Raw genomic sequence first — 111039 nt, forward strand, 5'->3', positions numbered from 1 at the left:
TCAAGCAGGCAAGTGATTCTACTTTTGGGTTGTCTACTTGACGGGGAAGCTTACGTTGCTGGAGAGTGGATGAAAATTGTATATCGCTACTCTTAATCAAAAGACAGCAAAAAAACATAGATGACTAAGAGCGTAGTTTAATCAAGAAATACAGTTCATATTTAGTGAACAAAAAGTATCAAGAGCCAACAAAAGGGAGAAAGAAATTGGCATTGCCATGGCGCGTTTCTAACAATGCGGCTCAACAGGGACGCGCAAAAATCCGCGCGCACCACGGCTCGGACGTTAGCCATAACAAAAAAGCACGCCGAACGGCGTGCTTTTTTGTTGCGCAGAAACCGATCCCGGATCATACCGTCTCGGGCTTGAACGCCACCACGGGATCGACATCTGCCTCGTAGTCGATGCCTTCGATGCCGAAGCCGAAGAGTTTCAGGAACTCGTCCTTGTAGCCCTGGTAGTCCGTGAGCTCGAACAGGTTCTCGGTGGTGACCTTGGGCCAGGTCTCCTTTACGGTGTTCTGCACCTCGTCGCGCAGTTCCCAGTCGTCCATGCGGATGCGCTGGGCGTCGTCCAGTTCGGGGCCGCCGTCCCGGTACAGCTGGGTGCGGAACATGCGGTCGATCTGTTCCAGGCAGCCTTCATGGGTGCCCAGTTCCTTCATCACCTTGAAGCTCATGGCGATGTAGAGCGGCATGACGGGGATCGCGGCCGAGGCCTGGGTGACCACGCTCTTGAGCACGGCGACGTTGGCGCTGCCGCCCAGGTCGGCGAGCTGCCCGCGGAGTGCGGCGGCGGCGCGGTCCATGTCTTCCTTGGCCTTGCCCAGCGCACCGTGCCAGTAGATCGGCCAGGTGATGTCGGTGCCGATATAGCTGTAGGAGACGGTCTTCACGCCTTCGGCCAGCACGCCGGCCTCCTTCAGGGCGCTGATCCACAGTTCCCAGTCCTCGCCGCCCATCACCTTGACGGTGTTGGCGATCTCTTCTTCCGTGGCCGGCTCGACCTCGGTATCGATGATCTCGTCCTTGCTGGTATCGACGGCGCGGGCGCGGTAGGTCTCGCCGATGGGCTTGAGCACGGAGCGCACCACTTCGCCGGTGTCCGGCAGCTTGCGCACCGGGGAGGCGAGCGAGTAGACCACCAGGTCCACCTCGCCGAGGTCCTGCTTGATCATCTCGATCACCTTGGCGCGGACTTCGTTGGAGAAGGCGTCGCCGTTGACGCTCCTGGCATACAGCCCGGCCTCGTGCGCGGCCTTCTCGAAGGCGGCTGAGTTGTACCAGCCGGCCGAGCCCGGCTTCTTTTCCGTGGCGGGCTTTTCCAGGAACACGCCGAGCGTGGCGGCGCCGGCACCGAAGGCGGCGGTGATACGCGAGGACAGGCCGTAGCCGGTGGAGGCGCCGATCACGAGCACCTTCTTCGGGCCGTTCGCGATGGGGCCGCCGGCCTTCACCTTGTCGATCTGCTCGCGGACGTTGGCCGCGCAGCCGGTCGGGTGGGTGGTGGTGCAGATGAATCCACGGGTCTTGGGCTGGATGATCACGAATCTGGTTCCTTATGGACTTTATGTTGCCGGATCGCCGCCCCGGCGATCTGTTCCGCCCGGGGCGACAGTCACAAAACGGGTGTGTATGTTACCGGTGAACGGGGTTCAGGGGTAAATCGGATCCGTGCATTAAACCAATCTTCCGCACGGGTCACAAACCCGGGGGCATGCCTGGCGGCCAGCCAGGCCGGCTGGTGCCGTGTGGCGCCAGCCGGGGCAGGGCCGCTTCGGGCTGGGCCGCCCATTGGCACCGGTTTGTCTCGCACTGCGGCTCGTGTTAATAACTGGCATGGATTTCACCGAGAGACCCTGTTCATGGACGAAATGATCCTTCTGCGCCGCAAGCCCCCCTTTGGTCTGGTCGTTCTGTTCATCGCGCTGTCCGTTTTTCTGCTCTCCGGCTGTGACTTTTTCACCGATGCCGCGACACGCATTGCCTACGATATCGAGTCGGCGACCAGGGAACTGAGAGACGAGGGTGATCGATATACCCTGTATCATGCGGTGCCTTCCCGGCGCGGCGAATGTGACGGACCGTACAAGGTCCAGTTCGACAAGGCGGGCGCCCTGATCGTCTGGTGCCGGGATGAAACGGGCGAGGTGGTTGCCAGTCCCGGCACCAGTTACCACCGACGCTTCGTCCACACCCCCGAGACGTACATCCTGGACAAGGCGGCCGGCGAGACACTGGTCATCGAGCTGGAAAAGCGGGACGGCAGGGCGGTGATCGTCGATGTGCGCTGATCCTGTCTGTTCGGGTTTCCACACACGGGCTGGTCTGCCTGACCTGATCGATATGCCTCGCTACCTGTAACGATGAATCCCGCCAAGGTCGACCGCAACCGCACCCGTGTACTCACCGACCTGCCGAACATCGGCCCGGTGATGGCGCGTCATCTCGAATCGATCGGCATCCGCTCGCCGGACGACCTGGTCGGTGCCGATGCCTTCGAGCTCTATCAGCACCTGTGTCGCACGACGGGAAGCGGCCAGGACCCCTGCGTGTTGGATGTGCTGATCTCGGTTGTCCGGTTCATGGCAGGTGAGGCACCCAGGCCGTGGTGGGACTATACCGAGGAGCGCAAGCGGCGATATGGACAGGCTGGTGTGCAACAGGGACGAAGCACCTGAAGCCCCTGCCATCCCATGCAAGATTTTCCAGGTAAGCGATTCGTCGCCTGAAACCGGGTGCGGCGTCGAAGGCCGGATGTTTCTGCACCAGCAGCGCCGTCCGTATCTTCTCATGCGGTCGGTCAGTGCGATGTGACCGCTCTTCCGGAATTCCGGTTTTTCCCCCTTGGCCTGACGTCCCGCTCGTGTATCCTCGTGGCAGAGGGTGCAGGCCGTCAGCTTGGTCTGTGTGCAGTCCCATGAGTTTGTTCACCACTCGTTCCCGGCAGGGCATATGCGCCCACCGCGGAGGTCATGTGTCGATAGTCCGTACATTCAGCTTGCTGCTCCTCCTGCTGGCCGTCCCGCTGGCCGGGCCGGTGTGGGCCAGTGGTCCGGCGGCCCTGGAGGCGCAGCGCGCGCTGTTCCAGGCGACGGAGGAGGCGCTGGCGCAGGGGGATCGCGATGCCTTCGAGGAGGGGCTGGCCGGGCTGGCCGATTATCCGCTGTATGGCTACCTGCTGGCGGCGGACCTGGAGTCGCGGCTCGGGCAGGCCAGCGCCCGCGAGGTGCGCGTGTTTCTCGAGCATCACGGGCACACACCGCATGGTGAGCGGCTGCGTGATGCCTGGCTGACCCACCTGGCGGACGAGCGGCGCTGGGCCGACCTGGCGCGGGACTTCACGCCCCGCCGGGCCTCCACCACGCTGATCTGCCGCCACCGGCAGGCCCTGCTGGCGCTGGAGCGTACCGACGAGGCGCTGGCGGACATGGGGCGGATCTGGCTGACGGGTGATTCGCTGCCCGATGCCTGCAACCCGGTGCTGGATGCCTGGCGCGAGGCCGGTGGCCTGACGCCCGAACTGGCCTGGCAGCGCCTGGGGCTGGCCCTGGCGGCGGGTGCACCGAGCCGGGCCCGCTACATCGCGCGTTACCTGCCCGAGGACGAGCAGGCCTGGGCGCAGCGCTGGCTGGCGCTGTATCGCGACCCCGGCGAGGTGGCAACGGCCGGCTTCGACGCGACCGATCATCCCCGGGCGAGCGAGATGCTGACCCAGGCCTGGCTGCGCCTGGCGCGGCAGGACCCGCAGGCGACGCTGCCGCTGTGGCGGCAGCAGGGCATGAGGCAGCAACTGTCCGAGGACCGGGTGCTGGCGGTGGAACAGGCCCTGGCCCTGCGCCTGGTGTTGCGCACCGGGGCCGGGAGCCTGGCACACCTGAAGACCCTGCCGGCGGCGGTGTTCGATGAGACGTTGCGCGAATGGCACGTGCGGGCCGCCCTGGCCGCCGGTGACTGGCAGACGGTGCTCACGGCGATCGAGGCCATGGCCCCGGCGCAGCGCGAGGCGGACGGCTGGCGCTACTGGCAGGCGCGTGCCCTGGCGGCACTGGGGCGCGAGGACGAGGCGCGCGGGCTGTATGTCGCCCTGGCGGGGGAGCGTAATTTCTACGGCTTTCTCGCCGCCGACCGTGCCGGGCTGCCGTACCGGCTGGGCTACCGGCCCCTGATCGCCTCGCCCGAACGGGTGCAGGCGCTGGCGGCGCGCCCGGCCCTGCAGCGGGCCCGCGAGTGGCTGGCCCTGGGCCGGTATATCGAGGCCCGCCGGGAGTGGGAGCGTACCCTGGCCGGGCTGGATACCGAGGACATGAAGGCCGCCTCCGTGCTGGCGCACGACTGGGGCTGGCACGACCGCGCCATCTTCGCCGCCGCCCGCGCCGGCGAGTTCGACGACGTGGAACTGCGCTTCCCGCTGGCCCATGTGCGCCTGATGATGGAACAGGCCGCCCGCCAGGGCATCAACCCCGCCTGGGCCATGGCCGTGGCCCGCCAGGAGAGCGCCTTCATGGCGGATGCCCGTTCCCATGCCGGGGCGCTGGGGCTGATGCAGGTGATGCCCGCCACCGGGCGCAACATGGCCAGGCACGTGAACCTGCGCCTGAGTCACGCCTTCGACCTGCTCGACCCCGCGGTGAACGTGCCCATCGGCGCCTATTACCTGCGCCGCAACCTCGACCGCTTCGGTGGCCATCCCATCCTCTCCACGGCAGCCTACAACGCCGGGGCGCATCGCGTGAGCGAGTGGCTGCCGCAGACGGGCGCGATGGATGCCGACGTCTGGGCCGAGCTGATCCCCTATCACGAGACCCGCAAGTACGTGCGGCGCGTGCTGGCCTACCAGGTGATCTACGAGTCCCGCCTGGGGCTCGACCCCACGCGCCTGAGCAGCCTGCTGCCACCGGTGACCGCGGCCTCCGACCTTGAGGCCTCGCGCGTGGCGCACAACGAGCAATGGGACAGCGAGACCGGCGAGCTGTCCGTCTACACGCAGGTCTGCGAGGCGCCCGGGCGCGAGGAGCAGCCCTGTTCCTGAAGCTTGTGTGGACGGGATAGCCATCCCGTCGTTCGCCACCACCCCTGTCTGATGACAGGCGGGCCACACCCCGCGCCATCCCATGCTGGCAATGCCCTGCGGGCTGGGTTACTTTCACCCTGGTAATCAAAACAACGATTAAATGTTGCCGGAGCCCCGCATCCGACACCGCATGCCCAAACGCAAAGCACTACGCCAGCTCAAGCTCGCCTGGGTCGTCCTGTCCCTGGGGGTGTTGCTCACCCTGTATCTCGCCTACGAGGTCAAGCACGAGTCCGAGGAAGACGCGGTCTCCCATTTCGCCTTCGCCACCGACCAGGTCACGATCAAGATCGAGGAACGGCTGGCCACCTATGCCATGGCCCTGCGCGGGGCAGCGGGCATGTTCAATGCCTCGGACGAGGTCACCCGTGACGAGTGGCGCGTCTATACCGAGAAGCTGCGGGTGTCCGATACGGTGGTGGGCGTGCAGGGGATCGGCTTTTCGGAGCTGATCGCCCCCGAGGCGCTGGAGGCGCATGTCGCCCGGGTGCGGGCCGAGGGCTTTCCGGAGTACCGCGTGTTCCCGCCCGGTCCGCGCGAGGTCTATTCGGCCATCGTCTACCTCGAGCCCTTCGACGCACGCAACCAGGCGGCCTTCGGCTACGACATGTTCTCCGAGCCCGTGCGCCGGGCAGCCATGGAACAGGCGCGCGATACCGGGCGGGCGGCGCTGACCGGCAGGGTATTGCTCAAGCAGGAGATCGACGCCGACGTGCAGGCCGGCACGCTGATGTACGTGCCGGTCTATCGTGACGAGGCCCGGGTCGACACCCTGGCCGAGCGCCGCAAGCACCTGATCGGCTGGGCCTACAGTCCGTACCGCATGGGCGACCTGATGGGCGGCATCCTCGGGGACTGGGAGCTGCTGGAAGGCGAGGCGGTGGGGCTGAGCATCTACGACGGCTGGAATGCATCGCCCGAGGCCCTGCTGTTTCGCAATCACGATGGCGGGATCGACGAGCAGCCGAGCCTGTTCCAGCAGACCCGGGTGATCGACTTCAACGGCCGGGAATGGCTGCTGGTATTCGATCACCTGCGGCCTGCCACGGGTGTGGATTACACCGGGGTCTGGTCCACCCTGGGCAGTGGCCTGGCGCTCAGCAGCCTGCTGTTCGGGCTGATCCTCTCCCTTTCCAATACCCAGGCGCGTGCCGTCGCGATTGCCAATCAGCTCACCGAGACGCTCAAGCAGCGCGAGGCGGAGCTGCGCGCGAGTGAGTTCCGCTGGCGTTTCGCCATCGACGGGTCGGGCGACGGACTGTGGGACTGGGACCTGACGGATAACACCGTATTCTATTCCGCGCGCTGGAAGACGATTCTTGGTTACGCCGAGGACGAGATCGGCGATGGGCTGGATGAATGGAAAAGCCGCGTGCATCCCGACGATCTGGATGCCGCCCAGGCCAACATCCAGGCCTGCCTGGATGACCGGACGCCGTTCTACACCAGCGAACATCGACTCCGGTGCAAGGACGGCAGCTGGAAGTGGATGCTGGATCGTGGTGTGGTGGTGAGTCGCGATGCCGATGGTCGGCCATTGCGCATGCTGGGGATCAATTCGGATATCTCGGAGCGCAAGGCGCTGGAACGCTCGCGGGAGGAACTGCTCACGCGCCTGCAGACCATCGCCAGCCGCGTGCCCGGCATGGTGTACGCATACCGGCTCTATCCGGACGGACGCGCCTGTTTCCCCTATGCCAGCGAGGCCATCCGCAAGATCTATCGCGTCAGTCCGGAATCGGTGCAGGAGGATGCCTCGGCTGTGCTCGATATCCTGCATCCGGAGGACAGGGCGGGGGTGCTGGCCTCGATCGAGGAATCGGCCCGTAGCCTCACAGCGTGGCGGCAAGAATACCGCGTGCGTTTCAAGGATGGCACCGAGCGCTGGCTGTCCGGCGATGCACTGCCGCACCGGGAACCGGATGGCTCGGTCACCTGGTACGGCTTCATCAGTGACGTCACTGAACGCAAACAGGATGAGCTGTTGCTGCGCCGTGCACTCACCGACACACGGCGTTTCCGCGAGGCGATGGATCACCTCTCGTCCTTTGTCTACATGAAGGACGATGCCGGCCGTTACCTCTACGCCAACCGCGCCACCCTGGAGCTCTTCGGCTGCACCAGCGAGACCCTGCCGGGCAGCCACGACAGGGACTTCTTCCCGCCGGCCACGGTGCACCGGCTGCGGCAGATCGATGCACGCGTGTTCACCGGCGAGCGCACCACCGAGGAGATCGAGGTGGTGGATGTCGATGGGCAGCGGCGTGTGTATCTGGAGATCAAGAGTCCCATCTACGACGAAACGGACGACAAGACCATCGTCGGGCTGCTGGGCATCTCCACCGACATCACGCCGATGAAGGAGCACGAGCAGCAGCTGGAGCACATCGCCCACTACGATGCGCTCACCAACCTGCCCAACCGCGTGCTGCTGGCCGACCGCCTGCAGCAGGCCATGGCCCAGGCGCAGCGCCGGGCACAGCATCTCGCAGTGGTCTATCTCGACCTGGATGGATTCAAGGCCATCAACGACCGGCATGGACATGCCACCGGCGACCGGGTGCTGATGGAGGTGGCGCGGCAGATGAAGGGCGTGCTGCGTGAGGGGGATACGCTCTCGCGGCTGGGCGGTGACGAATTCGTCGCCGTGCTGCCCGATCTGGATGACGTGGCCGCGAGCTCACCGATGCTGCAGCGCCTGCTCGATGCCGCCTCCCGGCCGGTGGTGATCGATGGCCTCTCGCTGGGCGTGACGGCAAGTCTGGGTGTGACCAGTTACCCGCAGGTCGAGCCGATCGAGGCCGATCAGCTGCTGCGCCAGGCGGACCAGGCCATGTACCAGGCCAAGCTCGCCGGCAAGGGGCGTTACCACATCTTCGATGCCGATCTCGATCGCAGTGTGCGCACGCATCACGAAAGCCTGGACCGCATTCGCAGCGGCCTGCGGGCCGGCGAGTTCGTGCTTTACTACCAGCCGAAGGTCAACATGCGTACCGGCGAGGTGATCGGTGCCGAGTCGTTGATCCGCTGGCAGCATCCGGAGCGTGGACTCCTGCCGCCGGCGAGTTTCCTCCCCGTCCTGGAGGACGACCCGCTGGCCGTCGAGATGGGCGACTGGGTGATCGACACGGCGCTTTCCCAGATGGCGCGCTGGCAGGCCGATGGCCTGAAGATGCCGCTGAGCGTGAACATCGGCGCCCGTCAGCTGCGCGAGGGCAACTTCGTCGAGCGCCTGAAGACGCAGCTGGCTAGATACCCGCAGATCGATCCCGCCGCGCTGGAGCTGGAGGTGCTGGAGACCAGTGCCCTGGGCGAGCTTGCCCACGTCTCGCGCCTGCTGTCCGAGTGCCGCGCGCTGGGCGTGGCGGTGTCGCTGGATGACTTCGGTATCGGTTATTCCTCGCTCACCTATCTCAAGCAGCTGCCGGCCGGCATCGTGAAGGTCGATCGCAGTTTCGTCAGCGACATCCTCGATGACCCGGACGACCTCGCCATACTCGACGGCGTGATGGGTCTGGCCGGTGCGTTCGGCCGCCAGGTGATCGCCGAGGGGGTGGAGACGGTGGCGCATGGCGACATGCTGTTGCGCATCGGCTGCGAACTGGCGCAGGGCTATGGCATCGCCCGGCCCATGCCGGCCGAGCAGCTGCCGGCCTGGCAGGCCGCCTGGCAGCCTGAGCCGCACTGGCCGGCACTGGAACCCCTCAGTCGCGAGCGCATGCCGCTGCTCTATGCCGGTGTCGAACACCGTGCCTGGGTGCAGCAGCTCGCCAGCGCACTCACCGCCGGGCTCACGGCGCGTCCGCCGCTGGATGAGCATCTCTGCCGCTTCGGTGCCTGGCTGGAACGTTCCGGGCAGCAGGGCGAGCCGTCCTTCCGCAAGCTGATGCAGCTGCATCACCAGGTGCATGTGCTGGCAGCCGAGCTGTGTGCCCTGCACGATGTCGGCAAGACGGGCAGGGCAGTGGAGCGGCTGCAGGAGGTCTATGCCCTACGCGATCAGCTACTGGCCGTTCTGGAGGCGCAGCTCGCCGCGGGCGATGCGGCATGACGCCCGGGGTGGAACAGGCGCGGGCCGCGGGCATCAGCCATCAGATACACAGCTATGCCCACGATCCCGCCAGCGCCGCCTACGGCCTGGAGGCGGCAGAAAAGCTCGGGTTGCCGCCGGCACGGGTATTCAAGACCCTGGTCGTCGAACTCGATACCCGCCGGCTCGTCGTGGCGGTGATCCCCGTCGCCTGTTCGCTCGACATGAAGCGCCTGGCAAGGGCGGCGGGGGCGAAGAAGGCGGCCATGGCGGACAAGGCGGAGGTCATGCGCAGCACCGGCTATGTGCTGGGCGGCGTCAGTCCGCTGGGGCAGAAGAAACGCCTGCCGACCTACGTCGATGCATCGGCCGGCGGTTTCGATACCATCTATGTCAGTGCCGGTCGCCGTGGCCTGGAGATCGAACTGGCGGCCGATGACCTGTGTGCACTGACGGGCGCCGACTATGCCGAAATCTGCGCCGGATAACGCGAGGTAAGGAATGAGCGAAACGGATGCCGAGAGCACGGTCTACCGGACCCTGCTGGAATCCACCCGGGCGATTCCCTGGAAGATCGACTGGGAGACGATGCAGTTTGCCTATATCGGTCCGCAGATCGAGCAACTGCTCGGCTGGCCACCGGACAGCTGGGTGAGCGTGAACGACTGGGCCGAACGCATGCACCCGGACGACCGGGACGAGGTGGTGAACTTCTGCGTCTCGCAATCGAAGAACGGTACCGATCACGAGGCCGACTACCGCGCGCTGACCAAGGACGGCCGCTACGTGTGGATACGCGACGTGGTGCACGTGGTGCGCCGGGACGATGGCGAGGTGGATTGCCTCGTGGGCTTCATGTTCGACATCAGCGAGCGCAAGCAGACCGAGGAGAGACTCGCGGCCCTGCAAAAGGAGCTGGAGGATCTGTCCTTCAAGGACGGCCTCACCGGGGTGGCGAACCGCCGCCGCTTCGACGCACTCATGGAGCTGGAATGGGAGCAGGCACGACGCCATCACCAGCCGCTCTCGCTGATCATCCTCGACATCGATTTCTTCAAGGAATACAACGATCATTATGGGCACATCCAGGGTGACGAATGCCTGCGCCGGGTCGGCCAGGCTCTGCGGGCGGCGGCCACCCGTGCCCGCGACCTGGTGGCACGCTACGGCGGCGAGGAGTTCGTACTGGTGCTGCCCGAGACGGATGCCCAGTCCGCCCGAAAGGTGGCCGAGCGCTGCCGGACCCAGATCTTCAAGTTACAGATTCCCCACGAGAAATCAGAGGCCTGCCCGGTGCTTTCCGTGAGCATGGGCGTGGGGACGATCATCCCGGGTGCCGGTGATGACCCGGTCGCCTTCATCCACTCGGTCGATGAGAGATTGTACCGCGCCAAGCAGGGCGGCCGGGATGCCGTGGTGGCCGGAGAGTGATCCGGGCGGTCATCGCAAGTCGCGATGCCCATGCCGGGCCTGGCTCCCACAATGCCGGTGTTTGGTGCGGAAATGTAGGAGGCCAGCCCTCTGGCCGATGGGGATTTGGCACCGAGGCTGATCGCCGAGAGGGCTCGGCTCCTACAATCGCCGAGGGCGCTCGGCTTCGAGCCCCCCCCCGTCTCTCTCTGTGCCCTCTGTGGCATGAAACCATAGGGCGGGCCACGCCCGCCGTGTCTTGACTTGCGACGTCAGCCAACGCAGCTTCGTAGGAGCGCCGCAAGGCGCGATAGGGGGTTGCACGATGTCAGGCCTGGGCATCGCGCTATAAAGGCATTTCAGCCACAGAGGTCACAGAGATCACAGAGGCGAACCGGTCATGTTCTTCTCTGTGCACTCTGTGACCTCTGTGGCGAGCAGACTTTCACTCCTCACTCCTCACTCCTCACTCCTCACTCCTCACGACACTCCTGGGTGGCTTGCAACGGTCACCTGCAACTTCAGTCAACCATCCAGCCTGCACGCTGCTGCTTCGTAGGAGCGCTGCAAGGCGCGAGAGGGATGACACTGCCCCGGCCCCATGGGCATCGCGGTTTCCGTCGCGCCTACAGTGATTCCAATCAGTCCTGCCTCCGCGGGATGGAGGACACGAGGTCGACGACGTGGGTGGCGCCGTCGCGGATCTCGGCGACCAGGGCCTCGACGGAGGTGACCTGTTCCTGTCCCTTTTCGGCCACGTCGCGGACGTTCGCGATGCGGGTGGCGATCTCGCTGGTGTATTCCAGGTTGCCGTGCAGGACGCGCGCGATCTCGGCGGTGGCGGTGCTGGTGCTGGCCGCGAGCTTGCGTACCTCGTCGGCGACCACGGCGAAGCCGCGGCCCTGTTCGCCGGCGCGGGCGGCCTCGATGGCGGCGTTGAGGGCCAGCAGGTTGGTCTGGTCGGCCACGTTGCTGATGGTGGCGACGATGCTCTCGATATTGCGGGATTCGCTGGTGAGTCTGTCGATCACTTCCTTGGTCTCGGCGATGTGCGCGCGGATCTGTTCCGAGGTCTCCACCGAGGCGCGCAGCGAGCTGGCGCCGCGCCGGGCGTTGTCCGCCGTCTGCTGGGCCATGGAGTAGGCCACGGCAGCCGCATCCTGGGTCTTGTTGGCCGCCTGCACGCGCTCGGTGATGTCGCTGGCGAACTTGATCACCTTCGTGGTGCGTCCTTCCGCGTCGAGGATCGGGTTGTAACTGGCCTCCAGCCAGATCTCGCGGCCATCCGAGTCGAAGCGGCGGAAGGTGCCCGTCATGAACTGCCCCTCGGCCAGCCGTTCCCAGAAGCCCGGGTTCTCGCGATAGAAGGCATCGTCGCAGAACATCCGGTGATGCTGGCCGCGGATCTCGTCCAGGCGGTAGCCCACGGTCTCGAGGAAGTTGCGGTTGGCGTCCAGGATCTCGCCCGCAGGGGTGAAGCTGATCACCGCCATGGAACGGTCCAGCGCGTCGAACACCGCCTGCTGGTCCTGCAGCTGTTCGTGTCTCTCGGTGATGTCCGCGGCGATCTTCACCACCCGGGTCACCCGGCCCTGTGCATCGCGCACCGGGAAGTAGGTCGCCTCCAGCCACAGGCGGCTGCCGTCGGCCCGGCGTCGCGGGAAGGTGCCGGCATGCGATTCGCCGCGCGCCAGCCGCTTCCAGAACTCCCGGTACTCGGCCGAGCCTGCATGGCCTGGATCGCAGAACAGGCGGTGATGTGCCCCCCGCAGCTGTTCGCGTGTATGGCCCACCGCGTCGAGGAAGTGCTGGTTGGCATCGATGATCTCGCCCTGCGGTGTGAACTCGATATAGGCCACCGAGTCCTTGATGGCGTCGAAGACGGCATTGGCGTCGGCCAGGGCCTCCTGGAAGGCGGCCAGTTCGCTGTGCAGGCGCTTGTTGAAGATCATCGTCGGTCCTCGCTGTCGGGTGGCGGCCTGTGGTGAGGGGCAGGCAGATGTACTGTATAATAGTTGTACAGTACTTGTACAGTGGGTTGACGAGATGAGGATTTAATGAAAAAGCCGCCACGGCGTTTGCCGGGCGGCGATTGTTTTCTTATACAGTATGTACAGATATGGGCTGTGTTGACGTGTCAATGCGCCTGGAGACCCGCTTGCCGGGCGGGGCCTTACCAGGTCATGCGGTAGCTTGCGCTGAGGGCGTGACGGTTGTCGGAGCCAGCGATCTCGCCGACATATCCCAGGCGCAGCAGGCGCTGATCATCCAGCGCGGTGTGCAGGCCTAGGCCGAGCTGCATGCGGTTGCGGTCCAGGTCGGGCCCGTCGACGGTGAAGATGGTGGTGGCACCCTCGAAGCCGGCGGTGAGGCTGGCTCCTCGATTCTGGAACTCGTGGGCCCAGGCCGCCTCCAGGTCCCAGTCGAATTCGCGACCAGCAGTGGTGGTGTAGCGGGTCTGTACGCGTACCCCGAGGCGGGAGCGCAGTGAGGCCTCGGTCTCGCCGTCCACCACCAGGTTGGCGCTGCCGGCGCCGTCCTCGCTAAAGCCGTCGCGTTTCAGGTAGGCATAAGCCAGGCCGGCAAAGGGCGTGATGCGGTCGGTCGCACTGGTGTAGGTGGTGTGACCGACTTCGGTGCTCAGGCTGAGGCCGTAGGCATCGTAGTCGGCGCTGGCCAGGCGGTCGAAGCCGCCAACCGTGACGCGCCGGCTGCTCTCGCTGCGGTGATAGCTGCTGCCGATGCTGGCGTCCAGGTATTGGGTGTCGGTGAGCCAGCGGCCGTAAAGGGCCAGGTCCAGGCTGTCGGTACGCAGGTCGCCGTCGTCCGGGTCGGCGTCGGTGCGGGTGTAGCCCAGGGCCGCGCCCACCAGGCGACGGGCATCCAGCCAGCGGTCGGCACCGCCGAATACGCTGTAATGGTGGTAGTCGAATCCGGCGGCATTGGTGGTGTCGTCGATCCTGCCTACACCGGCCTGCGGGGTGATCCACAGGCCGCTGCCGTCGGCCTCCCCCAGGCTCACGACTGCAGGTCCGGCCATGGCCAGCTGCAGCGCGCCCAGGTCACCGCCAAAGGCAAGCTGCACGGGGGCGGCGGTGCCGGCCTGGCTGCGCACGCCCGGCTGCGCGGCCAGCAGGTGGCTGCGGCGGGACAGGTGATTGAGGAACTGCTGGCTGCTGGCCAGCAGTAGGGCGTGGCCCCCGGCGTGCTGGATGCCGGAGAGGCTGTCATAGGCGCGGCGGGCACCGGCCGGGCTCAGGGTGTTGAGGTTGTCTAGTAGCAACTGCTGGCCGGCGTCCGGTCCACTCGCCTGGATCTGCTGTATGCCCTGCGCGACCGCGCGCTGGTTCGGGGTCTGGGCCACACTGTCGTAGCGGATGTCGTTGCGGGTCAGGCGCAGGTAGACGCTGTTCGCAGCGTAACGCAGGCTTGGATCGAGAAAGGCAAGGTTGCTGCTCACCGAGTCGAAGTGACCGGTCAGACTACCGGCGGTGAGGATGGTGTAGTCGGTGCTGGGTGCATAGCTGCCATTTTCTGCCAGCACCTGCACGGTACCGCCGGTGAGCAGGGCGTTACCCAAGACCATGAGCCGGTCGCTGTTGCCCGCTGCATCCACTTCCACCGCGTAGGTGCCGCCAGCACTGAAATCCACGCTGCTGACGGTGAGGACGCCAATGGAATTGCCGGGGGCAAGGGTGCCGCCGTTGAGGATCACGCCATCCACGGTGCCCCTGCCACCAAGGGTGCCGCCGCTGTTGACCGTGGTGGTACTGGCGGTCAGTCTGCCATCGACGTTGAGAATGCCGGCATTGACGGTGGTGTTGCCGGTGTAGCCATTGGTGCCGGTGAGGGTGAGACTGCCGCTACCGGTCTTGGTGAGGCCGCCACTGCCGGTCATCTCCCCGGTGTAGTGGCCGTTGGTGCCCTGATTAAAGACCACGCTGGCATTGTTAAGGATGTCGCCCTGCAGGCTGTGGCTGTCGCCCTGCAGCGTGCCGTTGCTGACGGTGGTGCCGCCGGTGTAGGTGTTGATGCCGGTGAGGATGGTAGTGCCGCTGCCGATGTGCTCGACGGCGAGTTGGCCACCCTCCGCATCATCCATGGGGACAGCGAAGATGTAACTGGTCTCGTTGTGGTTGAAGCTGACGATACCTTGCCCGACGCCGGACGCGTAGATTCTCTCGGTCGTGATGCTGCCGGCGGCGCTACCATCGCCGATGTTGATACGCGAATCCGGATAGAGGTACAGGAAGTAGTCAGGACCAGTTGCAACATGCCCGCCGTTTGCTACTGTGAGTTCACCGGGACTGCTACCACCCACATAGATGGTGCTGGTGCTGGTTAGCGTGGATCCGGTGCCGGTGATGGTGGCGCGGCTGACATCAATCCAGCTGTCATCTTCTATATAAACCACTCCCGCGGTCACCTCGCCGCCGTTTTGCACGATAAAATCGGTGCCGCTACCCATGTATATGGGGGAGAGGGCCAAGCTGTCTGGCAGCAAGGTACCACCATCCACGATGAGGGTGCCTTGGTTGAGCCAGATGACGCGATGGTTGTTGCTGCCCGTAACGATCAGGGTGCCGAGTCCGTTTTTTTCCAGTGTCTCATCCGGATGCCCGCTGATGGTCTGTGTGTCGCCGTCATTGACCGTGTAGGTGGCGGCCCAGCCGGTAGCGCTGCTGGCGATCGCAGCCAGGCTGGCGAGAAGCATTGCCCCGTGGCGTCCTGCCGCCGGATGATGGTTGTTGCGGTTTTCTACCTGGTGCCGGGTGCTGCCCGTCGGACGGCGGGTACGTTGGGTCATGTCGATGTATCCCCTTCAAGCTGTTGTTTTTCTTGTGCGCGGGGCGGGGCCACCACGCTGCGCCTTCGGCACAGCCTACCGGGCGAGATTTGTGAGGTCTATCACAAATCCGCACGGCCTGGTGGTGTTCAGCGCGGGAGGCGGACGAGGGTGGTAGAGGGGCGTTCGCCGAACTGGCGGCGGTAGTCCTGGGCGAACTTGCCCAGGTGTAGGAAGCCGTAGCGCAGGGCGATGGCGGTGACGGTGGCGGTGCCGGGCGGAGTGGCGAGCAGATCGCGGCGTGCGCGGTGCAGGCGCCGGCCGCGCAAATAGGCCACGGGTGTGAGCTGCAGCAGGTCGCGAAAGCTGTATTGCAGGCTGCGTTCGCAGACGCCGAGCTGGGCGCAGATCTCCACGATGCCGGGACTGTGCTGCCGGTCCAGGCAGGCATCGATATAGGCGCGGGCCTCGCGCAGGATGCGTAGCTTGCGGGCGCGCTGCCGGTGGGCACGCAGCGGCCTGCTGCGTACCGTCGCCGCCTGTCCCAGCAGAAGTGTGATCTCCTGTTGCAGGCCCTGGTGCAGCACGGCGGCCTCGATCTCCGGCAGCTGGCGGGCCAGGTGCTGCGCGGTGCGCAGGGCCTGGATAAAGCCCCGCCGTGCGGTGCTGCCGAGACAGGCGAGTCCCTCGGGCGGGTGTTCCCAGGCCTGCGGGTCGAGCTGGCGGGCGTCGCGGATCAGGTCCGCCTGGTCCAGGGCCAGATACAGCGTCTCCATGCCGCCCGGTACGTAGAGGTCGAATTCCGTGTCGCCCGCCAGGAGGAACAGGGGGGAGTCCCCGTCGGCCCCGTGGTGCATGAACCAGGCCTGCGGGCTGGGTTCCAGCAACACCGAGATCGCGCACTGGCCGGCCGGCATATGACCGTGCTTGTGCAGGCCGCGGTCGTGGGTCTCGTTCACGATCCGTGCATCGCCGAGTGTGAGCCGGGTGAGGCTGCCGGTGAAGCGCCCGGCATCGACCTGATGACACTCGAGCTGCAGCTCGTCCTGCAGGTCTGCCATCTCGATGGCATCCGCTGCGGCAGTGGTCTGCAGCAGCGGAGGGGCGTTGTTGTGGCGGATGTCCTGTGAGTCTGTCATAACCTTTGATCATGATACCGGGATTCCCGGGCAGTACCCACCGTATACAAACTGCGCTCGTACCTGCCGCGAGTGCTACTATCGCCAGACCGTCCGCCAGACTGAGGATGCCCGCATGCCCGAAACCACGCGCAAGGTGCCGCTCTCGCCAGCCCAGCTGGAGCGGATCATCGCGGCGCAGGCCGGGGTGGCGAAGCTGGGCATGGACTTCGAGGGCATCATCGCCCATGTGGCGCGCGAGTCGCAGGCCATGACCGGTGCCGACGGGGCGGTGGTGGAGCTGCTCGAGGACGACGAGATGGTGTACGCCGCGGTGACGGGCATTGCCGATCACCTGCACGGCCTGCGCCTGAAGCGCGACAGCAGCCTCTCGGGGCTGTGCGTGACGGATGCCCGGGTGCTGTACTGCGACGATTCCGAGACGGATGAACGGGTGGACCGCGAGGCCTGCCGCAAGGTCGGGCTGCGTTCCATGATCGTGGTGCCGCTGATCCATGCGGGCGAGGCGGTGGGCGTGCTCAAGGTGATGTCGTGCGAGCCGTCGGCCTTCGGTGCGGAGGATGCACGCATACTCCTCTACATGTCGGAGCTGATCGCGGCCGCGATGTACAACGCGGAGCGCTATTCCCAGGACGAGCTCTTCCGTCGTGCCACCACCGACGAACTCACGGGCCTGGCCAATCGGGCCCTGTTCCATGACCGCCTGCGGCATGCCATCGGCCAGGCCCGTCGCGATGGACGAGGCTTCGGCGTGATGGTCGTCGACATGGACGGCCTCAAGCAGATCAACGACACGCACGGGCATAGCGTGGGCGACATCGCGCTCAGGACGCTGGCCACGCGTCTGGTGGACAGCCTGCGGCAGGCCGACACGGTGGCCCGGCTGGGTGGGGACGAGTTCGGTGTGATCCTCACCCTGGTGAGCGACCGCGACGCGGCCGCGTGCGTCGAGGCCGATCTCACGGCAGAGATCGAGGAACCGCTGGAGGTGGCAGGTCAGTGGCTCACGCTGGAGGCGAGCCTGGGCATGGCCCTGTATCCGGCCGATGGCGAGACGTCTCAGGCCCTGCTGGAGGTGGCCGATCAACGCATGTACGAACAGAAGCGCGTACGCCAGGCGGACCGCCTGGAGGTAGCCGGCTAGTATCGCCGCACGGATGTATTCCGACTGTCTCTATTCATATCAACCCACTGAGCCGTGAGACGGTATGTTTCCATCGGTGGTTCAGCTGGGCGTTCCGAATGTCGCGGCCAGGCAGCCAGCGACCAGGGCCCCGGTGTGTCGGTTCAGTGACTCGTCATGAGTCTCTGCCATTCCCCTGTCCAGCAGCAGTGATGGGTGAAGCCGGGCAGGACGTGGAGATTTTCCGCGCGCCCGCCGAGGATCTCCCTGGGCCATTGACGGGCGAGCGCCGGCGGCACCACGCGATCGGCGCCGCCGACGAAGTGGGTTTGAGCGACGGCTTTCAGCATCATGGCCTGGTCTGCCGCGTTCAGTGAGCCGCGTAGCGGGCTGATCCGGTGATACGTCGTCCAGCGGACATGATCGAGATTGCCCGCTACCGTGACCAGCCGCCTGACGTCTGTCCGGCGTGCCGCCAGCAGTGCCGAGACAGTCCCTCCACCCGAATAGCCGACCAGTATCACCTGGCTTGCCCCGAATCGCATCTTGAGGACATCCACGGCCTGGTTCATGGCCTCGATCACTTCGGCTGCGTAGCGCTGGTCCGTCCAGTAGCGTCGCGGGCAGTCGCGAGGAGCGGCAGCCACAAATTGGCAGGCCCGTGCGAGATAGGCGGCGTTGCCTTCAGGATGGTTCAGGGCCAGTTGCAATGCGAGGGGGTTGAGCGGGGTCGGGTCGTTCGACGGCGTGTCACGGCTGGTCCAGGCGAGGCCGTCGCCCTCGATGTATATCGTCACGCTGTCCTGGGATGTAAAAATCGCCGGCATGTAGCTGACCAGCGTGAAGTCGCCCGCCGATATGGTATCCCGATACCAGCCGGCCGCATAGGCCAGCCTGTCCGCATGCTCGGTACGTGCCTGTGGGGGCGGTACGACGGCGCATGCACCGAGCATCAACGTCAACAGGATGAGAAATGGCGGCTTCATCGGTGGATCATATATGAAGTCCGTGTGGTCTTGGCGTCAGGTCACGGTGAGTCAGGCCACCCACGGCGGATGCGCGTGGGTGGCCTGGCAGGGGGGGCTAGAATGCCCAGCGCAGCTTGATATTCGCGGTCTGGTTGAGAAAGTCTGCCCGGTATTCCGCGTCGTAGCGTGCCGTGACCTCCAGGCCGGAGGCTGTCGACCGGATCAGGCCGAGACCGCCGCGTGCGAGCCAGGGGCTCGGGTCCAGGCCCTCGGTGGTGAAGGTGGCAGTCGGTGCGCCGGCAAAAGCGGAAGTTACGCTTGTCTGCTCGGAGAGCAGGTCGTAGCCCAGGCCGAGGTTGGCGGTGACTGCAGTATCCGGTTTGAGGTCGTGGACGATCTTGCCATCGGCAGAAACGATGAGTTCGTCGGTCGTGCGGCTGTCGACCGAGAGGTTCAGGGCGCCTGCCCCGGTCTCGGTATAGTCTTCGTCCCGGATCCAGGTGTAATTGGCACGGGTCGAGGGAATGAAGCGGGTATCTTCATCCAGCCGGATGCTTCGGCCGTAGCCGATACCGGCAGTGACGACATCACTCGTGTAATCACTGCTGGCCGTCAGGCCGAAGGTCGGCAGCCCGCGCAGGCCCTCGTTCTTGTTCTGCCCGATACCAATCTGGAAATTGAGTTCTGCATCCGGAGTCAGGGCGTAACTGCCATAGCCGATTAGCTGGTAGATATCGATATCCGACTCGCTGGGTGCGGCGTCGGCGTTTCCTTCGACATTCGTGCGTGCATAGGCCAGAGACACGCCCAGGCGGGTCGAATCGGAGACGGTGGCATCAGCACCGAAGACCAGACCGCCTGGGCGTGCCTCGTAGCCGGCAGCGCCGTTGCGGTCGCCCTGATCGGCCCAGGAGCCGAAGGGTTTCAGCCAGACCTTGCGGTCGCCATGGAAGTCGTCGCCGGCGCTCAGCCCGCTATTCTGCGCCTGTCTTGCCTGTACGATCCCGCTGATGTTGCCGAGTGCCGCACTGGCGGCCATGGGGTTGGCGCCGGTGAGCAAGGGCAGGGTCTGGCTCACGGCATTGCTGGTTTCCTGTTCGGTGGTGAAGCCGGCGAAGGTCGTGATCACTGCGTCCATGCCGGCATTGCCGGTGGTGCCGCCGCCGGAGAAGTCCGCAATCAGATCGTCGAATACGGTGGCCGCGCCGGTGGCAGGCGTGTTGCCAGTGCTTTCCACGGCGTCGAGCACGGTGGTGCCACCGCCACCGCTTCCACCTCCACTGGCTGTGAAGACGATGTCGAGCCTGTCGGCAAAATACTCGGGCGTGAAATCGAACAACAGGGAATTGTCGCTGTAGCTGGCGAAGGTGCCGCTTAGACTGGTCGCGTTGATGATGCTGATCCGGTTACCAGCCCAGCTGTGGCCGGCGGTCAGGGTGCTGGCATCCACCGACAGGGAGCCACCCAGGGTGGCATTGCCATTGACCGTGAGTGTGCCCGCCTGGGTATCGCTCACCTGGGTACGGAAGGTGCCATTGTTGGTGAAGTTGCCGGTGATGGTGGCGGCGCTGCCGGCGTCGATCTTCAGGGTACCGTTGTTGGTGAAGCCCTGCACCTCGAAGTGGTTGCCGTCGATCAGGGTGAAGGTGGCGCCATTGGCGACGGTGACCGGGGTATTGATGGCATGGACATTCAGGTCGAACCGGGCGGTGTCGTTGCCCTCGATGGTGATGGCATCGAGTGCGGCATCGTCGGCGACGTAGATCGCATAGCTGCCGCCCTCGATGGTGCCGCGGTTGACGATGCCACCCGTGATCGCGCTGGTGTTGTACTGCACCAGAATGCCGTGGTCACTGCCGCTGATGGTGCCGCCCGTGCCATTGACGATGCCGCCGTTGATGGTGGCGCCGCTCGAGAAGAACGGGTCAAAGGGGTCGTAAACGCCTACCTGGATGCCATCGCCGTTGGCGGCCGAGATGGTGCCCGTGTTGCTGATGCCGCCATCGATGCTGGCGTTCATGTCCATGGCGATGCCATGAAAGTTCACCGCATGGATGGTGCCGCTGTTCGCGATGCCATTGTCGACGCCGGCATTCCTGATCTGGATGCTGTTCCATTCCCCCTCGATGGTGCCGGAGTTTACGAGACCACCGGTGAGGGTGCTTCCCGGACCGACGAAAATACTGCTGTTGCCATTGCCATCGATGAGGCCGCTGTTGTTGATGAATCCGGAGGTGGCGGAATCCACATCAAGTGCACGGCCGGGCAGCACCAGCGAACCACCCGCTTCGACCGTCAGGTTTTCTCCGGCACTGATGTAACAGGCGTCACCGCCACCGCCGGTGACAGCCGTGCTGATGGTGTTGGTGCCGGGACCGGGGCAGAGGTCGGCTGCCTGGAGCGGCGCCTGCGTCAGCAATCCCATGGAGGTGCAGATGATGGCGGCCAGCGGCTTGAGTCTTGCACTGGATTTGCCTCGACCCTTGGTAATCTCGGCGGTGGCCAGCCAGCATTGCCGGCAGCGATCCCAGACGAGGCGGTAGCAGTGGTTGAGGCTCGGGCGTCTCATGCGGCGTTCTCCCTGGAACGAGGCGGATATCGCCGCATAGATACAGCAGTGCCGGCAGTGAATATTTCCAAATATTTCAAGCGCGGGGCTGTCCCGATGGCCGGGTCAGTCGATCGTCAGTCTGAAGGCGAGGCGATAACCACGGCCGCGTTCGGCCCGGATGGAGGGTGCGGCCAGACCCTGTGCCTCGAGCCGGGTACGCAGGCGCGAGATGATGACGGCGAGCTGTCGTTTTCCGGTGTCATCCAGCGGTTTCTGCAGTATCTCGAGCAGCTGCCAGGATTCGAGCCTGGACTCCGGGGCGAGCGCCAGGGCGCACAGTATCGATACTTCCGCAGCGCGCAGTGTGACTTTCGCGTCACCGACATGCAGTACGCCGGACTGCGGGTCGAGATGTATGGCCGGTTTGTCCTGCTGTATGAGCGGGGGCAGGCGGCGGGAAAGTGCCGTAATCGCCGCAACGAGCTCTTCAGGTGTGATTGGCTTGGGCAGATACAGGTCTGCCCCGGTTGCGTAGCCTGCCAGCTTGTCCGGCACCGTGCTGCGTATGGTGAGCAGGATGATGCCCATTCCCGGTTGTATGCGACGCAGTCGCCCGGCCAGGGAAAGCCCGTCTTCACCCGGGAGGTTCAGGTCGAGTATGGCAATGTGGTGCTGTCCCGGCTGGGACTCCGGTACCTCCTCGGCACTGCTGAGGGCTGTGACATGATAGCCGCGCGCAGTCAGGACGTCTGTCAGTGTTTCGCGCAGTGCGTCGTTGTCTTCGACGATCAGGAGGCGGAGCGTGGCAGCCATAGCTCGAAAACAATGTCTTCTCTGTCGGGCAGGTAACGGAGCCTTGCGCAGAGCAGTCTGGCAAGATTGCGCGAAATCGCAAGACCGAGGCCAGACCCGCTCAGCCCCCTGGCTCCCGGCGAACGATAGTACTTGTCGAAGAGCTGACTGCTATCCGGGCGTCCCGCGCTGCCGACCGGATTGCTGATGGAGAATACCAGGCCAGGGTGGGTGTCCTCGTGACGCATAGCCATTTCGAGCCTTATAGGGGCATCCGGTGGGGAATATTTGCAGGCATTGTCCACAAGATTGTCGATGAGTACGGAGAGCAAGCCGGGGTCGGTGACGAGAGTCGTGTCCAGCCCTGTCGGAACCAGAAGCTGGATACGCGAATGGGGTTGGCGCTGCTCCAGGCAGTTGTTCACGATAACGTCGAGTCGACACGTTGCTGGCTGCACCGGTATGGCATTGTCATCCAGGTGGCTTGCGAAGTCGCAACGCTGGATGATGTCCTGGATGGCCGCCGCTGCACGTTTCGCGTGCGACTGAATGCGCTGTGACGGCTGTTCTTCGTCGAGTCGCAGCCTGATTACCGACAGTGGGGTCTTGAGTTCGTGCGTCAGCATGTCGATCAATGCCCCCTGGCGCTGGCGTGCGAGGTTCTCTGCATCGCGTTCACTGCGTGCCTGGGAGGCCTCTTCAAGGGCCATGTCGCGCTGGCGCTGGATGTGCCGAAGGCGCTCGAAGAGGCTGAAATTGAAGGCGAGTAGTGCCAGCAGTGCGCCGGCCTGGAAGCTGTACAGCTGTAGTTCCTCGCCGGGCAGTATGCCCTGCACAGACAGCGCGGTAATCAGGTAGGAAATCAGGCTGGTGCCAAATCCGATGATCAGGAAGGCGCTGCCGGCCCGTCCCTGTCGCCACAACGTGACGGTGCGGGCGATACCCAGGACCGGGAACAGCAGGGCGGCCATGGTCAGTATGCGTGCGGCTTCCGTGAAGTAACCAGCCAGGTAGGCAAAAAAGCACAGGGCGGAGAGTGCGATCATGCCGCGGAAATACGCGTTGAGCAGAGGCGTCTGTCGATCGATGGCCAGCGTGCGGCGATAGAAATCTGCGGCCATGCCGACAGTGATGAGCACGATGCCTGATAGCCAGTGCTGACTGACAGCCGGGTGCTCGGGTGCCAGGTATTGCGCGACGAGGCCATTCACGGCGAGCATGAACAGAAAGACCGTCAGCAGATACGCCAGGAATGATCGGTGTTCCGCATCATGGCGCCAGTGACCATGCCAGAGATTGAACAGGATCATGGCCAGCAACAGCCCGTAGTACAGGCCGAGCAGCAGGTACTCCGTGGCCATGGTGTTGGCATAGGCTGCCGGGTGCCAGGCGCGCAATATGACCAGTGATGTGCTGGTGGTGGATACCCGAAGATAGAATGTCTGTGATTGTTCCTGATCGAGGTCGATGAGGAAGAGAAAGTTGCGGCCGGGTATCTCGCGTGAGGAGAACGGGTGAAGGTCGCCGCCCTGTCGCATGTCAAAGCCGCCGCCGCCATCTGGCACGAACAGCTTCAGGTCATCCAGGTACGGTGGCATGACTTCCAGCAGCAAGCGCCCATCGGCCGGCGCGTCGAGGCGAAAGCGCAGCCAGTGTACCTGGCGCGTATAGCCACCGGAAAACCCACTGGCGGCCAGCGGTTCAAAATCCGCCGCTGCTTCCGCATCGCTGATGTCATCGATTGTCCTGCTGCCTGACGGATCGGCCAGGACCGCCATGTCCCGCACTGGCCAGGACTCTGCCCAGGCCGGTGCAGTCAGGATGAGAAGAAGGAAAGATAAGGTATAGCCCAGGCGATGCATTGATCTGAGTCCGGCCTTGCTTGCCGAAAGATGTCTCTATTGCAGATGACGCATGTGTTAAAGGCCGTTTGCACCGCCCGGTCGTAATCGGGTCTCGTGACATCGTATAACACAAACGGGATATTGCGCACTCGCTGAGTGCTGTGATTACCTGGCTTGCCAGGCGGCTCCTCGAGTCTTTCGTTCTGAGGTCTGATACAGGCTAGCGCAGCCGGAACTCCACCGGGATGCGTAGCTGCAGCCGCGCCTCGTCGAGTGCCGGCGGGAAGGGCGGCAGCGGCCGGGCGCGTCGGAGCATCTGTTTCACCTCCCGGTCGAGGATGGGACTGCCCGCGCTTTCTTCGATGTGAAATTCCAGTACTTCTCCCGATCGATCGATGACGAAGTAGAGCAGGGCGGTGCCCTCCAGCCGGCGCAGTCGTGCCTGGCGGGGATACTGGCGGTGGCGCTCCAGCCAGGCCCGCAGCGTGGCGAGGTAATCGGCCTCTGCACCGGGTGTGCCGCCGCCGGCTGACTGCCCGGCATTCATGGCGGGTGGCTGTGCTGCCCGAGGGGTGGCGGCAGGCGGTTTTGGCGCAGCAGGAGCAGGTGTCGGCACGGGCTTAGGCGCGGGTGCGGGCTCTGCAGGGTCGGGGCGCGGTTCCGGTTCCGGTTCCGGTTCCGGTTCCGGTTCCGGTTCGGGTTCCGGTTCGGGTTCCGGTTCGGGTTCGGGTTCGGGTTCGGGTTCGGGTTCGGGTTCGGGTTCGGGTTCGGGTTCGGGTTCGGGTTCGGGTTCGGGTTCCGGCTCCAGTTCGGGTTCCTGTTCGGTCGCCTTCGACGTCTCCGTTTCCCGGGTTGCGGCAGGTTCTGATGGCGCCGCAGCCACCAGGCCGATCTCGATGCCGGCCTCGCCGGTGGCGGCGGCCGAGGATGCGGGCGGTTCGTACAGTGCCATGGCCGCCACCAGGTGTGCGGCCACGGCCAGTGGCAGGGCGATCCACCAGTGTCGACGGCGCGGCGACATCAGTGCGCGCGCTCCAGGGTAAGCAGGTGGATGCGCTGCACGCCCGCCTCGCGCAGGGTGCCCATCAGCGTCACCAGTGCGGTGGCCTCGACCTGCGCATCCGCCTTGACCTGGACCCGCTCGGGTATGTCGCCCGTCCCGGCCTGCAGTGCCGCGCCCAGGGTCTCCGGACCGGTTTCCCTGCTGCCCACGGCCAGCCTGCCGTCCGCACCCAGATGGATGACGGTGAGGCGCTCTTCGGCTTCAGGGGCGTCGGCCTCGGGTGGCTGGATGGCAAAGGGTTCGGCCTGCTGGAGGCTGCCGGCGATCATGAAGAAGATCAGCAGCAGGAAGACGATGTTGATGAGCGGCAGGATGCGCTCGTCGTCATCGTCTCCGGCGGATCGATGCGCCGGCAGGAAGGGATTCTGCGACACCTTCATGACCCGCGTCCTGCCTCCACCAGCGCGGCATTGGTGGCCCCGGCCTGCCTGGCCTGGTCGAGTGCATCGATGGCGGCCTGCAGCGCTACGCCGTTGCGCGGCTCGATCAGTATGCTCGCGCCGGGATGGGTTGCGAGGTGACTGGCGATGAACGCGGATAGGGCGCCCGGCGCGATGGCCCGGCCGCCGATGCGCCAGTCGTCCGCAGCGTGCAGCACGATACGCAATGAGCTGTCCTCGCCGCGCGCCGCCGTGCCGGGTGCGCTGACGGCGAGGTCGAGGCTGCGCCAGTCGAGAAAGTTCGATACCAGCATGAAGAACACGAGCAGGATGAAGACCACGTCGATGAGCGAGGTGAGGCTGACCCGGGCGCGCATGCGCCCGGCCGCGTGAAGTCCCTCAGCCCGGAACGGTTGCACTGCGTCCTGCCACGGCGCGTTCGGCATGCGACTGCTCCTCGATGTTCTGTGCGTGCAGTTCCTGTTCCTCCCCCAGGCGTTCGGTGAAGACCTGCGAGACGGCATCGTTCATGACATGTGCCAGGCGTGCGAGGCGGCGGTCCAGCAGGTTGACGATGACGATGACCGGGATGGCGACCGCCAGACCGACCGCGGTGGTGAGCAGGGCCTCCCAGATCCCGCCGGACAGCACCGAGGGATCGACGCGTGCACCGGCCGCCTGCAGCTGCTGGAAGGCCTTGATCATGCCGAGCACGGTGCCGAGCAGGCCGAGCAGGGGGGCGAGGCTGGCGATGACCTCCAGTGCGCGCAGGTAGGCGCGCAGCTGCTCCAGGCGTTCGGCGCCCAGGCGATAGACCTCCTCGCGGATCTTCGCCTCGGGCAGCTCGCGCAGCTGGCCGCGGATTGCCGCAGCGAGCACCTGTGCCACCGGGTTGGGCGAGTGGCGGATCTGCATGAGGGCCTCGCGCCGCCGACCGCCCCGATGCAGGGCCAGCGCATTGCGCACGGGGCGCTGCTGGCCCAGTCGTGCAGCGCGGAACTGCAACAGCTTGACCAGCAGGATGCTCAGCGCGAGCACCGACATCGCCAGCAGGATCATCACCACCGGGCCGCCGATCTGCAGCCAGGCGAGGGCATCGGTGAATGGTCCGTTTGATCCGGGTCGGGTGAGCAGATTTTCCATTATCAGGACCTCCTTGCCGCGAGGTGTTGGGCCTCGATTCGGGTTGTGTCGGTGCGCGCTCTCTCTCGACGCAGCCGGCGCTTGCGCCACCAGACGTAGCCGCCGGTGAGCAACAGCGCGAGCGGCAGCAGGCCGGTGAACAGGACGAGCAGGCGGCCGGGCAGGCCGAAGGCGGCGCCGATGTGCAGCGGATACTTGTAGTCCGAGACCCGTACGCCGGTACCGGCCGTACGCCAGTCGTGCACCTGCAGCACCTCGGCGCTGTAGGGGTTCACCGCGATGAAGCTGCGGCCGTTGGGATGGGGGTTGGACGCATGGCGCAGCCGCACTACCGCGGCCCGGCCGGGCTCGCGCGGAAACGTCACCGACACCGGCGTCGCCTCCGGCAGGCTGGCCTGTGCCTCGCGTATCCAGGCAGAGACCGGGGCCGTCGCGGACGCCACCGCCACCTGTGGCGGCGGCGCCGGCGTGGGGCCGCCGAACAGGCTGACGAGCCAGCCCAGGGTGATGCCATGAAACACCAGCATCGCCCCGGTGACGACCACGACCAGGATGAAGGGGGCGGCAATCGCCCCCGTCACCCGGTGCAGGTCATACATACGCGGCAATCCACCGGCCGACCACTTGATCCGAAAGGCCTTGCCCGGGGCGCGCCGCGACGGCCACCACAGCACCAGTCCGCTGATGAGCATGACGATCAGGGCCAGTGCCAGGTAACCCGCCACCTGTTCGCCGGTCTCGCCGGCGAGCAAGTGGACGTGCAGATCCCAGAGAAGTCCCATGACGCCGGCATGTTCGGCCCGCGTGCCGAGGATTTCGGCCGTGTACGGATTGACGAAGACATGCCGTACCTGTTCGTCGTCGATGCGGAAGACGAAGGGTTCCTCTGCCGTGCGCGGCAACCTGACTGCGCCCAGCGGGACATCCGCAAAGTCCGCCTGCACGCTGGCCACGGCGGCATCCACGTCCTGCGGAATGGCCTGTGGCGCCACGCGCAGCAGTGTCGGGTTCAGCCAGGCATCGATCTCGTCGTCGAAGACCAGGATGCTGCCGGTGAGTGCCGTCACCGCCGCCCAGATCCCGACCGAGAGCCCGAGCAGCTGGTGCAGTTTGCGCAGGAATGCCTTCATGTGTCTGTCCCGGCCTGCCTCAGAACTGGGTCTGGTAGCTGGCCGTCAGCGTGCGTCCGCGGCCGGCAAAGTAACGGTCATCCAGGTTGGTACCGGTCTGCGAGTAGTAGGTGATGTACTGCTCGTCGAGCAGGTTCTCGATACCGAACTGGAAGTCGCCGACGCGGGTGCGCTTGCCAATGGTCAGATCGACCAGGGTGTAGCCCTCGAAGTCCTGGCCCACGGGCGCATTCAGGCCCTCGAAGTCGCGATCCATGAAGTGCGACAGCTGCAGGCGGCCGGAGAACGGGGCCATGCCGTACTCGTCCCAGGCGAGGAACAGGTTGAGCCGGTCGGGGCTCACGTTGATACCGTCCAGGTCGGTGTCCACATTGTCGTCGCCGTCGGAGTCATAGCGGCCGCGTACCTGCGAATAGAGGGCGCCGGCCTTCACCGAGTCGGTGAGCTGACGGGCCAGTGAGACCTCGAGGCCCTCGATCTCGGTCTTCTCGCGCCGCACCTCGTAGACGCCGCCGACGTTCTCCAGGCGCGAGCCGAGGTCGGAGTCGGACCAGAAGTAGGCGGCGTGCAGGGTCCAGAGGCCGTCGCCGTAGTCCACGCCGATCTCGCGGTTGTCGGAGATCACCGGTTCCAGGGTCAGGAAGTCATCCACGCTGGTAGCGGCGCCGGGGGCGCGCAGCACGCGACCGACATCGGGCATGGTGAAGCCTTCGGAATACGAGGCGTAGAGCGACCAGCTGTCACCCAGGTGGAAGACCGTGCCGAGGTTGTGCAGGGTCTCGTCGAACTCGGGTTCGCCACCGGCGATGTCGGTGCCGCCGGCGCTGGCGATGATGGTGTAGTCGTCCACCTCGAGCCGGACCATTTCGTGGCGCAGGCCGCCGCTCAGCTGGAGCCGGCCGTCGAGCAGCGCCTGGTTGATCTGCACGAAGGGGGAGAGGCTCTGGAAGGTGGATTCGGGCACCCACTCGCGGTCGGTCTGGGCGAGCACCTGGCGGGTGGTGTCTGCCAGATAGGCCGCGCCGCCGGTCACGGACAGGCCGGGGATACCGACCTGGTCGTGGCCATAGGTCAGCTTGAGGCCGTGTTTCTCCGACTGGTTCTGTGACTGGTCGTAGAGGGTGCCGGCCGGGGCGATGGCCGGATCCTGGAAGCTGGCGAAATAACCGCCGCCGTACATGGCCGCGAAGTCCTGGTAGAACAGCTGGGCCCGGAGCTGGCCGCCGGCCAGCGCGGCATGGCTGTAGTCCAGCGAGGCGGTGGTGACGTCGTTCTCGGCCGGGAAGCCTTCCTGCTCACCCTTTTCCGCGCTGGCGGGCGTGCCGGTGCTGCGGTCGCCGCTGATCAGCGCATAGTCGCCGTTGCCCTTCAGCCGATAGCGGTTGACCATGAACTGCAGGCGCTGTTCGGGGCTGAGGTTGTAGCCGGTCTTCAGGAACAGGTCGTGACTCTCGGAGTCGGCCAGGTCGCCCTGGGTGTTGTCCACGCCGATGGGATCGCCATCGGCATCGTAATACAGCCCGCGGCTGTAATAGGTGGCACCCACGGTGAGGTCGGTCTTCTCCCAGCGGCGCCCGCCGATGTACACGCCCTTGTAACCGAGGCCCTCGTCATGCAGTCCGTCGTCGATACTCACGCGCGTCTTGATCGTGTGACTCCAGTCGGTGGACTGGGCGGCATTCCAGGTCTGCAGGTTGATGATGCCGCCGGCGGCGCCCAGACCCTGCACCGCGTTGGAGCCATTCACGACCTCCACGCGCTGCAGCAGGTCGGGGTCGATGGTGTGCGCGTCGCGCGAGCCGTCGCGCAGCGGGTTGCTCTGCGGTACGCCGTCGATCAGGTACAGCGGGCTGCGTCCGCGCAGCGATTCGCCGTAGCTGGTCATCTTTTGACGCGAGGGGGCAAAGCCCGGCACGAGGTTGCCGAGGATGGCGGACAGGTCATCCGTGACGGCGGCCTGGGTCTCGAGGTCTTCCCTGTCGAGGATGGTGACGGTATTCGGTACGGCCGAGGCGTCTGCTGCGCGCAGGGCCTCCACCCGGATGGGGGCGACCTCCGCCGTGTCGGCGGCCAGCAGCGCGGGGGTGGCGAGCATCAGGCCGCAGGCAGTCAGGAGTACGGCAGCCGGTGCGGCGGTGGAGACAGGGTGTCCCATGGAAAGACCTCCAGGTTAGTCAGCGGTGATCGTTGGCTGGCTACCTGACCCATGGGGCAGGATGGCTGGCGAATAGCGAATGAGAGTGATTCGCAATATTATTCCAATGGCGATGCGCCTGTCAATCGGTGCCGCTCGAGGGGGCAGACTTGAGAGGTAGGGTGTGCCGGGGGAGAATGCGGTATGCCACGGGCAGGACGGCAGGGTCTCGGGGGGAGGCCAGCGGTATCCGCACGACGTGGGGCACACGATAACAAGAATCAGAACGCGTTTGGGGGGCACTTGCTACAGACCGAATTCAGGGCACGCGGCCGCGTGCCGGGGACGCTGCGTTTAATCTTGCTGCCCAGCCTGGTCCTGCTGTGCCTGGCCATGGCGAGCCCGTCGCTGCGAGCGGCCGCACCCGCGCCGGCGGCGGTGCCCATCCACGACCTCAGTCATCTCTTCCTGCGGGAGCCGGCCTGCTTCTGGGTGGCCGACCGGGATCTGGAGATCACGGAGCTGCCACTGGATGCCTTCCGGCCGCTGACCGATGACGATGTCAACCAGGGCATTACCGGCAGGACCTTCTGGCTGCGGGTACGCCTGTCCAACGCGCAGGGGATGACGCCGCGGCGCTGGGTGCTGCACCACGAGACCAGCTATCTCGACGAACTCGTCGTCTACCATGCCGATAACGGCGCGCCTCTCAGCGAGCGCCACCTGAGCGACCGCGTGCCCTTCCACCAGCGGCTGGTGGACTACCGCACCCTGGCCTTCGAGCACACCACGCCGGCCGGCGCCTACACCGATCTCTATCTGCGCCTGAGTTATCAAAAGCCGGACTCCATGTCGCTGAATCTGCAGCTCTCGCGCGCCGATCTTTTCTACAACGCCTCGCGCCAGGAGTACCTGGTGTACGGCGGCTTTTACGGCATGATGCTGTCGCTGCTGCTGATTGCCATCGTGTTTGCCCTGCTGCTGCGTCAGCGGGTGTTCCTGGTCTATGGGCTGTTTCTCGCCGCCAGCCTCGTGATGTGGGCCATGCTGAACGGATTCGGTTTCCAGTATCTCTGGCCACGGGCCGTCTACTGGCACAACGAGGGCTTTCACATCGTCTTTCTGCTGGTGTCGATCACGGCGCTGCATTTTTCGCGGCTGTTTCTCAAGACGGCGAGCTTCTTTCCCGGGATCGACCGCCTCATGCAGGGGCTGCAGTGGCTGTTCGCGGCCGGGATCGTGTTGCGTTTCGCCGGCCCATACGAGCCGGTGCTGTATCTCTCCTTTGCCTCCCTGCTGCTGCTCGCCCTGCTGCCGCTGCTGGGTTATGCGGCCTACCGGCGCGGGCTGCGTTATGCGCGCTGGTATGCCATGGCCTGGGTGTTTTACGGCCTGGGGCTGCTCGTCAGCGTACTGAGTGCGGGCAGTTCGCTGCTGCACTGGGGCATGGCGCCGCTGGCCTTTGCACAGGCAGGCAGCGTGCTCGAGGCGGTGTTTCTGCTGGTGGCGCTGGGCGAGCGCCTGCAGGGCTGGGACCGGGATCGTCTGCAGGCATTGGCCGTGGCGAACCAGGACCCGCTGACCCGCCTGGGAAATCGCCGTGCGCTGCAGGAGGCCTTCGCCCGTCTGCAGGCGGATCGTCGCGCCGGTGATCTCCCGCTGGTCCTCATCCTCATGGACCTGGATCATTTCAAGGCGATCAACGACGAGTACGGTCACGAGGCCGGTGACCAGGTGCTGGTGGGTCTGGCCCAGCTGATGCGACGGACCTGTCGTCCGCAGGATGTCTGCGTGCGTTATGGCGGCGAGGAGTTCGCCATCCTGCTGCAGGTGCCCGGGGCCCACGAGGCGATGGAGATCGCCGAGCGGATTCGCCGCGACTTTGCCGCCAACCCCACACCGTACAAGGGTCAACGGATCCGCCATACCCTGACCGCGGGGCTCAGTCGCCCGGTGACACCGGATGCCGGCCTGTCCCAGGAGGCCATCTTCCTGCAGGCCGATGACGCGCTGTACCGTGCCAAGCGGGCCGGGCGCAACCGCAGCCTGCTCGCGGACTAGCCGGGCCTGTGCATCTGCACAGCCACTGGCAGTGGCATAACGGCTTGCAGCCCCGGGCCGGTGATGTCTGAATAGCGCCATGCGGGTCATCCCGCCATGTTTCTGCCGGGCGGTTACCCATCGCCCCTGGAGGATGAGATGTTGCGAATCGTGTTGCTGCTGTGTTGTGCCGTCTTCGCCACTGCGGCGCAGGCCGATGCCCCCAAGGGCTATCCCTTCCTGGATTTCGACCAGGCCATGGCGCAGGCGGCCGAGGACGGCCGCCCGATCTTCGTCTACTTCGGCCGCTACGGCTGCGGCTACTGCGAGAAGACCAACAAGGAGGCCTTCTCCGATCCTGCAGTGCGCGAGCGCTACATCGAGCACTACGTGCTGGCCTATGTGGATGCCGAGAGCGGCAAGCGCCTGCGCCTGCCCAGCGGTGAGCGCATCACCGAGCGCGAACTCGGCACGCGCTACGATGCCTTCGTCACGCCGGTCTTCTCCTTCATCACCCCGCAGGGCGAGGTGTTGCACCGCATGGTCGGCGTGCAGCGCATCGAGGACCTGATGCAGGCCGACGAGAAACTGCAGGCCATGCACGGCGGCAAGGGGGCGCGCTGATGCCGCGCAACGGACTGGTCGTCGCCGCCTTGCTGGCCCTTTCGCTGGGTGCGGCGCCTTCCCGGGCCGATCTCTGGGAATTCTCGCCACCGCTCGAGGTGACTGACGCCACCGGCGAGCGCATCTTCCATCACCTGGAGTCGGCAGGACGGCGCAATGTCGCGGTCTCGGCCGGGATGGTGGCCGTGGCCTGGGAGGACGACCGGGACGGCACGCCGCGGGTGTACCTGGCCCGCAAGGGGCTGGAGGATGCCGGCTTCGGCGAGTCGCTGCGCGTGAGTGGCGAGGGCGAGGCCTACGAGCCCTCGCTGGTGGCCGTGGGCGATGGTCGGTTCGCGCTGGCCTGGGAAGAAGACGGACAGGTGCATGCCCGTGTCGTCGACGCGGATCGCCTGGGGCCGGTGTTTCGCGTCGCCAACGACGATTCGGTGCAGGCGAGCCTGGCCTGGCAGGACGGTGACCTGCTGCTCGCCGCCGCCGAGCGCGAGGCGCGCTTTTCACGCATCGTACTGCATCGCCTGAAGATCGATCCGGAGCTCGCGCTGCGCGAACGCCGCGCCTGTCCGGTGGAGGCCGCCGCGCCGAAGGACGAACAGCTCTACCCGAGCATGACCGTACAGGCCGGGCAGGTGGTCGTGGCCTGGGAGGACCGCCGGCCGGGGCATACCATCATCATGGCGGCCGCCAGTCCGGTCGCGGCACCCTGCGAATTCTCCCCGGTACAGCGCATCAGCCAGCGCGACGGGGACGGCGCGGGCCGCAACATGCCCTACGGCAAGGGCCACGGCGTCGCGCGCGTGGCGCTGGCGGCCTTCGGCGCCGAGTCGGTGTTCGCCGCCTGGGCCGACAAGCGCAACTTCCGTGAAGGCTACGACATCTGGGGTGCCCCCTGGCAGCCGGCAACGGGCTTCGGTGCCAACGAGCGCGTACAGGATGATTTCGGCGGCGTGGCCCAGCAGTGGCATGCCACCGTGGCGGGACATCCGGACGGTACCCTGGTGGTCGCCTGGGACGACGAGCGCGACGGCAGCCCCAGCGTGGTGATGAGCTGGCGTGAGGACGGGGTCTGGAGCGACGACGTGGTGCTGCCCGGCGCCGGCGGTCCCGGTGAGCAGGCCAACCCGAGCATCGTCCTGGATGCCGACGGCAACCTGCACGCCGCCTGGGTGGAACGCGCGGAGACCGGCGGGCCGACCCGGCTGCGTTACACCTTCGGGCGCGCACGCTAGACCTTTTTCGTTCGGGCATATACAGGCAGTATCCGGGATACCGGCCGGTCCAGCCGGGGCTGAAGGAAGGGGCGGGGGATGACGGGCGAGCAGCTGGTGGTCTTCGGGGTGCTGGGGGCGGCGCTGCTGCTGTTCGTCTGGAACCGCTGGCGTTACGACATCGTCGCCCTGCTGGCCCTGCTCTTCGTGACCCTGGCCGGGCTGGTCTCGCCCCAGCAGGCCTTTGCCGGTCTCGGCCATCCGGCGGTGGTGACGGTGGCGGCCGTGCTGGTCCTGAGCCGCGGTCTCATGAACGCCGGGGTGGTGGATCACCTCGCCCGGTTCCTTTCCCGGGTGGGAGACCGCCCGGCGGTGCAGGTCGTCACGCTCACCGTGGTCGTGGCCCTGTGCTCGGCCTTCATGAACAACGTCGGTGCCCTGGCCCTGCTCATGCCCGTGGCCATCTGGATGGCGCGCAGGAGCGGCCGTTCGCCGTCCCTGCTGCTCATGCCCCTGGCCTTCGGCTCCCTGCTCGGCGGCACCATGACCCTGATCGGTACCCCGCCCAACCTCATCGTTGCCAGCTATGCCGCCCGGGCCTCGGACACGGGCTTCGGCATGTTCGACTTCCTGCCCGTGGGCCTCGGCATCACCCTGCTCGGCATCCTCTTCATCGGGCTGTTGGGCTGGCGGCTGATCCCGGTGCGACGAGCGGCGGCGGGTGTCGACGAGCTCTTCGACGTGGGGGATTACCATACCGAGTTGCGCATCACGCAGGATTCGAAGTTCGCCGGGCGCACCCTGCACGATCTGCGGGCCGCCGTGGAGGACGAGGCCGACCTGGCGGTGGTCGACCTGGTGCGCGACGGTGTGCAGCGTGGCATGCCCTCGATCTACTTCGTGCTGCAGGAGGGCGACATCCTGCTGGTACAGGCCGATGCCGAGGATCTCAAGGGCGTGATGGATCTCACCGGGCTGGCCCTGGCGGAGACGATTCATGACCACGAGGCCCCGGATGAGGCGCCGGTGGAAGAGGGAAAGGAAAAGAACGACGGAAAGGACACCGCCGGCGAGGTGCAGATGGCCGAGGTGATCGTCACCCCGGCCTCCTGGCTGGTGGGAAAGACCGCGACCATGCTCAACCTGCGCGAGCGCTACGGCATCAACGTGCTGGCCGTGGCGCGGCAGGGCCGGCGCCTGCGCGAGCGCCTGGGACGGATCCGGTTCATGGCCGGCGACATCCTGCTGGTGCAGGGGCGCGAGGAGGCGGTGCAGGTCGCCTACACGGATCTCTGCTGCCTGCCCCTGGCCGAACGCGGCCTGCGTCTCGGGCGCCCGCACAATGCCCTGCTGGCCCTCGCGATCTTCGGCCTGGCCCTGTTGCTGGTGGCCCTGGAGTTCCTGCCTGTGGCCACGGCCCTGGTGGCCGCCGCCCTGGCAATGGTGCTGTCGCGGTTGCTCTCCATCGACGAGGCCTATCGCAGCATCGACCTCTCGATCATCCTGTTGCTGGCGGCCATGATCCCCGTGGGCGAGGCGCTGGAGCGCACCGGCGGGGCGGCCCTGATCGCCGAGGGCCTTCTGGCGCTGGCCGGCAGCCTGTCGCCGGCGGGGATGCTGGCCCTGCTCATGGTGGTGACCATGCTGCTCTCCAACGTGGTCAACAACGCCGCGGCGGCCATCCTGATGGCACCGATCGGCATCGATCTCGCGCGCGGTCTGGACGTCTCCGCCGATCCCTTCCTGATGGCCGTGGCCATCGGCGCCTCCTGTGTCTTCCTCACGCCCATCGGGCATCAGTCCAGTACGTTGGTGATGGCGCCCGGAGGCTATCGGTTTCACGACTACTGGCGCATGGGCCTGCCGCTGTCGCTCATCGTGGTGGGGGCGGGGGTGCCGCTCATCCTCCGGGTGTGGCCGCTGTAGGCAGCCCGCCCACGTTCAGCGGGCATGGAATTTCGGCAGGCCGATCTCCCAGCGCATGGCGACGAGCCGGCCGATGAAGATCAGCGTACCCGCCGCGAGCTCGGGCCAGGGCGTGACCAGCCCGACGCTGTACAGCGCGATGAGCACCAGCGCGCCGCCCCAGGCCAGGGTGGCGTAGAGCGTGCCCTGAAACACCACCGGCTCCTCGTTGCACAGCACGTCGCGCAGGATGCCACCCATCACCCCGGTGACCAGTCCCATGAAACTCGCCACCAGCCAGGGCGCGCCCATGGCCAGCGCCACCTTGGTGCCGACCACGGTGTAGAGCGCGAGACCGAGTGCGTCCGGGATCAGGAACAGGCGTGGCGGCAGCGGGATGCGGCGGGCGAGGAAGAAGGTGAAGAAGGCCGCGACGATGCCGACGACGAGATAGGTCTGGTCCTGCACCCAGAACACCGGGCGGTCGAGCAGCAGGTCTCGCACCGAGCCGCCACCGATGGCGGCGGCCAGGCCGATGACGATCATGCCGAACAGGTCGAAGCGCTTGCGCCCGGCCTCCAGCACGCCCGAGGCGGCCGATACCGCGACCGCCGTCTGGGTGATCCAGTAGGTGGCGGTCCCGAGGACGATGCCGGTGGTTGTGCTCATGGATGGACTCCGTCGCCCCGTGGCCAGTATGCGCCCACTATAGCCAAGCGGCGCAGGTGCGTCAGCCGACGGTGCAGGCACGGCGCTGCAGCCTGAGCCACATCACCGCCAGCAGCACCAGGAGGATGGCGGGCAGTACGCCGGCATTCACCGCCTGCCAGCCATGGTGATGCTGCAGCCAGCCGGCCGAGAGCGAGGCCAGGGTGACGGTGGTGAAGACGATGAAGTCGTTGAGCGCCTGGCTCTTGGCCTTCTCGGCCTCCGTGTAGGTCTCGGTGAGCAAGGTGGTGGCGCCGATGTAGAGGAAATTCCAGCCCACGCCGAGCAGGAACAGCGCCAGCCAGAAGTGCCACACGTCGGTACCGAGGAAGTTGATGCCGACGCAGGCGAGGTTCAGCAGGGCGCCCCACAGCAGCACGTTGAGCACACCGAAGCGCTGGATGAGCGTGCCGGTGAGGAAGGATGGCGCGAACATGCCGAACACGTGCCACTGGATGACGAAGGCCGTGTCGCTGAAGTCGTGGGCATGACCCTTCATGGCCAGCGGCGTGGCCGTCATCACCAGCACCATGATGCCGTAGCCGAGCATGCCGGCCAGCACCGCGACGATGAAGGCAGGCTGGCCGGCGATCGTGAGCAGGGGGCGACCATGGGCCCGGACCACCTGTCGGCTCGGGCGGGGGATGTCGAGGAAGAACAGGGCGAGCACCGACAGGGCGTACACCCCCAGCAGCGTGGCGTAGCTGCCGGCAAACTCCGGCGTGCCCATGAGGCCGTTGGTCCAGTTGGCGAGGTTGGGACCGAGGAAGGCGGCCACCACGCCGCCGGCCAGCACGTAGGAGATGGCGCGTGCCCGGTAGTCCTCGGTGGACGCATCGGCCGCGGCAAAGCGGTAATAGATGGCGAAGCCGTTGAACATGCCGACAAGCATGGTGGACAGACAGAACAGCCAGAAGTCGTGATGCAGTATCGCCATGACGGCACCCACCGCACCCAGCATGCCCAGCAGCAGGCCGAGCAGGAAGCCGTTGCGCCGACCGAGGCGCTGCATGACGAAGGAGGCCGGGATGCTGGTGAGCATGGTGGCGAAGAACTGCAGGGCCAGCGGTATGGTGGCCAGCGACTTGTCCTCTGCCAGCAGGAAGCCGACCAGCGAGGAGGTGGCGACGATGAGCGAGTTGCCGGTCATCATCATGGCCTGGGCGAAGGCCAGCAGGAAGACGTTGCGTTTCATGGACTGCATGGTGTGGGTGGCATGGTCACGTAAAAGAGGGGGAGATTGTACGGCAATCGGCGGCCGGCGGGCGCTGTCGGCGTGACCCTGATCGCAGCGATGATCGGTTGTTTGCAGTGATGCCGTCTAACCTGCAGGATGTAGTGATACAGGGAGTCGCCATGTCACGTTCACCCAGTTACGAAAAGAACAGCCTCTCGCTGACGGGCGCCGTTGCCCTGGGCACGGGCGTCATGATCGGCGCGGGCATTTTTGCGCTTACCGGTCAGGTGGCGGAACTTGCACGCGAGTGGTTCGTGCTGGCCTTCGTGGTGGCGGCTGTCGTCTCCGGTTTCAGCGCCTACTCCTACGTCAAGCTGTCCAATGCCTATCCCTCGGCGGGTGGCATTGCCATGTTCCTGCAGAAGGCCTACGGCAGGAGCACCGTCACGGCGGCGGCCGGTCTCCTGATGTACGTATCCATGGTCATCAACGAGAGCCTGGTCGCGCGCACCTTCGGTACCTATACCTTGCAGCTCTTCGATGTGGGGCCCGACAGCTGGCTGGTGCCGGCACTGGGCGTGGGCCTGCTGTTCTTCGCCTTCCTGGTGAACATACGGGGCAACCGGTTCATCCAGTCGTTTTCCTTCTTCATGGCCTTCGTCAAGATCGGCGGCATCGTGGTGTTCTCCGTGGCCGGCTTGTGGGTGGCGGGATTGTCCCTGGAGAGCGTCTCCGTCTCGCCCGATGACACCACGGCCGGTGGCTTCCTGGCCGGCGTCGCCCTGGCGGTGCTGGCCTACAAGGGCTTTACCACCATCACCAACAGCGGGTCCGAGATCATCGATCCGCACCGCAACGTGGGGCGGGCCATCATCGTCGCCATCGGCCTGTGCCTGCTGCTGTATCTGCTGGTCACGTTGGCCATCGGCGGCAACCTCACGGTGGACGAGATCGTCGCGGCGCGGGATTACGCCCTGGCCGAGGCGGCGCGCCCGGCCTTCGGCGATGCCGGCCTGTGGTTCACTGTGCTGTTCGCCATCGTGGCGACGGTCTCCGGGGTGATTGCCAGCGTCTTCGCCGTCTCGCGCATGCTGGCCATGCTCACCGACATGAAGCTGGTGCCTCATAGTCACTTCGGCATGCCGGGCAGCATCCAGCGGCACACCCTGGTCTATACGATCGTCATCGGCATGCTGCTCACGGTGTTCTTCGACCTGAGCCGGATCGCCGCGCTGGGTGCCATCTTCTATCTCGTCATGGACATGCTCATCCACTGGGGTGTGTTGCGCCGTCTGCGCCAGGAGATCGAGGCCAGTGCCGTGATCCTGGTGATGGCCATCGTGCTGGATGCCGTGGTGCTCGTGGCCCTGCTGGTGGTGAAGGCCCAGTCCGACATGCTGGTGCTGTGGGCGTCGCTGGCCGGCCTGGTGGTGATCTTCACCGGCGAATGGCTGTTCCTGCGGTATCGTGCCGAGGATGAAGTTTCATGACCCGACGCGATGGGCATCAGGAGGGATGACGTCATCATGTTGACTGCCGTTTCCATGCTGGCAGGACTGGCCCTGCTCATCGTGGGTGCCGAGGCCCTGGTGCGCGGGGCCTCCCGACTGGCCGCACGCCTGGGCATGGCGCCGCTGATCATCGGGCTGACCGTGGTCGCCTTCGGCACCAGCGCCCCCGAGCTGGCGGTGAGCGTGGATGCCGCCCGTTCGGACATGGCGGGGGTGGCCCTGGGCAATGTGGTGGGCAGCAACATCTTCAACGTGCTGTTCATCCTCGGCCTGTCGGCGCTGATCACCCCGCTGCTGGTCTCGCGCCAGCTCATCCGCCTGGACGTGCCGCTGATGATCGGCGTGTCGGTACTGGTCTGGCTGCTGGCCATGGACGGCCGTCTGGGCCTGGGCGACGGTCTGCTGCTGGTCGCCGGGCTGATTCTCTATACCGGATTTCTGTTCTATCAGGGGCGGCGGGAATCCCGCAGGGAAGAGGTCCCGGTGAGCACGGGCAGCTGGCCGGTGAACCTGGTCCTTATCGCGCTGGGTCTGGCGGCCCTGGTGCTGGGGGCGCGCTGGCTGGTGACGGGGGCGGTCTCGATCGCCACGGCGCTGGGTGTGAGCGAGCTCGTGATCGGTCTGACCATCATCGCCGCGGGGACCTCGCTGCCCGAGGTGGTCACCTCGCTGGTGGCCAGCCTGCGCGGCGAGCGTGACATCGCCGTGGGCAATGTGGTGGGCAGCAACCTGTTCAACCTCATGGGGGTGCTTGGCATCGCCACCCTGGCGGCGCCCGGTGGCATGCCGGTAAGCCCGGCGGTGATCGGTTTCGATCTGCCGGTGATGATCGCGGTGGCCTTCGCCTGCCTGCCGATCTTCTTTACCGGCGGTGTGATCTCGCGCTGGGAGGGGGGGACCCTGTTCGGCTACTACCTGGCCTATACCCTGTTCCTGATCCTGGCTGCGACCACGCACGACGCGCTGCCGCTGTTCAGCGCGGCCATGCTCTGGTTCGTGCTGCCGATTACCGCGCTCACCCTGCTGGTGCTGAGCTGGCAGTCGCACCGGCGGCACCGTTTGCCAGGCTGAGGGTTTTCCGCCGGGCGCCGATTCGCGGTAACCTGATAACCGACAGGCCCGTAGCCGACGGGCCGATGACGCCGGGCCTCATTACCGATGCATCTCGACAGTTTCGTTACCTCCGCCCTGATCCTGCTGCTGGTCACGGCCTTCGCCGTGGCCCTGTTCAAGCATTTCGGGCTGGGCTCCATCCTCGGCCTGCTGGTGGCGGGCATCATCGTCGGTCCGCATTCGCCCGGGCCCTCGCTCACCGATCACGTGGAAGAGGTGCGTCACTTCACCGAGCTCGGCGTGGTGATGCTGCTGTTCGTCATCGGGCTGGAGATGAAGCCGAGCCGGCTGTGGGCGATGCGGCGCGAGGTGCTGGGGCTCGGTTCGCTGCAGATCCTGATCACGGGGGCGGCCATCGGCAGCTATTTCCTGCTCTACCAGGAGCGCTGGCAGGCTGCCCTGCTCATCGGCCTCACCTTCGCCCTGTCATCCACCGCCTTCGTGCTGCAGATGCTGCACGAGCGCGGCGAGATCGCGAGCCCGCACGGCAAGACGGCCTTCTCCGTGCTGCTGATGCAGGACATCGCCATCGTGCCGCTGCTGGCCATCGTGCCCATCATGTCGGCCAGCGGGCGGCTGTCTTCCGAGGTGCCGCTGTGGCAGCAGATCCTGATCGTGCTCGGCATGCTGGCGCTGATCGGGGTGATGGGGCGCTACGTGCTGCCCTGGGTGCTGGACCGTCTGGCGCGCAAGGGCAACAAGGAAGGCTTTCTGCTGTTCGTCATCATGACGGTGTTCCTCGCCGCCTGGGCCATGGACATGGCCGGCCTGTCCATGGCCCTGGGCGCCTTCCTCATGGGCATGCTGCTCTCGGGCTCCCGCTACCGCCTGCAGGTGGAGGCGGCCATCGAGCCCTACAAGGGCCTGCTGATGAGCATGTTCTTCGTCGCTGTGGGCATGTCCATCGACTTCGAGGCACTGGCCGCCGACCCCGTGCTCTTCGCCCAGCACACCGTGGTGATCGTCGCCATCAAGTTCACGGTGCTGTTCCTGCTGGCCCTGGCCTTCGGTTATGCGCAGGGGCTGTCGGCACGGGTGGCGATCCTGCTGGCGCAGGGCGGGGAGTTCGGCTTCGTGCTGTTCGGCGCGGCCAAGGCGCTGAACGTGATCGATGACGCCACCTTCGTCATCGCCGTGGGCGTGATCTCGGTGACCATGCTGGCCACGCCGCTGATGGTGCGCCTCGGCGATGCCCTCGGCCGGCAGGTGGCGCGCCGCCGGGTGAAGGACTCCGCACCCTTCGAGCCCGTGGATGCGGCGGGCGAGCAGCGTGTGGTCGCGCTCGGTGGGTATGGCCAGGTGGGGCATGCGGTGGCCGTGCTGCTGCATTCCAGCGGGGTGCCCTTCGTCGCCTTCGATACCGATCCCGCGCGTGTGGCCCAGGGGCAGCGCGACGGGTTTCCCGTGTATTTCGGCGATATCAGCGACCCGGACCTGCTGGAGGCGGCGCACGTCGGCCGTGCCGCGCTGGTGGTGCTGACCATCGACAAGGTGGCGGCCAGCCTGAACGCCATCTCGCACATCCGCATGCGGTTTCCCAACCTGCCCATCGTGGCGCGCGGGCGCACGCTGGAGGATGTGACCCGGCTCACCGAGGAGGGTGCCACGCACGTCTTCCCGGAGGCGATGGAGAGCAGCCTGCGTCTCGGGCGCCTGGCGCTGGAGATGATACAGGTGCCGGACGACGAGGTGGACGAACTGCTGCACGACGTGCGGTCGGGCGGCTATCGTCTGGTATCCAAGGAAAGCGATGCGGCCTGAGGGTGGCCGCTCAGGGAGGTGTGGCGATGCGAAGATGGCGTTTTCCGATCTCGATGCTGGTGCTGGGCGGTCTGGCCTTCTGGTTCAGCGACCTGTCCAGCAAGGCCTGGCTGCTGTCTGTCATCCTGCCGCTGCTGGTGGCGCTCGCCCTGGTCTCGCTCATGGTCTGGCTGGTGCTGTTTCTGCACGAGGAGGGCTTCGACGATGCCTGGTTCGCGGAGGGTGAAACCGAGCAGGGTCAGGAATCGGGCGAGGGTGGCCCGGTCGACGTGGACGATGGCGGCAGCCCCGGCTAGCTGGGGAGGATCTCCTGCCACTCGCCCTCGATCAGGCCCTCGACGGGGCGGAAGCGGTGCTTGTAGTTCATCTTGCCGCATTCCGGGATGAAGTAGCCCAGATAGAGATGCGGCAGGTGGCGGCGCTGGGCCTCCTCGATCTGCCAGAGGATGGCGTAGGTGCCGAGCCCGCGTGCGATGCCGTCCTCGGGGTCGGAGAAGGTATAGGTCGCCGACAGCCCGTTGGGCAGCAGATCGGTGACGGCCAGCCCCAGCAGTCGCTTGCCTTCGCGAAATTCCACGAACAGCGTGTCGCACCAGTCCGAGACCAGGAAGTTCTCGAAGGTCTCCGGCGTGGGGTCGTCCATGCCGCCACCGGGATGGCGGCCCTGTAGATAGCGTTCGTAGAGGGCGAAATACTCGTCGTCGGCCCGTGCCGGCATGCGGAACACGCCGAGGTCGGCGTTGCGCCGGAGGTTGCGGCGCTGGCTGCGGTTCGGGCTGAAGCGTTCCACCGCTACACGGGTCGGGATGCAGGAGCGGCAGCTCGGGCAATGCGGGGCATAGACGTGCTCGCCGCTGCGGCGAAAGCCGCGGGCGATCAGGTCGCCGTAGACCGCCGTGCTCATCTGCGCGCGCGGGTCGGCCACGGCGCTTACCGCCAGCTGGTCCGGACGGTAATTGCAGTCATGCGGCAGGGTGGCGTAGAAGCTGAGTCGTTTCATGTCGGGCCATGCTCGAGCAGTGTCAACGACTCTAGCACAGGCCCGGTGGGCCCGAAATGCAGGGCATCACAAACGGCGGAATCGGGACGATACGGGGAGTAGTGATAAAGGACGGGGCTTTCGCCCCGTCAAACCCACAGACTGCCAATCACGGAGGTGGTGGCATTCCCGGACTGGAGGGGCCCGGGACATGGAAGGAATCTTGCCTAGCGGTGGCCGCTCTTCAGGAAACGCACGATGTAGTAGCTGCCGATGCCGAAGAGCAGTACCAGGGCGACGATGCTGCCCCAGGCGGCCGGGTCGTTCAGGATGAGTTGCATGGTCGTTGTCCTCTGATGTTCTCGGGATGTCGAAACCGTGGATGCAGGTTAACGCGGCTTCGGACGGCGGGTTTTGATCCAGATCAATAACCCTGTCACAAATAGGTTTTAGCCGCGGGTGCCGCCGGCGACGCGCAATCCCTTGTGGCAGAAGGGTTTCCCCGGTCCGACGGTGGTGGCTGTGGTAGAATCGCCGCTTTTTACGACAACCGTTATCGAGCGACCCCGTCATGCAGCTGGAACAAGACCGCGAATCCCGTATCAGTGCCCTCCATCAGGCCCTCGCCGAGCGCATCCTGATCCTGGACGGGGCCATGGGCACGATGATCCAGCGGCACAAGCTGACCGAGGAACAGTATCGCGGCGAGCGTTTTGCCGACTGGCCCTCGGACCTCAAGGGCAACAACGACCTGCTGGTGCTCACCCAGCCCGAGATCATCCGCGGCATCCACCAGGCCTATCTCGACGTCGGCGCCGACATCATCGAGGCCAACACCTTCAACGCGACCTCCATCTCCATGGCCGATTACGGCATGCAGGATCTGGTGCACGAGATCAACGTGACGGCTGCGCGCCTCGCGCGTGAGGCGGCCGATGCGGCCACCGCGCAGAATCCGGACAAGCCGCGCTTCGTCGCCGGCATCCTCGGTCCGACCAGCCGCACGGCCTCGATCTCGCCCGACGTGAACGACCCGGGCAAGCGCAACATCACCTTCGATGCCCTGGTCGAGGCCTATCTCGAGGCCATCCACGGCCTGGTCGAGGGCGGGGTGGACATCCTGCTCATCGAGACCATCTTCGACACGCTCAATGCCAAGGCGGCCGTGTTCGCGTTGGAGGAATACTTCGACCGTCACGGCCTGCGCCTGCCGGTGATGATCTCCGGTACCATCACCGACGCCTCCGGCCGCACCCTCTCGGGCCAGACCACCGAGGCCTTCTACAACTCGCTGCGCCACGCCAAGCCGCTGTCCATCGGGCTCAACTGCGCGCTGGGGCCGAAGGAGCTGCGTCAGTACGTCGAGGAGATGTCGCGCATCGCCGAGTGCCCGGTGAGTGCCCATCCCAACGCCGGTCTGCCCAACGAGTTCGGCGGCTACGACCTCTCTGCCGAGGATATGGCGAAGGAAGTGGGCGAGTGGGCGCAGAGCGGCTTTCTCAACATCGTCGGCGGCTGCTGCGGCACCACGCCCGAACACATCCGTGCGATTCGCGAGCAGGTGGAGAAGCACCCGCCGCGCCGGATCCCGCAGCCGGCGCCGGCCTGCCGCCTGTCCGGTCTCGAGCCCTGCAACATCGAGGCGGACTCGCTGTTCGTCAACGTGGGTGAGCGCACCAACGTCACCGGCTCGGCCGCCTTCAAGCGTCTGATCCTGGAAGACCGCTACGATCAGGCCCTGGAGGTCGCGCGCCAGCAGGTGGAGAACGGCGCGCAGATCATCGACATCAACATGGACGAGGGCATGCTCGACGGCGAGCAGGCGATGATCACCTTCCTCAACCTGCTCGCCTCCGAGCCCGACATCTCGCGCGTGCCGATCATGATCGACTCCTCCAAGTGGGAGATCATCGAGGCGGGCCTGAAGCGCATCCAGGGCAAGGGCATCGTCAATTCCATCTCCCTGAAGGAAGGCGAGGCGAAATTCATCGAGCAGGCGCGGCTGGTGCGCAAGTACGGCGCCGCTGTCGTCGTCATGGCCTTCGACGAGCAGGGCCAGGCGGACACGAAGCAGCGCAAGGTCGAGATCTGCCGGCGCTCCTACGAGATCCTCACGCAGCAGGTGGGGCTCGCGGCCGAGGACATCATCTTCGACCCGAATATCTTCGCCATCGCCACCGGCATCGAGGAACACAACAACTACGGCGTGGACTTCATCGAGGCCACGCGCGAGATCAAGCAGAGCCTTCCGCACGCGCTGGTCTCCGGCGGCGTGTCCAACGTGTCGTTCTCCTTCCGCGGCAACAACGCCGTTCGCGAGGCCATCCACGCCGTGTTCCTGTACCACGCCATCAAGGCGGGCATGGACATGGGTATCGTCAATGCCGGCCAGCTCGCCGTCTATGACGACCTGCCCGAGGAACTGCGCGAGGCGGTGGAGGACGTGGTGCTCAACCGCCGCGACGATGCCACCGAGCGTCTGCTGGACCTGGCCGAGAAGTACAAGGGGCAGGGTGGCGCCGCGGCGCGCGAAGAGGACCTGTCCTGGCGCGAATGGCCGGTGGCACGGCGTCTCGAACATGCGCTGGTAAAGGGCATCGACAGCTATGTCATCGAGGATACCGAGGAGGCGCGGCTGGCCTTCGCCCGGCCGATCGAGGTGATCGAGGGGCCGCTGATGGACGGCATGAACGTGGTGGGCGACCTGTTCGGCGAGGGCAAGATGTTCCTGCCGCAGGTGGTGAAGTCCGCGCGCGTGATGAAGAAGGCCGTCGCGCACCTCATCCCCTATATCGAGGCCGAAAAGGAAGAGGGCGCCCGTGCCGTGGGAAAGGTGCTCATGGCCACGGTGAAGGGTGATGTGCACGACATCGGCAAGAACATCGTCGGCGTGGTGCTGCAGTGCAACAACTTCGAGGTCATCGACCTCGGCGTCATGGTGCCGGCGCAGAAGATCCTCGATGCGGCGAAGGAGCACGATGTCGACCTCATTGGGCTGTCCGGTCTCATCACGCCGTCGCTCGACGAGATGGTGCATCTTGCGAAAGAGATGGAGCGCCAGGAATTCAGCCTGCCGCTGATGATCGGTGGGGCCACCACCTCGCGTGCGCACACCGCGGTGAAGATCGAGCCGAGCTATACGCGCGGCCCCACCGTGTGGGTGAAGGATGCCTCCCGCGCGGTGGGCGTGGCGCAAAGCCTCACCAGCGAGGGCCTGAAGGAAAAGTACACCGCCCAGCTGCGAGAGGAATACCAGCAGGTGCGCGAGAACCACGCCAAGCGCCGCCGCAGCGAGAAGTGGCTGACGCTCGAAGAGGCGCGCGCCAACAAGGTGAAGATAGACTGGGAAGGTTATGCGCCGCCCAAGCCCGCCTTCACCGGCATCCGGGTGTTCGACGACTTCCCGCTGGCCGAACTGGTCGACTACATCGACTGGACGCCCTTCTTCCATGCCTGGGAGCTGCGCGGTTCCTACCCGAAGATCTTCGACGATGCCGAGCGCGGCGTGGAGGCGAAGAAGCTCTTCGACGATGCACAGAACATGCTGCAGCGCATCATCGACGAGCGCTGGCTCAGGGCCCGCGCCGTGATCGGCTTCTTCCCGGCCAACAGCATCGGCGACGACGACATCGAACTCTATGCCGACGACACGCGCGAGGAGGTGCAGATGGTGCTGCACCACCTGCGCCAGCAGACCGAGAAGCCGGCCGGCAAGCCGAACCGTTGCCTGGCCGACTTCGTCGCGCCGAAGGCGACGGGCCTGGCCGATTACATCGGCGCCTTCGCCGTCACCGCCGGGATCGGCATCGACGAGCACGTGCAGCGTTTCGAGGCCGCGCATGACGACTACCATGCGATACTCCTCAAGGCCCTGGCCGACCGCCTGGCGGAGGCCTTCGCCGAGGTGTTGCACCTGCGCGTGCGCCGAGAGTACTGGGGCTATGCCAAGGACGAGACGCTGGACAACGAGGCCCTGATCCGCGAGGAGTACAAGGGCATCCGGCCGGCGCCGGGTTACCCCGCCTGTCCGGACCATACCGAGAAGGCCCTGATGTGGGAGCTGATCGACCCGGTGGAGAACGCCGGCATCTCGATCACCGAGAGCTTCGCCATGGTGCCCACGGCCGCCGTGTCCGGCTGGTATTTCTCGCACCCGCAGTCGAGCTACTTCGCCGTCGGCCGCATCAACCGCGACCAGGTCGAGGACTACGCGAGGCGCAAGGGCATGAGCCTCGCCGAGGCCGAGCGCTGGCTGGCGCCGAACCTGGGCTACGATCCGGACTGACCACCGGGGCGCGACGGGGCCGGTTGCGGCCCTGCCGCCGTCTGCCTTACCTGCCCCTCACTCAGGCCTGCCGCTCGCTGGCCAGGTGACGTTCGAGGATGTCGACGAAGTCGCGGATGCGGTCGATGTAGCGCACGGGCTCGGTACCCCGGGCGTAGCCGTAGCGCAGTGTCGTGTAGTACTCCTTGCGTGAAAGCAGCGGCAGCACCTCTTTCATCTCCACCAGGCTGTTCGGATCCTTGCCCAGGCGTCGCGCCAGTGAGCGGGCATCGTACAGATGCCCCATGCCGATGTTGTAGGCCATGAGTGCGAACCAGATGCGGTCCCGTTCCGGGATCTCCTCGGGCAGGCGCTGCATCAGGTTGGCGAGATAGCGTGCGCCGCCCTCGATGCTCTGTGCCGGATCGAGCCGGTTGTCCACGCCCACCTCTTCGGCGGTGATGAGGGTGAGCATCATGATGCCGCGTACCCCGGTGGGGCTGCGTGCCGCCGGCTCCCAGTGGGATTCCTGGTAGGCCTGGGCGGCGAGTATGGTCCAGGGGATGTCCTGCGCCGCGGCGGCCTTTTCGAACAGGCGGCGGTACTGCGGCAGGCGGTCTTCCAGCCGGCGCTGGAAGGCGCGCAGGTCGACGTAGTCGAAGGTGTCGATGTGGCCGTAGCTGCGGTGGTAGGCGCGCGCCAGGGTGCCGTCGGCCTCGATCCTGCCAAACCATTCCTCCAGGTAGGCGCCCAGTGCCTCGGCACCTTCCGGCAGTACCCAGGCCAGCGGCTGTTCCTCGGAGATGGCAAAGGGCACGATCAGCTCGGGCAGGTAGCGCCGGTTGATCATCACGATGTTCGAGTCCGCCACCGTGCAGTCCAGCTTGCCGTCCGCCACGCGCTGGAAGATTTCCTCGGTGGAGTAGCGGTTGGTCACCTTCCAGGTCAGCTCGGGGTGGTCCTGTTTCAGTTCCTCCAGCCGCTCCACGTAACTGCTCTCGCCGATCACCATCAGCGAGGCCTGCGGCAGTTCCGCGATGCTGTCCGGCACGAAGCCCTGGCGGTGGCAGACCACCTGCTGCTGGATCTGCTGGTAGCTGGGGCCGAAGCGGTAGCGCGCCGCGCGCTGCGCGGTGCGGGTGAGCCCGGCGGCGGCAAGGTGGCCCTCGCCGCGTTCCACCGCGGCCAGCACCGCCTCCACGCTGTCGACGTAACGGTAGCGTACCGGCACCCCCAGCGACTCGGCGAGTGCCGCCGTGAGCCGGTACTCGAAGCCGTTCAGGCCGTCACGATCCTCGTATACGGTGGTCGGCGCGTTGCGCGTGATCACCACCAGCTCGCCTTCCTCGCGAATGCTCTGCGGGCTGATGGCCACGGGTGCCACCTTGTCCACGCGCGCCTCGCCGTCCTCCGGCGTCTCCGCCGAGCAGGCAAAGAGCAGGGGCAGGGCCAGCAGGCTGGCCAGGCGTTTCAGGGTCTGTCCGGGCGGCAGGGGCATGGAGGCTCCTTGTGATTCTTGTTTAAGAACAGCACCCTAGCATATGTTGCCGGGGGGCTTGTACGCCGGCAGGCGGGATGATCGTGCCGGGCTAAAGCCTGGGTCGCCGGGGCCGCTAACCTGCCAGAGGTATTGACCCATGCGCACCCTGTTTCTCCTGATCATGTTATTGCCGCTCTGCGCCCAGGCCGCGGCGCAGCGCTACGAGGCCCGCTTCGACAAGGCGGACTGGACGGTCGAGCGTGGCGGGGCGCGCTGCGTGGTGCGACAGGTGATCCCGCGCTACGGCGAGGTGCGCTTCCTGCAGGAAGCGGGCGGGGCGCTGGAATTCCGGCTCACGGCGCACCATGGCCCGTCGCGGGAGATACCGGTGTCGGTGCGTACGGAGGCGCCATCCTGGCGCGCAGGGGCACAGGCCGAGCTGCTGGGCGAGCTGCCGCTGGTGAGCGGGCGGCCCTCCATGCTGGTGGCGCAGGATGCGGCCCTGCGCCTGCTGCTGGAGCTGGAGGCCGGGCGCGTCCCGGTGCTGAGCTATGACGACTGGACGCAGCCGTCACGCCGTATCGAGGTGGCGATCTCACCGATCCGGTTCCTGGCGGCGCTGACCACCTTCCGTGACTGTCTCGACGACTTGCCGCCGCCGGCCACCGTGGCCTTCGTCATGCCCGAGGCGGAGTCACCTCCCGAGGTGGAGGCCGCGGCACCGCCCCCCGACAGCGCGGAACGCGAGGCGCGCCGGCGCGAACTCAGGTACCGCATCCTCAGCGGCGGGCGCAACGAGACGGTGCGCATCCGTCTGCCCGGAGAGGCCGGCGGCAGTGCCGAGATCACCGCGATTGCCGAACCCGAGCCCGCACCACTGCAAGACTCCGTGGGCGATGACGGCAAGGCGGACGATGGCGATCCTGTCGCCACACCCGAGCCGCTGGCCGTCTCGCCGCCGGTCCCGCAGAACGATGGTGAGGCCATGGACGGCGAGGCGAAGGCCGACGTCGGCGTGGTCTTCCCGGGTGGTCTGCGCACCGAACCGCCGCCTGCGGCAGAGTAGGCGCAAGCGCGACGCTTTTCCCGTATAATCCCGGGCTTTCATGTCCGCCGTTCGGCGGGCCGAACAACACACGCGATTACCCGGGGAACACTCCATGGCGCAGTCTTCGATCAACAAGGTGGTGCTCGCCTATTCTGGCGGGCTGGATACGTCGGTCATCCTCAAGTGGCTGCAGGAGACCTATGACTGCGAGGTCGTCACCTTTACCGCCGACATCGGTCAGGGCGAGGAGGTCGAGCCGGCCCGCGCCAAGGCCGAGGCCATGGGCGTGAAGGAGATCTACATCGAGGACCTGCGCGAGGAGTTCGTGCGCGACTACGTGTTCCCGATGTTCCGTGCCAACACCATCTATGAAGGCGAGTACCTGCTCGGCACCTCGATCGCGCGCCCGCTGATCGCCAAGCGCCTGGTGGAGATCGCCAACGAGACCGGCGGCGACGCCATCTCCCACGGCGCCACCGGCAAGGGCAACGACCAGGTGCGCTTCGAGCTGGGCGCCTATGCCCTCAAGCCCGGCATCCAGGTGATCGCCCCCTGGCGCGAGTGGGACCTCACCTCCCGCGAGAAGCTGCTGGCCTACGCCGAGCAGCACCAGATCCCGATCGAGCAGAAGCGCGGCAAGAAGTCGCCGTACTCCATGGACGCCAACCTGCTGCACATCTCCTACGAGGGCGGCATCCTGGAAGATCCCTGGGCCGAGCCGGAAGAGGACATGTGGCGCTGGAGCGTCTCGCCGGAGAATGCCCCCAACGAGCCGACCTACCTGGAGCTCAGCTTCGAAAAGGGCGACGTGGTGGCGATCAACGGCGAGCGCATGAGCCCGGCCACCGTGCTCGAGACCCTGAACAGGATCGGCGGTGCCAACGGCATCGGTCGCCTGGACATCGTCGAGAACCGCTACGTGGGCATGAAGTCGCGTGGCTGCTACGAGACCCCCGGCGGTACCATCCTGCTGCCGGCCCACCGCGCCATCGAGTCCATCACGCTGGACCGCGAGGTCGCGCATCTCAAGGATGAGCTCATGCCGCGCTACGCCAGCCTCATCTACAACGGCTACTGGTGGAGCCCGGAGCGGGAGATGATGCAGGCCATGATCGACGCCTCGCAGGCACATGTGAACGGCGTGGTGCGCGTGAAGCTCTACAAGGGCAACGTCACCGTGGTCGGTCGCAAGTCCGAGCGCGACAGCCTGTTCGACGAGAGCATCGCCACCTTCGAGGACGACGCCGGCGCGTACAACCAGAAGGACGCGGAGGGCTTCATCAAGCTCAACGCCCTGCGCATGCGCATCGCGGCCAACCGTCGCGGCTGAGCGGGGATCGGCGGGTGAGGCAGTGGCGAGTCTGGCGCCGCCTGGCAATCGGCCTGCTGGCGCTCGGCCTGTCGGGCTGTGCCACCGTTCGGGGCACGCCCGACCCGCGCGACCCCTGGGAGGGCTACAACCGCGCGATGTTCGAGTTCAACGACGCGGTGGACCGCGCCGTGCTCAAGCCGGCTGCAAAGGGCTATCGCGCCATCACGCCCAAGGCGGTGGATGACAGCGTCTCCAATTTCTTTTCCAACCTCGGTGACATCCCCAACGCACTGAACAATGCCCTGCAGGGCAAGTTCCTGCGCTCCCTGCAGGACATCAACCGCGTGGTCTACAACACCACCTTCGGCATCGGCGGGCTGTTCGACGTGGCCTCGCACATGGGGCTGCCCAAGAGCAACGAGGACTTCGGCCAGACCCTCGGGGTCTGGGGCGTGGATACCGGCCCCTACCTGGTGCTGCCCATCCTCGGTCCGAGCACCCTGCGCGATACCGGCGGGCGCCTGGTGGACGGCTATACGCATCCGCTGCGCGCGGTGGACGACGAGACGCTGGTGTGGTCGCTCGCGGTGCTGCGGGCCATCGACATCCGTGCCGACCTGCTCGATGTCGAGAAGCGGGTGGACGAGGTGGCCTTCGACCGTTACATCACCATCCGCAACGGCTATCTCGATCGCCGCGAATACCTGATTTATGACGGCAATCCGCCGCGGTCGGAGGAAGACGACCTGCTACGCGAGCTGGAGCGCATCGAGTCGGGCGGCTGACGCCGGGGCGGCGGGCCGGCATGCTATGCTTGAGGCCTGTTGCCATCACCCCCAGCGACCGTCATCCGCAAGCGCCAACCCAGTCATGTACGCCACCATCCGCCCCTTTCTCGAACTCTGCGTGATGAGCCGCGGTCCGCAGGACCTGCCGGCCTCGCCGGCCTGGCTCGTCATCGCCACCCTGGGCTATTTCGCCGTCGGCGCCGCCATGGCCTGGCCGCTGTACCCGCCCGGCCTGGCACTGCTGTCGGCAATGCTGGACGTGGCCCTGCTGTTCGGCCTCACCGCCGCCCTGCTGGCCTGGCGCGGCCTGCTCGCCCGCTGGTTGCAGACCGTCCTGGCCCTGGCCGCCAGCGGCCTGGTCATGGGGCTGGTGGCCCTGCCCATCGTCTTCCACCTCTACCGTGCCGTCATCTCCGGTGAGGAGGCCGCCTTCGCGGCCCTGGTCTACTGGGTGCTGGTGGGCTGGATTGTGGCCGTCTACGGCTTCGTCTTCACCCACGCCCTGTCGCTGCGGTCGCGCTGGACGGGCCTGGGGGTGGCGCTGGGCTATTTCGTGGTGAGCTGGGTCGTCATGCAGGCGGCCTTTCCCTCGGGTCAGCTCGGCGGGACGGAGGGCTAGGACATGCACATCCACATCCTCGGCATCTGCGGCACCTTCATGGGCGGCATCGCGGCCCTGGCCAGGGCAGCCGGTCACGAGGTGACGGGCTCGGACGCCAATGTCTACCCGCCCATGTCCACCCAGCTCGAGGCCCTGGGCATCGAGATCTTCCAGGGCTATGAGCCCGCCCATCTCGACCCGGTGCCGGACTGCGTGGTGATCGGCAACGTGATGTCGCGCGGCAACCCGGCCGTGGAGCATGTGCTCAATCGCCGCATCCCCTATACCTCGGGCCCCCAGTGGCTGGCCGAACACGTCCTGAGGGACCGCTGGGTGCTGGGCGTGGCCGGCACCCACGGCAAGACCACCACCGCCAGCCTGCTGGCCTGGATCCTCGAGGCCACCGGGCTGGCCCCCGGGTTTCTCATCGGCGGGGTGCCGGAGAACTTCGGCGTCTCCGCGCGCCTGGGCGAGGGGCCGTTCTTCGTGGTCGAGGCCGACGAGTACGACACGGCCTTCTTCGACAAGCGCTCCAAGTTCGTGCACTACCGCCCGCGCACCCTGGTGCTGAACAACCTCGAGTTCGATCATGCCGACATCTTCGACGATCTCGAGGCCATCCAGCGCCAGTTCCATCACCTGGTGCGCACCGTGCCCGGCGAGGGGCTGATCGTGGCCAACGCCATGGATGACAACCTCGAGCATACCCTGGCGCGCGGCTGCTGGACCCCGGTGGAGGGCTTTGCCATCGACCGCGGCGAGTGGCAGGCCGAACCGCTGGCGGCCGACGGTTCGCGCTTCCGGGTGCTGCAGCATGGCAAGGACGTGGGGACGGTGGACTGGGCGCTGATCGGCGAGCACAACATGATGAACGCCCTGGCGGCGATCGCCGCCGCCCGCCATGCCGGGGTGCCGGCCCAGCATGCCGTCGATGCCCTGGGCGACTTCGCCGGCATCAAGCGACGCATGCAGCTGCGCGCCGAGGTCGGCGGGGTACGCGTGTACGACGACTTCGCCCACCACCCCACGGCGATCCGCACCACCCTGGCCGGGCTGCGGGCACGGGTGGGCGGGGAGCGCATCGTCGCCGTGCTGGAGCCGCGTTCCAACACCATGCGCATGGGCGTGCACCGGGACAGCCTTGCCCCGGCCCTGGCCGGGGCCGACGAGGTGCTGCTCTACGCCCCGCCGGGACTCGGCTGGTCGCTGGACGCCGTGGCCGAGGGGCTGGGCGGGCACGGCAGGGTCTGCGCGAGTGTCGAGGCGATCGTCGAGCACCTGGTCGCCCATGCCGCCCCGGGCGATCACCTGCTGATCCTCAGCAACGGCAGTTTCGACGGGCTGCACGAGACCCTCATCCGCCGCCTCGGCGAGACCACGGAGGGGCAGGGATGACGTGGCCGGACTCCTTGGGTATGCTGGTCCGATTCAACCTTGAAGTGCCCTCATGCTAGAACTGCAGCCCCGCACCGAGCCGGACCAGATCGGCAAGTACATCATCAAGCGTCGCATCGGGCGTGGCAGCATGGGCGTGGTCTACGAGGGCTATGACCCCTTCGTGCAGCGCCCCGTGGCGATCAAGGTCGCGAGCCCCGAGGCCAGCGATCCGGCCACCAAGCGCCGCTTCCAGCGCTCCTTCTTCATCGAGGCACATGCGGCCGGCAATCTGCATCATCCCAACATCGTCTCGGTGTACGACGCCGGTATCGATGGCGTGCAGAACTACATCGTCATGGAGCTGGTGCAGGGCAAGACCCTGCAGGTCTTCACCCGCGGCGACGAGCTGCTGGACGTGGACAAGGCCGTGGACGTCGTCTTCAAGTGCTGCAAGGCGCTGGACTACGCGCACCGCGAGGGCGTGGTGCACCGCGACATCAAGCCCAGCAACATCATGCTCACCGACGACGGCACGGTGAAGATCATGGACTTCGGCATCGCCCAGCTCGAACAGCTGGACGAGACCCAGCCGGTGGGGTTGATCGGCTCGCCCAACTACATGTCGCCCGAGCAGGTGAAGGACGAGCCCGTCGGGCCGCAGAGCGACATCTACTCGCTGGGCGTGGTGATGTTCGGCCTGCTCACGCGTCGCCTGCCCTTCGAAGCCGACACCTACCACTCGCTGGTCTACCAGATCGTGCACAACGCACCGCCCTCGATCCGCGACTTCCGGCCCGACCTGCCCGAGGCGCTGGACCAGGTGGTGCAGAAGGCCCTGGCCAAGCGCCTGGAAGACCGTTACCAGAACGGCGTGGAGTTCGCCGCCGACCTCAGCCGCCTGTTCGACCAGCTGCGCCTGGCCGGTCGCCAGATCGAGAACCTCGAGCGGCGCGACATGCTCACCCAGCTCGATTTCTTCCGCGACTTCACCATGGAGGAGATCCAGGAGGTGATGTACGCCGCCACCTGGGTGAACTTCGAGGCCGGCGATACCGTCATCAACGAGGGCGACATCGACGACACCTTCTACATCATCGTCAACGGCTCGGCGGTGGTGGAGAAGGGTGGCCGGCCCATCGGCTGGCTCAACTCCGGCGACTGCTTCGGCGAGATCGGCTTCATCACCCACCAGCGGCGCACGGCCACCATCATCGCCGAGAGCCCGCTCACGCTGATGAAGATCAACGCCACCCTCATCGGCCAGGCCTCCGATCACTGCCAGCTGCGCTACTACAAGGCCTTCACCGAGACGCTCATCCGCCGTCTCTCCGAGACCAACAAGCTGCTGGCCAAGGAACAGGAGCGCGAGGGGTGACCCGCCCCCGCGTCGGCTCCGTCGCGCTGGCCATCACCGGGGCCTCCGGTGCGCCCTATGGCCTGCGCCTGCTCGAATGCCTGCTCGGCCAGGGTGTGGAGGTGCATCTCATGCTCTCCAGGCCCGGCCAGCTCGTCATCGGCATGGAGACCGAGGTGAAGCTGCCGGCGCGCCCGGCGGCGATGCGCCGCTTCCTCGCCGAACGCTATGGTGCGGCCGAGGGCCAGCTGCACGTCTACGACCGCGAGCAGTGGACGGCCCCCGTGGCCAGCGGCTCGGCCGTTCCGGATGCCATGGTCGTCTGTCCCTGCACCACGGCCACGCTCTCGGCCGTGGCCACCGGTGCCAGCCGCTCGCTCATCGAGCGGGCCGCTGACGTGGTGCTCAAGGAACGCCGCCAGCTCATCCTGGTGGTGCGCGAGACGCCGTTCTCCGAGATCCACCTCGAGAACATGCTGCGCCTCGCGCGCATGGGCGCGGTGATCATGCCCGCCAACCCCGGTTTCTATCATCGCCCCACGCGCATCGAGGAGCTGGTGGATTTCATGGTCGCGCGCGTGCTCGACCACCTGGGGCTGGAACAGGACCTCGTCGCCCGCTGGGGCGAGGACGTGCCGGACGATGACTGAATTCGGTACCGAACGCATCCCGCTCTTCCCCCTGCATACCGTGCTGTTCCCAGAGGGGCTGCTGCCCCTGCGCATCTTCGAGGCCCGCTACATCGACATGGTGCGCGAGCGCCTGCGCAGCGACGGTGTCTTCGGCATCTGCCAGATCCGCGAGGGCGTGGAGGCCGGCGGGCCGGCCGAGATCCACACCGTCGGAACCAGCGCGCGCATCGTCGACTGGACGCAGACCCCGGACGGCCTGCTCGGCATCACCGCCTGCGGCGAGCGCCGCTTTCGCGTTATCGAGAGCCAGGAGGAGGACAACGGCCTGCGCATGGGCGTCATCCAGTGGCTGCCCGGGGAAAATGACACACCGCTGCCACCGGAATTTGAATCCCTGGGACAGCTGTGCGAGCGTATCCTGCATGAAATCGGCGGCCCGCTGGCCGAGCACCCGCACTGCGACCGTGCCGGCTGGGTCGGCGCCCGTCTGACCGAGCTGCTGCCGCTGGCGCCCGAGGTCAAGCAGGCCCTGCTCGAACAGGCCGATCCCCTGGCCCGGCTGTTCCAGCTGCGCGACGCCATGCTCGAGGCGCAGACGCGCTGAGCGCGCCATTCACCGTTTTCGTCTACGCTCAATCCATTCCTTTACGCACTCTCCGGGAGACTGTCTTGGCTACTCTGGAACTCACCGCTGAAAATTTCGAATCCACCGTCACCGGCAACGACATCGTGATCGTCGATTTCTGGGCCCCCTGGTGCGGCCCCTGCCGCGCCTTTGCGCCCATCTACGAGTCCATGTCCGAAAAGCACGACGACATCGTCTTCGCCAAGGTCAACACCGAGGAAGAACAGGGCTTGGCCGCCCACTTCCAGATCCGCTCCATCCCCACGCTCATGATCTTCCGCGAGCAGGTCATCCTCTTCGCCCAGCCCGGCATGCTGTCCGAGGGCCAGTTCGAGGAAGTCATCGGCAAGGTCCGCGAGGTCGACATGGCGCAGGTGCACGCCGAGGTCAAGCGTCAGCAGGCCGAGATGGAGCAGGGTGGCCAGGCCTGATACCAGGGCTGATAAAGAGCCGAAAACTGCGACGCGGTTCATTTGTGCATACGGGAATCCCTGCCTATGCTCCCTGTGATGCCCACTGCCGGGCATCGGTACCACCAAAGGGAACAGCAAGGAGAAACAGGCAATGCGCAATGGAACGGTCAAGTGGTTCGACAACAAGAAGGGTTACGGCTTCATCTCCCCGGAGGACGGCACGCAGGACGTGTTCGTCCACTTTTCCACCATCCAGATGGATGGCTATCGCACCCTCAATGAAGGCCAGCTCGTCGCCTTCGAGTCGGAGGCGGGAAAGAAGGGCCCCCAGGCCACCCTGGTGACGGCCAGCGCCTGACCCGTCGAGCCACAGGCCCTGCGCCACGGGTGCAGCGGCCGAAACAGAAACGCCACGCATCTGCGTGGCGTTTTTCATGGTGGGCCGGACAGGTCGGGATGTGGCCTGTGCCGCCCTCTGCCGGTGTTCTTCTGCTCAGGGTACCGGCACGCGTACCTTGGGCTGCAGGGCCCGGCCCTCGGCGTCGTAGTAGTCGGGTCCGATCAGGGCCAGACTGCCGCAGGTCTCGCGCAGTTTCAGGACCTGGGCGGCGGGCAGGGCATTGAGGGCCAGATGCACGATCTCGTCCAGGGTGAGCGCGCACTCGACGCCCTCGATGCGCAGCGTCCAGCCGGGCTCGCCCGAGAGCAGGCTGACGGCCCCCGGATCGCCCACGGCCAGCGGCTTCATGCCGCTGTAGTGCCCCGCGCAGGCCACCAGCAGGGCCTCGCCCTCGAGCCGGCGGCACGCGCCCCCGGCATCCTCGATCTCGATCGCGCCGTCGGGCAGCGGCGTGTCCAGTGTCCTGCAGTCGGTCATGGCGTCATGGCTGGGGAAATGGGATACCAGATGTAGCGCGAGCGCTAGGGCGAATCAAGTTCCCGGGTCGACGGCAGGGTGATCGGGGGGTGCCCGTAGCGCCCGCGCATCCAGTTGATGGCGCGCAGCACGCCCGGGCGCGTCACCACCCAGCGCTCCAGGGCGAACTTGCCCGGGAAGTTCAGCAGGAGCAGGCCGATCATGATGGTGATGAGCCCCTGGCCCGGCAGCACCAGCATCGCAATCCCCATCAGCAGCACCAGGAGGCCGAACAGGTTCTTCAGCAGGAACAGGGTCCAGCGCAGCACGGGGTGGCGGTAACGCAGCTCGTCGAGGAAGGGGTGGCGCTGGTGGAAATAGTCGGGCGGGATGCGCACCACCAGCCAAGGCAGCAGCGCCAGGCTGGCGATGAAGCCCAGGGCGGATAGGGCACCCGCCCAGAGCAACAGGGTTTCGTGCTGGCCAAGCCAGCTCAGCAGGGTTTGCAGCATGCGGGGTCCGAAGGCGGATCATGGGCAACCAGTATGGGTGGCACATTGTATGTGGCCCGGCTGGCCCGGCAAAGGTTCCCCGGTATTCCTCCCCTGCCTCAGGAGGCCTGCGAGTTGCGCAACGGGTAGGCGAGGTCGCGCAGCCAGTCCAGCGCCAGCTCGCGGTTGCGGAAGGTGGCTACCGGCAGGTTGCGGTTGCGCATGAGGCGCTGCTGCAGCTCGACGATGCGGGCCGTGCTGTGGCGATAGACGAGGAAGGCCATGCCGCGGATCAGGGGATGATCGCCGGTACTGCGCATGGCCTCGAGCGAGAGGGAGTAGTCGTGCTGCTTGTCGATGAGCAGGTGACAGGGGGTCCCGATCTCTTCGCCGAGGAAGCGATGGAAGTGCTGGCTCATCTCGGCGTCGATCTCGATGGCCGGGGCGGCGGTGACTTCGTAGATGTCGCTCTCCAGGCGGGAGATGCGGGCGAAACCCAGATCGAAATGTTGCATGTTGAACGGTCCTTGTTGGTGACGGCTCCATTGTGCCGGTGGTGCAACGGGTCGGATGTGCGGGTAGCCCCGCTGTATGAAAAACGGGAATTCTGCCTATGTCTGCCTGTTCCGGGTGAGTCCGGGACCGGCGATGCCGGTCCCGGATCTTGCCCTGCTTTCTGCTCAGGCCTTGCCCTGAAGCTGCAGCACCACGGCCTCGTTTTCCAGGGTCGAGGTGTCCGAGGTGATCTCCGCACCCTTGGCGATGTCACGCAGCAGGCGGCGCATGATCTTGCCCGAGCGGGTCTTGGGCAGGCCGTCGGCGAAGCGGATGTCGTCGGGGCGCGCGATCGGGCCGATCTGCTCGGTCACCCAGCCACGCAGCTCCTTGACCATCTCGTCGGCATGCGCGCCGGTGGGGCGGTCGCCCTTGCAGATCACGTAGGCGACGATGGCCTCGCCCTTGACGTCGTCCGGGCGTCCCACCACGGCGGCCTCGGCGACCTTCTCGTGGGCCACCAGGGCCGACTCGATCTCCATGGTGCCCAGGCGGTGGCCGGAGACGTTCAGCACGTCGTCGATGCGGCCCATGATCCAGAAGTAGCCGTCGGCATCGCGACGTGCGCTGTCGCCGGCCAGGTAGTACCTGCCGCCGAACATCGGCCAGTAGGTCTTCACGTAGCGCTCGTCGTCGCCCCAGATGGTGCGCAGCATCGAGGGCCAGGGTTTCTTGATGACCAGGTAGCCGCCCTTGTTGGGCTCGGTGATGGAGTTGCCGTCGTCGTCCACCACGTCGGCGGCGATACCGGGCAGCGGGCGGGTGCAGGAGCCGGGCTTGGTGGCGGTCACGCCCGGGATCGGGGCGATCATGTGGGCGCCAGTCTCGGTCTGCCACCAGGTATCCACGATCGGGCAGTTCTCGCCACCGATCACGCGGTGATACCACATCCAGGCCTCGGGATTGATGGGCTCGCCCACGGTGCCGAGCAGGCGCAGCTTGCCGAGGTCGTAGCTGGCCGGGATCTCGTCGCCCAGCTTCATCAGGGCGCGGATGGCGGTGGGGGCGGTGTAGAAGATGGTGACGTCGTGGTCCTGGGCCACCTTCCAGAAGCGGCCGCCGTCCGGCACGGTGGGGGCGCCCTCGAACATCACCTGGGTGGTGCCGACGGCCAGCGGGCCATAGGCGACGTAGGTGTGGCCGGTGATCCAGCCGACGTCGGCGGTACACCAGAAGACGTCGCCATCCTGCTGGTCGAAGACCCACTTGTTGGTGCAGATGGCATTGAGCAGGTAGCCGGCGCTGGAGTGCTGGATGCCCTTGGGCTTGCCGGTGGAGCCGGAGGTGTAGAGCAGGAACAGCGGGTGCTCGGCGTCCACCCATTCCGGTTCGCAGTCGTCGGACTGGCCGGCGATGGCATCGTGCCACCAGATGTCGCGGGAGCCATCCATCGGCACGTCGTGCCCGGTACGGCGGAAGACGATGTTCTTCTCGATGGAGGGGCAGCCGTGGGCCATGGCCTTGTCGACGGCGGCCTTGAGTTCGACGATCTTGCCGCCGCGGTTGCCGCCGTCGGCGGTGATGACCATCTTGGCCTCGGCGTCGTTGATGCGGTCGCGCAGGGCCTCGGCGGAGAAGCCGCCGAAGACCACGGAGTGGATGGCGCCGATGCGCGCGCAGGCCTGCATGGCCACCACGGCCTCGGGGATCATCGGCATGTAGATGACCACGCGGTCGCCCTTGGCGATGCCCTGGGCCTTGAGCGCATTGGCGAAGCGGCTCACCTCGCTGTGCAGCTCGTTGAAGGTGATCCTGCGTACGTCGCCCGGCTCGCCCTCGAAGACGATGGCGACCTGGTCGCCCCGCTCGGCCAGGTGGCGGTCGATGCAGTTGTAGGAGACGTTGAGCTTGCCGTCGGTGAACCAGCGGAAGTGCGGCGCCTTGCTGTCGTCGAGCACGGTCGTGAACGGCTGCTTCCAGTCGATCTCCTCGCGCGCCAGGTCGGCCCAGAATCCCTCGTGGTCGGTCTCGGCCTTCCGGTACATGGCCTCGAGGTCCGCGGCCTTGATGCGCGCGTTCTTCTGGAAGGCCTCGGAGGGTTCGAAGAGCCGGTTCTCCTGCAGAGTGGATTCAATGTTTTCGCTCATTGTCATCTCCCGGTTTTATGGCTTTGCCTGGATGCCAGCCTGCGACATTCAGGACGGATAGAGTATCTGTGCCAGTGACACGCGGCGGCCGGCGCCGTAGTCGTTGGCCTGTGCCAGGAACAGCTCCGCGGTGGCGATGGCGTCGCCCAGGGCGTCGTGTGCCTGGTGAATGGGTAGATTATAACGCGCCCGTACCGCAGCCAGGCTGAGGTCGCGCGCCTTGTAGGGCTGGCCGCGCCGTTCGAAGCGCCGTCGTGCCAGCCATTCCGTGTCGATCGTGGGGATCACGATGCCGCCGCCGTACACGCGCCGGCAGGCGGCATCGATGAACCGCAGCTCCATGCGGGCATGGTGCGCCACCATCACGTGCCCACGCAAGGCGGCCAGCAGCGCGGCCAGGGCTTCGGCCAGCGGGGCACCGGTGGCGGCATGGGTGTCGGTGATCTTGTGGATCACCGCACTCTCCGGGGCCATGTCGCGCTCCGGCCGGACCAGCAGGCGCCGGGCACCACCCAGCCGGATGCCGCCCCCCTCGATCGGTACCCAGCCGATGCTCACGATGTCATCGACCAGCGGATTCAGTCCCGTCATCTCCAGGTCCACCGCCAGCAGCGGCGCCTGGTCGAAGCCGGCGCGCGCGGGCGGGAAGCCCTCGCGCAGGTAATCACGCAGCGGCCCTGCAGGCGCCTTGCGCAGCAGCCAGCGGCGCCGCAGCTCGTTCCACCACATGCCGCCGAGCAGGGTCATGCGAAGCGCCCGCCCTGGTAACGCTGATTGAGGGCCGCCTGCACGGTGCGCACCACGCGAAAGGCCTGCTTGAGGTGAGAGCGCTCGGGGGAACTCAGGCGGCGCGGGTCCAGGTAGTTGTCGGGCTGGTCGCCGCGGCGCAGGGCATCGGCCTGGTGACGCAGGCGCAGGCCGGCGATGAATTCATAGGCCTCGATCAGGTCCTGGGCGGTCTCCCGGTGCATGACGCCGCGCTCACCCGCCGCGCGCAGGCGCTCCAGGGTGTTGACCGCGGCGATGCCGTTGACCAGGGCGTAGAGCCTCGCGATGTCGACGATGGGGATGAGCCCTTCGCGCTTGAGGTCCAGGGTGTCGGCCTGCTCCTCGTGGGTGCTGAGCACGAAGCCGTTGAAGATGCCCAGCGGTGCCCGGTGGCGCAGGGTGTTGCCGGCCAGGTGGGCGTGGAAGATCTGGTTCTCCTGGCAATCCTCGAGCACGCCACTGCGCAGTTCTTCCAGCAACTCCTGCTCGCCCGTGATCAGGCGCAGGTCGAAGAAGTTGGCCACATACATCATCGACTTGCGTTCAGGCGCTTCGATCCAGCCGCGGAAATAGCGCCGCCACTGGGCCAGCGGTTGGCGCCACTGCGGATTGCGCGCCATCACCTCACCCGGGCAGAGGACGAAGCCGCAGGCGTCCAGCCCCTGGTTCACCCGCTCGGCCAGGCCCTCGAACCAGGGGCCGTGGCGGGTGGGGTCGTAGCGGTCGTCGAGCAGCAGCAGGTTGTCCTGGTCGGAGCTGAGCGTCATCTCGCGCCGGCTCTGCGAGCCCACGGATACCCAGGCATAGGGGACGGGCGCGGGGCCGAGTGCGGCCTCGGCCAGTTCGACCAGGCGCCGCGTGGCAGCATCGGCGATGGAGGTGACGACCTGCTGCACGTCGCTGCCACGCGCACCCGTGCCCACCAGGCGCAGCTGGATCTCCGGCAGCTCGGCGCAGGCGCGGGCCACGGCCTCGGGGGAGTCGCAGCGTTCGATGTCGGCAACGAGGTAGACCGCGCTGGTGGCCTGCTGGCGCACGAAGTCGATGGCGGTGACCAGGCCCACGGGCCGTCCCGCGTCCACCACCGGCAGGTGCCGGATGTTGCGGCGGGTCATCTCCAGCAGGGCCTCGAAGGCGGACATGTCCGGGGAGACGGTATAGAGGCGGGTGGTCATGATCCGCGCCACCGGCTCCTCGGGCGAGACCTCGCCGACCACGCAGTGGCGACGCAGGTCGTGGTCGGTGATGAGCCCGGCCAGCTCGCCGTTCTTCAGCACCAGCAGCCCCGAGGTCTTGCGGTCCATCATGCGGCCTGCCGCCTCGCGGATGCTGGCCTCGGCCGGGATGCCGTAGTCCAGCGGCCGCAGCAGGTCGCTGACGTCCAGGCGGGTGATGTCGCTGGCCGGCGTGCGGTCGGTCTGCAGCCGCGTGTAGGCCTGCTGCAGGCGCTTGCCGGCCGATGCCCGGAAGTAGCCGTCCAGTACCGGGAAGCTGGTGCGCAGGTGGTCCAGACGCCCGCAGGGCAGCAGATAGACGAGGCTGTCCTCGACGATGCGACCGGTGATGTCTTCACCCAGCGGGGGCTGGTCCTGCAGGGCCTCGCCGAGGCAGGTGTCGGCATATACCTCGCCCTCCTGCAGGCGCTCGACCAGGCGGTTGCCCGCATCGCGAAACTCCGCCGCGCCGGTGCGAAACAGGTACAGCGACGTCGTATCGTCTCCCGCATCGGCGGGTGGGAAGGGGCTGCCATGGCGCAGGTAGCGGATGGAGAGCTCGCGCGCGATGTGCTCGCGTGCCTCGTCCGTACACGCATCGAAGGGTGCATGCCCGGCGAGGAACTGACAGATGTCGGCGAGTTCGGCGTCCATGGGTTCGATTCGGGTTCTACTTCGATCCGGTTGGGTGAGGTGCGGTACCCGTGATCAACGGGTCGTCATCCCGAATCCTTTTCTCATCAGGCCGTTGCGCGGCGTGATCAGAAAAGGATTGCCTCCAGGGTAAAAACGCAGGGCCGGGGTGACCCCGACCCTGCGTCCGTTCATCCGTGCTGCTTAGCCGAGGTTCTTCGGCACACGGATATCTTCCACCAGATGCTGGATGTGATCCGGCGGCGGGGTGGTCAGCTTCGACACCACGAAGGCGGTCACGAAGTTGAGCAGCGCACCCACGGCGCCGAAGGACTCGGGCTGAATGCCGAGGAACCAGTTGCTGGCGTTGTTGGCCATCATCTCGGTGCCCGGGATGAAGAACCATCCCTTGAACCAGAAGATGTAGATCAGGGTGCTGAACAGGCCCACCAGCATGCCGGCGATGGCACCGGTGCTGTTCAGGCGCTTGTAGAAGATACCCATGATCAGGGCCGGGAACAGCGAGGAGGCGGCCAGACCGAAGGCCAGTGCCACCACCTGTGCGGCGAAGCCCGGCGGATGCAGACCCAGCCAGCCGGCCACCAGGATGGCGCCCGCCATGGCGATGCGTGCCGACAGGAGCTCGGCCTTCTCCGAGATGTCGGGCACGAATACCCCCTTGAGCAGGTCATGCGAGACCGCCGAGGAGATGGCCATCAGCAGGCCTGCCGCGGTGGACAGTGCCGCCGCCAGACCACCGGCCACGACCAGGGCGATGACCCAGTTCGGCAGGTTGGCGATCTCGGGGTTGGCCAGCACCATGATGTCGCGGTCGACCTTCAGTTCGCTCTCATCCGCCGCCGCACGGTACTGGATGCGGCCGTCACCGTTCTTGTCCTCGAACTTGAGCAGACCGGTGGTCTCCCAGTTCTGGAACCAGGTCGGGCGGTCCTCGTACTTGAGCGCACCGTCTTCAGCGGCAATCGGGCCCGGCTGCACGGTGTTGATCAGGTTGTAGAAGGACATCGCACCCACGGCCGGAGCGGTGGTGTAGAGGATGGCGATGAAGAACAGCGCCCAGCCGGCGGAGGCACGCGCGTCACGCACCTTCGGCACGGTGAAGAAGCGCACGATGACGTGCGGCAGACCCGCCGTACCGATCATGAGCGACAGCGTCAGTGCCACCATGTTGAGCGTGGTGCCCTTCATGACGGTGTACTGCGCGAAGCCCAGCTCCACCAGCACCTGGTCGAGCTTGGCCAGCAGGTGCGTGCCGTCGGCCACCGTGCTGCCCAGGCCCAGCTGCGGGAGCGGGTTGCCGGTGAGCTGCAGCGAGATGAAGATCGCCGGTACGGTGTAGGCGAAGATCAGCACCACGTACTGGGCGATCTGGGTATAGGTGATACCCTTCATGCCGCCGAGCACCGCGTAGATGAACACGATCGCCATGCCGCTGAACAGGCCGGTGTTGTAGTCCACTTCCAGGAAGCGGGAGAAGGCCACGCCAATGCCCTTCATCTGGCCGATGACGTAGGTGATCGAGGCCACGATCAGGCAGATGACGGCGACGATGCGCGCGGTCTGCGAGTAGTAGCGCTCACCGATGAACTCCGGCACGGTGAACTTGCCGTACTTGCGCAGGTAGGGCGCGAGCAGCATGGCAAGCAGCACGTAGCCGCCGGTCCAGCCCATCAGGTACACCGAGGCATCATAGCCGTTGAAGGCGATGAGGCCGGCCATGGAGATAAAGGATGCCGCGGACATCCAGTCCGCCGCGGTGGCCATGCCGTTGGCGACGGGGTGGACCCCCTTGCCCGCGACATAGAATTCGCCGGTGCTGGACGCGCGGCTCCAGATGGCAATGCCGATATAGAGCGCGAACGTCGCACCGACGACGATCCAGGTCATTGTTTCGAGAGTCATTATGGAATCTCCCCCTTAGTCTTCGTGAACGCCGAATTCGCGATCAAGCTTGTTCATGCGCCAGGCGTAGAAGAAGATCAGCACCAGGAAGGTGTAGATCGACCCCTGCTGGGCAAACCAGAAACCGAGCTTGTAGCCACCGATCTGAATGGCGTTGAGCGGTTCGACCAGAATGATCCCGAACAGATAGGACGCGACAAACCAGATCACCAGACAGGAGATCAGTAGTTTGAGGTTCGCGGCCCAGTACTCCCTCGTCTTACCTGAGAGTTCCATGGTGTCCTCCCGTGTCTTCGTTGTGGTTGGAATTTACGTACGTCATTTCACTTTTCCTTGCTTCTTTCACCTTGCCTTGCTTGGTTCTCAGCCTGACTACAGCTGATATTCCAGAGCCAGTTTCGACTGGAGCTTCCGTGCCTGTCGAAACGCCTCCTTCAGAATGCGTCGGTCCAGCTCGCTGAGCGTGTCCGGATCGATGTGGTTGCTGAGCTCGCGCCCCTCGCGGCTTTGCTCTGCATGCAGGCGCATGCGCAGGAACTGGATGTAGTGATAGGCATCCACCCAGGCGTCGACGTCTGGCTTGCGCAGCTTGCCGTTTTCCTGTGCACCGCGTAGCCGGTCCACGGTGTGGGTGGCATCCACTTCCGCCCCCAGGGCGATGATGCGCGCACCGTCGACGAAGGGGGTGAGGCCGTTGGTCTTGAGGTCCAGGGTGTGGTCGTGATCGCCACCGGTGGTGAGCTTGAAGTCGCGGATCACGCCAAGCGGCGGACGGATGCGCAGCGCATTGGCGGCCATCTGCCGGCGGAAGCGGCTGTTGCGCCCGGTGGCGCGCAGCAGGTGCGCGCGCAGTTCGTCCACCTCGGAAAGCGGCGGGGTGATGGGGCGGAAGTCGAAGAAGATGGAGCTCTTCAGCAGATGCTCGGGCGTACCCTGGTCGATCCAGCGGTCGAAGCGGGCGCGCCATTCCTCCGCGCTCAGGCAGCACTCCGGGTTGCTGGCCATGATGTTGCCGGGGCACAGCGGGAAGCCGCACTCGGCCAGGCCCTCGTTGATCTGTCGCGCCATGGGCAGCAGCCGCTGGCGCAGGGTGTCGGCGTCCTGGCCCTCGGGTACGCGGAACAGGATGCCGTTGTCCTGGTCGGTCTTGAGGGTCTGTTCCTGGCGGCCCTCGCTGCCGAAGGCCAGCCAGGTGTAGTCGATGTCACCGACCTCGAAGTCCTGCTCGCAGAGGGTGATCACGCGCTGGGCGATGTGGTCGTTGAGCAGGGTGATGAGCTGGGTGATCTGATCGATCTCCGCGCCCTGGGCGATCATCTGCCCGACCAGCTTGTGGATGTCGCCGGCCACCTGGGCGACGGCCGCCACGCTGCCCGCGCCGGTGATGCGGCGGCTCACGCTGCCGATGCTGATCTGCTGCAGGGCGAAGAGGTCGCGCTCGGAGAGCACCCCGGCCAGGCGGCCGCGTTCCACCACGCACAGGTGGGTGACGCCGTGCTCGGCCATCTTCAGCGCGGCCTCGAAGGCATAGGCATCGGTCGGGATGGTGATCGGGTCGGGCGTCATCACCTCGGCGATGGGTGTGTCCAGTCGCCGTTCGTCCAGCACCACGCGCCCGAGCAGGTCCTTGAGGGTGAATATGCCCAGCGGGTGACCGGCCTCGTCCACCACGATGATGCTGCCCACCGCATGTTCACGCATGGTGAGCAGGGCCTCGCCCAGCACCGTGCCCGGGGTACAACGTACCGTCTGCGCCTGCATGCGGTCGGAGACGCGGTAGTTGAGGGCGGTGTCGCCGCTGAGTGCCGTGACGGTGCTGGCCTGGATGCGGCGTTGGGCCTGGTCGAGCAGGTTGGCCAGCCGACGGGTGCAGAAGTCGTTGAAGGCGGGACTGCGCTTGAGGAGCTTCTCGAAGTCGTCGCGGCGCAGCTCGTAGCAGAAGCAGTCCTCGGCGGCGCGGTGCACGGTGCGTACCGGGCGGTGGGCGAGCAGGGCACCGATGGGGAAGCACTCGCCCGGCACCAGTTCCCAGGCGTTGCCCGAGATCTGTTCGTCCTCGCTCGGCGTTTCGCCGCGCACGCGCCCCTGCTTGATGATGATGAAGCGGTCGGCGGGCCCGGCGGCGGGGTCGGTGATCTTGGCGCCGCGCGCGTGGAAGCTCAGCTCCAGGCGCTTGGCCAGGAATTCGAGGTCGGCCGCCTCCATCTGGTCGAAGGGGGCGTGACGGCGCAGGAAGTCCAGGACAGGGCCGAGTACGCTGCCGTTCTGGGACTGATTGTCGGGTTTCGGGTCGGCCATCGGCGCAGTGGGTCCGGGGTTTGGTACCTAGCTGCAAGCATTGTGCCGGGACTGTTTTTCGAAAAATCAATCACTTGGCTTAAGGCATGGCGCACCGGTGTTACCGAGGGTAACACCGGTGTTACGGGGCGTGACAGGCATCACAGCCCCTGGTCGCGCTGGGTCGGCCTAGCCGCGCTGGCGGGGGATGCCCATGCGCTGGCGCCGTTCCCACAGGGCCTTGCGGCTGATGCCCAGGCGCCGGGCCAGTTCGGTCTCGGTCATCTGGCCCTGGTTCTCCAGCACGAAGCGGCGGAAGTAGTCGTCGAGGCTCAGCTCGGGCATGTCGGCCTCGCCGGGTTCCGGCGCCATTGCCGGGTTCAGGCCCAGGTGCTCAGGGGTGATCGCGCCGTCGGCCAGGATGACGGCGCGCTCCAGGGCGTTTTCCAGCTCGCGCACGTTGCCCGGCCAGCGGTGTCGGGCGATGGCCTCGCGGGCGGCCGGGCTCAGCGCCGGCGGTGTGCGGCGCAGGCGGCGGCCGATCTTGTCCAGCAGGTAGGCGGTGAGCGGTTCCAGATCCTCGGGACGTTCACGCAGGGGTGGCAGTTCGAGCTGCACGACCTTCAGCCGGTAGTAGAGGTCTTCGCGGAAGCTGCCTTCCCGCACCATGGCCTCGAGGTCGCGATGGGTGGCGGCCACCAGGCGGATGTCCACGTGGCGCTCGCCGGTGGCGCCCACGCGGCGGATCTCGCCTTCCTGCAGCACCCGCAACAGGCGCGACTGTGCGGCGGGGGTCAGTTCGCCGATCTCGTCCAGGAACAGGGTGCCGCCGTCGGCCGCCTCGATCAGGCCCTGGCGCTGGCTGACGGCGCCGGTGAAGGCCCCCTTCTCGTGGCCGAAGAGCTCGGCCTCGATCAGGGTCTCGGGGATGGCCGCGCAGTTCACGGCCACGATGGCGCGCTCGCGCCGGGCGCTGCGTTCGTGGATGGCACGGGCCACCAGCTCCTTGCCGGTGCCGGACTCGCCGCGGATCAGCACCGTGGCGTCGGTGTCGGCGAGCCGCTCCACCCAGTCGAAGACGCGCTGCATGGCGGCGGATTCGCCCACCATGCCGCCGCCCGGCCAGGCGGCCTCAAGGTCCGAACGCAGGCGGGCGTTTTCCTCCTCCAGGCGGCGCTGCTTGAGGCTGCGGGCCACCAGCAACAGCACCTCGTCGTGGTCGAAGGGCTTGGCGATATAGTCCACCGCGCCCTGTTTCATGGCATCCACCGCCGAGCGCACGCTGGCGTAGCTGGTCATGATCACCACCGGCAGGTCGCCGGCATCCCCCAGCAGCTCGGTGCCCTCGCCGTCGGGCAGACGCAGGTCGCAGAGCGCCAGGGCATAGCCACGCGTGGCCAGGGCCGCGCGGGCCTCCTCCAGGCTGCCGGCCGTGTCCACGGCATAGCCCTCCCGGCCGAGCAGGCGGGCCAGGCTCATGCGGATGATCTCCTCGTCGTCGATGACCAGGATGCGGTTCATGCGGATGGCTCCCTGTGTGCGGCGGGCTGGGCGGCGGGCAGGCGCAGGACGAAACGCGCGCCGCCGGCATCGGGGGTCTCGAGGTGGATGCTGCCGCCGTGGTCCTGGACGATGCTGTAGACCACCGACAGGCCCAGGCCGGTGCCCTTGCCGGCCGGCTTGGTGGTGAAGAAGGGGTCGAAGATGCGCTCGCGCAGGGTGTCATCGATGCCCGCGCCCTCGTCCTCGATCTCGATGCGCACGGTGTCGTTGCGGGTCTCGGCCCGCACCCGCACGTGGTCGCCCGGACGCGAGGCGTCGATGGCGTTGGAGAGCAGGTTCACGAACAGCTGGATCAGGCGGCGGGCATCGCCGGTGACGCGCTGGCCGGGGCCGACCTCGTTGAGGCAGCTCACGGCGCGCCCCTGGCGGCTCAGCTGCACGAGATGCATGGCCTCGTCCACGCAGGCGGCGAGGTCCACGGGCACGTGGTCCTCCTCGCGCGAGCTGCCGGCATGGCTGAAGGTGACCAGCGACTGCACGATGTTGGAGATGCGCCGGGTCTGTTCCAGCAGCTGGTCGACGGTCGTCTCCACGTCGGCGGGCGTGTTGTCGTAGCGCAGGTTCTGCGCCAGCGTGTCGATGCAGGTCAGCGGGTTGCCGATCTCGTGGGCCACGCCGGCGGCCAGGCGGCCGATGGAGACCAGCCGGTCGGAGTGGGCCACCTCGCGTTCCAGCACGTGCAGCTCGGTGAGGTCCTCGATGAGCAGCACGCTGCCGCCCAGGCCGGAGGCCAGCGCCGACTGGGTATGAGGGGCCTCGACCTGGGACTTGTGCAGGTGGAACCAGCGGGTCTCGTTGCCGACCGCGACCTGCAGCTTGTAGAGGTGGTTGTCCTCGCCACGGGCGAAGCTGCGCAGCACCCCGGCCCAGGGCTCGGGCAGATCGGTGAGCGTCTGGCCGGTGGCCTCGCGGCTGGGGATACCGGTGATCAGGGTCATGGCGGCGTTCCACAGCAGGATCTGCCCGTCGGGGGCGATGGAGCACACGCCCAGCGGCAGTTCCTGCAGCACGGTGCGGTGATAGCGGCGCAGGGTGTCGAGTTCGGCGGCCAGGCCCTGCAGGCGAGTATGCGAGGTCTCCAGCTGCTCTTCCATGAAACGCAGGGTGTCGGCCAGGGCAGTCTGCGCGTTGGTGTCCACCTTGAGGCCCTCGTCCACGATCATGCGCGCGAGCAGCGGGCCGATGAGGCCCGAGAGGTTGCGCTCGATGCGCTCGCGCAGCAGGCGCAGCTGCGGGCTGCGCACCTGCTCGGGTGCCAGCGCCAGGTCGGCAAGGGCCTTGCCGATCTCGGCGCGGGCCATGTCGTGCCCGAGGCTCAGCGACAGGCGTTCCTCGAACTGGGTCAGCGACTGCACGTTCACCTGGCCGGGCGGCGGGGCCACGGTCTCGCGGCAGCAGGCCTGGGCGGCCTCCAGCTCCTCGCGCGAGGGCTCGGTGAGCAGCGAGAACACGACGAACAGCAGGGCGTTGAGGCTGAGCGACCAGAAGCTGGCGAAGGCCCAGCGGTCCTGGTCCTGTGCGCCCATCAGAAGCTGCAGGTTGATGTTGTTGGTCAGCACCCCGGCATGGTCCAGCAGCGGCAGGATCAGGGCCGTGAGCCACACCAGCATGCCGGCGATCAGCCCTGCGATGAAGCCGGCGTGGGTGGCGCGGCGCCAGTAGAGCAGGCCGACGATGCCCGGCAGGAACTGGGCCACGGCGACGAAGGAGATGAGCCCGATCTGGGCCAGCCCCTGGTTGTACTCCAGCAGCAGGTAGAAGAGGTAGCCGAGCAGGATGATGCCGACGATGAGCAGGCGCCGGCCCCACAGCAGCCAGGCGTAGAGGCTGCCGGAGGCGGTCTGCTGGCGCTGCAGCCGCGAGGGCAGCAGCAGGTGGTTGAGGGCCATCGAGGCCAGTGCCAGCGAGGTGACGATCATCATGGCGCTGGCCGCCGATAGGCCGCCGATGAAGGTCCCGAGCGCCAGCCAGGGGCCGTCGGCCGTGAGCGTGAGCCCCAACACGTAGTAGTCCGCCGGGATCTCGAGCCCGGCGTGGTTGCCCGCCCACAGGATGATGGGGATGGGCAGGTTGAGCAGCAGCAGGAACAGCGGGAAGCCCCAGCTCGCCGCGTTGAGCGTCTTCGGGTCGATGTTCTCGGTGAAGATCATGTGGAACTGGCGCGGCAGCAGGAAGGCCGCGGCAAAGGCCAGCAGCAGCAGGCTGCCCCAGGCCTCGCCCTGCTGCAGCGGGGCGAACAGGGCACGGCTGGCCTCCGGCGTGGCCGCCAGCCAGGCGTCCAGGCCGTCGATGCCGCCGAACACCACGAACAGGGCGAAGCCCCCCACCAGCAGCAGGGCGGCGAGCTTCACCAGGGACTCGAAGGCGATGGCCACCACCAGGCCCTCGTGCTTCTCGCGCGGACTGATGTGCCGGGCGCCGAAGAGGATGGCGAACACGCTCAGGGTGAGACAGAAGCCGAGCGCCAGGATATGCGGCGGCGCCTGGTGGGTGATGACCTGCACCGAGTCCGTCACCGCCTTGATCTGCAGGGCGATGTAGGGGAGCGTGCCGCCGAGCATGAACAGGCTGACCAGCACACCGGTCCACTGGCTGCGATAGCGAAAGGCCAGCAGGTCGGCCAGCGAGGTGAGCTGGAAGTCGCGCACCAGGCGCAGGATGGGCTGCAACAGCACGGGCGTGAGGACGAAGGCCAGCGTCACGCCCAGGTAGATGGTCAGAAACAGATAGCCCTGGTCCTGGGCCAGGCCCACGCTGCCGTAATAGCTCCAGGAGGTCGCATAGACCCCGAGCGAGAGGGTGTAGGTGAGCGGATGGCGCACCAGGCGGGGCGGCAGCCAGCCACGCTCGGCCGCGTGCGCGGTGAGGAACAGCAGGGCGAGGTAGAGCACGCCCGCGACGAACAGGGTGCCGAGTTCAAAGGTCATGATCGGGACCATGCCGTGCGTCATGACGGGCCAGCCAGCGCTGCAGCAGGACCGCCAGCACCAGCACGCCGGCCCACAGCAGGTAGGGCAGGTACCAGGGCGGTGCACCCTGCGCCCACCAGCGCGTCAGCGGCGAGGCGAACACCAGCAGGGCGGCCAGCAGCACCAGCAGGGTGCGGTCCAGGGCGCGGCGGGAACGGGGCACGGTGGGCATGTCCGCGAGGATAGCAGGTTTGTTACCAAAGGTAACGGGTGGTCCGAGGTCATGCCTGCACCCCCGTCAAACCGGCTCCCCCTGTCATGCCTGCACCCCCGTCATTCCTGCGAACACAGGAATCCAGATCGGCCGTCAGAGGTGCACATCCTGCATCGCAGCTGGATCCCTGCTTTCGCAGGGATGACGATGTCCGGACAACGGACAACGGACAACGGACAACGGACAACGGACAACGGACAACGGACAACGGACAACGGACAACGGACAACGGACAGCCCCCAAAAAAAAAAGCGCCCGAAGGCGCTTGGGAGAGCGTGGCCAACGCCGGGGATGTAGGCAGGGCCACCAGGGAGTGTGTGGGGTCAGTGGGTGCGGGGCAGGGTCTCGATCATTGACGTGTCGAGGTGCCAGAACCTGGCGATCTCGCCGGCACGGCGCTCGTCCTCGGGGTGGACGAAGACATGGACCTCGGCGTTGTGGCCCTGGGCCCAGCTCTCCAGCATCTGCCAGCGGCGGCCACAGGCCTCTTCGCCGAGATCGGTACTGGGTTCGATCACGGCCAGGAGTTCGTGGCCCTGGTCGTCGCGGGCCAGGATGTCGGGGCGCATGTGCACGTTGAGCACGGGGATGGTGAGTTCGCGGGGTTCGGCGAAGCCCGGCAGCTCGTGGACATCGAATTGCCCGTAGCCGCGGGTCTTGAGCAGGCTCAGGGTGTCCTGCAGCATGGTCTCGCGTTCACGCTCGATCGCGTCCGGCAGCATGGTGGTCATGGGAACCTCCTGTTCGTCCGCTCGCGGTGAGTAAGGAGTATAGACGACCTGTGTCGCCCTGCCCGCGCGTCAGTCGCCGATGTCGTGGATCGCCCGCACGCGGGGGATGCGTGCCGGGTCCCAGTGTGTCTGGGCCCAGGCCCAGAGGTCGTCGAGACCGCCCTCGAGCAGATGAGCGGGGGGATGCTGGTCGAGAAAGGCCAGTGCGCGGTAGAGCGCAGTCTGCGGGTGGCGGCGGTCGAGGGCACGGGCGTGGGTCTGCTTGCTGAGCTTCTGGCCGTCCGGATTCACCGCCACCGGCAGGTGCAGGTAGCGGGGCGTGGGATACCCCAGCAGGTGCTGGAGGTGGATCTGCCGCGGGGTGGAGTCGAGCAGGTCGGCCCCGCGTACCACCTCGGTGACGCCCTGCTCGGCGTCGTCCACCACCACGGCCAGCTGGTAGGCGAACAGGCCGTCGGCCCGCAGCACCACGAAGTCGCCGATCTCGGATTCCAGGCGCTGTTCGATCACGCCCTGCACGGCGTCCTCGAAGCGGATGAGGGCGTTGTGGGTGCGCAGGCGGACGGCGCGGGCGACCTTGCCCGGGGGCAGGCCCTCGCGGCAGGTGCCGGGGTAGACCGGGCCCTCCGGGCCCTCGCGCCCCGCCTCTGCGATCTCGCGCCGGGTGCAGCCGCACTCGTAGGCCTCGCCGCGGGCCAGCAGGCCCTCCAGCACCTGGCGGTAATGTGCGCTGCGCCGGCTCTGGTACAGCACCTCGCCGTCCCAGGCCAGGCCATGGGCCTCGAGGGTGCGCAGGATGTCGTCGGCCGCCCCGGGCACCTCGCGCGGCGGGTCCAGGTCCTCCATGCGCACCAGCCACCGGCCACCCTGGCGCTTCGCCTCGAGGTAGCTGCCGACGGCCGCGATCAGCGAGCCGAAGTGCAGGGGGCCGGTCGGGGAGGGGGCGAAGCGGCCGATGACGGGTGGCTGGGTCGGTCGGGTCATAACGGTCTGGCAGGCGGGCTTGGCGGTCATTCTACGGGCGGGGCCGGCCCACGAAAAAGGGGAGCCGTGGCCCCCCTTGTTCGAGATGTCTCCGGGCGCGTTGCGCTCAGGCCATCTGCTTTTCCTTGATCTCCTGCAGGGTCTTGCAGTCGAAGCACAGCGTAGCGGTCGGGCGGGCCTCGAGCCGGCTCAGGCCGATCTCGATGCCGCACTGCTCGCAGTAGCCGTATTCGCCGGTCTTGATGTCCTCCAGCGACTCGTCGATCTTCTTGATGAGCTTGCGCTCGCGATCGCGGGTACGCAGTTCCAGCGCGAACTCCTCTTCCTGCGAGGCACGGTCGGCCGGGTCGGCGAAGTTGGCGGCCTCTTCCTTCATGTGGCCCACGGTGCGGTCCACTTCCTCCATCAGCTCGCGTTTCCAGGCGAGCAGGATGTTGCGGAAGTGCTCGACCTGCGCGTCGCTCATGTACTCCTCGCCCTTCTTGGGCTGGTAGGGCTCGATCCCCTCGACTGGCAGCGCGGGGCTGGCAGCGGTCTTCTTGGTCGCGGCCTTTTTCTTGGTCGTGGCCCGTGCTTTCTTGGTGGCGGCCATCTGGCGCATCTCCTTAAACCATTTCGTGCGAAGCGGGCTTTAATACCAGATATTGACCCGCGAGGGCAACCCGGCCGATTCCTGTCTTGTCGCGCTCAGGCCCGGGAAGCCACCGGGGATCATCCCGTAAAATTCATTGTTAAACAACGAGTAACAAGCCAATCATCACGCCGGTTCCCCGCTGTTTGCCGCCCCGGGGCTGTGGTAATCTTCCCGCCATTTTTCGGTATGGCAAACGGGAGCACAGCATGGCGGAACTCAAGGCCCTGATCTTTGACGTGGACGGCACACTGGCCGACACCGAGCGCGACGGCCATCGCGTGGCCTTCAACAAGGCCTTCGCCGAGGCGGGGCTGGACTGGGACTGGTCGGTGGAGACCTACGGGCGCCTGCTGGCGGTCACCGGGGGCAAGGAGCGCATCCGCCATTACATCGACGACTTCCTCGACCACTTCGATGCACCGGCCGACCTCGACGGGTTCATCGCCGGCCTGCACAAGCGCAAGACCGCCCACTACCTGGCGATGCTGAAAGACGGGCAGATCCCGCTGCGTCCGGGCGTGAAGCGCCTGCTGGACGAGGCCCGCGCGGCCGGCATCACCCTGGCCATCGCCACCACCACCACCCCCGAGAACGTCACCTACCTGCTGGAGGCCACCCTGGGGCCGGGCGCGGTGGACTGGTTTGCCGTCATCGGCGCGGGCGACGTGGTGCCGGCCAAGAAGCCGGCGGCGGACATCTACTTCTACGTGATGGAGCACCTGGGGCTGGGGCCGGAATCCTGCGTGGCCTTCGAGGACTCGCACAACGGCATCCGCGCCACCAACGACGCGGCCCTGCGCACCATCGTCACCGTGAACGGTTACACCCGGGGCGAGGACTTCGACGGCGCTGCCCTGGTGCTGAGCGACTTCGGCGAGCCGGACCGGCCCTTCGAGGTGCTGGCGGGCGATGCCCACGGCAGGCCGTACGTGGACCTGGCGCTCGCCCGCGCCGTGCTCGGTTAAGTCCGTACTGGGCTAGTCCGTCTTCGGCTCGACGGCCCGGACCTCGCTGACGAAGGTCCCGTCGGCCAGCCGGGTGCGTAGCTGCCGGCCCGGGGCCAGCTCGGCCACGTGGCGGATCACGCCCTGGCCGTCCGCCGGCTGCACGATGGCATAGCCGCGCTCCAGGGTGGCCAGCGGGCTGACCGTGTGCAGGGTCCGCGCCAGCGTCACCAGGCGGCCGTCACGGCGCTCCAGCCCGCGCATCATGCCGGCCTGCAGGCGTTGCGTGAGGGCCGCCAGCCGGTCGGTGTGGCGCTCCACGCGGCGGGCGGGGGAGAGGCGGCGCAGCTGCAGCCCGGCCCGCAGCAGGCGCTCGGCGGCACGCTCCTGGTTCCGCTGCTGGGCGCGCCGCAGGCGCTGTTCCAGCTCATCCAGCCGCTGGGCCTGCTGGCACAGGGCCTGGGTGGGATGGCGCTGTTCCAGGCGCCGGCCCAGGTGCGTGAGCTCCAGGGCCTGGCGCTGCAGGCGCTGTTCCACGATGCGCTGCAGGCGCTCGGCCTGCCGGGCAAAGCCCTGGGCCAGGTCCTCTGCGCTGCGGCTCACCAGCTCGGCGGCGGCCGAGGGGGTGGCGGCGCGCAGGTCGGCGGCGAAGTCCGCGATGGTCACGTCCACCTCGTGCCCGACACCGCTGATCACCGGGATCCCGCAGTCCCGGATGGCGCGGGCCACGACCTCCTCGTTGAAGGCCCAGAGGTCCTCCAGGGAGCCACCGCCGCGGGCCAGGATCAGCACGTCGCAGTCCCGGCGGGCGGAGGCCCGTGCCAGGGCCGCGGCGATCTGCGGGGCGGCGGCCTCGCCCTGCACCGGCACCGGGTAGACCAGTACGGGCAGGGACGGGAAGCGCCGACCAAGCACGCTGAGGATGTCGCGGATGGCCGCGCCCGTGGGCGAGGTGATCACTCCGACGCGGTGGGGGAAGCGGGGCAGGGGGCGCTTGCGGGCCTCGTCGAACAGCCCCTCGGCGGCCAGCCGGCGCTTGAGTTCGTCGAAGGCCCGCTGCAGCGCGCCGTCGCCGGCCTCTTCCATGTGCTCGGCGATGAGCTGGAAGTCTCCGCGCGGCTCGTAGAGGCTGACGCGCGCCCGCACCCGCACCTGCTGGCCGTCGGCCGGCCTGAAACGCAGGAGCTGGTTGCGGTTGCGGAACATCGCGCAGCGCACCTGCGCGTCGCGGTCCTTCAGGGTGAAGTACAGATGTCCGGAGGAGGGCCGGGACACGTTCGAGAGCTCGCCCTCCACCCAGATCAGTGGAAAGCCCCGCTCGATGAGCAGGCGCACCTCGCGGTTGAGTTCGGAGACGGTGAGGACGGGCTGGCTGGACATGGGGGTGGATGGGAAGTCTGAAGTGTGGGGTGTGAAACGTGAACAAAGACGAAGGGGTAGGGTAAAGCGAAACCCGCCTCACGCCTACCCCTCGCGCCCTACCAGAAAAAACGGGCCCGAAGGCCCGTTTTTTCTGCTCAGGGTCTCTTTGCTCAGAAGAGCGGCCCGGCGGCCTGCTGGCTCATGGCCTGCTCGTAGCCCAGCACGCTCTGCACGCGGGCCTGTTCGGCCAGAGACAGTGCCTCGTCGTACTTGCCCTCGCCGGCGGCCTTGCGGGCGGCCTCGATCATCTTGCCGGTGTCGCGCCACTCGCCCCCGATCTTGGCGGCTTGCTGGCGGGCGGCCTCGGCGGCGGTAATCGCCTGGTTGTACTCGGCCTCTACGGCGCTGCTCTGGGTGCTGGTGCTTGCACAGCCGGCGGCCAGGACCACGGACAGGGCCGCGGCGGCCATCATGGAATGGATTTTCATTAACTCCTCCTCGCTTGTTTTATCGTTTTGTCGCGGGCAAAAAACCTCGCGGACCAAAGTGTTACCAGTTTACCCGGTCGGGGTCAAACCCCTATAATGACTGGCTAATTTTCAACCCGCCGAGAACCGCCATGAGAATCGTTCAGGAAGCTCTCACCTTTGATGATGTCTTACTCCTGCCTGCGCATTCCACGGTCCTGCCCAAGGATGTGGATCTGAAGACGCGGCTGACGCGCGACATCGAGCTGAACATTCCCCTGCTGTCCTCGGCCATGGACACCGTCACCGAGGCCCGCCTGGCCATCGCCATGGCCCAGGAAGGCGGCATCGGCATCATCCACAAGAACCTCTCCATCGCCCAGCAGGCCGACCAGGTGCGGCTGGTGAAGAAGTACGAGAGCGGCGTCATCAAGGATCCGATCACCGTGGCCCCGACCACCACCGGGCGCGAGGTGATGGAGATCACCCGCGCCGCCAACATCTCCGGCGTACCGGTGGTGGACGGCAAGGACCTGGTGGGCATCGTCACCAGCCGCGACCTGCGTTTCGAGACCGGCTACGACAAGCCGGTGTCCTCGATCATGACGCCGAAGGATCGCCTGGTCACCGTGCAGGAAGGGGCCAGCAAGGAAGAGGTGCGCGAGCTGCTGCACAAGCACCGCATCGAGAAGGTGCTGGTGGTGAACGGCAACTTCGAGCTGCGCGGCATGATCACGGTGAAGGACATCCAGAAGTCGTCCGACTATCCCCGCGCCTGCAAGGACGACCAGGGTCGCCTGCGCGTCGGCGCCGCGGTCGGCACCGGCCAGGGCACCGAGGAGCGCGTCACCGCGCTGGTCGAGGCCGGCGTGGACGCCATCGTGGTCGACACCGCTCACGGCCACTCCCAGGGCGTGCTCGACCGCGGCGCCTGGGTGAAGAAGCACTTCCCGGACGTGCAGGTGATCGGCGGCAACATCGCCACCGCCGCCGCCGCCCGCGCCCTGGTGGATGCCGGCGCCGACGGGGTCAAGGTCGGCATCGGCCCGGGCTCCATCTGCACCACCCGCGTGGTCGCCGGGGTGGGCGTGCCGCAGGTGACCGCCATCTCCAACGTCAGCGCCGAACTCCAGGGCAGCGGCGTGCCGCTCATCGCCGATGGCGGCATCCGCTTCTCCGGCGACCTCTCCAAGGCCATCGCCGCCGGCGCCCACGCGGTAATGATCGGCGGCCTGTTCGCCGGTACCGAGGAGGCCCCGGGCGAGGTGGAGCTCTACCAGGGCCGTTCCTACAAGTCCTACCGCGGCATGGGCTCGCTGGGCGCCATGGCGCAGGGCTCGAGCGACCGCTACTTCCAGGAGAGCACCAACGCGGTGGACAAGCTGGTGCCCGAGGGCATCGAGGGCCGCGTCCCCTACAAGGGCACCATCGTCGCCATCATCCACCAGCTGCTCGGCGGCCTGCGTTCCTCCATGGGTTACGTGGGCTGCGCCAGCATCGAGGAGATGCGCAGCAAGCCCGAGTTCGTGCGCATCACCGGTGCGGGCATGCGTGAGAGTCACGTGCACGACGTGACCATCACCAAGGAAGCACCGAACTACCGCATCGACTGACGGGTATGCAGGGGGCCGGTCTCGCACCGGCCCTCGCACCTGTGGCCCCGCGCCCCATCCCCATCCAGCCCAGCACCAGGTTTAGACGATGACCCAGAACATCCATGCCGACCGCATCCTGATCCTCGACTTCGGTTCCCAGTACACCCAGCTCATCGCCCGTCGTGTACGCGAGGCCGGCGTCTATTGCGAGATCCATCCCTGGGACATGGACGAGGAGGCGGTGCGCCGCTTCGGCCCCCGGGGCATCATCCTCTCCGGCGGCCCCGAATCGGTGATCGAGGCCACCCCGCCGCGCGCCCCCCAGCTGGTGTTCGAGCTCGGCGTGCCGGTGCTCGGCATCTGCTACGGCATGCAGACCATGGCGGCCCAGCTCGGCGGCCAGGTGGAAAACGCCGACCACCGCGAGTTCGGCTACGCCCAGGTGCGCGCCCGCGGCCACACCAGCCTGCTCGAGGACATCGAGGACCACACCTCGCCCGAGGGCTGGGGCCTGCTGGACGTGTGGATGTCGCACGGCGACCGCGTCTGCACCCTGCCCGAGGGCTTCGTGCTGATGGCCAGCACCGACAGCGCCCCCATCGCCGGCATGGCCGACGAGACGCGCGGCTTCTACGGCGTGCAGTTCCACCCGGAGGTCACCCACACCCGCCAGGGCCAGCGCATCCTCAGCCGCTTCGTGCACGAGATCTGCGGCTGCGAGGCCCTGTGGAGCCCCGGCAACATCATCGACGACACCATCGCCCGCGTACGCCAGCAGGTGGGCGAAGACGAGGTCATCCTCGGCCTCTCCGGCGGGGTGGACTCCTCGGTGGTGGGCGCGCTGCTGCACAAGGCCATCGGTGACCAGCTCACCTGCGTGTTCGTCGACACCGGCCTGCTGCGCCTGCACGAGGGCGACCAGGTGATGACCACCTTCGCCGAGCACATGGGCGTGCGCGTGATCCGCGTGGACGCCGAGGCGCGCTTCCTCGAGGCCCTCGCCGGCGAGGCCGACCCGGAACAGAAGCGCAAGATCATCGGTCGCCTGTTCGTCGAGATCTTCGACGAGGAGGCCGGCAGGCTCGCCAACGCGAAGTGGCTGGCCCAGGGCACCATCTACCCCGACGTGATCGAGTCCGCCGGCTCCAGCACCGGCAAGGCCCACGTCATCAAGTCGCACCACAACGTCGGTGGCCTGCCCGAGGACATGAAGCTCGGTCTGGTGGAGCCCTTGCGCGAGCTCTTCAAGGACGAGGTGCGCAAGATCGGCGTCGAGCTCGGCCTGCCCTTCGAGATGGTCTACCGCCACCCCTTCCCGGGTCCGGGCCTTGGTGTGCGCATCCTCGGCGAGGTGAAGAAGGAATACGCCGACCTGCTGCGCCAGGCCGACGACATCTTCATCAACGAACTGCGTCGCCACGACCTCTACGACAAGGTCTCCCAGGCCTTCGCCGTGTTCCTGCCGGTGAAATCGGTGGGCGTGATGGGCGACGGCCGCCGCTACGATTACGTCGTCGCCCTGCGCGCCGTCGAGACCATCGATTTCATGACCGCCCGCTGGGCGCACCTGCCGTACGACTTCCTGGACCTCGTCTCGCGCCGCATCATCAACGAGGTGAAGGGGATCTCCCGGGTGGTTTACGATGTCTCAGGTAAGCCCCCCGCCACGATCGAGTGGGAGTAAGCGGGGGCATCCATCGCCAGAGAGGATGCCATGCCCAATCCCGAACGCCGCCGGTCCGGCACTGTCCGACCGGGTCTCCGCGTGCTGCTGTTGCGCATCGTGTTGTTCGGCGGGCTATGGTGGATACTCGCCGATGGTGAGTGGCGTGCCTGGGGCGTCGGGGCGGCCGTCGTAGCCGCTGCCGTCGCGGCCAGCATCCCGTTGTGGCCGCCGCGCGCGACCCGTGTCCCGCCGGCCGGCCTGGCCGTCTTTCTCGCCTTCTTTCTCTGGCAGTCCCTGCGCGGCGGGGTCGGCGTTGCCATCCTGGCCCTGAAACCACGCCTGCATCTGCGACCGGTACTTCACGATCTGGACCTGCGCCTGCCGCCGGGCGCATCCCGTGTCCTGCTGGCCGACACCCTGAGCCTGATGCCGGGCACCGTCAGCGTCGGTCTCTCCGGCAATACCCTGACCCTGCACCTGCTGGACCGTGACCTGGTCACCGAGGCCGACCTGCGCCATGCCGAGGGCAGGGTCGCCGCCCTGTTCGGTCTGAGCCTGGGGGCCGACGACGACAGGGAGGGTGGCGATGACTGATCTGCCCCTTGCGCTGGCCCTGTTCCTGCTCGCCAATCTCGCCGTGGCCCTGTGGCGCGTGTTGCGCGGACCCACCCAGGCCGACCGCATGCTGGTGGCGGTGCTGTTCGGTACCACCGGGGTGGCCATCCTGCTGCTGCTAGCGGAGGCCCAGGCCATGCCCGCGCTGGTGGATGCGGCCCTTGTCTTTGCCCTGCTGGCGGCCATTGCCGGTGCCGCCTTTTCGGTGCGGGCCTGGCGGCAGAGTTCGTCGCCGGGTGCGGCGGAGGAGGAGGCAAATGACCCTGATTGAACTGGCCAGTGCAGGCCTGCTGCTGGCGGGTGCTGCGTTCTTTCTTGCCGGCACCGTGGGGCTGCTGCGCTTTCCCGACGTCTATTGCCGCCTGCATGCCCTGGCCAAGGTGGACAACCTGGGTCTGGGCCTCGTCGTGCTCGGTCTCATGTTGCGTGCCGAGGGGCTGGCCCAGGTGTTGAAGCTGGGGCTGGTCTGGCTGCTGGCGCTGGCGGCCAGCGCCACCGTCGCCTACCTCGTGGCCCGGCGCGCCCTGCGCCGCGGTGTCGCGCCCTGGCGGGGGGAGGACGGATGAGCCTCTCGCCCTTCGACATCCTGCTCGCCGTCATGCTCTTGCTCACGGCCTGGCGCGCGCTGGTCACGCCCGATCCCTTTCGCGCCACGGTGCTCTTCATCGTCTTCGGGCTGCTCATGGCCCTGGCCTGGGCGCGGCTCTCCGCGCCCGATATCGCGCTGGCCGAGGCGGCCATCGGGGCAGGGCTCACGGGGGCGCTGCTGCTGGATGCCGTTGGCCACCTGCGGGCGGCACGCCGGCGGGCTGACGTGCAGGTGAGGGATGGGCCATGAATCGCTGGCTGGGTGTCATCGTGATCCTCCTGAGTGCCGGCCTGGGCCTTGCGCTCGCCTGGGCCATGCTGGACCTGCCCCCGGCCCCGGTGCACCTGCCGGCGCAGGTCGCCGTCTCCCTGGCCGTCAGTGGCGTGGACCATCCGGTGACGGCGGTACTCCTCAATTTCCGCAGCTACGACACCCTACTCGAGGTGGGGGTGCTGCTACTCGCCCTGCTGGGTATGCTGGCCGCCGGGGCAACGCCCGAAAGGCCGACCTCGCTGCCACCGGACCCCATGCTGGAGGGCCTGGCGCGACTGCTGGTCCCGCTCATGGTGCTGACGGCCGGGTATCTGCTCTGGGCGGGGGCCTTCCGTCCCGGCGGGGCCTTCCAGGCGGCGGCAGTACTGGCCGGGGCCGGCGTGCTACTGCGTCTCGCGGGCCCGGTGACGGCCTGGACCCCGCCGGGACGGATGTTACGGCTCGGCCTGGCCGCGGGCTTCGTGGTGTTCCTCGCGGTGGCGGCCCTCGGCCTCGCGCAGGGTGCCATGCTCGAGTACCCGCGGGTCTGGGCCGGCAGCCTGATCCTCGCCGTCGAGGCAGGGCTCACCGTCTCGCTCGGCCTCACGCTGGCCGGCCTGTTTCTCGCCGGTCCCGAGATCCCGCGCGGGGGGCCGCGCGCATGAGCATGAGCACGGGGCTCTTCTACGCCCTGGTCGGTGGCGGCCTGTTCGCGCTGGGCCTGGCCGGCCTGATCCTGCAGCCGCGCCTGCTCGGCAAGATCCTGGCCTTCAATATCCTGGGCAGTGGTGCCTTCCTCGTCCTGGTGGGGCTTGCGCAGCGTGATGGGATACCCGATCCCGTACCTCAGGCCATGGTGCTCACCGGCATCGTCGTCGCCGTGGCGGCCACCGCCCTGGCGCTGGCCCTGACACGACGGCTCGCGGATCTCACGGGCGCAGCGGTGCTGCCGGATGACGACGCCGGAACACCGACCAATCGCGGGAGGACGGATGGCGATTGAGTCGGTCGCAGCGCTCCCCTGGCTGATCCTGCTGCCGCTTGCCTGGGCGACCCTGGCCTTTCTGCTGGGGCCGGCGCGCGGGGCCGGTGTGGCCATCGCCGGTCTCCTGCTGCAGGCCGGGCTTACCCTGCTGCTCGCCTGGGAGGTGATGGCCGCCGGCACGCAGCGACATGCGGTCGGCGGCTGGGGGGCACCGCTGGGCATCGACCTGCTGGCCGACGGGCTGGCGGTCGTGATGTTGCTGATGACGGCGGCCGTGGCCCTGCCGATGGCGGTCTACGCCCGCGCCTGGTTTACCGCCAGACCGGCCGGCGCCACCTGGTTCTGGCCGCTCACGGGGTTTCTCGTCGCCGCCCTCAACACCCTGTTCCTCTCGGCCGACCTGTTCAATCTCTACGTGACCCTGGAACTGCTGGGGCTGGCGGCCGTGGGTCTCACTGCGGCTGCCGGGGAGCGCCGGGCCGTGGGCGCGGCCATGCGCTACCTGCTGGCCACGCTGCTGGGCTCCGGGGCCTATCTCATGGGCGTGGCGCTCATCTACGGGGCCTACGGCAGCGTGTCCCTGGCGGTACTCGGCGCGCTAGTCGAACCCATGCCTGCGGTGGCGTTGGCCGCCGGCCTGATGGTGGTCGGCATGCTGCTGAAGACCGCGCTGTTCCCGCTGCATTTCTGGCTGCCGCCCGCCCATGGCGGGGCGGTGACGCCCGTCTCGGCACTGCTCTCGGCGCTGGTGATCAAGGCCTCCTTCTACCTGGTCCTGCGCCTGTGGTTCGGTGTGTTCGAGCCGCTGGTCACGGTGTCGGCCGCCCAGGTGCTCGGCATGCTGGGCGCGGCGGCCATCCTCTGGGGATCGGTGCAGGCCCTGCTGCAGGCGCGTCTGAAGATGCTGGTGGCCTATTCCACGGTGGCGCAGATCGGCTATCTGTTCCTCGTCTTTCCGCTGGCCACGGGCACACCGGCCGAGGCGGCGGCCGGTGCCTGGCAGGGTGGGGTGCTGCAGGCCGTGTCCCATGCCCTGGCCAAGGCCGCGATGTTCGCCGCTGCCGGCGCGATGATCCTGGGCGCCGGCAGCGATCGCATCGACCGTCTCGGCGGCGCCGGTGCCCACCTGCCGCTCGCGCTCTTCGCCTTCGGGCTCTCCGGCATCGTGCTCATGGGGCTGCCGCCGACCGGCGGTTTCGCCGCCAAGTGGCTGCTGCTCATGGCCGCGCTGGAGACCGGCCAGTGGTGGTGGGCCGCGGTGCTGGTCGGCGGCGGACTGCTGGCGGCCGCCTACGTGTTCCGCGTGCTGCTCGCCGCCTTCGCCCCGCTGCCGGAGCAGGGCAGCGTGAGCGGGGTGGCCCGCAGCCTGGAATGGACAGCCTTCGCGCTCGCCACGGCCGGCGTGCTGCTGGGCCTGTTCGCCGCCGAGGTGACCACGTTGCTGGGGACAGGAGGGATGGCATGATCCCGGACAGCGCGTTGCCCCTGCTGGTGTTGCTGAGTTCCTTCCTCGCGGGCCTCGTCATCTTTTTCCTCGACGAGGCACGGGTGCGCCTGCGTACCACCCTGAACCTGGCCGGTGCGGTGACCAAGCTCCTGCTGATCGCCTACATGCTCTGGGGGGTCTTCCACCAGCAGGACTTCGTGTTCCGGCACACCGTGCTGCCCGGCTTCGACCTGCTGCTCAAGGCCGATGCCCTGGCCATGCTGTTCGTCACCCTCTCGGCGGTGCTGTGGTTCTTCACCACGCTCTACGCCATCGGCTACCTGGAGGGCGCACCGCATCGCAGCCGGTTCTTCGGCTTTTTCAGTCTGTGCGTCACCGCCACCGTGGGCGTGGCCATGGCGGGAAATCTCTTCACCTTCTTCATCTTCTACGAGTTGCTGACGCTGGCCACCTATCCGCTGGTGGTGCACCGCGGCACACCCGAGGCCCTGCGCGCCGGCCAGCGCTACCTGGCCTATACGCTGGGGGGCGGGGCGGTCCTGCTGGTCGGCATCGTCTGGCTCTACACGCTGGCCGGCAGCGTGGAGTTCGTGCACGGCGGCAGCCTCGCCGCGCTGGGTTCCGCGTACGCGGTGGAACTGCGCTGGATCTTCCTCTTGCTGATCGCGGGCGTGGGCGTGAAGGCCGCGCTGGTGCCCCTGCACGGCTGGCTGCCGCAGGCCATGGTGGCACCCGCGCCGGTGTCGGCGCTGCTGCATGCCGTGGCCGTGGTCAAGGCCGGCGCCTTCGGCGTCGTGCGCGTGGTGTACGAGGTCTACGGCGTCACCTTCGCCCAGCTGCTGGGCGTGCTCACGCCGCTGTCCTGGGTGGCCAGCGCGACCATCCTCTGGGGCTCGCTGCGCGCGCTCGCGCAGGACGACCTCAAGAAACGACTCGCGTATTCCACGGTGAGCCAGGTCTCCTACATCGTGCTCGGCGTGACCCTGTTCGGTCCGGTGGGTACCGTGGGCGGGGTGGTGCACCTCGTGCACCAGGGCATTATGAAGATCACGCTGTTCTTCTGCGCCGGCAACTACGCCGAGACCCTGGGCATCCACCGGGTCAGCGAGATGGACGGGGTGGGGCGGCGCATGCCCTGGACCACGGCCGCCTTCACCCTGGCGGCCTTCGGCATGATCGGCCTGCCGCCGCTGGCCGGCTTCGTCAGCAAGTGGTACCTGGGGATCGGGGCACTGGAGGCCGGCATGGACTGGGTGATCGGGGTGCTGGTGCTCTCCAGCCTGCTCAACGCGGCCTACTTCCTGCCCATCGTCCACCGCGCCTGGTTCAGGTCGCAGGCAGGCGAGTGGCCGCAGGAACACATCCCGGCCCGCGGCCGGCGCGAGACCGCCTGGCTGCTGCTCCTGCCGCCGGTGTTCACCGCTGCAGCGGCACTCGCTGCGGGGCTCTTCGCCGCCATGCCCTTCAGTCCGCTGGACTGGGTGCAGCTCATCGCCGAGCGGGAGTACACGCCATGACGGGGCTCCTGCTCCTGGCCGTGCTGACGCCGCTGCTGCTCGCGATGGTCCCGGGGTGGCGGCCGATGGCACGGCTCGCCGCCTGGGCCCCGCTGCCGGCCCTGTTGCTGGCCGTGATCGCACCCGCCGGCACCACGCTGGAACTGCCCTGGCTGCTGCTGGGTACCCGTCTGGGGCTGGACGAGACCGGCCGCGTGTTCCTGTTACTCACCGCGCTGGTGTGGTTGCTCGCGGGCTGGTTCGCGCGCGGCTACCTCGCGGATGATGCCCGACAGGCCCGCTTTCGCGGCTTCTTCCTCGCTACCCAGGCGGGCAACCTCGGGCTCTGCCTGTCGCTGGATGCCGGGAGCTTCTACCTCGGCTTCTCGCTGATGACCTTCGCTGCCTACGGCCTCGTGGTGCACAGCGGCAGCGCGGAGGCCCGCCGGGCTGGGGCGGTCTACCTGGTGATGGCCGTGCTCGGTGAGGCCGCGCTGCTGGCCGGCATCCTGCTGGTAGTGCAGGGTGGCGATGGAGGCTGGGGCTTCGAGGCCTTCTCGCAGGGCGAGGTGGGCGGGCCCGCAGCGGCCCTCCTGCTGCTCGGCTTTGGTGTGAAGGTGGGGCTGCCGTTGTTGCACATGTGGCTGCCGCTGGCCCATCCGGTGGCGCCGGTGCCGGCCAGCGCGGTGCTCTCGGGCGTGATGCTCAAGGCGGGTGTGCTCGGCTGGCTGCGCTTCCTACCCCTGGGTGTACAGGCCTTGCCGGAGGCGGGCGCCGCATTGATGGTCGCCGGGTTCGCCGGCATGTTCTTCGGTGTGGTCGCCGGCCTGGCGCAGCGGGACCCCAAGGTGCTGCTCGCCTATTCGAGCATCAGCCAGATGGGTTTTCTCGCCCTCGGCGTGGGTGCCGGTCTGCTGGCGCCCGCCGCCTGGCCGCTGTTATGGCCCGCCGTGGCGCTCTATGCGCTGCACCATGCCCTGGCCCAGAGCGCGCTGTTCCTGGGGGTCGGCCTGGTCGCCCGCCAGGGCACTTCTGCCTGGGTCCTTGCCGGACTGGCCCTGCCGGCCCTGGCCCTGGCCGGCGCGCCGCTCACCAGTGGCATGCTGGCCAAGCTCGAACTCAAGGCCGGCCTGGCCGCCTTGTCCCCGGCCTGGGGTGGGGCACTGACCGTGCTGTTGCCGCTGGCGGCCGTGGGCACCGCCCTGCTCATGCTGCGCCTCTTCGTCCTGCTGGCCGGACGGCAGGCCGATGGCGGGGCAAAAGCCGGGCTGCTCCTCCCCTGGGTGCTGTTGTTGCTGGCCGTGGCCGGCCTGCCCTGGTGGCAGGCCGGGGTGTCCGGCAAGGCGCCAACGGCCGACGTCCTCTTCGACGGTACCTGGCCGCTGTTCGCCGCCCTTGCGCTCTGGGGGTTAGCCCGTACCTGCTGTGCTCGCTGGCCCATGGTGCCGCCCGGGGACCTGATCGTCTGGCTCGAGCGGTGGCTGGTTGGTCTGCGCGACACCTCAAGGCCCTGGCGCCTGCCGATGCTCGCCTTGCGCCCGGGCAGTGGAGCGGGGGGCGGGGGCTTGCGTCGCTGGGAGCGGTGGCTGGGTGTCTGGCCCCTGGCCTCGACCCTCTGGCTGGTACTGCTGGCGGGGCTGATCCTGCTGCTGGCCTGGTGATGTCGCCTGCGTGGGGCATGGCTCAGGCGCGCCGTCTTCGCGGTACAATCGCCCCAACCCCTGACCCTCACCAACCCCGGGAGCCGGCGTGAGCACGCATCTTACCCCCGACACTGCGGACAAGACGGACGAGCACTGGATGCGCCATGCCCTGGCCCTGGCCGAGCGGGCCGAGGCGGCGGGGGAGGTGCCGGTGGGGGCGGTGCTGGTGAAGGACGGCGAGCTGGTGGCCGAGGGCTGGAACCAGCCCATCGGCCGGCATGATCCGACGGCCCATGCCGAGGTCATGGCCCTGCGCGCCGGCGGGCAGGCGCTGGACAACTACCGCCTGCTGGATACCACCCTGTACGTGACGCTCGAGCCCTGTTCCATGTGCGTGGGGGCCATGGTCCATGCGCGCGTGGGGCGGCTGGTGTTCGGTGCAGCCGACCCCCGGACTGGTGCGGCCGGCAGCGCCATCGCGTTGCTGCAGTCCCCCATCCACAACCACCGCATCGCGGTCACCGGCGGCGTGCTCGCGGCCGAGTGCGCCGCGCAGCTGCGGCGCTTCTTCCGCCAGCGCCGTTCCACGCCCAACGCCTGACGCCTCGCACCCGTCACAGACTGGGTGGCACGATGCTGTATACCGGGTCCATCGAGGCCGGCTGGCGCGTGCTGTCCCGGTCGCTGGTCACCCAGACCAGGATGTCGTAGTAGCTGCGGATGTTCTGCACGTACTTCACCGGCTCGCGCCCGCGCGCATAGCCGTAGCGTGTGTACTTGTAATAGGCCTTCTGGCTCAGCAGCGGCAGGCGCTCCATCACGTCGATCCACTTGTCCGGGTCGCCGCCCTGGTACTCGGTGATCTTGCGCGCGTCCTCCAGGTGCCCCAGGCCGACGTTGTAGGCGGCCAGGGCCATCCAGGTGCGGTCCGGCTCCTGGATGCGCTCGGGCAGCCGTTCCTTCACGTGCATGAAATACCGCGCCCCGCCCATGATGCTCTCTTCCGGGTCGAGGCGGTTCTCCACGCTCATCTGCCGCGCCGTGCGCTGGGTGAGCATCATCAGCCCGCGCACGCCGGTGGGGGAGCGGGCCAGCGGGTTCCAGTGCGATTCCTGGTAGCCGATGGCGGCGAGCAGGCGCCAGTCGATATCGTGTTTCTCGGCGGCCTCCTCGAACAGGGGGCGGTACTCGGGCAGGCGCCTGGCGATGTGGCGCAGGTAGACCCGGGTGCCCACGTAGTCCAGGCGCTCCGCGTGGCCATAGTGCCGTTCCAGGATCTGCTGCAGCCGGCCGTCCTCCCGGATCTGCTCGAAGAAGGCCACGGCCGCGTTGTAGAGCGACTCGTCCTCGCCGGGTGGAAAGGCCCAGGCCAGCGGCTGGGGTTCCGAGACATCGAAGGCCACGGCGAGCTCCGGGTAGAAGCGCTGGTTCAGCGTCACCTCGTTGGAGTCCGCCACCGTGTAGTCCATGAAGCCCTCCCAGACGAGGTACAGCAGTTCCTCGCTCTCGGTGGCGAGATGCGGCTTGATCTCGAAGCTCGGCGTATCCAGCAGCAGTTCCTGCAACAGCTCCTCGTGGCTGCTGCCTGCCACCACGTCGATGATGGAACCGTCCAGGTTCTCCAGGCTGGCCGGCCGCGGCGTGCGGCCGCTGCGATAGACCAGCTGCTGGGTGATGGTCTGGTAGGGCGGGGCGAAGCGCACCTGCTGGGTCCGCGATTCGGTCACTGTCAGTCCCGCGGCGGCCAGATCCGCGTCGCCATGGGCGATGGCCGGAATGATGTCCGAGAACTGCTGGGGGGTGATGAGCTTGAGCTCCACGCCCAGGTGCTCGGCAAAGGCCAGGGCCAGGTCGTATTCCGGCCCGGTGGGGCCCTCGGGGCCGATGTAATAGGTGGTGGGGGAGTTGCGGGTGACGACGGTCAGTTCGCCCTTTTTCAGCACCTCTTCCAGGTGCGTACGCGGGCTCGGGCCGAAAACCAGCAGCGTGGCGATCAGCAGCAGGAAGAACAGCAGCAGTTCGAACCGTCGCCGGCGCCCGAATCGTGTCTGGGATGGTTGCAAGGGCTTATGTCACGCAGCAGTTTTCGGTAGAATCCGATTTTATCGCATAACGACCGAGTTTGGCCCCCGGCCAGACGAAACGCCTCGGAGAGGTGCCGGAGTGGTCGAACGGGCTCGACTCGAAATCGAGTGTCCCCTCGCGGGGACCGTGGGTTCGAATCCCACCCTCTCCGCCATATTAAACAAAAAGGGCCCCGTCTTTTGGGGCCCTTTTTGTTTAATCCGAGGGTGGGGTTCGAACCCACGGAATTCAACAACCGGGTTTGACCGCGAGGGCGGCAGCCCGAGGGACGGGGAGCGTCAGCGACTCAATCCCACCCTCTCCGCCATATCAAAAAAAGGGCCCCGTCTTCCGGGGCCCTTTTTTTGACCCGAGGTTTGGCCTATGAACCGAAACCGATGGGGTTTGCCCTTTTTACGTACAGGGTTCCGCTGAGATGCTCGGCGAGATAACGGGGGCATAGGGCGGGCCATGCCCGCCATCCGCTGGCGGCTAGCGCCAGTTCAGATGCAGGCCGTGCTGGCGCAGCAGGCGCAGGGCGGAGGAGACGCACTCGTCCACGAAGCGGATGCGGGCCGGGTTTTGGCGGGCGAGCTTCGCCCATTCCTTGCCCGGGGTGAGGCCGGCCAGTTCGTAGACCTTCGGGCCCGGGAAGTAGAAGGCGTGCACGAACTGGCGGAACACCCGGTTCATCACCGGCCGGTAGAGGCGCTTCTGCCAGGCGGACAGCTCGCTGATCTGGCCTTCCAGGCTCTCGCGGGCATGGGCGATGTGGCGGGCCTCGTCGATGATGTGCACCGTGATCATATCGTAGCAGGTCGGGCAGATGCCGTCGCGGTGCTTGCGGATCAGGCGGTTCATGCGGTCCGGCACCTCCTCGCCGATCAGCACGGCGATCCAGAAGGCGGCCGAGTCGAAGGGCGCGTGCCGGCCCAGCAGGTTGGCCAGGTTCAGGCGGTTGAAGGCCGAGCGGGGCGCCGGCAGCTTGGAGCGGCGGATCAGCTCCAGGAACATCAGGCTGTGGCCGGCCTCCTCGCGCAGCTCGTGCAGGCGGTAGATGGCACGGCCGAGGTTGCCGCCCAGGTGGGCCATCGAGCGGCTGATGCGCTCCATGAAGATGCTCTCCAGCCAGAGGGCACCCTCGATGAAGTTCAGGAATTCATAGTGGGAGAGGGCGAGCTTCTGCTCGTGACTCAGGGCGTCGTACTCGGGCAGGCCATACAGCGTCAGCGCCTCCTCGGGCAGCCAGAACTCGTCCAGGCTCAGCTTGTCCCAGGCCACGCGCGTCAGCGGATCGTGGTAGGGGGTGCTGTTCCGGCTCAGTTGTTCCAGCAGTTCGGATTGCGTCTGGGGCATGGCTGAGATTACAGGCGCTCGTGACAGCCGCCTAGTGTACCCGAGGTACATAACCTTGTCATAATATTCGCCCGAATCAGCCTGTTGGCCAGGATCTTGCCGTCATGCCCAAAGCCAAACGTCTCTACAGGGTCAGTTTCCTCAACCAGGGCCAGGTGTACGAGGTCTTCGCCCGCCAGGCCTACCAGGCCGAGCTCTACGGCTTCGTGGTCGTGGAGGAGCTGGTCTTCGGCGAGCGCACCAGCGTGGTGGTCGACCCCGCCGAGGAGCGGCTCAAGGACGAGTTCGACGGCGTGAAGCGCAGCTACGTCCCCATGCACGCCATCATCCGCATCGACGAAGTGGAAAAGGAAGGCCAAGCCCGCATCAGCGACCTCGGCGACAAGGTCACCGCCTTCCCCGGTCCCGTCTACACCCCGGGCGGCCGCCCCGGCTAGCTCCCGGTTGCCAATTTCCCCCTTCTGGGGTAATCTTGCGCCCCTTTGAAGCCGCCCAAGGCCCCACCGGGACTGCGGATCCGGCCGAAAAACCAGGTTTCCGGAGAGGTGTCCGAGCGGTCGAAGGAGCACGCCTGGAAAGTGTGTATACGGCAACGTATCGAGGGTTCGAATCCCTCCCTCTCCGCCATATAAACAGAAAGGGGCCCCAGATTTTTTGGGGCCCCTTTCTGTTTATCAGGTCGCTCGGGTTTCGAACCCTCGATACATGGACAAGCCGGGTTCGAGCCGAGCGTCAGCGAGGCGACGCCGGAGCGAGAGCGACGGCGCCCCGAAGGGGTGAGCGGACCACGTCCGCGAATCTATCCCTCCCTCTCCGCCATATAAACAGAAAGGGGCCCCAGATTTTTTGGGGCCCCTTTCTGTTTATCAGGTCGCTCGGGTTTCGAACCCTCGATACATGGACAAGCCGGGTTCGAGCCGAGCGTCAGCGAGGCGACGCCGGAGCGAGAGCGACGGCGCCCCGAAGGGGTGAGCGGACCACGTCCGCGAATCTATCCCTCCCTCGGCAACTGCTCCTGCGTTGCTCTCGACAATTGCTCCTGCATTGTTCTACCTTCGCCGATCCATGGGCTCGTAGCTCCTGCATCCATGCCACGTTCCCACCAAACGAAGAGCCACGTCAAGCACGGGGCTTGTTTGTTGTTCTCAGCGCAGTGGCAGGGCGATCGGCCGCATGGGTGCGGCGTCCGAGCCCCGCAGTTTCAGCGAGCCGCCAATGAAGGCGAATTCATATACCCCGTCACGTGCCAGGTCCTCGAGATAGACGAGTTCCATGATCGGTGCCCCCTGTTGCGCGAGGAGGTAGGTGTGGACGGGCACATAGTTGCCTTCGACCTCGGAGGGGAAGGATTCGAAACTCAGGTTGTCAGCACCTACGATCATGGCGCCGCTTTCTTCGACAAGGAACCGTGCTGCGGACATGCCCATGCCCGGGGGGTTGTGCATGTAGGCCTGTGCATCTTCGTACAGGCCCATGCGGCCGGTGCGAATCAGCACCACATCACCGCGCTGCAGTTCTACCTGCTGACGTTCGAGGGCCCGGATCAGATCTTCGCGCGTAACGCGGTAGCCGTCCGGCAGCATGGCCACGCCCTTGGCGCTTGCGACATCGATCAGAACACCGCGGGCGATCACCGGTGGAATCTTTTCCGCGCCCGCCACGGTCCAGCCGCGATCACCCAGGTGTTCGCGCGCCTCGAAGTGGTTCCAGATCTTGCCGTTCAGGCCGAAGTGGCCGAGGGCGTCGATGTGCGTGCCCATGTGCGTGTACATCGAGACGGCGGCGCCGGTGTAGCTCACGTGCTCATTCATCCCGGTGCCCAGGTTGAGCGGGTCGGCAACGACATTTCCATGCGGTGTGTGCGTCATCCAGATCCGGTAGTGTGGATCACCGGCTGCCTGCCAGCTGGGCATGCCGATGAAATACTCGACAGAGAGGTCGTAGACGGTGCCGCCCTGGATGCGGGAGAGCACGTGGGCCTGGGAGGCTGGGGTCATCAGGTTCAGGCGGCCGATCTCGTCGTCGGGGCCCCAGGGACTTGTGCCCACCTCGATACTGGCCGTGGCTGAAAAAGAGACGAACAGTGCCAGCAGGGCGGACAGGGCGCGGTATTGTGAAGCCTTGGGATGTTTCATGACGGGTACCTCCAGGGTTGTGGTTTACCCGGAAACACACCTACCAGGGGCGTTTCGGGCTACAGCCACAAGATAGGTGTTCGTAATGCATTGATAATCGGTGCGTTTGGAATAAGATTGTTCGCAGTGATCGAGTAATCGAGGGGGCTCCGTGGATCACCTGAGCGATGTTGCGGTGTTCGTACAGGTCGTCGACAGCCAGAGCTTTACCGCGGCAGCGGACAAGCTGGGGCTATCCAAGTCCGTGGTGAGCAAGTACGTGACGCGTCTGGAAGACAGACTGGGCGCGCGTCTGCTCAATCGCACGACCCGGCGCTTGAGCCTAACCGAGGTCGGGCGGGCGTTTTACGATCGAAGCCGGGAAGGACTGCGCGAGATCGAGGCCGCCGAGCAGGAGGTGTCGCGGCTGCAGGCCGAGCCACGTGGTGTCTTGAGGATCAACAGCCCCATGTCCTTCGGCATCCTGCACATCGCGCCGGCGCTGGCCGAATTCCAGGCCAGGTACCCGGAGCTTCACGTGGATATGAGTCTCGACGATCGGCGGCTCGACCTGGTGGAGGAAGGTTTCGATGTCGCGATTCGCATTGGCGACCTGCCGGATTCCTCGCTGGTGGCCCGACGGCTCGGTGACTGTCGGCACGTCGTCTGCGGGGCGCCCGGCTATTTCGAACGTCACGGGACACCACGCACGCCCGAGGAATTGCGCAATCATCGAACGCTCAGCTTCAGGTATCACGATTCGCCGAGCGAATGGCGTTTCCTGACTCCCGAGGGTGGCTATGAATCGGTGGGCATCGACAGCGCGATTCAGTTGAACAACAGCCTCGCGATTCGCGAGGCCGTGTTGCACGAGGCCGGTATCGCGTTGACGCCGACGTTTGTCGTGGGCGAGGACATCCAGCAGGGACGACTACGGGCGATCTTGCACGACTACCGCGCCATGGAACTCTCGATCTATGCCCTGTACCCACAGCGTCGGCACCTGTCGCCCAAGGTTCGCGCGTTCATCGAGTTCATGTCCGAGCGGGTCCATACCCCGGCCTACTGGGAGCCCGATACCTGACCACCGGTGCCGCGCACGTCATACCGACTGCTTCCGCTCACCGTGCTGCGCATAGAGCGTGATTCCAACTCCCAGCGCGATCACGCCTGCCCCTCCCCAGGTCAGCAGGGAATACCGTTCTCCCAGAAAGACGGTGGCGCTGACCAGTCCTACGGCCGATGCGACGTAACCGATCTGGCTGAGCAGAACGGGCCCACCGCGCTGCTGCAGCCGGTAAAACACCGGGAATGTCAGTCCAGAGACCGCGAGTTGCGCCATGACGGCCAGGGGCGCCGCCGCCAGTTCCGCAGGCGATATCTCGCCCGCCGCCAGCAGTAGAATCACCACGAAAAACCCACCGGCAAGCAGGTGGCTCCAGAAGGCAAGCACGTCGGGGGTCGCGTCTGCGGGCCATGCAACCGTGCGATAGACATTGCCGACGGCCAGCGCTACGGGTATCAGCATCGCGAGCACCAGCCAGAAGAGGTCGGGGGCGTTCGGCATGCTGCCGCGTGTGACGCTGACCAGGGCTGCCCCGACCAGGCCTACCGCGATACCCGCAAGCCCGAGTCGGCCTGGCGTCTTGAGGCGGAACAACGTCGCGATCCCGAGCGTGAAGACCGGAGAAAGTGCAAACATCAATCCCGTATAGCCCGCCCCGGCGTGGGGTATCACGCTGAACAGCAGCAGATTCGGCGTCACGAATGAAACAAGGGCCGATGTTGCGGCGTATCGTACCAGACGGGGACCCGGTATCACCAAGGCACGCCTGAGCAGGAGCACCGGCAGCATGATCATCGCCGCGCCCATGGAAATCATCAGCGCCCAGACGACGGGGGAGATCCCGGCGTCCCCGGCGATCTTTCCGAGCGGGAAGTTCAAGCCGATCAGGGTCCCTGTCACCATGAGCAGGATCGCCGGTTGCTGCATCAGGCCAGGAGGGGGCAGGTTCAGGATGGCCTCGGCATGGTTCGTCTTCATCACGGAGTCCCTTATCTGTTCATGGCTGGGTGCGGTTCTGACGGCTCAACCGCGGTAGCGGCCAGCGAAGACCGATTTGCCGAGTGGGCGACGGTCACTGGGCTGCTCGCGCTGTCGCAGGCCCTCGGGCAGCCTGGCCGCACTGGCCTGGCGGCCGACGGCAATCGCAACCTGGAGCTGAAAATGCGCGGGCAAGGCGAGTGCGGCGGCAGCACGGTCGAAGAACACGCCAGCCATTGCATGTGCGTGGTAGCCGAGTGCGGTCGCCTGGAGGGCCAGATGCGCCCATGCGGAACCTGCATCGAAGGTATGGCAGGAAGAGGGCCTGCGTACCCCGTTTTCGTCCGCCGGCATCAGACTATCGGAGGCCAGGAAAACGAGTGCGGACGCATGCCTGGCCCAGGCTGAGTTGAACGGGTCGAGAAGCGACAGGTACTCGGGCCAGCAGGTGTCTTCCCGAAGCGCGAAGAGGAAGCGCCATGGCTGAATATTGTAGGCAGAGGGCGCCCATCGAGCGGCCTCCAGTATTGTCATGAGGTCGCTCAGCGGCATAGGGCTCGCGTCGAAGGAGCGCGGGGACCAGCGCTCGAGAAAGATCGGGTCGATCGGGTGGTCGGGCGTTCTGCCCACGGTGTTGCGCGTGGTTCCGTCTAAGCGTGTCACGGCCGCGGGGGTGTGGGATCCGTGTTCCGTGTTCATGGGGATACCTCCAGTAGTCATCAGATTCATCGGGTCCGTCTGGCGGCTGGCCAACCGGCTGACAATGACTCTAGTGGTATCAAAGAGATTAATAATCAGGCTTAGCGGAACAAGAATGTTTCCATAGATCGAACAATCAAGGCCCAGTCTCGGGACGACAACGTACAAAGGGGGGTAGAGGGTTCCTGGTTTACGGGTGGCGGAGGTTTGCAGTGACTGAGGATCAATAAATCATCACCACCTGTCGTCGACGGTCATCAGCCTACGCCTCACACCTCACACTCTTCACCCGCCACCGATCCGCATTCTGCCACCTTCCGTCGCCCTCCCGGAATAAAGCCCTTGGCCGGTGAATCTGGTCGAGGTTGCCCGGTCCCACGGCGTAATCATGCATTCAAGATTCATGTCATGGGGCCGTTAAAACGGGCATAGCCCTTTTTCGATCATCAGATTCAAGAGAGTAGCGGAGCGCATCGATGATGAAGCAGCTGAGCATGAAGGCGAAACTCACCGCCGCCTTCCTGATTGTGTTTGTCCTGTTTGGTACGGCCATCGCCCTTGCCGTGCAGGGGGTGATGAAGACCAGCCAGCGCTTCGACGACTTCTTCACCACCAGCCAGGTGCGCTACACGGCCTACCAGAAGATGTACTCCGACGGGCTGCTGTCGGGCATTGCGCTGCGCAACCTGGTGCTGCGGCCGGAGCTGAAAAAGCCCTTCGAGGTGGTGCCGGCGGCCATCAAGCGTTTCGACGAGGCCTACCAGACGGCGCTGGCGGCCTCGGAGGGCAATCCGGAGACGCTGGCCGAGCTCGAGACCATTGCCGCGCAGTGGGAGCAGAACAAGGGTTCCAAGCTCGCGGTGCTGGAGCGCGTGCGCGCCGGTGACATCGAGGGCGCGAAGGAGCTGCTGGTGACGGTGGAGCATCCGACCTGGCAGAAGATCCGCATCGGCATGCAGAACCTGACCAACGCCGAGGAGCAGAACACGCTCGCCCTGCGTGCGCAGATGATGGAGGAGAAGGAGACCGTGCTGCGCAACACCCTGGGGCTGACCGTGCTCGCCATCGTGCTCGGTGCGCTGGTGGCCTTCGTGGTGATCCGTGCGCTCAAGCGTGCCTTCTGCCATGTCATCGAGTCGCTCACCGACATCGCCAGCGGCGAGGGTGACCTGACGCGGCGACTGGACGAGGCGGGTCGCGACGAGGTCGCAGAGCTCGGCCGCGCCTTCAACCGCTTCGTCATCAAGATCCAGGCGCTGGTGAAGCAGGTGGCCGAGACCGGCGAGCAGCTGATGGCCGAGTCCCAGGCCATGACCGACATGAGCGTGGACACCAAGCTCAACATGAACCAGCAGGAGAGCAAGCTCGACCTGGTGGCAACGGCCATGAACGAGATGACCGCGACGGTGCAGGAGGTGGCGCGCAACGCCTCCGAGGCCTCCAGCGGTGCGCAGGAGGCGGACAAGGAGGCCAATGCCGGCAACCGCATGGTCGACGAGGTGGTGGCCGCCATCAACGACCTCGCCCACGAGGTGCGCGAATCCGCCCGCACCATCGGCAGCGTGGAGAACGATGCCGAGCAGATCGGCACCGTGCTGGACGTGATCCGCGGCATCGCCGAGCAGACCAACCTGCTGGCGCTCAACGCCGCCATCGAGGCGGCCCGCGCCGGCGAGCAGGGTCGCGGCTTTGCCGTGGTGGCCGACGAGGTGCGCACCCTGGCCAGTCGTACCCAGGAATCCACCCGTGAGATCCAGGAGATGATCGAGCGCCTGCAGGGTGGTGCCAGGGGTGCGGTCGAGGTGATGAGGCACAGCGAGCAGAAGACCGACGACGTGGTCGAGCGTGCCGGCCGCGCCGGCGAGGCCCTCAAGCGCATCACCCGCGCCGTCTCCAGCATCGCCGAGATGAACACCCAAATTGCCACGGCGGCCGAGGAGCAGTCGGCGGTCTCCGAAGACATCAACGAGAACGTCGTCTCCATCCACACCCTGGCCACCCAGGCCGCGGAGAGCGCCGAGCAGACCTCCAATCGCAGCCAGGCCCTGCAGCGCGTGGCCGAAGACCTGCAGCGCACGATCGGCGCCTTCCGCGTCTAGCCGCCAGCCGGCTTCCTCCCCACCTCGCGCCCGGCCCCTGCCGGGCGCTTTTTTATGCGCGTGAAGTCCTGATGTCTCGGGAGAAGGGCAGGTCTTGCATGTGGTATATGCTGCATTCATAGACTAAAATGTGGCATATACACAGGAGATTCACCATGCCCACCGCCACGCTACCAAAGGCCGATCCCCGCGCCGTGCTCACGAAGGCCCTGCTCAATGCCGGGCAGGCGCTGGGCCTGAGCCAGGCCGACCTCGGCCGGGTGGTGGGGAAGGACCGCTCGGTGTTCAGCCGCGGCCAGCTCGATCCCGCGAGCAAGAGCGGCGAACTCGCGCTGCTGCTGATCCGCTGCTATCGCAGCCTCTACGCCCTGATGGGCGGAGACGAGGCGCAGATGCGCCACTGGATGCACACCCATAACCACCACACCGGCGGCGTGCCGGCCGTGCAGTTGCGGACGGTGGAGGGGCTGGTGCGGGTGGCGGGCTACCTGGACGCGATCCGCGGCAAGGTCTGAGGCGTGGACCTGTGGGCGGCCTGCGGGCTCGAGGACGTCATCCATCCCATCCGGGGCGAGTTCTGGCGCATCGTCGAGAGCCAGGAGCAGGTCGCCACCGCGCGACTGGTCGATAACCTGGCCGAGCAGGGACTGCTGGAGGAGCTGCTGGAGGGCGTGAAGCCCGCGCCCCGGTCCGGTAGCGAGCACCTCGATTACCTGCTGATGACCCCGTTTCGCTACCCGCCGCTGCGTCACGGCTCGCGCTTCGGCCGGGCCTACGAGCCCTCGCTGCTCTACGGCGCGCTGGCACCGACCACGGCGCTGGCCGAATGCGCCTATTACCGCTTCGTCTTTCGCGCCGGCATGGCCACGCCGCCGCCGGGGCCCATCAATACCCGCCATACGCTGTTCCGCGCCGGCTACGCGACGAAGCAGGGGCTGCAGCTGCAGCAGGCCCCCTGCGAGCGCTTTCGCGCCACCCTCGCGAATCCCGCCGGCTACGGCGCCACCCAGGCACTGGGCAGTGCCATGCGCACGGCCGGCGTGATCGCCTTCGAATACCCTTCGGCCCGCGACCCGGAAGGCGGCGACAACGTCGCCCTGTTCGAACCCGCCGGCCTCTACGGCCGCCGCCCGCGCGAACGCCAGGAATGGCTCTGCGAACTCACCGCCGAGGTTGTCACCTTCCTGCACGTCCCCACGCGAAAGACACAGGTGTTTGCGCGGGCGGTGTTCGAGGTGGAAGGGCGGTTGCCGGTGCCGGCGGTTTAAAGTCGCGAGTTGAAGTTGAGTGGCGTGATGAGAGATTTGTCAGGCGCAAAGTATGTGGCATAACCCATAGGACGGGCTGTGCCCGCCCCAGGGTTTTGACTTGTAACTTGGGACTTGCGACTCACCCCTCCCGCAACTGTTTTGGCCGCTGCAGCAGTCGTAGCCGGCCGCTGCCCGGAAGGATCTCGTTCCACGTTGTCACGTCGAAGTCGATCACTGCCGTGCCGCAGGTGGGGAGGTCTTCCTGGGCGGTACCGGTGAGCAGGTCGAGCAGCCCGCTGAATCCGGGATTGTGGCCGACCATGAGCAGGGTGTCGCTGTGGCGGGTGCTGCGCAGGACCTCGAGCAGGTCGCCGACGGTGGCCTCGTAGATCGCCGGCACCGTGTCGATGCCGGCCGGGGGATAGCCCAGGGCCTCGGCGAGCAGGCCGGCGGTGGCCTGGGCCCGGGTGGCGGGGCTGCTGCGGATCAGGTCGGGGATCAGGCCGTTGTCGTACAGAAAGCCACCGATGAGCCGGGCATCCTGTTCCCCGCGCGGCAACAGCGGGCGATCGAAGTCGGCCAGTTCGTGCTGGACCCAGCTGGACTTGCCGTGACGGACCAGGATCAACGTCTTCATGCCTGTGCCTCGTGAGCCATGAAACGGGGCGGGAGTCCCGCCGTCCGAGCGTACACCGGAACGATCCGCAATGGCAGCGCCCCGCCGTTGGCGGGGCGCCGGAAGAGAGAGTAGCTGGTCCACCCGCGGATAATCGGGGGGTGGTGTCATCTCCGTTGGGCCTTGCGGCCTCCCTGTGGATCGGCGTGATGCCACTCGCTTCCCTGCGACCAGCTGCCGCTAATCAATAGCCCGCCCGCCGGTACGGGCATATGGGGGGATTTCCCGATTTTGGATCGACGGTCTGTTTCGTCGGCAGTCGGGGTACCCCTCCGCGGATGCCTCAGGAGGCCAGTTCGAGCGGATAGGGCAGGGCCTGGCGCTGGGCGGCGGCGCCGTCGGGGCTGCCCAGGTGCAGGGCGGCTTCCTCGGCCGCCTCGATCTGCAGCACGGCCAGCAGCTCCACGCCACCATCCGGATGCAGCTCGGCATCCACTACCTTGCCGACGGGCTCGTCGCGCCCCTTGCCGTAGACGTCGGTACCGGGCGGCGGCGGTTCGGCGGCCTCGCTGTGCAGGCGGTACATGCGGCGCTTGAGCTTGCCGAGGTACTGCATGCGGGCGACGATCTCCTGGCCCGGGTAACAGCCCTTCTTGAAGCTCACGCCATTGACCAGTTCCATGTTGGCCATCTGCGGCACGAAGGCCTCGACGGTGGCGGCATGCACGCTGGGCAGGCCGGCCAGGATGTCGAGCAGGGCCCAGCCGCTGGCGCCGACCGGGGCGCCATGCACGTTGAGGCGCTCCCACAGGTCCTTCATGGACTCCAGCTCGCCGTAGACCTCGAAGCGGGGGTGGATGCCCGGCACGCGGATCACCGTGTAGTCGCCGATGTTGGCCACGGCATCGTTTTCCGCCGGCACCTTGCCGCCCGTCGCCTTTTCCAGCTCCTCGACGGCATCCGGGCCCGACACGCCCAGGCGCACCAGGGCGCCCGAACCGTCCTCCAGGGTCACCTTGGCCATCATCACATATTTGCGCAGGCGCTCCAGCACCGGTTCCAGGGTGGAACGCGGCATGCGCAGATACCAGGTGTCGCCACGACGGAACAGGCGGAACAGGGCCAGCATGCGGCCCTTGGGTGTGCAGTAGGCGTTGAGCTGGGAGTGGGTGGCATCGACCAGGCGCACGTCGTTGGTGAGCTGGTTCTGCAGAAAGCCTGCCGTGTCGTCGCCATAGGCCGCGATCATCCCCAGGTGGGAGAGGTCGCAGAACACGTTGCCGGAGGTGGTGACGCGGCGCTCGCGGTCCGGATTGCCGAAGGTGGTCACGCGTCCGTCATCGAACTCGGCACCGGCATCGGCCAGGAAGTCTTTCCATTCGGGTTTCATTGCCACTCCTAGAGAAGCTACGCAGCGGTTGATCAGGCGCCCAGTGTAGTCAAACCCCCGGGGAGTGTCAGCACACTGTCTTAGCGGTTATTTTGACGATACGCTATCCTAGGTCTGGACGGGGAACCCCGCAGGGGGCTCCCGGTCGGATATCGATAACAAGCAAGAACGAAACAGGAGTCCACGCATGAGCCGCCCGGCTCGGCCCGTCTATCTGAACCTGTTCAAGCTCCGCCTGCCGATCCCGGGGGTGGTGTCCTTTCTGCACCGGGTCTCCGGTGTGCTGCTGGTACTGTTCATCCCGGTCTCGATCCTCGCCCTGGAACGCTCCCTGAGCGGGCCATCGGGCTATGCCCAGGTGCAGGACTGGCTGGGACATCCGCTCGGCGCCCTGCTGGCCCTGCTGTTCCTCTGGTCGCTTGTGCATCACCTGCTCGCCGGTATCCGCTTCCTGCTGCTCGATCTCGATGTCGCAATCGAGGCCCGGCCGGCACGGATGACGGCCTGGGTCGTCCTGGTGGCGGCCATCCTGCTCGCGGCGGCGCTGGCCCTGAACTGGCTGGCCGCGGGGTGGCCCGCATGAAGGGCGGATTGCAGGGGCTGTCGGCCTGGGTGGTGCAGCGCGTCACGGCGGTGTACCTCGCGCTGTTCGGGCTGGTGGCACTGGTCGTGCTGCTGCTGGGCGGGCCCCGTGACTTCGCTGCCTGGCAGTCACTCGTCGGCCATCCGGCAGCGTTGCTGGCCATTGCCCTGTTCTATGTCGCGCTGCTCTGGCATGCCTGGATCGGCGTGCGCGACGTGTTCGTCGATTACCTGCATGTCTTCTGGATCCGCCTGACGGCCTATGTGCTGCTGGTGGCCTTTCTCATCGGTTGCGGCCTGTGGGTCGCCCGCGTTCTCATCCTCGCGACGCTCTCATGACACTGACCCGGCGAAAATTCGACGTACTCATCATCGGCGCAGGCGGCGGCGGTCTGCGCGCCGCGTTGCAGCTGGCGGATGCAGAGGCCAACGTGGCCGTGGTCTCCAAGGTGTTCCCCACGCGCTCCCACACCGTGGCCGCCCAGGGCGGGGTGAATGCGGCGCTGGCCAACGTGCTGCCGGACAACTGGCACTGGCACATGTTCGACACGGTGAAGGGCAGCGACTACCTGGGTGACCAGGACGCCATCGAGTACATGTGCCGCGCCGCGCCCAAGGTCGTCTACGAGCTGGAACATTCGGGCGTGCCGTTCTCGCGCCTGGACAACGGCAAGATCTACCAGCGCCCCTTCGGCGCGCAGAGCCAGAACTTCGGCGGCGACCAGACGGCGCGCACCTGTGCCGCGGCCGACCGCACCGGGCATGCCATCCTGCACACCCTGTATCAGCAGAATGTGCGGGCGCGCACCCACTTCTTCGACGAATACTTCGCCGTCGATCTGCTCAAGGACGACGAGGGGTACATCCTCGGCGCGCTGGCCTTTTCCATCGAGACCGGCGAGCCCATCGTCATCGAGGCGAAGACCACGCTGCTGGCCACCGGCGGGGTGGGGCAGCTGTTTCGCACCTGCACCAATGCCCTCATCAATACCGGCGACGGCATGGGCATGGCCCTGCGTGCCGGCATCCCGCTGCAGGACATGGAGTTCTTCCAGTTCCATCCCACCGGCATCGCCGGCAAGGGCATGCTCATCACCGAGGGCGCGCGCGGCGAGGGTGGTTACCTCGTCAACAGCGAGGGCGAGCGCTTCATGGAGCGCTACGCGCCGCACGCCAAGGACCTCGCCAGCCGCGACGTGGTGAGCCGAGCCATCGTCACCGAGATCCGCGAAGGACGCGGCTGCGGGCCGGACAAGGACTACGTGCTGCTGCGTCTGGATCACCTCGGCGAGGAGGTGAACATGTCGCGCCTGCCGGGTATCCGCGAGATGTGCCTGACCTTCCTCGGCCTCGATCCGGCCAGGGAGCCGATCCCGGTCTATCCCACCGCCCACTACACCATGGGCGGCATCCCCACCAACCGGCACGGGCAGGTGGTGGTGCCGGTGAAGGACACGCCGGAGGATCCGGTACCTGGTCTGTACGCGGCCGGGGAGTGCGCCTGCGTGTCGGTGCACGGGGCCAACCGTCTGGGGGGGAATTCCCTGCTGGATATCCTGGTGTTCGGCCGTGCCGCCGCCAATCACATCATCGATTACCTGGCCGAGCACCGGCATCATCGGCCGCTGCCCGAGGCGGCCGTCGAGCAGGCGATGGAGCGGCTCGCGCGCTGGGACCGCAAGGGCGAGGGCGAGACCGTGGACGGTCTGCGGCGCGAACTGCGCAAGGTGATGGAAGACCACTGCGGGGTGTTCCGTACCGAGGCGGTGATGCGCGAAGGGCTGGACAAGGTGAAGGCCATCGCCGCGCGCCTGGACGACGTGCGGCTCACCGACCACAGCCGCGTGTTCAACACCGCACGCGTGGAGGCACTGGAACTCGAGAACCTGATCGACTGCGCCCTGGCTACGGTGACCTCGGCGCTGTATCGCACCGAGAGCCGTGGCGCACACTCGCGCATCGATCATCCGCAGCGCGACGATGTCAACTGGATGCGTCACAGCCTGTATTCCAGGGAGACGGACAGCCTCGACTACAAGCCGGTACGCACCAAGCCGATGACGGTCGATTCCTTCCCGCCCAAGGAGCGCGTCTACTAGCCATGAAATTCTCGATCTATCGCTACAATCCGGAGACCGACGACAAGCCCTACATGCAGGACTTCGAGTTGCCGGAAGCCGAGGTGCGTCCGGGCATGATGCTGCTCGAGGCACTGCTGCTCCTGAAAAAACAGGACGAGACGCTGAGCTTCCGGCGCTCCTGCCAGGAGGGTGTGTGCGGCTCGGACGGGATGAACATCAACGGTCGCAACGGCCTGGCCTGCGTCACGCCGCTGGCCGATCTGAAACAGCCGGTGGAGGTGCGCCCCTTCCCGGGCATGCCCGTGGTACGCGACCTGGTCGTGGACATGGAGAACTTCTACCAGCAATACCGCAGCACGAAGCCCTATCTCATCGCCGACGACCCCATGCCCGAGGTGGAGCGCATGCAGACGCCGGCAGAGCGCGCCGAGCTCGACGGACTCTACGAGTGCATCCTCTGCGGCTGCTGCTCCGCCTCCTGTCCCTCCTACTGGTGGAATCCGGAAAAATTCCTCGGCCCGGCCGCGCTGCTGCAGGCCGCCCGCTTCATCAAGGACAGCCGCGACCAGGCCACCAACGAGCGCCTGGATCAGCTCGACGATGCCTTCAAGCTGTATCGCTGCCACAGCATCATGAGCTGCCAACAGGTCTGTCCCAAGGGGTTGAACCCGACGAAGGCCATAGGCGACATCAAGAAGCTGATGCTGAAGAAGTCCGTCTGAGATGGACGAACTGGGTCGTCTGCGCTGGCAGTGCCGCCGCGGCATGCTGGAACTGGATCTGCTGCTGCGCCGTTTCGTCGACACCGCTTATGCCGGTCTGGACGGCGCTGAGCGCAACGCCTTTGCGCGGCTGCTCGACTACCCCGACGACACCCTGCTGGAACTGCTCATGGGCCGCATGACCTCCACGGAAGGAGAGATCACCCGTGTCATCGAAAAGATACGCGCCGCTCAACATTGAACTCGCCCCCTCCCGGCCGCTGGCCGCGCTCCTGATCCTCGGTACCCTGGCGAGCCTTACCGCCATCGGGCTTGCCGGTCTGCCCTGGTGGGCGCAGCTGCTCGTGCTGCTGCTGGTGCTGGTGTCGTTACGCACGGCATGGCAACGCCATGTCCGGCCCGTGGCCGCGGGGGCGGTGAGGCGTCTGGGGCGTGATGTGCAGGGACGCTGGTGGGTCGAGACGTTGCGTGACGGGCGGCAGGCCGCGGAACTGCTGCCGGGCAGCACCCGGTTTCCGGGGTTGATGATCCTGCAGTTCAGGACGGCCGATGCGCGACGCACGGAGGTGCTCCTCACTCCCGGCCGCACCCCTGCCTGGCGTCGTCTGTGCGTGGCGCTGCGTCACGAGACCCGGGCCGGCGCGGGGTAACCGGATGCTCCCCGGGGTCTCTGTGCCGGTCGGGACTGATATAATGCTCGCAGTCCCACACGTTACGACACGATCTCATGCCGACCGACCAGGAACGACTCGAAGCGCTGCTGAATCCCGATCCCGATCATGTCTATTCGGAGGAGGAACTCGATGCCATCGAGGCCATCGATGCCGAGCTGGCCCTGCGGCTGGATCGTGCGCAGACGCTGGCGCAGCGCGAGGCCGGTGACCAGCCGACGGATGGCCCCATCGATGAGGCCAAGGTGCGGGCGGCAGTGGAAGAGGCGCGCAAGATCCTGATGCAGGACGGCGGGGATATCGAGTTCGTGGCCATCCAGGACCGTATCGTGCAGGTGCGCCTGAAGGGTGCCTGCGTGGGCTGTCCGCGTTCCACCCTGGATCTGAAGAACGTGGTCGAGCGCCTGATTCGCAGCAAGGTGCCGGGCGTGGCCGGCGTGGCGAATACCTTCTAGCCTTACCGGCCAGCAGATCGCTGGCGCCTTTCAGCAAATCCGGGGGCCGGCCCTGTCGGCCCCCGGATCGTTTCAGCCCGCCGCGCGTTCCGTCTCCAGCACCGTCTCGATCATGGTCAGCAGACTGTCGGGGTTGAGCGAGATGGACTGGATGCCCTGTTCCACCAGCCAGCGGGTGATCTCCGGAAAGTCCGAGGGCGCCTGCCCGCAGATGCCCACGTACTTGCCCCTGGCGTTGCAGGCCGCTATGGCCATCTCCATGAGCCTGAGCACCGCCGGGTTGCGCTCGTCGAAGCCCACCAGCAGACCGGAGTCGCGGTCCACGCCCAGGGTGAGCTGGGTGAGGTCGTTGGAGCCGATGGAGAAGCCGTCGAAGTGTTCGAGGAAGTCGTCGGCGAGCAGGGCGTTGGCCGGGATCTCGCACATGAGATAGACCTTGAGGCCATTGCGGCCGCGTTCCAGCCCGTCCTTCTTCAGGATCTCGATGACGCGTTTTGCCTCGTCCACGCTGCGGGCGAAGGGGATCATGATGGCGACGTTGTCCAGCCCCTTGTCTTCGCGCACGTTGCGTATGGCCTCGCATTCCATGGCGAAGCTGTCGGCAAAGCTGTCCGAGTAGTAGCGTGAGGCCCCGCGAAAGCCGAGCATCGGGTTTTCCTCTTCAGGCTCGAAGGCCGGGCCGCCGATCAGCGAGGCGTACTCGTTGGACTTGAAGTCGCTCATGCGCACGATCACCGGCTTGGGATAGAAGGCGGCGGCAATGGTGCTGATCCCCTCGGCCAGTCGCTCGATGTAGAAGCGGCGGCGATCCGGATAGCCGGCCGAGGCGCTGTCGATGGCCTCCCGGGTTTCTTCGTCCAGGCTGTCGTATTCGAGAAGGGCGCGCGGATGCACGCGTATGCTGTTGTTGATGATGAATTCCAGGCGGGCGAGACCCACACCCTCGCAGGGCAGGTTGGCGAACTTGAAGGCCTGGTCGGGGTTGCCCACGTTGAGCATGAGCCTGGTCTTCGGCTTTTCCAGCTTGCGCAGGTCGATCTTGCGCGACTCGAACTTCAGTCTTCCATCGTAGACATTACCGGCATCGCCTTCGGCGCAGGAGACGGTCACTTCCTGGCCGTCCTGGATGTTGAGCGTGGCATCGCCGCAGCCGACGATGGCGGGAATGCCGAGCTCACGCGCGATGATGGCCGCGTGGCAGGTGCGGCCGCCGCGATTGGTCACGATGGCCGCGGCACGCTTCATCACCGGTTCCCAGTCCGGGTCGGTCATGTCGGTGACCAGGATCTCGCCGTCCTGTACCTGGTTCATGTCCGAGGCATCGAGGATCACGCGTGCGGGTCCGGCGGCGATACGCTGTCCGACGCTCTTGCCCTGCACCAGGATCTCGCCGCTTTCCTGGAGATGGAAGGTCTCCTGGAAGGCGGCATCCAGTTGCGACTGCACGGTCTCGGGGCGGGCCTGTACGATGTACAGCTCCTTGGTAATCCCGTCCTTCGCCCATTCGATATCCATGGGACGTGGACTGCCCGCCAGCTTCGAATAGTGTTCCTCGATGATCATGCCGTAGCGGGCGAGGGTGAGGATCTCGTCGTCGGTGATGCAGAAGCGTTCGCGATCGGCGCGTTTGACGTCGACGTTATGCGTCGAGGCCCCAGCCAGACTGTCGCTGGTATAGATCATGCGGATCGCCTTCTCCCCCAGCTGGCGCTTGAGGATGGGGCGCTTGCCCTGGGCCAGGGTGGGTTTGAAGACGTAGAACTCGTCCGGGTTCACTGCCCCCTGTACCACGTTCTCGCCCAGCCCGTAGGCGCCGGTGATGAAGATCACGTCGCGAAAGCCGGACTCGGTATCCAGCGTGAACATCACGCCCGAGGAGGCGAGGTCCGAACGCACCATCTTCTGCACGCCGATGGAGAGCGCGACGTCGTGATGCGAGAAGCCCTGGTGCACGCGATAGGAGATGGCGCGGTTGGTGAACAGCGAGGCGAACACGCGTTTGCAGGTCAGCAGCAGGTTCTTGTCACCCCGGATGTTGAGATAGGTCTCCTGCTGGCCGGCGAACGAGGCGGTGGGCAGGTCTTCCGCCGTGGCGGAGCTGCGAACGGCAACGTCGGTGTTGGCACCGTATTCCTTGCAGAGTTCGGCATAGGCCTGGCGGATTTCCTCCTCCAGGTCCGGCGGCATCTCGCCGTGATTGATCATGTTGCGAATGCTAATGCCGGTACGCGCCAGGGCGTCGACATCGTTGGTGTCCAGCCCCTCCAGCGCCTGGTTGATGCGTTCCACCAGGTGGTTGTGCTCGATGAAGCGCCAGTAACCTTCGGCGGTGGTGGCAAAACCGTTGGGTACGTTGACACCCTTTTCCGTCAGCGCGGAGTACATCTCGCCGAGCGAGGCGTTCTTTCCCCCCACCAGGGGGACATCGTTGATACCCAGTTCGCTGAAGCGGCGAATGTATTGCATGTCGTTTCCTCGCGGCACGTGAGTCCGTGTCGGATGCTCAGGTGATGACGGTCGGTTCTTCGCGGCCGAGCCGCTGCCTGAAGTCGGTGAGGCGATCGGCGATGGCGATGAGCCCGGCCAGCGCGTCCTGCGTATCGATGTCCTGCCGGGTCGGGTCGGGCTCATAGCGCTCGATATACAGGCGCAGCGTGGCGCCCTGGGTGCCCGTGCCGGACAGGCGGAAGATCAGGCGTGAGCCGTCGGTGAAGACGATGCGCAGGCCCTGGTGTTCGCTGACACTCTCGTCGATGGGGTCGACATAGGCGAAATCGTCGGCCAGCGCCACGCGGTAATCGCCGTACTCGCGGCCGACCAGGTCGGGCAGGCTGGCACGCAGGTCCTCGATCACGGACTGGGCCGCCGCGCCGTCCACGCCCTCGTAGTCGTGACGGGTGTAGATGTTGCGACCGTATTGGCGCCAGTGGGCGCGTACGATCTCCTCCACGGACTGCTGCCTGATCGCCAGCAGGTTGAGCCAGAACAGCACGGCCCAGAGGCCGTCCTTCTCGCGCACGTGATCGGAACCGGTGCCGAAGCTCTCCTCGCCGCAGAGCGTGATGCGATGGGCGTCGAGCAGGTTGCCGAAGAACTTCCAGCCCGTCGGCGTCTCGTAACAGGGCACTCCCAGGGCCTCGGCCACGCGGTCGGCTGCCTGGCTGGTGGGCATGGAGCGGGCGATGCCGCGTATGCCCTGGCGATAGCCAGGCACCCGATGGGCATTGGCGGCGAGGATGGCCAGGCTGTCGCTGGGCGTGACGAAAAAGCGTGGGCCCAGGATCATGTTGCGGTCGCCGTCGCCGTCGCTGGCGGCGCCGAAGTCCGGCGGCGAGCGTCCCCACAGGCTGTCGACCAGCTCGCGGGCATAGGTGAGGTTGGGGTCCGGGTGGCCGCGGCCGAAGTCCGCCAGCGGTTCGCCGTTGATCACCGTGCCGGGTTCTGCGCCCAGGCGGTTCTCGAGGATCTCTTTTGCATAGGGGCCGGTCACCGCGTGCATGGCATCGAAGCGCATGCGGAAACGCCCCGAGTTGAAGAGCTGATGGATGGCGTGGAAGTCGAACAGGTGGGCCATGAGGTCGGCGTAGTCCGTCACCGGATCGATGACCTCGATACGCATGTCACCGAGCTGCTGCTCGCCCAGGCTGTCCAGCTCCACGTGCCGGGGGTCGACGATGCGGTAGCCCTGGATGCGTTGCGTTTCAGCGTAAATAGCCTCGGTGAGCTTTTCCGGGGCCGGCCCGCCGTTGGCCGTGTTGTACTTGATGCCGAAGTCGCCCTCCGGGCCGCCGGGATTGTGGCTGGCGGAGAGGATAATGCCGCCGTCGGCACTGTACTTGCGGATGATGCAGGAGGCCGCCGGCGTGGACAGGAGGCCGCCACGTCCCAGCAGCACCCGCCCGACGCCATTGGCGGCGGCGATGCGCAGGATGGTCTGGATGGCCTCGCGGTTGTAGTAGCGCCCGTCACCGCCGAGCACCAGGGTCATGCCCTGGGTATTCTCCAGTGTATTGAAGATGGCCTGGACGAAGTTCTCGAGGTAGTGGGGTTTGCGGAAGGCGGAGACCTTCTTGCGCAGGCCGGAGGTGCCGGGGCGCTGGTCGGTATAGGGGTGCGAGCTGATGGCGTTGACGTTCATGGACCCGCTCTTGTTGATCGTTTTCATAGACGTTAGCAAATCCGGCCGGGGCTGTCTGCTGTGATATGATCGGCTGCCATGCTGATCGACATCCCGCGCACCCGGCCACTCACGCCGCAGCCCGAGAGTTTTGCGTCGCTGATGGAACTCTACGAGGCGAACTACATTCGCCTGCGTCAGCTGTGCCCGGACCTGCACCGGATCGAGGGTGAGGCCGTCTCGCGGGTGAGCGGCTGTCTGGACCTGCACCTGCAGGTGCTGGAGACCAGCCGGTTCACCAGCACGGTGCTGCTTACCTACTACCTGCCGGACGAGGAGGGCGGCCAGCGTGCCGATCCGAACGTCGTCGTGCGCATGTATCACGATGCCCACCAGGCCGAGGTGCTGAGCCGCGTGTGCCGGGTGCGTGACGCCCGGGTCAGCGCCCGCCAGACCGACGTGGATTCCGCCCTGCTGTGCAAGTGGCGTCTCAACCGCTTCCTCTACAAGTGGCTGGGCTACTGCCGCCTCCAGGGCCACTGCTTCGGCCTGGCCAATCCCGAACGCCGCGCCCTCGGCGTCGGCTGACGCCCTCTTCCCCTCCAGAACCCTTCTCCCAGGCCGTTTCCCCGCCGGTAGCGAGCCCGGCACCGGCCGGTGCCCGTCATTTGCCTGCGCCGTAATTCTTGACTGTATTAGTCAGTTTTTGTATAACGGAACCCTAATCCCGACGTAATTAGTCGGTTTTTCGCGCCACTCACCACTGAGAGGACAAGCACATGAAACTGTCAACCAAAGGCCGTTATGCCGTGACGGCGATGCTTGATCTGGCCATCCATGATCGCGTCGGACCGGTGACCCTGGCCGATATATCCCAATGCCAGGGGATTTCGCTGTCCTATCTCGAACAGCTGTTCGCCAAGCTGCGCAAGGATTCCCTGGTCGAGGGCGTGCGCGGTCCGGGTGGCGGCTACCGCCTGGCGCGCCCCTCGGATCAGATCTCCATCGCCGAGATCATCCATGCCGTGGACGAGAAGGTGGACGTGACCCGCTGTGGCGGCCACGAGGACTGCCAGGGCGGCGAGCGCTGCCTGACCCACGAGCTGTGGAACGACCTGAGCCAGCAGCTGTACGACTTCCTCGACGGCATCTCACTGGCCGACCTGGTCGACCGCCCCGACGTGCGGGAGATCGCCCGCCGTCAGGACGTGCGCAGCCAGCGCGACCGCGCCTACATGATGCTGCGCAGCACGGCGGCATAAGGAGCGCGGGTATGGCCATCAAGCTTCCGATCTATCTGGATTACTCGGCGACGACGCCGGCGGACCCGCGC

At 66.6% G+C, this 111039-nt stretch carries 95 protein-coding genes, 2 tRNA genes and 1 pseudogene; 54 read left to right on the top strand and 44 right to left on the bottom strand.

From position 1 onward, the window contains the following. Positions 1-349: 349 nt before the first annotated feature. Entirely contained in the window at positions 350-1546 is a 1197-nt protein-coding gene (locus tag HUJ28_06000) for a trans-2-enoyl-CoA reductase family protein (GenBank protein MBD3619004.1), read from the bottom strand. A 327-nt stretch (positions 1547-1873) separates the two neighbouring features. Between HUJ28_06000 and HUJ28_06005 the strand changes: the two genes are divergently transcribed. The 6 genes from HUJ28_06005 (at position 1874) to HUJ28_06030 (ending at position 10534) form a co-directional block, all read left to right on the top strand. Beyond that, positions 1874-2293, top strand: coding sequence for a hypothetical protein (locus HUJ28_06005; GenBank protein ID MBD3619005.1), 420 nt, complete (start codon positions 1874-1876; stop codon positions 2291-2293). Between the two features lie 72 nt (positions 2294-2365). Next, the gene (locus HUJ28_06010; GenBank protein ID MBD3619006.1) at positions 2366-2680 is read left to right on the top strand and encodes a helix-hairpin-helix domain-containing protein; all 315 of its coding nucleotides are present in this window, start codon (positions 2366-2368) and stop codon (positions 2678-2680) included. A gap of 296 nt (positions 2681-2976) precedes the next feature. Then, positions 2977-5031, top strand: coding sequence for a transglycosylase SLT domain-containing protein (locus tag HUJ28_06015; GenBank protein ID MBD3619007.1), 2055 nt, complete (start codon positions 2977-2979; stop codon positions 5029-5031). Positions 5032-5203: 172 nt separating this feature from the next. After that, positions 5204-9124: an EAL domain-containing protein gene (locus tag HUJ28_06020; GenBank protein ID MBD3619008.1), complete on the top strand. Its 3921-nt coding sequence runs from the start codon at positions 5204-5206 to the stop codon at positions 9122-9124. After that, the gene (ybaK, locus tag HUJ28_06025) at positions 9121-9591 is read left to right on the top strand and encodes a Cys-tRNA(Pro) deacylase (GenBank protein MBD3619009.1); all 471 of its coding nucleotides are present in this window, start codon (positions 9121-9123) and stop codon (positions 9589-9591) included. The genes HUJ28_06020 and ybaK overlap by 4 nt, the downstream gene beginning before the upstream one ends. A 13-nt stretch (positions 9592-9604) precedes the next feature. Beyond that, on the top strand, positions 9605-10534 hold the full coding sequence (locus HUJ28_06030; GenBank protein ID MBD3619010.1) for a diguanylate cyclase: 930 nt from the start codon (positions 9605-9607) through the stop codon (positions 10532-10534). 620 nt (positions 10535-11154) lie between these two features. Here the strand turns inward: HUJ28_06030 and HUJ28_06035 are convergent. The 3 genes from HUJ28_06035 to HUJ28_06045 all read right to left on the bottom strand — a co-directional run bounded on the left by HUJ28_06035 (position 11155) and on the right by HUJ28_06045 (position 16438). Continuing rightward, positions 11155-12465, bottom strand: coding sequence for a PAS domain-containing methyl-accepting chemotaxis protein (locus HUJ28_06035; GenBank protein MBD3619011.1), 1311 nt, complete (start codon positions 12463-12465; stop codon positions 11155-11157). A 221-nt stretch (positions 12466-12686) separates the two neighbouring features. Next, a complete protein-coding gene (locus tag HUJ28_06040) occupies positions 12687-15320 on the bottom strand; it encodes an autotransporter domain-containing protein (protein ID MBD3619012.1) in 2634 nt (877 codons plus the stop codon). Between the two features lie 128 nt (positions 15321-15448). After that, positions 15449-16438, bottom strand: a complete 990-nt coding sequence (locus HUJ28_06045; protein MBD3619013.1) for a helix-turn-helix domain-containing protein — start codon at positions 16436-16438, stop codon at positions 15449-15451. 115 nt (positions 16439-16553) lie between these two features. Between HUJ28_06045 and HUJ28_06050 the strand changes: the two genes are divergently transcribed. Next, on the top strand, positions 16554-17582 hold the full coding sequence (locus HUJ28_06050) for a GGDEF domain-containing protein (protein MBD3619014.1): 1029 nt from the start codon (positions 16554-16556) through the stop codon (positions 17580-17582). A 143-nt stretch (positions 17583-17725) separates the two neighbouring features. Here HUJ28_06050 and HUJ28_06055 read toward each other — a convergent pair whose 3' ends face one another. The 10 genes from HUJ28_06055 to HUJ28_06100 all read right to left on the bottom strand — a co-directional run bounded on the left by HUJ28_06055 (position 17726) and on the right by HUJ28_06100 (position 29587). Beyond that, positions 17726-18547: an alpha/beta hydrolase gene (locus tag HUJ28_06055; protein ID MBD3619015.1), complete on the bottom strand. Its 822-nt coding sequence runs from the start codon at positions 18545-18547 to the stop codon at positions 17726-17728. Between the two features lie 97 nt (positions 18548-18644). Then, positions 18645-21098 (bottom strand): autotransporter domain-containing protein, encoded by a 2454-nt coding sequence (locus tag HUJ28_06060; protein ID MBD3619016.1) that lies wholly within the window; start codon positions 21096-21098, stop codon positions 18645-18647. 105 nt (positions 21099-21203) lie between these two features. Beyond that, a complete protein-coding gene (locus HUJ28_06065; protein ID MBD3619017.1) occupies positions 21204-21893 on the bottom strand; it encodes a response regulator transcription factor in 690 nt (229 codons plus the stop codon). Next, on the bottom strand, positions 21869-23734 hold the full coding sequence (locus tag HUJ28_06070) for a sensor histidine kinase (GenBank protein MBD3619018.1): 1866 nt from the start codon (positions 23732-23734) through the stop codon (positions 21869-21871). The genes HUJ28_06065 and HUJ28_06070 overlap by 25 nt, the downstream gene beginning before the upstream one ends. Positions 23735-23936: 202 nt before the next feature. Then, the gene (locus tag HUJ28_06075; protein ID MBD3619019.1) at positions 23937-24737 is read right to left on the bottom strand and encodes an energy transducer TonB; all 801 of its coding nucleotides are present in this window, start codon (positions 24735-24737) and stop codon (positions 23937-23939) included. Next, entirely contained in the window at positions 24737-25159 is a 423-nt protein-coding gene (locus HUJ28_06080; GenBank protein MBD3619020.1) for a biopolymer transporter ExbD, read from the bottom strand. Before HUJ28_06080 ends, HUJ28_06075 begins: the two co-directional genes overlap by 1 nt. Then, positions 25156-25536, bottom strand: coding sequence for a biopolymer transporter ExbD (locus HUJ28_06085; protein ID MBD3619021.1), 381 nt, complete (start codon positions 25534-25536; stop codon positions 25156-25158). Before HUJ28_06085 ends, HUJ28_06080 begins: the two co-directional genes overlap by 4 nt. A 22-nt stretch (positions 25537-25558) precedes the next feature. Beyond that, positions 25559-26302, bottom strand: a complete 744-nt coding sequence (locus HUJ28_06090; protein MBD3619022.1) for a MotA/TolQ/ExbB proton channel family protein — start codon at positions 26300-26302, stop codon at positions 25559-25561. A gap of 2 nt (positions 26303-26304) precedes the next feature. After that, a complete protein-coding gene (locus HUJ28_06095; GenBank protein MBD3619023.1) occupies positions 26305-27432 on the bottom strand; it encodes a PepSY domain-containing protein in 1128 nt (375 codons plus the stop codon). Between the two features lie 19 nt (positions 27433-27451). Continuing rightward, a complete protein-coding gene (locus tag HUJ28_06100; GenBank protein ID MBD3619024.1) occupies positions 27452-29587 on the bottom strand; it encodes a TonB-dependent receptor in 2136 nt (711 codons plus the stop codon). Positions 29588-29959: 372 nt separating this feature from the next. Here HUJ28_06100 and HUJ28_06105 point away from each other — a divergent pair, with 372 nt between their 5' ends. From HUJ28_06105 to HUJ28_06120, 4 genes are all read left to right on the top strand, one after another. Further along, the gene (locus HUJ28_06105; GenBank protein ID MBD3619025.1) at positions 29960-31627 is read left to right on the top strand and encodes a GGDEF domain-containing protein; all 1668 of its coding nucleotides are present in this window, start codon (positions 29960-29962) and stop codon (positions 31625-31627) included. Between the two features lie 138 nt (positions 31628-31765). Beyond that, complete coding sequence (locus HUJ28_06110) at positions 31766-32230, top strand: thioredoxin family protein (protein ID MBD3619026.1); 465 nt, start codon at positions 31766-31768, stop codon at positions 32228-32230. Beyond that, complete coding sequence (locus HUJ28_06115; GenBank protein ID MBD3619027.1) at positions 32230-33459, top strand: hypothetical protein; 1230 nt, start codon at positions 32230-32232, stop codon at positions 33457-33459. Before HUJ28_06110 ends, HUJ28_06115 begins: the two co-directional genes overlap by 1 nt. Positions 33460-33537: 78 nt before the next feature. After that, on the top strand, positions 33538-35364 hold the full coding sequence (locus HUJ28_06120) for an SLC13 family permease (protein ID MBD3619028.1): 1827 nt from the start codon (positions 33538-33540) through the stop codon (positions 35362-35364). A gap of 15 nt (positions 35365-35379) precedes the next feature. On the opposite strand, the gene HUJ28_06125 is transcribed toward HUJ28_06120, so the two are convergent. Together HUJ28_06125 and HUJ28_06130 are read right to left on the bottom strand one after the other, a co-directional pair. After that, complete coding sequence (locus HUJ28_06125) at positions 35380-36012, bottom strand: trimeric intracellular cation channel family protein (GenBank protein ID MBD3619029.1); 633 nt, start codon at positions 36010-36012, stop codon at positions 35380-35382. Positions 36013-36073: 61 nt separating this feature from the next. After that, positions 36074-37246: an MFS transporter gene (locus HUJ28_06130; GenBank protein ID MBD3619030.1), complete on the bottom strand. Its 1173-nt coding sequence runs from the start codon at positions 37244-37246 to the stop codon at positions 36074-36076. A gap of 161 nt (positions 37247-37407) precedes the next feature. Here HUJ28_06130 and HUJ28_06135 point away from each other — a divergent pair, with 161 nt between their 5' ends. From HUJ28_06135 to HUJ28_06150, 4 genes are all read left to right on the top strand, one after another. Beyond that, positions 37408-38718 carry an APC family permease gene (locus HUJ28_06135; GenBank protein ID MBD3619031.1) on the top strand — a complete coding sequence of 437 codons (1311 nt, stop codon included), beginning with the start codon at positions 37408-37410 and terminating at the stop codon, positions 38716-38718. A gap of 9 nt (positions 38719-38727) precedes the next feature. Continuing rightward, positions 38728-39810, top strand: coding sequence for a calcium/sodium antiporter (locus tag HUJ28_06140; protein ID MBD3619032.1), 1083 nt, complete (start codon positions 38728-38730; stop codon positions 39808-39810). A gap of 87 nt (positions 39811-39897) precedes the next feature. Then, positions 39898-41613, top strand: a complete 1716-nt coding sequence (locus HUJ28_06145; protein MBD3619033.1) for a cation:proton antiporter — start codon at positions 39898-39900, stop codon at positions 41611-41613. 26 nt (positions 41614-41639) lie between these two features. After that, positions 41640-41909: a hypothetical protein gene (locus HUJ28_06150; GenBank protein MBD3619034.1), complete on the top strand. Its 270-nt coding sequence runs from the start codon at positions 41640-41642 to the stop codon at positions 41907-41909. On the opposite strand, the gene HUJ28_06155 is transcribed toward HUJ28_06150, so the two are convergent. After that, complete coding sequence (locus HUJ28_06155; GenBank protein ID MBD3619035.1) at positions 41906-42613, bottom strand: arginyltransferase; 708 nt, start codon at positions 42611-42613, stop codon at positions 41906-41908. The two genes, HUJ28_06150 and HUJ28_06155, sit on opposite strands and share 4 nt — an antisense overlap. Positions 42614-43163: 550 nt before the next feature. Here HUJ28_06155 and metH point away from each other — a divergent pair. After that, positions 43164-46877: a methionine synthase gene (gene metH, locus HUJ28_06160; GenBank protein ID MBD3619036.1), complete on the top strand. Its 3714-nt coding sequence runs from the start codon at positions 43164-43166 to the stop codon at positions 46875-46877. Between the two features lie 61 nt (positions 46878-46938). On the opposite strand, the gene mltF (HUJ28_06165) is transcribed toward metH, so the two are convergent. Beyond that, positions 46939-48354, bottom strand: coding sequence for a membrane-bound lytic murein transglycosylase MltF (gene mltF / locus HUJ28_06165; GenBank protein MBD3619037.1), 1416 nt, complete (start codon positions 48352-48354; stop codon positions 46939-46941). A 139-nt stretch (positions 48355-48493) separates the two neighbouring features. On the opposite strand from mltF (HUJ28_06165), the gene HUJ28_06170 reads away from it, so the two are divergent. The 10 genes from HUJ28_06170 to HUJ28_06215 all read left to right on the top strand — a co-directional run bounded on the left by HUJ28_06170 (position 48494) and on the right by HUJ28_06215 (position 56844). Further along, positions 48494-49402, top strand: coding sequence for a hypothetical protein (locus HUJ28_06170; GenBank protein ID MBD3619038.1), 909 nt, complete (start codon positions 48494-48496; stop codon positions 49400-49402). A gap of 94 nt (positions 49403-49496) precedes the next feature. Continuing rightward, complete coding sequence (locus tag HUJ28_06175) at positions 49497-50714, top strand: argininosuccinate synthase (GenBank protein ID MBD3619039.1); 1218 nt, start codon at positions 49497-49499, stop codon at positions 50712-50714. A gap of 14 nt (positions 50715-50728) precedes the next feature. Then, the gene (locus HUJ28_06180) at positions 50729-51481 is read left to right on the top strand and encodes a VacJ family lipoprotein (GenBank protein ID MBD3619040.1); all 753 of its coding nucleotides are present in this window, start codon (positions 50729-50731) and stop codon (positions 51479-51481) included. 85 nt (positions 51482-51566) lie between these two features. Next, on the top strand, positions 51567-52103 hold the full coding sequence (locus HUJ28_06185; GenBank protein MBD3619041.1) for a hypothetical protein: 537 nt from the start codon (positions 51567-51569) through the stop codon (positions 52101-52103). A gap of 3 nt (positions 52104-52106) precedes the next feature. Continuing rightward, positions 52107-53480, top strand: a complete 1374-nt coding sequence (mpl, locus tag HUJ28_06190; protein ID MBD3619042.1) for a UDP-N-acetylmuramate:L-alanyl-gamma-D-glutamyl-meso-diaminopimelate ligase — start codon at positions 52107-52109, stop codon at positions 53478-53480. 52 nt (positions 53481-53532) lie between these two features. Next, positions 53533-54837: a protein kinase gene (locus tag HUJ28_06195; protein MBD3619043.1), complete on the top strand. Its 1305-nt coding sequence runs from the start codon at positions 53533-53535 to the stop codon at positions 54835-54837. After that, entirely contained in the window at positions 54834-55466 is a 633-nt protein-coding gene (locus HUJ28_06200) for a UbiX family flavin prenyltransferase (protein ID MBD3619044.1), read from the top strand. The genes HUJ28_06195 and HUJ28_06200 overlap by 4 nt, the downstream gene beginning before the upstream one ends. Continuing rightward, positions 55459-56052 (top strand): LON peptidase substrate-binding domain-containing protein, encoded by a 594-nt coding sequence (locus HUJ28_06205; GenBank protein MBD3619045.1) that lies wholly within the window; start codon positions 55459-55461, stop codon positions 56050-56052. Before HUJ28_06200 ends, HUJ28_06205 begins: the two co-directional genes overlap by 8 nt. 65 nt (positions 56053-56117) lie before the next feature. Further along, complete coding sequence (gene trxA, locus HUJ28_06210; GenBank protein ID MBD3619046.1) at positions 56118-56504, top strand: thioredoxin; 387 nt, start codon at positions 56118-56120, stop codon at positions 56502-56504. Between the two features lie 133 nt (positions 56505-56637). Beyond that, positions 56638-56844: a cold-shock protein gene (locus HUJ28_06215; GenBank protein MBD3619047.1), complete on the top strand. Its 207-nt coding sequence runs from the start codon at positions 56638-56640 to the stop codon at positions 56842-56844. 135 nt (positions 56845-56979) lie between these two features. On the opposite strand, the gene HUJ28_06220 is transcribed toward HUJ28_06215, so the two are convergent. The 15 genes from HUJ28_06220 to dksA form a co-directional block, all read right to left on the bottom strand. Beyond that, positions 56980-57363 carry a hypothetical protein gene (locus tag HUJ28_06220; GenBank protein MBD3619048.1) on the bottom strand — a complete coding sequence of 128 codons (384 nt, stop codon included), beginning with the start codon at positions 57361-57363 and terminating at the stop codon, positions 56980-56982. 44 nt (positions 57364-57407) lie between these two features. Beyond that, entirely contained in the window at positions 57408-57854 is a 447-nt protein-coding gene (locus HUJ28_06225; protein MBD3619049.1) for a hypothetical protein, read from the bottom strand. 98 nt (positions 57855-57952) lie between these two features. Beyond that, the gene (locus HUJ28_06230) at positions 57953-58348 is read right to left on the bottom strand and encodes a hypothetical protein (protein MBD3619050.1); all 396 of its coding nucleotides are present in this window, start codon (positions 58346-58348) and stop codon (positions 57953-57955) included. Positions 58349-58513: 165 nt separating this feature from the next. Further along, positions 58514-60475: an acetate--CoA ligase gene (gene acs / locus HUJ28_06235; protein ID MBD3619051.1), complete on the bottom strand. Its 1962-nt coding sequence runs from the start codon at positions 60473-60475 to the stop codon at positions 58514-58516. 48 nt (positions 60476-60523) lie between these two features. Beyond that, a complete protein-coding gene (locus HUJ28_06240; GenBank protein MBD3619052.1) occupies positions 60524-61204 on the bottom strand; it encodes a 3'-5' exonuclease in 681 nt (226 codons plus the stop codon). Between the two features lie 14 nt (positions 61205-61218). Continuing rightward, positions 61219-63111, bottom strand: coding sequence for a cyclic nucleotide-binding/CBS domain-containing protein (locus tag HUJ28_06245; protein MBD3619053.1), 1893 nt, complete (start codon positions 63109-63111; stop codon positions 61219-61221). Between the two features lie 183 nt (positions 63112-63294). Beyond that, entirely contained in the window at positions 63295-65013 is a 1719-nt protein-coding gene (locus tag HUJ28_06250; GenBank protein ID MBD3619054.1) for a cation acetate symporter, read from the bottom strand. Positions 65014-65028: 15 nt separating this feature from the next. After that, on the bottom strand, positions 65029-65289 hold the full coding sequence (locus HUJ28_06255; protein ID MBD3619055.1) for a DUF4212 domain-containing protein: 261 nt from the start codon (positions 65287-65289) through the stop codon (positions 65029-65031). Positions 65290-65385: 96 nt separating this feature from the next. Beyond that, positions 65386-67311, bottom strand: coding sequence for a CBS domain-containing protein (locus HUJ28_06260; GenBank protein MBD3619056.1), 1926 nt, complete (start codon positions 67309-67311; stop codon positions 65386-65388). 168 nt (positions 67312-67479) lie between these two features. After that, positions 67480-68811 carry a sigma-54-dependent Fis family transcriptional regulator gene (locus tag HUJ28_06265; protein ID MBD3619057.1) on the bottom strand — a complete coding sequence of 444 codons (1332 nt, stop codon included), beginning with the start codon at positions 68809-68811 and terminating at the stop codon, positions 67480-67482. Beyond that, on the bottom strand, positions 68808-71780 hold the full coding sequence (locus HUJ28_06270; protein MBD3619058.1) for a PAS domain-containing protein: 2973 nt from the start codon (positions 71778-71780) through the stop codon (positions 68808-68810). Before HUJ28_06270 ends, HUJ28_06265 begins: the two co-directional genes overlap by 4 nt. Next, entirely contained in the window at positions 71770-71994 is a 225-nt protein-coding gene (locus HUJ28_06275; protein MBD3619059.1) for a hypothetical protein, read from the bottom strand. The genes HUJ28_06270 and HUJ28_06275 overlap by 11 nt, the downstream gene beginning before the upstream one ends. Positions 71995-72359: 365 nt before the next feature. Next, complete coding sequence (locus HUJ28_06280; GenBank protein ID MBD3619060.1) at positions 72360-72767, bottom strand: hypothetical protein; 408 nt, start codon at positions 72765-72767, stop codon at positions 72360-72362. 69 nt (positions 72768-72836) lie between these two features. Then, on the bottom strand, positions 72837-73751 hold the full coding sequence (gene gluQRS, locus HUJ28_06285) for a tRNA glutamyl-Q(34) synthetase GluQRS (protein ID MBD3619061.1): 915 nt from the start codon (positions 73749-73751) through the stop codon (positions 72837-72839). A gap of 106 nt (positions 73752-73857) precedes the next feature. Continuing rightward, on the bottom strand, positions 73858-74343 hold the full coding sequence (gene dksA, locus HUJ28_06290) for an RNA polymerase-binding protein DksA (protein MBD3619062.1): 486 nt from the start codon (positions 74341-74343) through the stop codon (positions 73858-73860). Between the two features lie 248 nt (positions 74344-74591). Here dksA and HUJ28_06295 point away from each other — a divergent pair, with 248 nt between their 5' ends. Continuing rightward, positions 74592-75350: an HAD-IA family hydrolase gene (locus HUJ28_06295; protein ID MBD3619063.1), complete on the top strand. Its 759-nt coding sequence runs from the start codon at positions 74592-74594 to the stop codon at positions 75348-75350. A gap of 12 nt (positions 75351-75362) precedes the next feature. Here the strand turns inward: HUJ28_06295 and HUJ28_06300 are convergent, their stop codons facing one another. Both HUJ28_06300 and HUJ28_06305 read right to left on the bottom strand, forming a co-directional pair. Continuing rightward, positions 75363-76709 (bottom strand): exodeoxyribonuclease VII large subunit, encoded by a 1347-nt coding sequence (locus tag HUJ28_06300; protein MBD3619064.1) that lies wholly within the window; start codon positions 76707-76709, stop codon positions 75363-75365. A 152-nt stretch (positions 76710-76861) separates the two neighbouring features. Then, complete coding sequence (locus HUJ28_06305) at positions 76862-77179, bottom strand: SoxXA-binding protein (GenBank protein ID MBD3619065.1); 318 nt, start codon at positions 77177-77179, stop codon at positions 76862-76864. A gap of 131 nt (positions 77180-77310) precedes the next feature. Between HUJ28_06305 and guaB the strand changes: the two genes are divergently transcribed. From guaB to tadA, 12 genes are all read left to right on the top strand, one after another. After that, positions 77311-78771: an IMP dehydrogenase gene (gene guaB / locus HUJ28_06310; protein ID MBD3619066.1), complete on the top strand. Its 1461-nt coding sequence runs from the start codon at positions 77311-77313 to the stop codon at positions 78769-78771. Positions 78772-78859: 88 nt separating this feature from the next. Beyond that, positions 78860-80437 carry a glutamine-hydrolyzing GMP synthase gene (gene guaA, locus HUJ28_06315; GenBank protein MBD3619067.1) on the top strand — a complete coding sequence of 526 codons (1578 nt, stop codon included), beginning with the start codon at positions 78860-78862 and terminating at the stop codon, positions 80435-80437. A 30-nt stretch (positions 80438-80467) separates the two neighbouring features. Beyond that, positions 80468-81013: a Na+/H+ antiporter subunit E gene (locus HUJ28_06320; protein MBD3619068.1), complete on the top strand. Its 546-nt coding sequence runs from the start codon at positions 80468-80470 to the stop codon at positions 81011-81013. Further along, the gene (locus HUJ28_06325; protein MBD3619069.1) at positions 81006-81305 is read left to right on the top strand and encodes a pH regulation protein F; all 300 of its coding nucleotides are present in this window, start codon (positions 81006-81008) and stop codon (positions 81303-81305) included. Before HUJ28_06320 ends, HUJ28_06325 begins: the two co-directional genes overlap by 8 nt. Continuing rightward, a complete protein-coding gene (locus tag HUJ28_06330; protein ID MBD3619070.1) occupies positions 81292-81600 on the top strand; it encodes a monovalent cation/H(+) antiporter subunit G in 309 nt (102 codons plus the stop codon). The genes HUJ28_06325 and HUJ28_06330 overlap by 14 nt, the downstream gene beginning before the upstream one ends. Further along, the gene (locus HUJ28_06335) at positions 81597-81872 is read left to right on the top strand and encodes a DUF4040 domain-containing protein (protein ID MBD3619071.1); all 276 of its coding nucleotides are present in this window, start codon (positions 81597-81599) and stop codon (positions 81870-81872) included. Before HUJ28_06330 ends, HUJ28_06335 begins: the two co-directional genes overlap by 4 nt. Then, positions 81869-82540 (top strand): sodium:proton antiporter, encoded by a 672-nt coding sequence (locus HUJ28_06340; GenBank protein MBD3619072.1) that lies wholly within the window; start codon positions 81869-81871, stop codon positions 82538-82540. The genes HUJ28_06335 and HUJ28_06340 overlap by 4 nt, the downstream gene beginning before the upstream one ends. After that, complete coding sequence (locus tag HUJ28_06345; protein MBD3619073.1) at positions 82537-82878, top strand: NADH-quinone oxidoreductase subunit K; 342 nt, start codon at positions 82537-82539, stop codon at positions 82876-82878. The genes HUJ28_06340 and HUJ28_06345 overlap by 4 nt, the downstream gene beginning before the upstream one ends. Further along, positions 82868-84325, top strand: coding sequence for an oxidoreductase (locus HUJ28_06350; protein ID MBD3619074.1), 1458 nt, complete (start codon positions 82868-82870; stop codon positions 84323-84325). The genes HUJ28_06345 and HUJ28_06350 overlap by 11 nt, the downstream gene beginning before the upstream one ends. After that, positions 84322-85824, top strand: coding sequence for a monovalent cation/H+ antiporter subunit D family protein (locus tag HUJ28_06355; GenBank protein MBD3619075.1), 1503 nt, complete (start codon positions 84322-84324; stop codon positions 85822-85824). The genes HUJ28_06350 and HUJ28_06355 overlap by 4 nt, the downstream gene beginning before the upstream one ends. Next, a complete protein-coding gene (locus tag HUJ28_06360) occupies positions 85821-87464 on the top strand; it encodes a hypothetical protein (GenBank protein MBD3619076.1) in 1644 nt (547 codons plus the stop codon). The genes HUJ28_06355 and HUJ28_06360 overlap by 4 nt, the downstream gene beginning before the upstream one ends. Before the next feature lie 139 nt (positions 87465-87603). Further along, complete coding sequence (tadA, locus tag HUJ28_06365) at positions 87604-88047, top strand: tRNA adenosine(34) deaminase TadA (protein ID MBD3619077.1); 444 nt, start codon at positions 87604-87606, stop codon at positions 88045-88047. 13 nt (positions 88048-88060) lie between these two features. Here the strand turns inward: tadA and mltF (HUJ28_06370) are convergent, their stop codons facing one another. Then, positions 88061-89509, bottom strand: coding sequence for a membrane-bound lytic murein transglycosylase MltF (gene mltF / locus HUJ28_06370; GenBank protein ID MBD3619078.1), 1449 nt, complete (start codon positions 89507-89509; stop codon positions 88061-88063). Between the two features lie 86 nt (positions 89510-89595). Here mltF (HUJ28_06370) and HUJ28_06375 point away from each other — a divergent pair. Next, a tRNA-Ser gene (locus tag HUJ28_06375) sits at positions 89596-89685 on the top strand. Between the two features lie 317 nt (positions 89686-90002). Here HUJ28_06375 and HUJ28_06380 read toward each other — a convergent pair. Further along, complete coding sequence (locus HUJ28_06380) at positions 90003-90866, bottom strand: diiron oxygenase (GenBank protein ID MBD3619079.1); 864 nt, start codon at positions 90864-90866, stop codon at positions 90003-90005. A gap of 104 nt (positions 90867-90970) precedes the next feature. Here HUJ28_06380 and HUJ28_06385 point away from each other — a divergent pair, with 104 nt between their 5' ends. Beyond that, positions 90971-91303 carry a DUF1820 family protein gene (locus tag HUJ28_06385; protein MBD3619080.1) on the top strand — a complete coding sequence of 111 codons (333 nt, stop codon included), beginning with the start codon at positions 90971-90973 and terminating at the stop codon, positions 91301-91303. A gap of 102 nt (positions 91304-91405) precedes the next feature. Continuing rightward, positions 91406-91493 (top strand) — tRNA-Ser (locus HUJ28_06390). A gap of 518 nt (positions 91494-92011) precedes the next feature. Here HUJ28_06390 and HUJ28_06395 read toward each other — a convergent pair. Further along, a complete protein-coding gene (locus tag HUJ28_06395) occupies positions 92012-93001 on the bottom strand; it encodes a cyclase family protein (protein MBD3619081.1) in 990 nt (329 codons plus the stop codon). Between the two features lie 151 nt (positions 93002-93152). On the opposite strand from HUJ28_06395, the gene HUJ28_06400 reads away from it, so the two are divergent. Next, positions 93153-94064, top strand: a complete 912-nt coding sequence (locus HUJ28_06400) for a LysR family transcriptional regulator (protein MBD3619082.1) — start codon at positions 93153-93155, stop codon at positions 94062-94064. Positions 94065-94082: 18 nt separating this feature from the next. Here the strand turns inward: HUJ28_06400 and HUJ28_06405 are convergent, their stop codons facing one another. Continuing rightward, positions 94083-94973: a DMT family transporter gene (locus HUJ28_06405; protein ID MBD3619083.1), complete on the bottom strand. Its 891-nt coding sequence runs from the start codon at positions 94971-94973 to the stop codon at positions 94083-94085. 96 nt (positions 94974-95069) lie between these two features. Next, positions 95070-95723 carry a nitroreductase family protein gene (locus HUJ28_06410; GenBank protein ID MBD3619084.1) on the bottom strand — a complete coding sequence of 218 codons (654 nt, stop codon included), beginning with the start codon at positions 95721-95723 and terminating at the stop codon, positions 95070-95072. A 476-nt stretch (positions 95724-96199) separates the two neighbouring features. On the opposite strand from HUJ28_06410, the gene HUJ28_06415 reads away from it, so the two are divergent. The 3 genes from HUJ28_06415 (at position 96200) to HUJ28_06425 (ending at position 99090) form a co-directional block, all read left to right on the top strand. Beyond that, positions 96200-97822 (top strand): methyl-accepting chemotaxis protein, encoded by a 1623-nt coding sequence (locus tag HUJ28_06415; protein MBD3619085.1) that lies wholly within the window; start codon positions 96200-96202, stop codon positions 97820-97822. A 155-nt stretch (positions 97823-97977) separates the two neighbouring features. Continuing rightward, complete coding sequence (locus HUJ28_06420) at positions 97978-98337, top strand: DUF2384 domain-containing protein (GenBank protein ID MBD3619086.1); 360 nt, start codon at positions 97978-97980, stop codon at positions 98335-98337. Positions 98338-98340: 3 nt separating this feature from the next. Next, positions 98341-99090, top strand: a complete 750-nt coding sequence (locus HUJ28_06425) for an RES family NAD+ phosphorylase (GenBank protein ID MBD3619087.1) — start codon at positions 98341-98343, stop codon at positions 99088-99090. Between the two features lie 121 nt (positions 99091-99211). Here the strand turns inward: HUJ28_06425 and HUJ28_06430 are convergent, their stop codons facing one another. Together HUJ28_06430 and HUJ28_06435 are read right to left on the bottom strand one after the other, a co-directional pair. Next, a complete protein-coding gene (locus tag HUJ28_06430; protein MBD3619088.1) occupies positions 99212-99709 on the bottom strand; it encodes a histidine phosphatase family protein in 498 nt (165 codons plus the stop codon). Between the two features lie 322 nt (positions 99710-100031). Further along, positions 100032-101078, bottom strand: coding sequence for a folate-binding protein YgfZ (locus HUJ28_06435; protein ID MBD3619089.1), 1047 nt, complete (start codon positions 101076-101078; stop codon positions 100032-100034). 187 nt (positions 101079-101265) lie between these two features. On the opposite strand from HUJ28_06435, the gene sdhC reads away from it, so the two are divergent. The 6 genes and pseudogenes from sdhC to HUJ28_06465 all read left to right on the top strand — a co-directional run bounded on the left by sdhC (position 101266) and on the right by HUJ28_06465 (position 105589). Next, positions 101266-101661 carry a succinate dehydrogenase, cytochrome b556 subunit gene (gene sdhC / locus HUJ28_06440; GenBank protein MBD3619090.1) on the top strand — a complete coding sequence of 132 codons (396 nt, stop codon included), beginning with the start codon at positions 101266-101268 and terminating at the stop codon, positions 101659-101661. Next, on the top strand, positions 101658-101999 hold the full coding sequence (gene sdhD, locus HUJ28_06445; protein ID MBD3619091.1) for a succinate dehydrogenase, hydrophobic membrane anchor protein: 342 nt from the start codon (positions 101658-101660) through the stop codon (positions 101997-101999). The genes sdhC and sdhD overlap by 4 nt, the downstream gene beginning before the upstream one ends. Further along, entirely contained in the window at positions 101996-103759 is a 1764-nt protein-coding gene (sdhA, locus tag HUJ28_06450; GenBank protein ID MBD3619092.1) for a succinate dehydrogenase flavoprotein subunit, read from the top strand. Before sdhD ends, sdhA begins: the two co-directional genes overlap by 4 nt. A gap of 2 nt (positions 103760-103761) precedes the next feature. Further along, positions 103762-104463: a succinate dehydrogenase iron-sulfur subunit gene (locus tag HUJ28_06455; GenBank protein MBD3619093.1), complete on the top strand. Its 702-nt coding sequence runs from the start codon at positions 103762-103764 to the stop codon at positions 104461-104463. Between the two features lies 1 nt (position 104464). Beyond that, complete coding sequence (locus tag HUJ28_06460; GenBank protein ID MBD3619094.1) at positions 104465-104704, top strand: succinate dehydrogenase assembly factor 2; 240 nt, start codon at positions 104465-104467, stop codon at positions 104702-104704. A gap of 46 nt (positions 104705-104750) precedes the next feature. After that, positions 104751-105589 (top strand): annotated as a pseudogene (locus HUJ28_06465) (NifU family protein). A gap of 72 nt (positions 105590-105661) precedes the next feature. Here HUJ28_06465 and ppsA read toward each other — a convergent pair. Continuing rightward, the gene (gene ppsA, locus HUJ28_06470) at positions 105662-108055 is read right to left on the bottom strand and encodes a phosphoenolpyruvate synthase (protein MBD3619095.1); all 2394 of its coding nucleotides are present in this window, start codon (positions 108053-108055) and stop codon (positions 105662-105664) included. Positions 108056-108092: 37 nt separating this feature from the next. Beyond that, positions 108093-109727 (bottom strand): alpha-D-glucose phosphate-specific phosphoglucomutase, encoded by a 1635-nt coding sequence (locus HUJ28_06475; GenBank protein ID MBD3619096.1) that lies wholly within the window; start codon positions 109725-109727, stop codon positions 108093-108095. Between the two features lie 78 nt (positions 109728-109805). Here HUJ28_06475 and HUJ28_06480 point away from each other — a divergent pair, with 78 nt between their 5' ends. Both HUJ28_06480 and iscR read left to right on the top strand, forming a co-directional pair. Next, positions 109806-110294 (top strand): DUF1249 domain-containing protein, encoded by a 489-nt coding sequence (locus HUJ28_06480; GenBank protein MBD3619097.1) that lies wholly within the window; start codon positions 109806-109808, stop codon positions 110292-110294. Positions 110295-110485: 191 nt separating this feature from the next. Further along, positions 110486-110968, top strand: a complete 483-nt coding sequence (iscR, locus tag HUJ28_06485; protein ID MBD3619098.1) for a Fe-S cluster assembly transcriptional regulator IscR — start codon at positions 110486-110488, stop codon at positions 110966-110968. The last annotated feature ends 71 nt before the right edge of the window (positions 110969-111039 follow it).

The organism is Chromatiales bacterium (assembly GCA_014762505.1).
Classification (GTDB): Bacteria; Pseudomonadota; Gammaproteobacteria; order SpSt-1174; family SpSt-1174; genus SpSt-1174.

Excerpts from the sequence above, each read along its gene's own strand:
- HUJ28_06005 (MBD3619005.1), top strand. The coding sequence starts at position 1,874 with ATGATCCTTCTGCGCCGCAAGCCCCCCTTTGGTCTGGTCGTTCTGTTC.
- HUJ28_06010 (MBD3619006.1), top strand. The coding sequence starts at position 2,366 with ATGAATCCCGCCAAGGTCGACCGCAACCGCACCCGTGTACTCACCGAC.
- HUJ28_06020 (MBD3619008.1), top strand. The coding sequence starts at position 5,204 with ATGCCCAAACGCAAAGCACTACGCCAGCTCAAGCTCGCCTGGGTCGTC.
- ybaK (MBD3619009.1), top strand. The coding sequence starts at position 9,121 with ATGACGCCCGGGGTGGAACAGGCGCGGGCCGCGGGCATCAGCCATCAG.
- HUJ28_06030 (MBD3619010.1), top strand. The coding sequence starts at position 9,605 with ATGAGCGAAACGGATGCCGAGAGCACGGTCTACCGGACCCTGCTGGAA.
- HUJ28_06035 (MBD3619011.1), bottom strand. The coding sequence starts at position 12,465 with ATGATCTTCAACAAGCGCCTGCACAGCGAACTGGCCGCCTTCCAGGAG.
- HUJ28_06040 (MBD3619012.1), bottom strand. The coding sequence starts at position 15,320 with ATGACCCAACGTACCCGCCGTCCGACGGGCAGCACCCGGCACCAGGTA.
- HUJ28_06045 (MBD3619013.1), bottom strand. The coding sequence starts at position 16,438 with ATGACAGACTCACAGGACATCCGCCACAACAACGCCCCTCCGCTGCTG.
- HUJ28_06050 (MBD3619014.1), top strand. The coding sequence starts at position 16,554 with ATGCCCGAAACCACGCGCAAGGTGCCGCTCTCGCCAGCCCAGCTGGAG.
- HUJ28_06055 (MBD3619015.1), bottom strand. The coding sequence starts at position 18,547 with ATGAAGCCGCCATTTCTCATCCTGTTGACGTTGATGCTCGGTGCATGC.
- HUJ28_06060 (MBD3619016.1), bottom strand. The coding sequence starts at position 21,098 with ATGAGACGCCCGAGCCTCAACCACTGCTACCGCCTCGTCTGGGATCGC.
- HUJ28_06065 (MBD3619017.1), bottom strand. The coding sequence starts at position 21,893 with ATGGCTGCCACGCTCCGCCTCCTGATCGTCGAAGACAACGACGCACTG.
- HUJ28_06070 (MBD3619018.1), bottom strand. The coding sequence starts at position 23,734 with ATGCATCGCCTGGGCTATACCTTATCTTTCCTTCTTCTCATCCTGACT.
- HUJ28_06075 (MBD3619019.1), bottom strand. The coding sequence starts at position 24,737 with ATGTCGCCGCGCCGTCGACACTGGTGGATCGCCCTGCCACTGGCCGTG.
- HUJ28_06080 (MBD3619020.1), bottom strand. The coding sequence starts at position 25,159 with ATGAAGGTGTCGCAGAATCCCTTCCTGCCGGCGCATCGATCCGCCGGA.
- HUJ28_06085 (MBD3619021.1), bottom strand. The coding sequence starts at position 25,536 with ATGCGCGCCCGGGTCAGCCTCACCTCGCTCATCGACGTGGTCTTCATC.
- HUJ28_06090 (MBD3619022.1), bottom strand. The coding sequence starts at position 26,302 with ATGGAAAATCTGCTCACCCGACCCGGATCAAACGGACCATTCACCGAT.
- HUJ28_06095 (MBD3619023.1), bottom strand. The coding sequence starts at position 27,432 with ATGAAGGCATTCCTGCGCAAACTGCACCAGCTGCTCGGGCTCTCGGTC.
- HUJ28_06100 (MBD3619024.1), bottom strand. The coding sequence starts at position 29,587 with ATGGGACACCCTGTCTCCACCGCCGCACCGGCTGCCGTACTCCTGACT.
- HUJ28_06105 (MBD3619025.1), top strand. The coding sequence starts at position 29,960 with ATGGCGAGCCCGTCGCTGCGAGCGGCCGCACCCGCGCCGGCGGCGGTG.
- HUJ28_06110 (MBD3619026.1), top strand. The coding sequence starts at position 31,766 with ATGTTGCGAATCGTGTTGCTGCTGTGTTGTGCCGTCTTCGCCACTGCG.
- HUJ28_06115 (MBD3619027.1), top strand. The coding sequence starts at position 32,230 with ATGCCGCGCAACGGACTGGTCGTCGCCGCCTTGCTGGCCCTTTCGCTG.
- HUJ28_06120 (MBD3619028.1), top strand. The coding sequence starts at position 33,538 with ATGACGGGCGAGCAGCTGGTGGTCTTCGGGGTGCTGGGGGCGGCGCTG.
- HUJ28_06125 (MBD3619029.1), bottom strand. The coding sequence starts at position 36,012 with ATGAGCACAACCACCGGCATCGTCCTCGGGACCGCCACCTACTGGATC.
- HUJ28_06130 (MBD3619030.1), bottom strand. The coding sequence starts at position 37,246 with ATGAAACGCAACGTCTTCCTGCTGGCCTTCGCCCAGGCCATGATGATG.
- HUJ28_06135 (MBD3619031.1), top strand. The coding sequence starts at position 37,408 with ATGTCACGTTCACCCAGTTACGAAAAGAACAGCCTCTCGCTGACGGGC.
- HUJ28_06140 (MBD3619032.1), top strand. The coding sequence starts at position 38,728 with ATGGGCATCAGGAGGGATGACGTCATCATGTTGACTGCCGTTTCCATG.
- HUJ28_06145 (MBD3619033.1), top strand. The coding sequence starts at position 39,898 with ATGCATCTCGACAGTTTCGTTACCTCCGCCCTGATCCTGCTGCTGGTC.
- HUJ28_06150 (MBD3619034.1), top strand. The coding sequence starts at position 41,640 with ATGCGAAGATGGCGTTTTCCGATCTCGATGCTGGTGCTGGGCGGTCTG.
- HUJ28_06155 (MBD3619035.1), bottom strand. The coding sequence starts at position 42,613 with ATGAAACGACTCAGCTTCTACGCCACCCTGCCGCATGACTGCAATTAC.
- metH (MBD3619036.1), top strand. The coding sequence starts at position 43,164 with ATGCAGCTGGAACAAGACCGCGAATCCCGTATCAGTGCCCTCCATCAG.
- mltF (MBD3619037.1), bottom strand. The coding sequence starts at position 48,354 with ATGCCCCTGCCGCCCGGACAGACCCTGAAACGCCTGGCCAGCCTGCTG.
- HUJ28_06170 (MBD3619038.1), top strand. The coding sequence starts at position 48,494 with ATGCGCACCCTGTTTCTCCTGATCATGTTATTGCCGCTCTGCGCCCAG.
- HUJ28_06175 (MBD3619039.1), top strand. The coding sequence starts at position 49,497 with ATGGCGCAGTCTTCGATCAACAAGGTGGTGCTCGCCTATTCTGGCGGG.
- HUJ28_06185 (MBD3619041.1), top strand. The coding sequence starts at position 51,567 with ATGTACGCCACCATCCGCCCCTTTCTCGAACTCTGCGTGATGAGCCGC.
- mpl (MBD3619042.1), top strand. The coding sequence starts at position 52,107 with ATGCACATCCACATCCTCGGCATCTGCGGCACCTTCATGGGCGGCATC.
- HUJ28_06195 (MBD3619043.1), top strand. The coding sequence starts at position 53,533 with ATGCTAGAACTGCAGCCCCGCACCGAGCCGGACCAGATCGGCAAGTAC.
- HUJ28_06205 (MBD3619045.1), top strand. The coding sequence starts at position 55,459 with ATGACTGAATTCGGTACCGAACGCATCCCGCTCTTCCCCCTGCATACC.
- HUJ28_06215 (MBD3619047.1), top strand. The coding sequence starts at position 56,638 with ATGCGCAATGGAACGGTCAAGTGGTTCGACAACAAGAAGGGTTACGGC.
- HUJ28_06220 (MBD3619048.1), bottom strand. The coding sequence starts at position 57,363 with ATGACCGACTGCAGGACACTGGACACGCCGCTGCCCGACGGCGCGATC.
- HUJ28_06225 (MBD3619049.1), bottom strand. The coding sequence starts at position 57,854 with ATGCTGCAAACCCTGCTGAGCTGGCTTGGCCAGCACGAAACCCTGTTG.
- HUJ28_06230 (MBD3619050.1), bottom strand. The coding sequence starts at position 58,348 with ATGCAACATTTCGATCTGGGTTTCGCCCGCATCTCCCGCCTGGAGAGC.
- acs (MBD3619051.1), bottom strand. The coding sequence starts at position 60,475 with ATGAGCGAAAACATTGAATCCACTCTGCAGGAGAACCGGCTCTTCGAA.
- HUJ28_06240 (MBD3619052.1), bottom strand. The coding sequence starts at position 61,204 with ATGTGGTGGAACGAGCTGCGGCGCCGCTGGCTGCTGCGCAAGGCGCCT.
- HUJ28_06245 (MBD3619053.1), bottom strand. The coding sequence starts at position 63,111 with ATGGACGCCGAACTCGCCGACATCTGTCAGTTCCTCGCCGGGCATGCA.
- HUJ28_06250 (MBD3619054.1), bottom strand. The coding sequence starts at position 65,013 with ATGACTCTCGAAACAATGACCTGGATCGTCGTCGGTGCGACGTTCGCG.
- HUJ28_06255 (MBD3619055.1), bottom strand. The coding sequence starts at position 65,289 with ATGGAACTCTCAGGTAAGACGAGGGAGTACTGGGCCGCGAACCTCAAA.
- HUJ28_06260 (MBD3619056.1), bottom strand. The coding sequence starts at position 67,311 with ATGGCCGACCCGAAACCCGACAATCAGTCCCAGAACGGCAGCGTACTC.
- HUJ28_06265 (MBD3619057.1), bottom strand. The coding sequence starts at position 68,811 with ATGAACCGCATCCTGGTCATCGACGACGAGGAGATCATCCGCATGAGC.
- HUJ28_06270 (MBD3619058.1), bottom strand. The coding sequence starts at position 71,780 with ATGACCTTTGAACTCGGCACCCTGTTCGTCGCGGGCGTGCTCTACCTC.
- HUJ28_06275 (MBD3619059.1), bottom strand. The coding sequence starts at position 71,994 with ATGCCCACCGTGCCCCGTTCCCGCCGCGCCCTGGACCGCACCCTGCTG.
- HUJ28_06280 (MBD3619060.1), bottom strand. The coding sequence starts at position 72,767 with ATGACCACCATGCTGCCGGACGCGATCGAGCGTGAACGCGAGACCATG.
- gluQRS (MBD3619061.1), bottom strand. The coding sequence starts at position 73,751 with ATGACCCGACCGACCCAGCCACCCGTCATCGGCCGCTTCGCCCCCTCC.
- dksA (MBD3619062.1), bottom strand. The coding sequence starts at position 74,343 with ATGGCCGCCACCAAGAAAGCACGGGCCACGACCAAGAAAAAGGCCGCG.
- HUJ28_06295 (MBD3619063.1), top strand. The coding sequence starts at position 74,592 with ATGGCGGAACTCAAGGCCCTGATCTTTGACGTGGACGGCACACTGGCC.
- HUJ28_06300 (MBD3619064.1), bottom strand. The coding sequence starts at position 76,709 with ATGTCCAGCCAGCCCGTCCTCACCGTCTCCGAACTCAACCGCGAGGTG.
- HUJ28_06305 (MBD3619065.1), bottom strand. The coding sequence starts at position 77,179 with ATGAAAATCCATTCCATGATGGCCGCCGCGGCCCTGTCCGTGGTCCTG.
- guaB (MBD3619066.1), top strand. The coding sequence starts at position 77,311 with ATGAGAATCGTTCAGGAAGCTCTCACCTTTGATGATGTCTTACTCCTG.
- guaA (MBD3619067.1), top strand. The coding sequence starts at position 78,860 with ATGACCCAGAACATCCATGCCGACCGCATCCTGATCCTCGACTTCGGT.
- HUJ28_06320 (MBD3619068.1), top strand. The coding sequence starts at position 80,468 with ATGCCCAATCCCGAACGCCGCCGGTCCGGCACTGTCCGACCGGGTCTC.
- HUJ28_06325 (MBD3619069.1), top strand. The coding sequence starts at position 81,006 with ATGACTGATCTGCCCCTTGCGCTGGCCCTGTTCCTGCTCGCCAATCTC.
- HUJ28_06330 (MBD3619070.1), top strand. The coding sequence starts at position 81,292 with ATGACCCTGATTGAACTGGCCAGTGCAGGCCTGCTGCTGGCGGGTGCT.
- HUJ28_06335 (MBD3619071.1), top strand. The coding sequence starts at position 81,597 with ATGAGCCTCTCGCCCTTCGACATCCTGCTCGCCGTCATGCTCTTGCTC.
- HUJ28_06340 (MBD3619072.1), top strand. The coding sequence starts at position 81,869 with ATGAATCGCTGGCTGGGTGTCATCGTGATCCTCCTGAGTGCCGGCCTG.
- HUJ28_06345 (MBD3619073.1), top strand. The coding sequence starts at position 82,537 with ATGAGCATGAGCACGGGGCTCTTCTACGCCCTGGTCGGTGGCGGCCTG.
- HUJ28_06350 (MBD3619074.1), top strand. The coding sequence starts at position 82,868 with ATGGCGATTGAGTCGGTCGCAGCGCTCCCCTGGCTGATCCTGCTGCCG.
- HUJ28_06355 (MBD3619075.1), top strand. The coding sequence starts at position 84,322 with ATGATCCCGGACAGCGCGTTGCCCCTGCTGGTGTTGCTGAGTTCCTTC.
- HUJ28_06360 (MBD3619076.1), top strand. The coding sequence starts at position 85,821 with ATGACGGGGCTCCTGCTCCTGGCCGTGCTGACGCCGCTGCTGCTCGCG.
- tadA (MBD3619077.1), top strand. The coding sequence starts at position 87,604 with ATGCGCCATGCCCTGGCCCTGGCCGAGCGGGCCGAGGCGGCGGGGGAG.
- HUJ28_06380 (MBD3619079.1), bottom strand. The coding sequence starts at position 90,866 with ATGCCCCAGACGCAATCCGAACTGCTGGAACAACTGAGCCGGAACAGC.
- HUJ28_06385 (MBD3619080.1), top strand. The coding sequence starts at position 90,971 with ATGCCCAAAGCCAAACGTCTCTACAGGGTCAGTTTCCTCAACCAGGGC.
- HUJ28_06395 (MBD3619081.1), bottom strand. The coding sequence starts at position 93,001 with ATGAAACATCCCAAGGCTTCACAATACCGCGCCCTGTCCGCCCTGCTG.
- HUJ28_06405 (MBD3619083.1), bottom strand. The coding sequence starts at position 94,973 with ATGCAGCAACCGGCGATCCTGCTCATGGTGACAGGGACCCTGATCGGC.
- HUJ28_06410 (MBD3619084.1), bottom strand. The coding sequence starts at position 95,723 with ATGAACACGGAACACGGATCCCACACCCCCGCGGCCGTGACACGCTTA.
- HUJ28_06415 (MBD3619085.1), top strand. The coding sequence starts at position 96,200 with ATGATGAAGCAGCTGAGCATGAAGGCGAAACTCACCGCCGCCTTCCTG.
- HUJ28_06420 (MBD3619086.1), top strand. The coding sequence starts at position 97,978 with ATGCCCACCGCCACGCTACCAAAGGCCGATCCCCGCGCCGTGCTCACG.
- HUJ28_06430 (MBD3619088.1), bottom strand. The coding sequence starts at position 99,709 with ATGAAGACGTTGATCCTGGTCCGTCACGGCAAGTCCAGCTGGGTCCAG.
- HUJ28_06435 (MBD3619089.1), bottom strand. The coding sequence starts at position 101,078 with ATGAAACCCGAATGGAAAGACTTCCTGGCCGATGCCGGTGCCGAGTTC.
- sdhC (MBD3619090.1), top strand. The coding sequence starts at position 101,266 with ATGAGCCGCCCGGCTCGGCCCGTCTATCTGAACCTGTTCAAGCTCCGC.
- sdhD (MBD3619091.1), top strand. The coding sequence starts at position 101,658 with ATGAAGGGCGGATTGCAGGGGCTGTCGGCCTGGGTGGTGCAGCGCGTC.
- sdhA (MBD3619092.1), top strand. The coding sequence starts at position 101,996 with ATGACACTGACCCGGCGAAAATTCGACGTACTCATCATCGGCGCAGGC.
- HUJ28_06455 (MBD3619093.1), top strand. The coding sequence starts at position 103,762 with ATGAAATTCTCGATCTATCGCTACAATCCGGAGACCGACGACAAGCCC.
- HUJ28_06460 (MBD3619094.1), top strand. The coding sequence starts at position 104,465 with ATGGACGAACTGGGTCGTCTGCGCTGGCAGTGCCGCCGCGGCATGCTG.
- ppsA (MBD3619095.1), bottom strand. The coding sequence starts at position 108,055 with ATGCAATACATTCGCCGCTTCAGCGAACTGGGTATCAACGATGTCCCC.
- HUJ28_06475 (MBD3619096.1), bottom strand. The coding sequence starts at position 109,727 with ATGAACGTCAACGCCATCAGCTCGCACCCCTATACCGACCAGCGCCCC.
- HUJ28_06480 (MBD3619097.1), top strand. The coding sequence starts at position 109,806 with ATGCTGATCGACATCCCGCGCACCCGGCCACTCACGCCGCAGCCCGAG.
- iscR (MBD3619098.1), top strand. The coding sequence starts at position 110,486 with ATGAAACTGTCAACCAAAGGCCGTTATGCCGTGACGGCGATGCTTGAT.